Source organism: Mesorhizobium sp. M1169 (genome assembly GCF_040318345.1).
In the GTDB taxonomy this organism is placed as follows: Bacteria; Pseudomonadota; Alphaproteobacteria; order Rhizobiales; family Rhizobiaceae; genus Mesorhizobium.
In genome coordinates this window covers 226,862-339,724 of record NZ_JAMYME010000002.1, presented here as the reverse complement: position 1 = coordinate 339,724, position 112,863 = coordinate 226,862, and the positions used below count along the sequence as shown (strand labels likewise).

The following is a 112,863-nucleotide window of genomic DNA, read 5'->3' as shown; positions in this document are numbered from 1 at the left end:
AACAGCGCCATGGCATCAGCCGTCAACGTGCTTGGCGATGTGCATGGCGGCGCCGGCGAACAGGCGCTTTCCTTCTACGGAGACATCGCTGCCGAACTGGACGCCGGCATGCCGCTTGCGGACGCCGTGTCGGCGCGGCTCGGTCGTTTCCTTGCCGGGGAAAACGGCTATGTGCCCGGGCTCGGCCATCGTTTCCATCCGGTCGACCCGCGGGCGCCCCGCCTCATCGAGCTAACCCGCGACTTTGCCGCGCGCGGCGTCGTCAGCGGGCGCTTCGCCGATATCGCCGAGATGGTCGAGGCCGAGGTTTCGCGGCGCAAGGGCAAAAAAATCCCGCTCAATATCGACGGCGCCACGGCCGTCATCTACGGCGAGCTCGGCTTCCCGCCGCCGCTGACGCGGGGCCTTTTCGTGCTGTCGCGCTCCGTCGGCATCCTCGCACATGCATGGGAACAGTCGCAGGAGAGCGAACGCAACAAAGGGCCACTGCCGCGCGAATGGCTGTGGGCCTATACCGGCACGCCGGCGCGGCCTCTGCCCGAGGAAGACGATGGCAGTCAGTGAGGCATCGGTTCAAGAGACGGGGGCGGCGGGCGCTGGAAACCAATTCCATCCCGACACAGTTGGGGCATGCCTCCATCTTCTATTGAGCGGGATCTTTTCCGAACGCCGGACTCTGCTTTTTGGGATTATGCTCCAGTTCGGCAATCCTGATGTTCCTCACCAGCGTCGAAAGATCCGGCTCGTCGATCAGCAACGCCGCGTCGGTCGGCGTCAGCCATGCCCGCTGCCGTCTCTTGGCTTCTTGCCACTTGGCAAGTTCCTCGGTTACCTCAAGCAAATAGACGACGACATCGACGCGAACGAAGCGGTTCGCCAGCCGCTTCCAGTAGTGGTAGGTGCCGGCAGGCTGTTTCAGTGTCTTGCCGAGAACACCGGCTTCTTCCTGTGCTTCGATGGTGGATGCCTTGCGGCCGCTCTTGCCCTTCATCGGCCAGCCCTTCGGTACGATGAAGCGCCTCGTCGTTCGCGATGTGACCAGCATCACCTCGACATCGCCATGCTCGTTCAGCCGAAAGGGAATCGCCGCGACCTGGCGAACCCCGTCGCCCTTCCTTGCCTTGCGTACAACCTTCTTCTTGCTGGCTGCCATTCGATAATCCAGTCGAATCGGTGCCCAGACGGCAAGGGCAGCGTTGCAAACTCGCCCGCTTTCAATGGGGCGCAGGCGGAGCGGTTTCCCCAGTATATAAGTCGGCTAAATAAATGAAAGGGACCGGTCGTCAGCGGCAGGTGCTGACAAAGCCGCTCCCTGACGGCAGCAACTGGCAAGTTGGCCTCATCTGCGGCACCTCCTGCCGTTGCGGTATTGGGATTTGGCGATCCAGGGCACGGTACTGCTGTTGCTGCTGCTGGTATTGCTGCCGCCGCAGCCTGTTCTCCAACATCTGCAACTGGTCTTGCTGGATCAACACGTTGCGATCGGCGGGACTGCCGACCTGTGCCGATGCAGCTGGATTTACGCCCGACAGCATCGCCGCAGTCAGCATTGCCGACCCTAGAAACGTCAATAGACGAAGCCGTGGCATTCGTTCATTCCCGCACAAAACCAATCTTCGCTTAATATAGGGCTTTTGTCCGGCGACGCCATGGCCGCCGCTGATTTGAAGCGGATTGGAAGGGGCATTTCCGCTTCGGATGCTCGTCCCGTCAATCGACTTCGCGCAGCCGGTATCCGACGCCGGTCTCGGTCGTGATATAGCGGGGCTGGTCGGGCGTCTTCTCAATCTTTAGCCTGAGTTGCCGGACATAGACTCTGAGATATTGAACGTCGGTGGAATCGCCCCAGACCTGCTTCAGCAGGAACTGGTGGGTGAGAACCTTGCCGGCGTGCTGCACCAAGGTGCGAAGAATGTCGTATTCTTTCGGCGAGAGCTTTATCTCCTTGTCCTCGACCTTGACGACGCGCTTCACCAGATCGACGGAGAGGTCGCCGGTTTGGAACACCGGTCTCTCACCCTGCTGCTGAAATTTGTGGCGAAGCGCTACGCGGATGCGTGCGACAAGCTCGTTCATACCGAACGGCTTGGTGACATAGTCGTCGGCGCCGAGTTCAAGGGCGGACACGATGCCGGCCTCATCAGTGCGGCTGGAAAGAATAACCACGGGAATGTCCAGGCCATCATCCCGCCATTTGCGCAGCAAATCATGGCCGCTCATGCCGGGGAGGCCGAGATCGAGCAGGACAAGGTCCGGCTTTTCCGTCGCGATGAGTTCAATCGCCGCCCTGGCGTTCGGCGCCTCGCTGATCGCATAGCCTTGGCTGCCAAGCCCGACGCGAAGCAGTTTCCGGATCGGCGGTTCGTCGTCGACCACCAATATCCTGACATCTAGGCTCGTCATGCCAGATCGTCCATATTTTGATGGCCCGTCTCGGGTTCGCCGAGGTTGGGCAGCTCTGTCGGCACCACCTGCATCCTGATGGTGAAAACCGCCCCCGAGCGGTCGGACCTGTTTGCCGCCGAGAGCGTCCCGCCCATCGCTTCGATGAAGCCGCGGCAAATCGACAGGCCGAGCCCGGTGCCGGCACGCACCTGGTCGCCCTTGCGCACACGGTAGAAAGTGTCGAAAACGCGGTCTAGATCCGCTGACGGGATGCCTGGTCCCTCATCCATGATCTGCAGGATGACGAAGCCGTTGTCGGCCCAGGCCTGCAGGCGGATCGTCGAACCTGGCGGCGCGTATTTTGCACCATTGTCGAGGAGGTTGAACAGCACCTGTTCGAACAGAACGGGGTCGACCCGCAACATCGGCAGATTCGATGGAATATCGATCTCGGTCTTGTGCTCGCCGACGATTTTGCGGGCCCGACGCAGGGCTGAGCCGACAATGTCGCCGAGATAGTGAAACGCATAGTTCGGCTCCATAGTGCCGGATTCGATCTTGGTCATATCGAGTAGGTTGGCGATGAAGCGGTTAAGCCTCTCCGCTTCATCGAGCACGGTCGACAGCAGTTCCGCCCGGTCCTGCTCGGGAAGTGCGGCCTCGAAGTCCCTGAGTGTTCCGGCTGCGCCCATGATGGCGGCAAGCGGCGTTTTCAAATCGTGGGAAATGGAGGTGAGCAAGGCCGAGCGCAGACGGTCTGCCTCGGCCGCGAGCTTGGCCCGGTCAACATCGGCGACGAGCTGGATGCGTTCGATGGCGACCGCCGCCTGGTCGGCGAGCGCATCGAGCAGACGCTGCTGCTCGGGTGTCAGCAGCGGACCTTGCTTGTCGTTGTCGAGGCCAACGACGCCCACCGCCGTGCGTCCGGTCCGCAGGGGCAGATAGAGGCGCTTTGCTCCGGGCAGCGTGTCGGCGCCGCGCCCGGCGGCGCGGTTATGCTCCCACGCCCAACGGGCTGCTGCGATGTCGGCCTCGGCCAGCGTATCGTCGGGTGGGTAGCCGGCCTTGACCGCAATCGTGCCGTTCTCCGGCAGAAGCAGCACCACGCGCAGCTTCAGCATCGAGGCGATCTGGAAGGCAGTCGCCCAGAGAACGTCATCAAGCGTCCCAGCGCCGGCGAGCTTCTTTGAGAAGAGATAAATATCTTCTGTGGCGCGTGCCCGCGAGCGCGCGGCGACCGCCTGACGCTGCACGCGCGCTGTTAGATTGCTGCCAATGACCGCAACAACCAGGAAGACAGCCAGCGCAACGATGCTCTCCGGATCCTCGATCGTCAGCGTGTAGCGTGGTTCCAGGAAGAAATAGTTGAAGGCAATGGCGCTGATGAGGCAGGCATACAAAGCCGGCCAGAGACCGCCGGTCACCGCCGACGTCAGGACCCCAATGAGAAAGATGATCGCCAGATTGCGGACGTCGAGAAACTGGTCGAGAAGGACGGCGAAGGCGAGCGAGCCAACAACATAGGCCGTGGCCCTGAGATAGGGCCAGATCTCGAACTGCCACTGCTCGTCCGCCGCCTTGACGGTCCTCGAAGTCGCCTCGGCGTTGCGTTCGTTTCCCGAAATGACATGGACGCTGATGTCGCCGGCATTGCGGATGAGATCGTAAGTGAGCGAGCCTTCGATCAATTCCCGCCAACGCGATCGGGTCGGCCTGCCGATCACGATATGGGTGAAGTTGTTCGCCGTCGCATGCCGAACGATGTCTTGCGCGACGTTCTGACCCGGAATGGTCGTCACCTCGGCACCGAGCTGCTCGGCAAGGCGCAGCTGCGTCGCCAGCCGATCCTTGTCCTCCTCGGGCATGGCCGCTGAATGAGGGGTATCGACATGAAGCGCCGTCCAAGGGGCGCGGAGCCGGTCGGCCAACCTCCGCGCATAGCGTACACGGGCCGCCCCGCCCGGACGCGCATCGACGCAGACGAGAACCCTTTCCCCCGCCGCCCAAGGCCCGGGTATCGCGTGGGCCCGCATGTGGGTCAGCAACTGCTCGTCGACCCGCTGGGCAGTGCGGCGGAGCGCCAATTCCCGGAGCGCCGTCAGATTGCCCGGCGAGAAATAGTTCTCGATGGCGCGCTGGGCGGTGCTGGGGATGTAGACCTTGCCTTCCTCAAGCCGTTTGATCAGATCGTCGGGGGTGAGGTCGATGATCTCGATGTCGTCGGCCTGGTCGATTATGGAGTCGGGGACAGTTTCCCGCACCCTGACGCGGGTGATCTGCGCCACGACATCGTTCAGGCTCTCGACGTGCTGGATATTCAGCGTCGTGTAGACATCGATGCCGTGCGTCAGGATTTCCTGGACGTCGAGATAGCGCTTGGGGTGACGGCTGCCGGCGACGTTGGTGTGGGCGAGTTCGTCTACCAGAACTAGCGCCGGGTGCCGGGCGAGGATGGCGTCGAGATTCATCTCCTCAAGGATCCGCCCCTTGTAATCGATCTCAAGGCGAGGAATGACCTCGTAGCCTTCGACCAGCGTCTGGGTTTCCTTGCGGCCGTGCGTCTCGACGATGCCGATCACCACGTCGACCCCGTCGGCCAGCCTGGCGCGGCCCGACATCAGCATCTCGTAGGTCTTGCCGACACCGGGGGCGGCGCCGAGAAATATCCTCAGGCGGCCGCGCTCCTCCCGCTCGGCATGCTCGAGCAGCGCGTCGGGAGAGGGCCTGGTTTCGGCGGTGCGTCTGTCGTCTGGCATACGGGTCAATCATGAACGGCGCCGGCTTCGGTGTCGATCCCGGCGCCGGTCCTTCACTGTTTCATGGCATCGTCCAGCGCAAGGTTGAGGGCCAGCACATTGACTACCGGCTCGCCGATGAATCCCAATTCGCGATCTTCGACATGGCTGTCGACAAGCGATTTGATCCTGGATTCATCGACGCCCCTGGCCTTGGCCACCCTGGCAACCTGAAAATAGGCCGCATCGGGGCTCATATGCGGATCGAGGCCGCTGCCGGACGTGGTGACCAGATTCATCGGTACCGGCTGGCTCGGGTTTTCGGCTCTCAGCTTTTCGGCGTCGCTCTTGATCCTGTCGATGAGCTTCGGGTTGGTCGGGCCGAGATTCGAGCCGCCCGAGGCGGCGGCATTGTAGCCGTCGCCGGCAGCCGAAGGGCGGCCATGGAAGTAGCGGTCGCTTTCGAAAGCCTGGCCGATCAGCTCGGAACCGACGAGCTTGCCGTCCTTCTCGATCAGGCTGCCATTGGCCTGGCGCGAAAACAGCGCCTGGGCAATGCCGGTCATGCCGATCGGATAGACCAAACCCGTCAGAATGGTGAAGAAGACGATCATGACGATCGCGGGCCTGATTTGATTGAGCATCGACGTGGTTCCTTAGGCGAGACCGAGAGCGGTGATGGCCATGTCGATCATCTTGATGCCGACGAAGGGCACTACGACGCCGCCAAGGCCATAGACAATGAGATTGCGGCTGAGCAGCGCACCGGCGCCGACCGCGCGGTATTTGACGCCCCTCAGCGACAGCGGGATCAGCACAATGATGATCAGCGCGTTGAAGATGATGGCCGAGAGGATAGCGCTCTGCGGCGTCGCCAGATGCATGACATTGAGCGCTTGCAGCGGCCCGGCGGTCTGGCCCGGGGCGATGTAGAAGACGGCGAATATTGCCGGGATGATGGCAAAATACTTGGCCACGTCGTTGGCGATGGAGAAGGTGGTCAGCGAGCCACGCGTCATCAGCAGCGCCTTGCCGATTTCGACGATCTCGATCAGCTTGGTCGGATCGCTGTCGAGATCGACCATGTTGCCGGCCTCGCGCGCCGCGACCGTGCCGGTGTTCATGGCAACGCCGACATCGGCCTGCGCAAGGGCCGGCGCATCGTTGGTGCCATCGCCGCACATCGCGACCAGTTTGCCTTTGGCCTGCTCGTCGCGGATCAGCTTCAACTTGTCCTCGGGCGTCGCCTGGGCAAGGAAGTCGTCGACGCCGGCTTCCGCCGCGATCGCCGCCGCGGTCATCGGATTATCGCCGGTGATCATCACCGTGCGGATGCCCATGCGGCGCAATTCGGCAAAGCGTTCTGCGATGCCGCCCTTGACGATGTCCTTCAGATGGACGACGCCGAGCAGGCGCCCGTCGCGCTCGACCGCGAGTGGAGTGCCACCCGATTTGGCGATCTCGTCGGCGATCGCCTGAAGGTCGCGGACGGTGTCGCTGCCGGGGCGCGTACTGCCTGTGGCAACGGTCGAGAGGTTGACGTGGGCAAGTACCGCATCGACTGCGCCCTTGCGGACTGAGGAGCCTTCCAGATCGACACCGCTCATGCGGGTTTGCGCGGTGAAGGGCACGAAAGTCGCGTGCAGGCTTGCCATGTCGCGGGCGCGGATAGCGTATTTTTCCTTCGCCAGGACGACGATCGAGCGGCCTTCCGGCGTTTCGTCGGCAAGCGAGGCAAGCTGAGCCGCGTCGGCCAGTTCCTGTTCGGTGACGCCCTTGACCGGACGAAATGCCGTCGCCTGACGGTTGCCCAGCGTGATGGTTCCGGTCTTGTCGAGCAGCAGCGTGTCGACATCGCCGGCCGCCTCGACGGCGCGGCCCGACATGGCGAGCACGTTGAAGCGCACCAGGCGGTCCATGCCGGCAATGCCGATAGCCGACAGCAGGGCGCCAATTGTGGTCGGGATCAGGGTAACGAACAGGGCGACCAGCACGGTCACCGAGATATAGCCGCCCGAATACGAGGCGAAGCTCGGGATCGTCGCCGTCGCCAGCACGAAGATCAGCGTCATGCCGACGAGCAGGATGTTGAGCGCGATCTCGTTGGGTGTCTTCTGGCGCTCGGCGCCCTCGACCAGCGAGATCATGCGGTCGAGGAACGTATGACCGGCAGCCGCAGTGATGCGCACGCGGATCCAGTCGGACAAGACCTGCGTGCCGCCGGTCACCGCCGAACGATCGCCTCCGGATTCGCGGATGACCGGTGCGGATTCGCCGGTGATGGCCGCCTCGTTGACCGACGCCACGCCTTCGACCACCTCGCCGTCCGAGGGGATGATGTCGCCGGCTTCGACAAGCACGATGTCGCCGACCTTCAGGCTGGTGCCGGGCACCAGTTTGAACTTGCTGCGGTCGCCACCGTTCAACAGCTTGGCCTGCGTCTCGGTTCGCGCCCGACGCAGCGAGTCAGCTTGCGCCTTGCCGCGGCCTTCGGCCACCGCTTCGGCGAAATTGGCGAAGAGCACGGTGAACCACAGCCAGATGATGATCTGCAGCGTGAAGCCAAGATCGCCGCCGCTGGTAACGAGATCCTTGACGAACAGCACGGTGGTGAGCGCCGAGACGACGGCGACGACGAACATCACCGGGTTTCGCATCAAGATGCGCGGGTTCAGTTTTCTGAAGGAACCGCCGATAGCGGGCCACAGAATGCGGGTATCCATGATGCTCACGGATTTCGACGGGCTCATTTGGTAGCTCCAGTGTCGATGTTGTTGACCGGTCGATCGTGTGCCGAACGAAGGTGCGGCGGCCCGTAAGCCAGCAGCCAGATCATGATCAAGGCTGCCGCAATAGCGAGGAATGTGGACAGCGTCGGGAAAGGAGGGGGCGTTTTCTCCCCCTCCGGCTCGGGGCGATGCCCGACCTTTCGAGGTATGATCTTGAACCAGGGCATGGCCGTTTCAGAATGTCTGACCATGAATCATCGCCAGGTGCTCGACGATCGGTCCGACCGCCAGAGCCGGGAAGAAGGTCAGGCCGCCGACGATCAGGATGACACCGGCCAGCAGTCCGACGAACAGCGGACCATCGGTCGGGAAGGTGCCGGCGGAGGCAGGGACGGTCTTCTTCGCAACCAGCGAGCCAGCAATCGCCAACGCCGGAATAATGACCAGGAACCGGCCCATCAGCATGCCGATGCCGAGCGTTACGTTGTACCAGGGCGTGTTGCCGCTGAGGCCGCCAAAGGCGGAGCCATTGTTCGCCGCGGCCGAGGTGTAGGCATAGAGAACCTCGGAGAAGCCATGCGGGCCGGCATTGGCGATGGAAGCAACGCCGGTCGGCAGCACCACCGCGATAGCAGTGAAGATCAGCATTGCAAGCGGCAGGCAGAGCACGGCCAGCATAGCCATCTTGACCTCCTTGGCCTCGATCTTCTTGCCGAGATATTCGGGCGTGCGTCCGACCATCAGCCCGGCGACGAAAACGGCAATGACGATGAACATCAGGATACCGTAGAAGCCGGCGCCGACGCCGCCGACAATGACCTCGCCGAGCTGCATGTTGATGATGGGGATCATGCCGCCGAGTGCGGTGAAGCTGTCATGCATGGCGTTGACGGCGCCGCAGGATGCGGCCGTGGTGATGACGGCAAACAGTGCCGACAGGGCGATGCCGAAGCGGCTCTCCTTGCCCTCCATGTTGCCGCCGTCGACACCCAGCGCATGAACAAGCGGATTGCCGGCGGCTTCCGCCCAGTAGCAGACGGCAACGCCGGCGATGAACAGCACGCCCATCGCCGACAGAATTGCCCAGCCCTGGCGCTGGTTGCCTACCATGCGGCCGAAGACATTGGTCAGCGCCGCGCCGAGGGCAAAGATCGTCACCATCTGGATCAGGTTCGAGATCGCGTCGGGATTTTCGAACGGGTGCGCGGCATTGGCGTTGAAGAAACCGCCGCCGTTGGTGCCGAGCATCTTGATGGCAACCTGGGAAGCGACCGGCCCGACCGCGATAGTCTGTTGCGCGCCTTCGAGCGTCGTCGCGTTGACGTAGGCAGCGAACGTTTGCGGCATGCCGAGATAGACATAGACAAGAGTCAACACGATGCAAAAGGGCAAAAGCAGGTAGAGCGTGCCGCGGGTCATATCGACCCAGAAATTGCCGATCGATTTGCCTGAGGCTCTAGCAAAGCCGCGGATCAATGCGACCGCAATGGCGACGCCAGTCGCCGCCGACAGAAAATTCTGTACGGTCAAGCCGGCCATCTGCACGAGATAGGACATCGTGCTTTCGCCGCCGTAGTTCTGCCAGTTGGTGTTGGTCATGAAGCTGGCGGCGGTGTTGAAGGCCAGCCCAGGTTCGACGGCGGTCATGCCGGCCGGATTGTAGGGCAGGCCGCCTTGCAGCCGTTGCAGCAAATAGAGCACCAGGAAGCCGGCCAGGTTAAAGAACAGCAGGGCCGCCGCATAGGAGGTCCAGTGCTGCTCCTCGCGCTCGCTGGTCCCTGATATGCGGTAGAGCCCGCGCTCGAGCGGGGCCAGAATTGACGACAGGAATGTGCGCTCGCCGCTGAAAACGCGATGCATGTAGCCGCCGAGCGGCTTGGCCAGCAGAACGACGATCCCGCAATAGACGAGGATCTGCAGCCATCCGTTGATTGTCATGGGTTTGGCTCCTTGCCAGTGGAGATCAGAAGCGTTCCGGGCGAACGAGGGCGTATGTCAGGTAGGCGAGAAGAAACAAGGTCACGGCGCCGCCGAGGATATAGTCGAAAAGCATGTTATGATCACCTAAACTTACAGCTTGTCGCAAGCGTTGATATAGCCGAAGCATAGAGCAAAGAACGCGATTCCAATCGCGACAACAAATATGTCCATAATGCATTTTCCTATATCGTGTTTGTTCTTTTAATTTGGACAAAACTGCCCAACCCGTCGCCGCATCATATCGGCGGCTGGATACATCGCTCCGGCGAATATGGATCAAAGTGCCATAAAGGTTCGAGACGGAACGCGGAGCAAAGAAATCAAAATCCCATAAGGATTTCGCCGCCTCGGCGCTGGCCGAAGCTTCAGGAGGGAGGTGCGCACCGGCGCGCGAAGCTGCCGGGGCTCAGTCCGCGCGGGTGTAGATCACCGCGTAATCGTCCGCATAGGCCCGCTTCCAGCCCAGTTCGTCGAAGAACGGAATGCGGCTGTCGTCGGCGGTCAACAACGCCCAGCCTATCGTATATTTGTCGAGTTGGGCTTTCAGGATCGGCTTGCCCCGGCTGTGCCCCGTCTGCTCGTCCGTTTCCGTAAAGCCATTCAGGAAGAGCTGATCCGCGCGGCCGTCGATAAACGTCCTGATGCCATGGAAAATCAGCGTGCCGCCGAAATCGTAGGAGTTCAGCAGATTGCCCGACAGATTATGGGTTTGGGCAAAGGCCAGTGCGTCCCTCGCCGAGGTCTTCTGGCTCGGCGCGACCGGATAGCTCGTCAAGGCGGCAGCCGCCAAAACCAGCAAAACGGCAAGTCCAGCACAAATCCTGGAAAATTGCCGTGCGAAAAATTGTTCAAGTCCGTCACGCTTTTCCGCCGCCCATTTCTCGGCTGAAAGCGCTGGATATTGTTGCGCGACCTCGACGGCAAGGACCACCGGCACGAGAAGAAAGAACAGGTACATGAACCGTATGTGGGTGAGATAGACGTGCAACGTGAAGACAAGGAACAGCGCCTTGGCCCAGCCAATGCGCAATCTCGACACGAGCAGCCCGAAAAGCGCCACCAGCAGGGCCACCTCCTGGAGGGTGTGCCGCGCGGCGTCGAAGGGCTGCCACTCCGTAATGTAAGGCACCGCCTCATTGCCATAGGCCACGGTGAATGTGGCGAGTATGGCTTTGACGCCATAGGGATTGAGCAGGCTGACCAGCGGGCAAAGCAGCCCGAAAGCGATCCACTTGGCCAGCAGCCGGGGGTTCGACAAGCGTGTGCGCATGACGAGATCGAGGCCGGCGAAGGCGGCGATGACGAAACCGAAGGTGAAGGTGGCATGGAGATTGGCCCACAGGCAAAGCAGCGCCAGCAGCCATAAGGGCGGTGCTTTCTCGTTGCGTGCGGCCTGGAAAAGACCGGCGGTCCAGACGACGATGATGGGCAAGGTAAAGATGTGCGGCCGGGCGACATAGATTGGCCCGATCAAGAGCGCGAGAACCAGCGTCAGTCCTATCGCCAGCGTCGGCTTCAACCACGCGCTGAGATACCACGACGTCAAGAAGGCCGTAAGCGCGATTACTGCAGTCGCCAGCAGCACCACGCCGTTCCAGCCGCCGGCTTGAAAGGCAATTGCAAGGAGGACCTGGCTAAGCCATTCCTTGGCGATCCATGGCTGGCCGGCAAAAGTATAGGAATAGATGTCGACGGTGGGGAATGTGCGGCGTGCCAGCATATCCATGCCGACCTTGATGTGCCACCAGCTATCGGGATCCTGCAGGAGGGAGTGGGCAAAGGCGAGGAGCGCCGCCGCCATCACGACCGCCGCCACCAGGCAAAACATCAGCCTCACATGCCGTATGTCGTCTATCGACGGCCTCGCCCCACCAGATATCCCGCGCATATGGCATCCCTGAGCCGCGATAGCGGAAGGGATAGGCCGAATTTGTTAGAAAACCGATAAGCCGCAGGATCGCGGCCCCATGCCGCGCGTCCAACCGGCTGGGCGGCTCAGCCCTCGGCCTTGAAGTTCTTGGCTTCCTTCTCGACCTTCGGGCTGTCCTTGCCGTGCTTGCGCATCAGATCCTTCGCCTGCTTCGGCGAAACGTCGGTGGTTTCGGCCAGGCGCAGAGCCTCCTTTTCGTCCAGATCGCGCGTCTTGCGGTCGGCCATTGCGGTTTTCTTGTCAGCCATTACGACGCTCTTATGCTCTCGGCGATTTCGTTCAGCACCTTGCGGTCGGTGCCGTGGCGCTTGATCAGCGTGCGCGCCTGCTCAGGGGTAATGCCCGCTTCCTCGGCGAAGTGACGTACCTCGTAGTCTTCGCCGCCCGCCACTCGTGAGCGGTCGCGACTGTCGGTCTTGGTTTTGTCGTCGGCCATGGCAGCTCTCCTCATCTCAACGAGAGCATAACGGGCAAGATTTCAGCGAGTTCCTTCGAGCGTGTCGCCCAACTACCGGCTTCGGGCATGACCCGGCATGAGCAGCGGTTTTGCTCAAAGCAATGGCTTGGTGCCAGGCCGACCTTCACGCACAAACAGGCCGGCCTCTTTGGCGGCGCTGCCACCGCCCGCCACTGCTCCTGGGCGCAGCCTGATGTTCGTTCCAGATTGTTTTAATGGGAGCGATGGTCGAACACGACGCCCATGGTCCTACCAACCGCCGTCATGACGATAAGCTCGACCAGATCGTCGTCACTGTTGCCGCAGGCCGGAGCCGTCCTGCGAACGATGTCCAGCATCGCCCTCGTCGATATGGTGTCGCCGGCACCGAACCGTGAAAGCGCAGATGAAACAAGCTCTTGGGCTGTCAAGTCGGCGACCGTCACCCGCTTCACCACGTTCATTGGCTTCCTCCCACCATGAACCCTCTCCCGAGAGAATGATACGCCGAACGTCGCGTTTCGCCAGCAAAATGGTGGTCCTACCAGCGCGTGGGCAGCGACCGAAATCGTCGGTTTTGCGGGAGGCAATCCGGGCGCGAGGGCAGCGCTTTTGTGCCATGCGACTTCGCCATGGACCCAATCCCGGCGGCCGGGATCGGTCTCAGTTTTATTTACGGGCAGTCTGATGCTTGGCAGTGTGGTCTGCTCGGTTGCGGCCGAAGCCGGCGCAGCAAGAACCACGGTGCGGGCAGAACCGGTCTGTCTTTTTTGTTTGACGCAATTCCGGACGGAAAACCGTTCACACGTTTTCCTGGAATTGCTTGTCTTGTGACTCTAGGCGGCCAGGTCGCTCGGAAGCTTGCCGCCGTTCTCGGCCAGCTTTTTCATCAGTGCGTCGTGCAGCCACAGATTCATCGTTACAGTGTCGTTCATATCGCCGGTGTAGTTCAGCTCGTGGGCAAGCTCCTTGCGGGCGCCGAGGCTGCTGTCGATATTCAGAGCCTTCATCAGGTCGACGATCGAATTCTTCCAGTTGAGTTTCTGCCCCCTCGCGGCCACCGCCTTGTCGAGAATGGCAGCGATGTCAGGGGCAGAGGACGGCGCGGCCGGCGCGGCCGGAGCCGGGGTTGCAGCCGGGGCGGATCGGGTAGGCGCCGTCGGCTGGGTGGCCGTGCTCGAAGCAGGCGCGGGAGACGGTTGCGCCGGCGGCGCTTCGCCCGCAACCGCGTTTCCGAAAATCGCACCTTTGATACTGTCGAAAATGCCCATTGCTATCTCCTGTATTGGCTCGACGGTGTGTTGCCCTGACGGTCGGTGAGGCGACCGTTGCCGAATGCCGCATTGAGCGCCCTGGTTGTACCGGACCACGAACGCAACGCAGGGGCAACTCAAAACTGACTAAAAGGTAAAGGCTTGGTTGCATTGGGGTATCGGCTCAGTGATCCGGCCCGAGAGTAGAATAGGTCGGATCGCGGCCCGACAAATCGTCACGCGCAATGCACGAGGGAACGGTCAGCAGCCAGTTTTGCTGACGCAGACCAGAAAAATCATCTAGATTCGTGTTCGCAATTCGCTGAGAGGAACGAAGCCATGACAGCAGTCGTCGCATCCGACAGGCTCGAACGTTCGCTGGTTTGGGCAGAGGACGATCCGTCGGTCAAATGGGCCGGCGCTTTCGCGGTTTACGGCGGGCACGGCACCACCCAGTCCTCGGTCATTGTCTACGAGATCGAGCCCGGCAAGCGGCTCGGCTGGCACAGCGACGCCACCGAAGAGACGCAATACATCATCGCCGGCACCGGCGAGCTACACATTGAGGGCGGCACCACCCACCCGGTCGGGCCGGGCAGCGTCCTGGTACTTCCGACGCCGGTCAGGCACGACCTCGTCAACACCGGCACCGAAACCCTGCGCGCCGTCGCTTTCTTTGCGGCGGCGATGTTCACGCAGACATTCGACAACGTCATGCTGCCGCCGAAATCCCATGTCCTCGGAACGCCCAATCGTGCGGGCTGAATGCGTGCCGGCGAGAATCACCAGGCCTGCGGATTGCGAACTCGGAGCTGAGGTGAGCGCGCGCGCGGCCGGCAAGCGGTTTGGCGTCGTTACGCGCTCGCGTCATGGGCGGACCGGCTGATGGCGCCCGTCAAGGTCGACCCCGCCAAGGTGCGCGAGTTCAGGGATGCCGAAAGCTTCCATGCCTGGCTTGGCGAGCATCACGACAGCGAGGACGAAGTCTGGATCAAGATCCATAAGCTCGATTCGGGACTGCCGTCGATCACGCCGAAGCAAGCCATCGACGCGGCGTTGTGCTGGGGCTGGATCGATGCAGTGCGCAAGGCCTTGGACGGCAAAAGCTACCTGCAGCGCTACACCCCGCGCGGCAGGAAGAGCACCTGGAGCCAGATCAATGTCGACAATGTCGCCCGGCTGATCGAGGAGGGCCGGATGACCGAGCACGGGCTGAGGCAGGTCGATGCGGCCAAGGCCGACGGCCGCTGGGCGCGCGCCTACAGGAGCGGCAAGGAGATGAAGATCCCCGACGAACTCCAGGCGGCAATAGACGCCGAGCCCACGGCGAAAGAGATGCTGGCAAAGCTCAGCGGGCAAAACCGCTTCGCACTCGCCTTCCGCATCCACAACATGAAAACCGAAGCCGGACGCAAGAAGAAGATCGCGGCGTTCGTGGAGATGCTGAAGCGCGGCGAGACGATCTATCCGCAGGGCAGAAAGTAACATTTGACGAGGCGTGCCGGCGCGCTGCGTCTTGTGCTTGTCCCTGTCGGCGAGCCTCGAATGCGGCCGGATCGCTGCTCAGGCCCACCTTCGATCCAGGCGATGTCGCCGACGATTTGTTTTCGACGAGCGTCGCCCGGCACTTCGACACCAGCTCTCATTCGTTTAGTTGATGCAGGAAAAAGTCTCGTTCTCACAGTCGGCATGGTATATTAGCAGGCGCTGTTATGAGGTTTTTGCCCGTTCAGGAGCCGACTGGCACGTGGGCCGTGTTTGATGCGACCGTGGATGTGCCTGCGGATTTTGCTGGCAGTTGCCTTATCGGCTTGCCGCGGGAGCGGGCGGAGTGGCTCGCAGCAAGAGCCAATCAAGATGCTGCAAAAGGCACTTCGATTTGCCGGTTGTCAGCTGCCGGATCGGCACAAGCCGCGGTTCTTAGACTTAGACCGATAGGAGAGATTTCGATGATGCAAGAAAGGGTAATGGCGGCTGCGTTGGCAGCCAGGAATCAGGAAGCGGATATTCGTGGTGTCTTCGATATCACCAACAAAACCGATGCGCCAATTGGCCCCCGCCGATTGGGCGAGGCTATCCACTTTGTCGCCAATGCACCTATCGTTGGCTATGATGTTCACGCCGCCGTCATCAGATATGGCCCAGTCGGAACCCCCAGCCTCAGAGCAACAGATTGCGCACAGCTGTGGGAGAAGTTCGGCGAGGCCTTGCTGCAACACTGACGGGCAGATCTTTGGCGCGTATGGCACCACCATCGTGCAGGACACTTCCCTGGCGAGAACGACATGCAAGCCTGGCCGGTAATGTTGCAATTAAATTAGCGTGAGTGCATATTTTTTGCTGGCTGGACTCGCAACCGGCCAGGCCCGGCGGCCGGCCGCCAACGGGCTGTCAGGCCGGCGACAAATGGCTCCGCAGGCCCGACGGTCCCTTGGCAAGATCGCCGGAACCACAGCATGATGCGGCGGCAAAACGGGTTTGGGAGAATGATATGCCTAAGGTTTCGGAACTCTTTTTCAAGACAGCCATCATCTTTCTTATTCTGGGAATTGCAGCTGGCCTGCAGATGGCAATTTCAGGCGATCACGGCGCGTTTCCGGCTCACGCGCACATCAACCTGCTGGGGTGGGTCACCAGTGCAATATTCGGCGGCTATTATGCGCTGAACCCGGCGAAGGCTGCCCGCAGGAGCGCGATGATCCACTATGGCGTCTACAATCTCGGCCTGGTCGTGATGCTGCCGGCGCTTTACCTGATGCTGCAGGGAAATCCGGCGCTCGAGCCGATCGTCGCCACCGGCTCAATGATTGTCGCTGCCGCCGTGCTGATCTTTGCCTTCGTGGTTTTTTCCGCCGAAACAGAGCGCTCGGTCTCGGGAATACAAGCGGTCCCGCGCTAGACGGGGCGGCGACGGTGCCGAGTCGACCAAGCCCGTGCTTCTGGTGAAGCGCGGGCCGATCGGTTGTAGGCTGATCTGAGGTAAGAGTGCGGCGAAGATGAAAGCCGCTCGCGCCCCCCTCTGCCTGCCTCAAGATACTGCATCGCAGCGGCAGTCGCCGTCCAGTGTCCCTTCAGACTCGGCGAGCCGGTGAGATTTAACTGGCGGAGAGAGCGGCCGCCAGTTGCAGAATAGCATCTAGGAATTTCAATAACTTAGCAGTTTCGAGGGAGCAAAAACCAGAGCAGAAACCAGAGCAAAAATGCTCTCGTGTCAGCTATTAGCGGCCTCCAATTCGGCATGGAGGTCAGCGACCTGTTCAATCAGACGGTCGAACTTCTTGAATTTTTCAGCGGCCCAACTGCTACAGAACAAGGAAACGTTGATCTGCGCGAAAATTGCAGCCCGTTCGCGTTTGGTGCGGGAGAAATGGACCACGACGTTCTCTGGGTCGATCGTGGCGTAGAACTGTTGTGTCCCAAATGCGTTTGGGTGGGCAGTTTCGGAAATGCGCTCGTAGAATTCACGAGCGAAATCAATCTCGCTCGACATGTGGTCGAGAGCCGTCAGAACATTTGTCGCTCTCAGTCCGGTTTCTGCTACCCACTCCGCTAATCGAGCGCCGAACGATTCTTGCATCGCGAGATCATCGAGGGCCCCAATGTTTCGACTATCAACCGCTTTTTGCATGCGCATCGTAACAGAATGGACGATAGCGACAGTTTCGAAAAACGCTCTCGCTAAGACCACAGAAGACAACAGATTGTCATTGTTCCACGCCTCGATCGTTGTCTCACCAAGATCGACCAGCCTGTAAGTGAAAGCCTGCCGAAGGACAGCAAACTTCCAGGCGACTCTCGATTTTATCAGCGTGTCCGTAAGCTCTATATTCGACACACGCGCACGTGCGAGATCGTCCAAGGCTGCATTGGTTTCCTGAGCTTCTGCCCAATCGATTCCTGCGGACTCGCAGAGGTCTCTTTGAAATCTCATCTACTCGACCCAAAGTCCGAGGTGCGCAACGTTGTCCGACCTCTCGGACGGAACACTTGAAGGGTTGCGCATCGGTTGCGGCTGGTAGCAATCCCGAAAGGGCCAATGCTTACCATCATTGGGAGAGTCGTGCTTTGAGCATCGCGTGAAGAAGAGCCTTGAAGACAGTGATACACTGTGGCGTCTAGACCTCTGAGAGAGCCTCAACGATGGCAGGGAGGTACTTCCGAACCTGATCGCGGTCACTCTCTTTTTCCACATTGGTCAAATCCGCAAAGGGGGTGGCGATCTGCTTTTCCCATCGCTCAACAAGGGCCGCTGGTATAATAAGGGAGCCGTCTGGTTGACGAGTTCCCTTGTCGTGCATGTAGCGCTGCCAATGAGACCAACGCTCATGTTCAATTCCTGCCAAACGGTCCAGGATGCGGTTGAGCGCTTCTGCTACGCGAGAGGTTTTCATTTTCAAAATTATATCAAATTCTGCGCGACAAGATGGCGGTAATGCTCGCCAGTAGCTGTCAACTTTACAGTCCTGCTCTCGACCGCTGCGTTCCACATGTGAAGGGCTCCAACCGGCACGAGAAGATTTACGCGGTTGTACTTCTGCAGGATTGCAAAGATGGCTGTTTTGTTCGGATCGGCGGCACCTTCCGTCGGCTCAAATGAGGGATCAAGTTGGTATTCGAACCCAGGAGTGGGAAAGAACTCTGCAAGGCGTTGCAGATCGGCCAAGGGAAGAGGAGGCAGCACCTGGCGAAGCGAAACAAAACGCTTCACGTTCGTCTTAAAGACAGGCCGCTGACTCCAAGACCCGAGCGACTGATCGATGTGCGCGTAAACACCGCCGGGTGTCACCTGGCCAATCAGGTTCGCGGCGGCTCCACCGAGGGCATCAATCAAAAGGCCAGTGAAGACGCCGCCACCGTTCACCTCGGCAGCGTACTGAGCTTTGGTAGACGCAGTTAGGATCGTGACGCCTTCTGAGATTTCTGTAAGCTGGCCGTTCACGGCGTGCTCGCCGAGCACTCCGCTGTGGCAACTGTCGAGAATGATAATTTTGTTCTTCGCCGGGCTTTTATTCGCGAAGGTCATTATCTCAGAAAGCGGAAGTCCATCGTCTCCGGTTTTGCAATCCCCGGCGCACAGATACCCGCCTGTGGCCTCGATGAAGCCATGTCCTGCAAAGTAGAATAGCGCCACCTCGCTATCGTCAGCGAAAAGCTCCCTCACCGCCTCCTTAAGTTCCTGCCTTTCGACTATGTCTGCCGGTCCAGTTCCAACCAGTAGCTTCGGCGTTCCAAAGTTGACTGAACCATCCGCGTGGCGGTCGAGCATTTGTTTGACCGCAAACGCGTCGTTTACGCATCCATTAAGGCCGCCAATGTGCTCATAATGGTCGATTCCGACCACAAGTGCTTTCCTCATGAAACGACGTCCTTAAAGGGAATCGATGAATTTCTTGATATTGTCCCAGGTCCAAACGTCGGTGTTCACGCCGGCGACGTTGGTGCGGTCATCTGTGTAGGCCCAGATACCGCGAAGCTTGACCTTTTCTTCCTTCGCGCAATCGATTTCCCATTTCTGACCGTCTGATGTCAGAGAGTTTCCGCTTATGAGAGCAATCACGCCATCCGAACGCCTAATACGGGTGCGAACGCGCTCCTTCCATTCTTTGTCATACGGCTCCTTCACGGACATATCGATGTATTCGAAGGGGGAGTTTGTGTTGAGGGACTGGCCTTTCAGCAAATCCCGCTGTTTCTCATCCTTCATAGAAAATGCAATGAAAACTACCTTTTTATCAGCCACCCAAAAACTCCTTCTTTTGCAATTCTCGAATAGCCGATTCTAAGTGCAACCCATAGCCCAACTCGCGGATATTAACATGAATTTCGATGTTGGATTTGTGCCGGCACAACATCTAAACGTGAGCTTTCGCGATCTACCTCTCATCTTATGCGTATTTCGAACGCTGAGCCGCCAACAAAAATCCCTAGGTAGATAGCCAATTCTTACCTATAGTGCCGATCGTCGGCAGAGCCGTAATGGCCGGGCCGGATTGCACGATCAGCGCCCGACGCGCTCTGTGAAGGTCGTGCCTCTGCGATGGTCGGTGGCCAATCGCGAAGCGTCGGGGACGCTCCTTTTCCATATTGAAGCATCAACCACCCCGCGGGCCGCTCATGCGAGCCGTTTTACCGGCATGAACAAGGATGTTGAAATGCACATAGATCAGATATTGATAGAGCCCGAACGGACCACTCTGGCACTACCTCTCGGCAGAGTCGCGAGTGCCGCAGAAACTGCTCTCCAAGCTCGCGGGATCGACCGGGTGGTTAAGATCACGCTCACCTCGCTTCGCATTCTGGAGGCCGCCTACTCGGCTACTTTCTCGATCGAGCATAACGACTATGCGTGGCAGGATCGGGAGCCGCAGACCGTAACGATTAGCCTGACCAGGCCGACACTACACACCGTATTCAAAGCATTGACGCCGGGCGCTGTTGCTACTGCTGTGGCGCGCCAGTCGGATGTCGTCGCCGATATCGCAAAAATAGGGGTGGCCGAGATAACGAAAGCCGCGGCGCCGGCCCACCGCCGCGCGGAGGCATTTTCATGATCACCCTCTCAGGAATGAAGGCCGACGCTTTATTCGCCTTTCGGCGATGCGTTTTTTGAACGTTTCCACCCAAGATCACATTCCACCTTGTAACCTCTGATGGCCTAAATATATTAGGGGTATTGCCGCTAGACTCGCACTCATCTGATATTGCGGAATTGTAATGAGCCACTGTCCAGTATTTCTTGACGGAAGGCTCTGATTGGGCCATAGCTAATGCTGCCGTCGTCCATGCGATAGACGCCACCATGCAGAAATGCTGGTGGCGTCATTGTCGGGGCAGGCCGTCGCCGAGTATCGGCTGGCGTAGGCGGAATTTCCGCTGGGCTGCTTCACAGCAGCCTTTGCGAGTTTTTCGGTGGCGGGGCCATCAAAAGATCGCCCCTCACCGTTGGCATCGTATGGGACGACAGGCAAATCCTTCCCAAAGATCGTCAGCAAACTTAAGTAACGCACGAAGTGCGCGCGCTGCGATGCCGCGTGCTCGTGCCAATGATCGTTGGACACGAAAATGCAACATTCAATCGAATTTGTGCGCAAGCTAACACCTGCCATCACTCAGTATAACGACAATATGCCGAATGCCTATTCTGTATCGAAGACGGGGAGGCATATTCAACGGGAAGAAGCACGGTCAGAAGAGTTCGCGCTGTTCTGCGCCATGGTCGGCTATAACAAGCCGGTCGTCTTTGACCTGTTGGACGCTTCGTGTAGGCTTTCGGGGTATGTCGTGCGGTTCCAGGATGCCCGCCTCGCAGCTAACCTCTCCGACAAATTTCCTGCATCGCTTGTCCTGTCAGGTAAACATCGGACTTGGCTCGTCTATCTGATTTATCAGCATGAAGATGCTTGGGCCGTGCTGGACGAGTTGCGGCGAGGCAACTCCGAGGAAGTTTACATCGACGTATGCTTCCCGATGCCGGGGCTGAAGTGCTCCGAGGTGGCTCTGAGTGCCGAAACGCTCGACAAGATCGATGGCCCGCCCGGTAGTTTGCCCGCCTATGAACTCGACCAGTTCGACAACACCGTTGCGTCGGAAATTAGGCGGATGAGAAGATCGTTGCCGACTACCACTCCCGCCGACTACTGCCTCGGATTTCCTTCGATCGCTGCCGAGCCAGATCACGAGCCCATCTCGACAACGGGCGACCACACCCCACGGAAGGGCGGAGAGCGGCCCGCAGCCGCCCCGCAGCCAATCACCGAGAAGGAACTGAAAGAGCTACGGTTGATGGCCGACGGGCCAAAGGCCGCAAAGGCTCGGGGGGTAATCCTCGCCAAGGCCTTGGGCCTTGCCGAGGCCATGACCGAGACGACTTCCGAGGAGGAGATCGTGAACCTTTTCAACAAGTGTCTGGAGCTTAAGGACTCCGAGGGCGACGGGGTTCGTAAACGCGTGGCGACGAAGACCAAGCGGACACCTGGTGCGATAACCAAGCTTTGGCGAGATGTTCAGGATGACTCGAAAGGGAAGTCCGATGAAAAGTCTGGCATCGACAAAGACGGCTGGGTCACGTTCAGCGACGACAGCGAGTTCTACATCGCCAGCTTCGAGGGCTCGGAATGGGTTTACAAGCGGAGCAAGAAGAATGGTGATCAACGTCTCTGTCAGCGCTTCCGTGTGTCCCGTACAGCGACTAACATCGGCGGCAAGGGCCAACATCTGACGATCGCCTTTCCTTCAATCACAGCTAACGAGATTTCGGTCACCGTGCCGCGCGGCGAACTTCACAAGTATGCGACGGTAGGGCAGGCCCTTCTCGACGCCGGCTTCACCTGTACGGACGTTGCGAGCGTAAGCGGAATCCTTATGCCGCTGGCGTTCGCAGCCAATGCGCTGCTGATCGAGCGCACGGGCTTCGCCTATGACGGCAATGCCTTTCTACGGCCCGATGGTCGGACGGTGCGCCACAAGGGCCGGAATATCCCTGAAACTGAACGGCCCTACCTACAGTCGCCTGGCGCTGATCGGCCCCCGCATCTGTTCAGCGCAGGCACAAAGGAAGGATACATCGCAGCGATCCGGCCCGCATTCGTTGACGCCAAGGGCAACACCCGCAAGCCGGTGACTGGCGCTTTCGATCCGGGACCGTTCCCGAATGTTGCGTTCATGACCCTGGGTGCCGCTGCTGGTGTAATCCACACCTTTGCGAACCCTCTCGACGGCGTTCTCCTTGCCTCGATTGTCGCACCTTCCGGCTCGATCAAGACTATTGGAGCCGAATTGAACATCGCCGGTAGCGGCAATCCCACGTCGGATGAAAGCGGTTTCTTCACATGGGACGCCACTAAGGCCGGACTTGAGGTCCGTTTGCCTCGCCTGTCTGGTTGCAATCTTGGCCTTGACGAACTTCGGGCAGCGCGTTCGCCTGAACAGGTCGAAATGATGCTGTGGATGCTATTCGCCGGTAAAGGCGGCGTCCGTTCCAATAACCAGCTTGGCGAGCCGAAGACGCGCGTGTTCGGCGGTGTCTGCGTCATCACGTCGGAGGAACTTCTTGCCGACTATTTCAAGCGACACAACATCACTCCGCCGCCCGGCTTCGACGCCCGCGTCGTGTCCATCAAGTACACGCGGGAGATGATCCCCCGGCAGGAAGACCCGGAGGCCATCAAGATCATCACCGGGTTTCGCGCCGGTGCACGCGCCAACTATGGACACGCTGCTGACGCGGTTGTGAATGAGCTTCTGCGCATGACGGCCGAGGGTAAGATTTCACCGGACGCTCTTCGGGACACGCTGTTTGCTTATCGCAACGAACTGGCGGCTCTGGTCAAGGATCGTCAGACCATGGACGATCGTGCGGCCGACCTGTTCGCTACCTTCCGCTACTCCGGCGAACTGCTCCAGCACCTTGGATTTTTCCCGTCCGACTACGATGTGAAGGCTCTGGTCGAATGGACGTGGATGAACTGCCGTGTCGGTGTCAGGACTAAGAGTCCTGGTGACGCGCTGGTCAACCATCTCCGGTCGGTAATCCTCGCAAATGGCGACCGCATCACCGAGTGGTCGAAGGACTGGTATCTCAATGGCGGCGATGACTACCGTGGTGCGCTGGCATGGCGCTCTAAAAAGACGCCGAAGGGTAAGGACACAATCAACATCATCATGATCACCGAAGACAAGCTCGCCGAGATCGCCAAGGAACTCACGGGGGGTGCGTCAGATCTCATTGAAGAGCTTGAGAAGATCGGGGCATTGATTCCGGGGCCGGATGCGAAACCGCATCGGAGCCGTAGCAAGGTCAGCCTGAACCACTATCAGATCGATGCCGATCGTCTCTTTTTGGCTCAGGATGCGGGCGAAGGCGACGACGAGGCCTGAGCGAATGCGGAGCACGGTCGGAATACGGTCGCGAATACGGCCGGCTCTACCGAAAAGTCATTAAATCGCATAACGTTAGCAATCCGAACACGGTGAACACGGTGAGAACGGTCATCTCACGGGAGGGAAAGAAAATCCCTCTGGCTGATGTGGAGATACCAGACGAGGCGTCGATCGGTAGTGCTCCCGGTGTGATGAGAGAGAATTTCCCCCTAGAGTGTGATTTTTCACCGTACTCACCGTTTTCACCGTGTTCCGTCCGTCTTCTCTTCTTCTATCTAGCTGAGAAGAAAGAGGAATCTTCGCTCATCTCCTGAGTTTCCGACCGTGTTCCTACCGTGTTCCGACCGTTTTGAATCAAGCGACGGAGGGCATGCCGCTTTCAGCCATTGCAATGACCACCTGCCGTCCGGCTGAGTGATCGAGCACTGAGAAGGCGCTTCGGTTGAGTTCAGATCAGCCGGCCATCTCCTCGATATCTAACGACTACCTTTACGCAATTCCAAGGTTGCTGTGGCTAATTTCCGCAGCTTGTCGGAGGGTAGGAATATGGTGTTTCGGTTTCGCAAATCGGTAAAGATCATGCCTGGGGTACGACTGAACGTCACCCACAAAGGAATGGGTGTGCGTGTCGGGCCGAGAGGTGCGGGAATATCTATAGGGCCGTCTGGAAGCCGGGTGAGCGTTTCCATCCCCGGAACGGGGATTAGCTATTCTGAGAAATTGCCTGTGAAAAGGACGCGCACCGGAAGTCAAATACTTACTGCGCCCATGCCGCTCATCGGTTCATTGCCGGAGTCAGAGGAGCAGGTCTCGGCACCCGATGAGACCGGCAAGACCGGACTTCGCTGGGCTGACTTGCCCTTCGCTGTTCAATTGATCCTAGCAGCCGTGTTGTCAGCAACCGCAGCAATAGTACTCGTCACGCACCTGAATTAGGTATCTCTGTGGGCCTTGCGCCATGCCAACCATTCCGCATGCGTCTGGCCTTCACTTCCGTTAGCACGGTGCCACGCCACCCACTGTGCATGGGTAGGTAATTTGTCGAGGTCTGGTTTGTAACCGCGTTCAACGTAGTCGTTGTTCGGCAAATCATTGAGTTTTGCTCGTAGAGAACCATCACGGCATCTGCGTTATCGCGATAGAGACCTTTGGCCATTGCAGAGTCCCCTCGTTTTCTCGGGCAGTTGCGAAGCTCCGCAGGATCGCAAGCTCACCGGCCCTCTAGCACACGCCAGCGAGTTCATCGACTGTCGCGCCGAGCCGAACTCCTATACGCTGAGCCGAAAGCATGGGAGGGCGTTGTGGCAATCGAAGTGAATCACGCGAACGCAAAATCAGTCTGGAACACCGTGCGCATTGACCGTGAAGGCAACATGGAAAATGTCCTTGTTGTGGAGACGGATTTGGCAACGTCGGCAGCCGATCCCGCATTCGATGAGAACGCGTTTGGTGCTCTCGCAGACGCTATAGTCGACACTATGAGGGCTACTCTGTCCATCGACCGTGCCGAAATATCGCAAATACGAAAGCCCTGAGCGGGACGGTCAATGCCAATCCTCGATTTGTCGTGCGTGGATCAGGCCCAGAGGAGCGGCCGTTTTCTGGTCACCGGCAGTGAGATCAAGGCGGAGTTATTTTCTTTTGGACCGCACCCCAGGCCGATGCCGCCGAAGAATCCCATTCTAACGCTCCAGACCGGCAAGATCGTTACGTTTTTCGGCAGTTGGCCGCGGTTTTTCGCAAGCACGGTCCATGCCCAATACGCTCTAATCGGTAATCGTCCATGGGATGAGAATTGCCGTGTCGCAGTAGCTGAGTTTTGCCTTCCGACTGCCAAAGGGTCTCTGGCCTATCATCAGCACCGAGCACTCGAACTGGAAGAGAATCTCCACACTGAAAGGGTTTACCAGGACCGTCTCCAAATTGCCGAAGTTGCGGCGGACGGAGTCATTGTCCGTTTGAACAAAATGCAGTCAGTAATGGCTGAACGGGTCGAAGAGATTAGTCGCGATCCCACTTGGATATCTGCCACATTTAGCGAGCCGGTGCCGCTGGCTGACATTTTCCAGGTTCTATTCCACGTCCAGATTTTCTTCGAACTGTCGGAAGGTCGCCCATGCCGTCGGGTTGGTCAGGCGGTTTCGACGCAACAAGACACAGACGTCGTGGAAATTGACCACGATGCCAGTTTTTCCTTGTATGTGCCGGCATCTCCCTCGGTGGAAAACCCAGAGTTCTATAGTGAGCCTGCATTTCGGGTATTCAGGGATGTTGACCGGGCGGAGACGACCCGAGCACTTGTCTTTTGGCTAAACCGCCGGAAAGAATGGGAACTGACCTACTGGCTCGCCTCGCAGTTTATCAACGGCGGCAACACCTACGACCGCGCCCGCATGCTCAAAGCAATGGCATGGTTTGAATCCATCCCAACGTATGACGTGAAAACCAAAATCACAAAAAAGCACTTGGAAAAGCTACGTGCCGCGACTCGCCAGGCCAGTTGCTTTCCGACGCTCGGCATAACGGATGAAAGGCTCTGCGAAGTTTTGAATGCGCTCAAACGGGTGCCATTGCACGAGAAGTTCGAAACAGCCATAACGGATATAAAGGCCCAATTTGGGGAAGGCGTACTGCCTGCCAGCATCCACGCCGATTGCAAATTGGCAATTAGCTTTCGCAACGAAGCTGCCCATGGGGGCAAAGAGAAATCGCAGGACCCTCGCGAATACTTTATTGCGATGACCGCTGTCGAAACGGTGGCCTACTTGGCCACGATGCGGGAGTTAGGAATAAGCAAAGACGTTGTAAGGAAGCTGATCAGCCGCTGGGGCGGCGGCCATCCTTATACACGTTACCATGAATGGGCTGACAGCCGCGCGCGCGACCCGGACGACGGGAGCTAATCCCTGCTGAGCATCGATCGCAGCAATTCAACCAGATTGTCGATCGCTCGCTTGTGAGCGGGACCTTGCGGCCGCCGGGCAAGAAAGTCGTCGATGGTCATCCAGCCGGCTGGGTCTATGGTCATCTCCGGTGCCAAAAATTCAATGTAGAGATGCAGGGTCGTCAGGCTCGAAGACGATGGTCCATGTTCCGCTGTCGTCGCCCGCAAGTTGATTGGTTAGTGCGCTCATGGCAGGTACTCCTCGCCGCGAGCTTGCTGATCAGAGCGGATATTACCATTCCCAGAAATCGGTATTGACGCGAGACATCTTTAATCCATCTGCCGAATTTTGGGGCCAGTATCAGCACATTTACTTCACCTACCCAGATGGTAACGTGCAACCTTGAGGGTGAGTCGTGATCCTCAAACCGCAACCAAGACATCGCGTCCGATCATATTTGGGCAATTGGTTTGCCGCAGCCCAACGCGATATGGCGCGTCCTAGTCATGCTTAAGGCGTTCATCGACGATAGCGATATTGGCTCGCCGCCGGTCTATATACTGGCGGGATGGGTAGCCCCCGCGAAGCAATGGGCAGCCTTTTCAGATGAGTGGGACCGCGTACTTCGCATGTCTCCTCGGATCAGATATTTCAAGTTTGTCGAAGCGATGTCTTTCAATGGAGAGTTCGGCGGGATGAGTCTGGAGTCCCGCGATGAGAAATTGAAGCTTCTTGTAGGATTAATTGAGGAATATAAGCTACTTGGTATTTCAGCAGTCATGCCGCATAAGATATTCTTCCATTATTTCGGAAGGAGCCCGGAAAAGGAAATACGCACTCCGTATTATCCGATGGTGTTCAGCCTTATCGGAAGGCTTTTGGAGTACCAGGCCAAGCGCGGAATAACAGACCGAACCGAGTTCGTTTTTGACGTCCAGCCCGGAAAGATTGAATACGTGTTGGCCGCGTGGGAGCAATTTAGGCGAAACGCTCCGGCCGAACTTTTGCATCTCATTTCTCCCAACCCGCCCAGCTTTCAATCCGACACAGACGTTGTCCCTTTACAGGCGGCTGATTTGTACGCTGGCTGGTCGAGGCGGCTGAACGTGGCTGCCTTGAACGGAGAGTCCGAACCTGTTGCCCCTTGGGGAAATAAGGGATCGCGCATACGTGCGATAGGTCGCCTTTGGGACGAGGATTTCGCTGATCGCGTATACGCGGAACTTTATGGCTATCCGCCCGTAAAGTTCACTTATTCTTTTCAGTACGGGATGAAGGGGGAGTAGATAGCAACTTTCCAGGATGACCCGGCTTTTTAGGAAGTTTTGTTCCTCGACATTTCGGACAAGGTCACACAAGCGGTTTGTCCAAGTATTAGTGCGTCTGTATAGGCGAACATGTATGTATACAGTTACCGAAAGTGACCGGGTCGCCTCACTGCTGGACGGGGCCGAGGACGCTTACACCGACACGGTTCTTACTCCCGGCCATTTTGCTACGTCGTCTTGCCTATCTAGCTCCAACACTTCTACATTGGTGTTAGTTTTTCTGCGGCCTGGCGCTTGAATCCGCATTAATTAAGTTTGGAAATGTTGAGCTTTTTCAATAATCTACAGGCACAACGAGCGTTGCTCTTTGCAGATTTGATGGTACTCTAATCATCAAAGAGATGAGTAACGGTCAATGACTAAGTATGTAAGTTACCGTCGCGTCAGCCGGAAGTCACAGGGCGAGTCTGGGCTTGGTCTTGAGGGCCAAGAACGCGATATCGAGTTGTTTCTATCCACCTATGCGAACGACCCGGAAGTTATTGCCGAATTTCGTGAGGTGCAGAGCGGCGCGGATGACGATCGGCCCGAGCTTGCCAAGGCACTGGCGCTGGTGCGCAAGACGCCGGACTGTGAATTGCTAGTGGCCAAACTCGACCGTTTGTCGAGACGGGTGAGCTTCATTGCCAAGATCATGGACGACAAGAAGGTTCGACTTCGCGTGGCCTCAATGCCGCACGCCGACGCTTTCCAGCTTCACATTTACGCGGCGTTAGCAGAGCAAGAGCGGGAGTTTGTCAGCCGCCGCACCATCGCCGCGCTGGACGCTGCCAAGGCGCGGGGCGTGCGGTTGGGCGGTTGCCGGCCGCAGACGGTCGCGCGCAACGATGCGGTGAAGGCCACTGCCGACGCGCGTGCAGCCCAGCTTGTCGGCGTCGTCCAGCCTATGCGTGAGGCCGGCAAGACGTTTGCCGAGATCGCACAGGCATTGCAGACGATGAACGTTCCCACGGCGCGCGGCGGTCGCTGGAATGATGTCACTGTAGCGCGTATTCTGCGGCGCGCGGCATAGGACGACATGACCCGCCTGGTCATCGACGCCACAGCCCTCGCGTTCTGGGTTTTCATCCTTTTTCTGCTCTTTAAGGTCGGATAGCCCACCACAGGAATGTCATTGCGAAGGGCCGGGGATCACCTCCGGCCCTTTCATTGGGCTGCTATGAGCGGACCCGATACCCGCGCTCTATCCCCGCGACCGCGCGGCGACGGCAGTGAAATTAACTCTATCTATTTGGCACGTGAGGCGGGAGGGACCCTTCGGGGGCATATCTCGAAATTGGCCTGCGGCCACCTACTGTTCCGGGCTCTGTCTCCTAAAGTCTGCTAGGGGATTTAGTCGAAGCCGGTCTGCACTCAACCTCTTCCCACCATAGCAAATCGGCCGGCACCAAGGCGTCAAATAAGACGCATTGAAGGGGGATGGCTTGTAGCGTATATGCCGCCTTGCCCTAGCAGGATGCGCTTACGCATCATCGCGACGGAAAACGCTCGCTTCGAGCAACCTCAGCAAAGGAGAGGCGCTATGCCCATCGACTACAGTCCCGACAAGATCAGCCTTGGACGCGATCCGAATCTTCGCGACTTCGTCTTCGACGCCGGTTCTCATGCCAACGCCCATGACTCGCTTATAGGGCAGGGAATCTACGAGTTGCTGACCTCTCGGCTTGGCGTCGCCGTGTTGATAGGAGCCGTCATCGCCGCTCCCTCACGCCCGCCGGTTATTGCCACCGAGCCCTTCGTTCTTCGCCATGTGGGCTCCGCTGGGTTCACCGATGAAATGAAGAAGTACACCGGGCGATTGGTCCGCTACATTATCGAGCATCTTGGCGGGCGTTGGGTGCGTCGCGGCGTCAAGGTCACGGTGGAATCGGAATACGGTTCAGGATCGATCTACACATTCCGATGAACTAGCAAAGCCGACACTGCTCTATGATTTCAGCGGGGGCCTCGTCGCCCCCGTTTCTGCGTCTGGATTTACGCCCGCCGACGCAGGCGTCAGGGCTGGAAAACTCTGCCAGAAATAGCACGCGGCTCCGACTGCTAATATCAACAGCACGATCAGACTCAGAGCGAAGACGCGCAAGGCCAAAACCCCTTCCGCCGAAGCCTCAAATAACTTACCGATCTTGATGGTCAGATGATTTTTCGGATCTTGCACGGGCGCACCTCTCGCTAAAAAAACGATTGGGGCTGCTTGCTGCTTCGCAGTGTGAAGCAGCACCGGGGCCTTGCGCAAGGGAAGTTTTTTGAGCTGGTACAAGCAGGGTTCCAGCCTCTGCGTTGTACTCAATTATTGCCCCTGACTCTGACCTGTAGACACCTGCCGTACAGCGGGGCCGCAGAAACTTTCCTGTACGACTGAGCCGCAGAAACTTTCCTGCGCCCGCAAACGGCTCCAAAGGCCCCAAGCCGACCCACGTAGACGCCGACCGCAATAGAGCGCGGGTTAAGTGCAGCTTAAAAGCAGTGAGTCAGTATATGACTCAGACAATATTGAGCCGATTCAAGAAATTCTTGACAAATCGCTATATTTCTTTAAGCTTCGATTCAATCAGGGGCGGGGCGTCTCTGCCATTACCAATCAATTAGGAAGTCAACCCATGGCAAAGATGGGCGTCAACGTCAGTTTAGAGTCGATTCAACTCGCATACCTGAATGCAAAGGCTGCATCTGGTTGCCGGTCTATTAGTTCGTATCTCCGCGAACTTGTGCAACGCGATATGGAGTCCGATTTCGCAGCACGCAATCGGGAGGCAGGTCGATGAACTATCTACACAATGGCTGCCGTCCCGGTGAACGCGCCGACGAGTCCCGGCTAGCTGTTTCGCTACCAAACCGCCTCCGGAAACTGGTCCGCGACGAAGCCAATCGCCGCGACACCAGCGAAGCCGCAATCATCCGGGAGAATCTGGATTACGCGTTCACCGCCAAGGCGCGCGCCGCCGCCACAGAGGACGAACTGTTTTGAGACGCGCGGACGAAGGGTTTGAGCGGATAGTCATAGCTATCCCAGAAGACATGAATCGGCGGATTGACCATGCCTGCGACCGAGAGGCCGCCGACAGAGGTGATTGGATCAGAGCGGCATTGGAAGCGGCCGTAAGAAATTCAGAAGGAAGACACGACCATGATTAATGACAACGAGAACGCCGCGCAGGCGCGTATCAGCCTTGGCCGCGACATCAATACGCTTGAACCTCAGACCCGCATGGCCTGGGCCGACGCCGCTGCTATTCCCGACGAAGAAGTTGAGTCAGCCCCGGCCGAAGAGCACAGCCCGGCGCAGGTCGAATATCTCAAAAATCTCGGCAATCCTTCGATCGCTGACCTGACCGAAGAGCAGCGCGAGATGCTTGATTTCTTTGGTCGGTTGCGCAAACCAGCCGACACGGAAGAGCCTCCGGACGAAGCCGCCAAGCCGTTGCCACAGGCGCCGGTGATCATTGGCCCTCATTCAACGTTCGACCTCGAAAAGATCGCTCAATTGCTTCCCGGCCGTAGGTCAGAGCTTGCGGATTACATTGCACTGGTACGGCGTGGTTCGAAGGACAATGCATCACTATCCGACCAGTGGAGCCTTGAACAAGCTCGGCAGCACCTCGCCCCATACGTGATAAAGTAAGCGATGTCGATGTGCGTCCGCATCCAGACGCCAAAGCCGTCACGACCGCGAGCACGCCCAGGCATCCGCCCTGCCAAAGCGCCAACGGCGTAGAGAATTGTTCCAGCCGCGAATAGGGTCCGGCTGGAGCACAGGCGGGCTCGCGATTTCCCCTTCTGACGCGAGCCCGCTGACCTGACCCCAAACTCGTTCGCGAGGGCGGGTAGCTCGGCATTCCGATGTCCCACGCCGTCGTGCCGGGCGCACCGATCGAGGCTTCTTATCAGGCGGCCTCGCACTTGGCCGGCTTCGCGTGTCCCATCGCGAAGTCGGCCTTTTTTCTTCCCAATGCCTCGCATTCTGCGAAGCCCAATTCCCACAATTGAAACCGCCAAAATCTCGCATTCTGCGATGTACTAAGCATTTGTAATCAATAAGGAAATTCACCTTAACAATCGATCAATCGTTGACGAAAAAACGCGGCTTCGCTAATGGGCATCCTAGGAGTTTCGAATGGGTGTTCATGTTTCAGCGTCTTACCGTCTTCCACTGGCTTTCCTGCCGGTGGCGCGGCCGCACGCGAACACCAAAGCCGAGCGGGAACTAGCCCGACTCCGCAGAGCGTACGAGATCGTTGCAAAATTGGTGATCGCAGACGTGGTCTACGTGCCGATCTTCGATCGATTGGAATCCGAAATCTCAGCCGAAGAGGCGAAGCTGAGCGCCGCCGATCCCGTGTCGCGGGCAAGGGCGATAGTAGCCGCAAGAAGGAAAGCAATCCATGTCTAACAACGAAGAGCAGCTTCAACAGCGTGTGAATGAGCTTGAAGCTATGGTGTATGGACTCGTCACCTACATCGCTGTCAATGACAGCAAGACGGACCTTTACATTGGCAGCGACGAAGATAGGCGCAAAGCGGCGTCCGTTGTTCTTTACGATCTGCAAAAGCGTGCTGAAAAACCACGCAACGCTGTGCTTGTCGCCGACAGCGCCCTTGATTTGGATTGGTTGCGGAATTTTGCATGGAATCTTAAGACCGCCGATAACTACCCAAACGCGCGCGACTCTTGGCGTTAGAGCGCGATCGCCGATATAAGCTCCGCAGACTCATTCAACGAAGCCCCATCGCCATAGCGCTGCCGCCCTCCAAGGCTATGGCCCATCAAATCGCGGCGGATACGTTCGTCGATCTTGGCCCGCAGCATGCGGTCTTCAAAACTGTGCCGTAGCGAATAAAGCGAGTGGTCCTCGGTTTCGAGCAATTCGTTTTCCCGAAGAAACTTATTCACGGTGTCGCTGATCTTGTCCTTGAACCGATAGGTCGGGAAGCCTTCGGGGAACGCCCGCAATGCTTCCAGACTGATGCCGACCAACGGGATGACCCGCTTCGACTGTTTGTTTTTCGTCTTCTTCCCTTCGGCCTTAATCTCGATATGCGGGACGTTGTGATCGAGGCGGATATGGTGTGGAAGAAGGCCGACGATTTCTGACGGCCGCGCGCCGGTGTTCACCATGGCATGGAGGACGGCACGTGCCTCCTTGTTGAGGCCGTCGAGAGCGCCCGATGCAAGGAGCTTTTCCTTTATCCACTTTACCGAGAACGGCGGGCGCGTCTTGTCGTCGTCCTCCTTGAAAGTCAGCTTGCCGAAGGGGAGCGCCAGACCAAGGCGCTTCTTTTCCTCGACCAGCCGAAGAGTGCTCTCGACATAGCCGATGTCCTTGTTGGCGCTGTTAGGCGTAAGCTCTTCGCTGACAAGCCTCTTGGACCACCAATCGCGAAAATCCAGCATGTGGTCGCGGGTGATATCAGCAAGCACCTTGTCGCCGACCACGGCGACGAAATTGCCGATCGCCTTGATCCGTGGATTCTTCCATCGGCGAATCTGATCTTCGCTCATCCCGCGTGTGTTCTCAGCGGCAAGCTCCCAATAGAGTGCCAGAGCCCGCGTGACCGTTATTGGAGGGTCCTTAGCGCCACCGAGCAGTGCCGCAGCCTCCAGCTTGTCCGGTTCACTCTTGCGAACCGAGACGGCCTCTACGCGCTGTAACAGTTCCTCTCGCGGGAGCTTGGCGACTTCGCCAGCCATCAACCAGCGATAGCCGCGCGCCTTTGCAAGGTCCTGCGCAGCGGCGAAAGCCTTCTCGGCTTCGGCGGTATCGCCGGCCTTTTTGGCCTCCCAACCTGCAATGGTCCTAGCCCAGACCTGTTCGGCCTTTTGTTCCGCGAGGCTCTTCGAGTCGGTGCCGAGAGAAATCCAGACTTCTTTGCGCGGCTCGACGCCGTGATAGCGAACCGGGACATCGCGCACCATGTAGAGGATGCCGCTCTTGCCGCGCGTCCTGAGTTTTATCTGCTTCGCCATCGTGCCGACTCCAAACATGCCGACGCCTAGCCGTCCGCCAGAGAACCATAGCAAATTCCAGAGCAAAAACCAGAGCAAAATCGCGAATTTGTTACCGGAGCCTTAGGGCCAAAGAGGCCATAAAGATAACCATTTCAAGAAGATGAGTGCAGATATAGGGGTTTGAAATATGGCGGAGAGAGCGGGATTCGAACCCGCGTTACGGTTTCCCGTAAACACACTTTCCAGGCGTGCGCCTTCAACCACTCGGCCACCTCTCCGTCTCTTTAGCATTTTCGACGCGGCCGGTTTCGCCGCGCGGGTTGGGGAGATGCATCTCCTTTGGGATTCCGGTGCCGGAATTCCGGCCGTGGGCGCCGTCAACCAGCGGATACCCTTTCCCCGCACCTGAGCCGTCAAAGCAACAGGCGCGGGGCTCATCTAGTCGATCCGGTGCCGAATGCCAAGACATAACGACAGTCTATTCGCTTTGCCGGATACGGATGCTCAGCCCATGCCGCTGGGGCACCCGTTGGGAGCCTATCGAAAGGAGCGGCGGAGGTGTGCTTGCCGTCCCCGGCGCGCCACCGGTCCCGGCGAACCCGGCTGCCGCAGGTTCAACTTCGCGTGTCGCGATTGCGGATAAAGCACGCAGATCCTATTTAACAGTCCACACGACATTCTGATAAACTCCTGGGGAGGAAGGGTCCGGATGTTCCGCTTTATCTTCCGTCTTGCCGCAATGATCGCGCTTTCGGTTTCGGTCATCATGGCCGTGCTCGATGCGACCCGCTCGGTGGCGGCTTCGGCGCTGGTGATGACTCCGCTCAACACCAGCTGGCTCGCGGTTTCGCCGGATACGCGCAGCGCCTTCGAAAGCTTCGTCCGCGACAAGGTCAACCCGCTGCTGTGGGACGGTGCCATCGCCTGGGTGCTCAGCCAGCCCGGCTTTGCCGTGTTCGCGGTGCTAGCGTTCATTCTTTATGCCATCGGTTACAGGCGGCAGCGCCCCAGCGGGCGGTTCGCCGCAACCTGACATTTCCAGCCTGACCCGGTGATCCCGTACCAGGAAGGCTCAACCAAGAAGAAAAGGAAGCCACACATGTTTCTCAGCGACATGCTGAACAAGAAGCTCAACCTGCCGAAACCCTCCGAGGCGTTGCCCGGCCGCGACCGGCCGATCCCGACGGCATCGAAGCACTTTGTCTCGAACAGGCCGCTCAAGGGTCCTTATCCCGAAGGGATGGAAATGGCGATGTTCGGGCTGGGCTGCTTCTGGGGCGCCGAGCGCCTGTTCTGGCAAGTCGAGGGCGTATGGGTCACGGCGGCCGGCTATGCCGGCGGCGTCACGCCCAACCCGACCTATCAGGAAACCTGCACGGGCCTGACAGGCCATGCCGAAGTCGTGCTCGTCGTCTACGATCCCAAGATCGTGTCCTATGCCGAGCTCTTGAAGCTGTTCTGGGAAAGCCACGACCCGACGCAAGGCATGCGCCAGGGCAATGATGTCGGCACCACCTACCGTTCGGCGATCTATACGTTCAACGACGCGCAGTACCAGGCGGCGCTCGCCTCGCGCGATGCCTACGAGGCTTCGCTGCGCGGTGCCGGACGCGGCAAGATCACCACCGAGATCGCGCCGGCGCCGGAATTCTACTTCGCCGAGGAAGACCACCAGCAATATCTGGCGAAGAACCCTTACGGCTATTGCGGCCTGCAGGGAACCGGCGTCACCTGCGCCATTCCGGCCGCCGTCTCCGCCTGATTTTATGCCCCTGACGCAAGGAATATGCTGTGGCGCCGCGATGCGGCGCCATGCTTTTCCAAAGGGTCAAAATTCCACGTGAATTTTGTTTCGGGCCGTGCCAGATTGACCCGAAGCGGGAGGAAGACACTCCTGCCCGACACCGTATGCCTGCCGGAGAACCGGGCCGGCATGCGGTGCATAATGGACAAATAACCGACAGGGGTGTGGATCACATGAAACGTATCGTTCTCGGCCTCATGGCCGCAGCTGCAATGGTTCTTCCGGCCTTCGCCGCGGACATTCAACCCGCGATCCTCTATGATCTCGGCGGCAAGTTTGACAAGTCGTTCAACGAGGCATCCTTCCACGGCGCTGAAAAGTTCAAGACCGAGACCGGCATCCCCTATGTGGAATTCGAGGTCAGCAACGCCACCCAGCGCGAGCAGGCGCTGCGCCGTTTCGCCGAGGACGGCCGCAACCCGATCGTCATGGCGGGCTTCTCGTGGGCTGACGCGCTTGACAAGATCGCAACCGAGTTCCCCGACACCAAATTCGCCATCATCGACATGGTCGTCGACAAGCCCAATGTCCGCTCCCTGGTCTATAAGGAGCAGGAAGGCTCCTACCTCGTCGGCGTGATGGCGGCGATGGCTTCCAAGACCAAGAAGGTCGGCTTCGTCGGCGGCATGGATATTCCGCTGATCCGCAGGTTCGGCTGCGGCTATGTCGGCGGCGCCAAGGCGGCCGGGGCCACCGACGTCATCCAGAACATGACCGGCGATACGCCGGCAGCCTGGAACGATCCGGCCAAGGGCGGCGAGATCGCCAAGACGCAAATCGACCAGGGCGCCGACGTAATCTACGCAGCGGCGGGCGGCACCGGTGTCGGTGTGCTGCAGGCAGCGGCCGACGCCGGCAAGCTCGGCATCGGCGTTGATTCCAACCAGAACGGCCTGCAGCCCGGCAAGGTGCTGACCTCGATGGTCAAGCGCGTCGACGTTGCCGTCTACAACACCTTCATGGATGCCAAGAACGACAAGTTCACGGCGGGCGTCAACGATCTCGGCCTCAAGGAAGGCGGCGTCGACTACGCCATGGACGACAACAACAAGGCGCTTGTCGACGATGCGATGAAAGCGGCGGTCGAAAAAGCCAAGGCCGACATCATCGCCGGCACCATCAAGGTGCACGACTACATGTCGGACAATGCCTGCCCGTATTGATCCGCCGGCACTGATTGCGAACCGCCGGGCGTGGTCCCGGCGGTTTTGTTTTGGCAAACGCCGGTGAACCATCAACCCCCCCGGGGACGCAGATGCAGCCGACAGTCGAACCGATGCGCGAGCGCGATGTTGAGGCAGTCGCGCAATTGCGCCTTGCCGCCTTTTTTGATGGCACCGCAAGGACGCTCGAAGATGACATCGCCGGCCTTCGCAAGCTGCTGGCTGGTGACGGATTCGAGACTTCCCTGGTTGCCCGGATCGGTGATGTCCCAGTCGGTACGTGTTTGCTGGTCCGCCGTGAACTGGAGCTGGCGCATGAACTGACGCCATGGCTAGCCGGGCTGGCTGTCGCTCCGAAGCACCAGCACCAAGGGATCGGCACGGCACTGGTTAGGGCGACCGAAGCGCGCGCAGCATCGGCCGGCGTTGTCGAATTCTATCTTTATACCTGGCAGGCGCGCGATTTCTATGCGGCGCTCGGCTGGATGACGGTCGAAACGTTCGAACAAGATTGCGCACCCATGTTGCTGATGTCGCGAAGGCCCAGCCTATAACCGTTGCTCGCCTCACCAGTGCGGCGGCTTGGTCACCGGCACGTCGGGCGCGGCCTGTTCCTCCAGCGCCAGGAAGCGCTCGGCCAGCGCGTCCAGCTTGCGCTGCATGCGCTCGATCACCTTCCACTGCTCGGCGATCTGGCCGGACAGTTCCTCGATGATCTTCTCCTGCTCGGCGGCGCGGATTTCCAGCGTCGTCAGCCGGTCCTCGGGCATGGTCATTTGAAATCCTCGATCAGGCGATTGTGCAGGGTGCGGCCACGTTGGAAATTGACAAGCATGGCGGGATTTGTCGAGAGTGAACCCTGCTCCGGCCAATTGGTAGGGACCCAATTGGCACAGACCGGGCCTCATGCTAGGCGTTTGACCAAGCGGTAAAAAAACAACAGTGGGAACAGGCTGCATGGCGCAAGCCGCAATCGAGCTGATCGGCATCGACAAGAGCTTTGGCGCCGTGCGCGCCAACCGCGACATCAATCTGGAGATTATGCGCGGCACTATCCATGGCATCGTCGGCGAAAACGGCGCCGGCAAGTCGACGCTGATGTCGATCCTCTATGGTTTCTACCAGGCCGATTCCGGCGAGATCCGTGTCGGCGGCCATTCGGCATCGATCAAGACGCCGAACGATGCGATCGCGCTCGGCATCGGCATGGTGCATCAGCATTTCATGCTGGTCGACAATTTCTCGGTGCTGGAAAACGTCATTCTCGGCGCCGAAAGCGATGCGCTGCTGAAGAAGAGCATTGCCAAGGCGCGTTCCGAGCTGGAGCGGCTCGAGCGCGAATACGGGCTCGAAGTCGATCCCGACGCCATCATCGAGGAGTTGCCGGTCGGCCTGCAGCAACGCGTCGAAATCCTCAAGGCGCTCTATCGCGGCGCCGAGATCCTGATCCTCGACGAGCCGACAGGCGTGCTGACGCCGGCCGAGGCCGACCATCTGTTCCGCATCCTCAGGCAGCTGAAGGAGCAGGGCAAGACGATCGTGCTGATCACCCACAAGCTGCGCGAGATCATGGCGATCACCGACACGGTCTCGGTGATGCGCCAGGGCACCATGGTGGCGACACGCGAAACCAGGAAGACCACGGTCGAGGAGCTGGCCGAGCTGATGGTCGGCCGGCGCGTGCTGCTGCGCGTCGAAAAGGGCGAGGCGAAGGCCGGCGGCGTCAAGCTCGCGGTCAAGAACCTGACGGTCAAGGATTCCCGCGGCGTCACCATGGTCGACGACGTCTCCTTCGACGTCCATGCCGGCGAGATCGTCGGCATTGCCGGCGTCGCCGGCAACGGGCAGTCCGAATTGCTCGAGGCGATTTCCGGCATCAGGCATGCCGTTTCGGGCTCGGTCATGCTCGACGGCAAGCCGATCGACCTCACCGGCGCCGCCGACCCTGGCGAGCTGCGCGAGCGCGGCCTCGCCCATGTGCCGGAGGACCGCCATCATGTCGGGCTCGTGCTGGCCTTCGAGGAAAACGAGAATTCGATCCTCGGCTACCAGGACGACGCGCGCTATCTGAAGGGGCCGTTCCTCGACATCGATGCCATCCGTAACGATGCCAGGGACAAGATCGTCAAATATGACATCCGCCCGGCGGACTGCCGCCTCAAGACCGCCAATTTCTCCGGCGGCAACCAGCAGAAGATCGTGCTGGCGCGGGAAATGGAACAAGATCCCGGCGTGTTGATCGTCGGCCAGCCGACACGCGGCGTCGATGTCGGCGCCATCGAATTCATCCACAAGCGCCTCATAGCCATGCGCGACCAGGGCAAGGCGGTGCTGGTGGTTTCGGTCGAGCTCGACGAGATCCGCTCGCTGTCCGACCGCATCCTGGTGATGTTTGCCGGCCGCGTCGTCGGCGAACGCGGCCCCGACGCGACCGAGGGCGAGCTCGGCCTGCTGATGGCCGGCGTCGAGCACCGGGAGGCCGCCGAGTGAGCACCCCCTATGCCAAGCTGCCGGCCTGGGCCGATTACGTGCTGATCCCGCTGATCAATCTGTTCGTCGCATTCGTCGTCGCCGGCTTCGTCGTCATATTGGTCGGCGAGAACCCGCTGCGTGCAGCCGTCATCCTGGTCGAGGGTGCCTTCGGCCGCGGCCAAGGCATCGCGTTCACGCTTTTCTATGCCACCACCTTCATCTTCAGTGGGCTTTCGGTGGCGGTTGCGGCGCATTGCGGCCTGTTCAACATCGGTGGCGAGGGCCAGGGCTATATCGCCGGTCTCGGCATCGGCATTGTTTGCCTGGCCTTCGACAGCGTGCTGCCCTGGTGGCTGACCTTCCCGATCGCCATTATCGCCGCCGCGGCGATGGGCGCGCTGTGGGCGCTGATCCCGGCCTATCTGCAGGCCAAGCGCGGCTCGCACATCGTCATCACCACAATCATGTTCAATTTCATCGCCGCCAGCGTCATGGTCTATGCGCTGGTGGGGATGCTGAAGCCGCCCGGCTCGATGGCGCCGCAGACGCGCACCTTCCTCGAAGGCGCGCAATTGCCGAAGCTCAACTGGGTCATCGAATTGTTCGGCGCCAAAATCCGTTCGGCGCCATTCAACGTCAGTTCCCTGCTGGCGCTAGCCATGGCCTTTCTGGTGTGGGTGCTGATCTGGCGCACGAAGCTCGGCTACGAGATGCGCACCTATGGCCACAGCCCGAAAGCGGCGCGTTATGCCGGCATTTCGGAGATCCGCATCATCATCATTGCGATGATGATCTCGGGCGCGCTGGCCGGCATGATGGCGCTCAACCCGACGATGGGCGACCAGCACAATGTCGCGCTCGAATTCGTTTCGGGCGCCGGTTTCGTCGGCATCGCGGTGGCACTGATGGGACGCCTGCACCCGGTCGGCATCGTGCTGGCGGCGGTCCTGTTCGGCATGCTCTACCAGGGCGGCGCCGAGCTCGCCTTCGAGATGCCGGCGATCAGCCGCGACATGATCGTCATCATCCAGGGCCTCGTGATCCTGTTCGCCGGCGCGCTCGAGCATATGTTCCGGCCCTATGTCCAGGCGCTGTTCGCCTCGCTCAGCCCGAGATCAGTCGGCATGGAAGCGGTCAAGGGGAAGGGCGCCTGAGATGGATTTCTTCAACGCTATCGTGCAGGTCCTGGACTCGACCATCCGCCTTTCGGTCCCCTTGCTGCTCGCCTGCCTCGCCGGCCTCTATTCGGAGCGGGCCGGCGTCTTCGACATCGGGCTCGAGGGCAAGATGCTTGTCGGAGCCTTCGCCGGTGCGGCCGCCGCCTCGGTCTTCCACTCGGCCTATCTCGGCCTCGGCATGGCCATCCTCATCTCGGTCGCCTTCGCGCTGATCCACGGCTTTGCCTCGATCACCCATCGCGGCAACCAGATCGTCTCCGGCGTCGCGATCAATTTCATTGCCGCCGGATCGACGATCATGCTCGGCCAGGCCTGGTTCCAGCAAGGCGGACGCACGCCGGCGCTGGCTGCCGGCGAGCGCTTCGAGGCAATCATCTGGCCGGGCGCAGAGGCCCTCAGGAGCGTGCCGATCCTCGGGCCGATCTATTCGGAACTCTTCTCCGGCCACTCCGTGCTGGTCTATCTCGCCTTCCTGGCCGTGCCGTTCACCTGGTGGGTGCTGTTTCGCACCCGCTTCGGCTTGCGCCTGCGCGCCGTCGGCGAGAACCCGGCCGCGGTCGACACCGCCGGCATATCAGTCGCCTGGCTGCGCTACCGGGCGCTGATCTGCACCGGCGTGCTCACCGGCATTGCCGGCGCCTATCTGTCGATGGTGCAGAATGGCGGCTTCGTGAAGGACATGACCGCCGGCAAGGGCTATATTGCGCTGGCCGCGCTGATCTTCGCCAAATGGAAACCGGTCAACGCCATGTTCGCCTGCCTGCTGTTCGGCTTCCTCGACGCCGCGTCGATCCGCCTGCAAGGCACGCCGCTGCCGCTGATCGGCAAGGTGCCGGTGCAATTCATGCAGGCGCTGCCCTATGTGCTGACCGTCATCCTGCTTGCCGGCTTCATCGGCAAGGCAATCCCGCCGCGCGCCGGCGGCGTGCCTTATGTCAAGGAACGCTGATCTATCATGGCTCATGATCTGTTCGAAGCGGCGAAAGCCGCCATGGCCAAGGCCTATGCGCCCTATTCGAAATTTCCGGTCGGCGCGGCGTTGCGCACCGAGGACGGCCGTGTCTTTGCCGGCGCCAATGTCGAGATCGCGTCCTATCCGGAGGGCTGGTGCGCCGAAACCACCGCACTTGCCAACTACATCATGGGCGGCGGCGGCAAGATCACGGAAATCGCCGTGATCGCCGAACGCGTGGCAAAATGCTCGCCCTGCGGCGGCTGCCGGCAGCGGCTGGCGGAATTCTGCCGGCCGGAGACGAAGTTCTATCTCTGCGATGATAGCGGCGTGGTTGAGACCGTGACCATGGGCGAGTTGCTGCCATACGGGTTTGAAGGCGATGTGCTGAAATGAAGGAAGCGCTCGATCACCTCGTCGAAAGGCTGGACGGGCTGGCGCCGACTACCGCCTTGGTGCTGGGGTCAGGGCTTGGCGGGCTTGTCGACCAAGTCGAGGATGCGGTGCGAATCTCCTACGCCGACTTGCCGGGGTTTCCCCGAAGCGGAGTCAGCGGCCATGCCGGCGAGGTGGTGGCGGGGCTCTTTGCCGGCACGCCGGTGCTGATGCTGTCCGGCCGGGCGCATTATTACGAGCACGGCAACGCGGCGGCGATGCGGCCGGCACTCGAGGTGCTCGCCGGCCTCGGCATCTCCAGGCTGATCCTCACCAACGCCGCCGGTTCGGTCGATCCCGGGATGGGCCCGGGCTCGGTGATGCTGATCACCGATCACATCAATTTCTCGGGCTCCAACCCGCTGATCGGCGAACCGAGCGACCGCCGTTTCGTCGGCCTGACCGAAGCCTACGACGCCGGTCTCCGCTCCGCCATCGAGCAGGCGGCGAAGGCCACCGGTACCAAGCTGCACAAGGGCGTCTATATGTGGTTCTCCGGCCCATGCTTCGAGACGCCCGCCGAGATCCGCATGGCGCGCGTCATGGGCGCCAACGCCGTCGGCATGTCGACGGTGCCGGAGGTCATTCTCGCCCGCTTCCTCGGGCTGCGCGTCGCCGCGTGTTCGGTCGTGACCAACCTTGCCGCCGGCATGACCGGAGCCGAGCTGTCGCACCAGGAGACCAAGGACATGGCACCGGTCGGCGGCGCGCGGCTGGCGACCATTCTGCAGCGTGTTTTTCAGGACGGGCTTCCGGAGCACAGGGTCGACGCCTGATGCTTCCCCAGGAAATCATCCGCCGCAAGCGCGACGGCCAGAAGCTCTCGGCTGAGGAGACAGCGTTCTTCATCGAGGGTCTGACCGCCGGCACAGTCACCGACGCGCAGGTCGGCGCCTTTGCCATGGCGGTGTTCTTCAACGGCATGAGCCGCGACGAGGCGGTGGCGCTGACTATGGCGATGCGCGATTCCGGCGATGTGCTCGACTGGTCGGATCTGCCCGGTCCGGTCACCGACAAGCATTCGACCGGCGGCGTCGGCGACAATGTCTCCTTGATGCTGGCGCCGATCGTCGCTGCCTGCGGCGCCTATGTGCCGATGATTTCCGGCAGGGGTCTGGGCCATACCGGCGGCACGCTGGACAAGATGGATGCCATCCCCGGCTATATCAGCCAGCCGGATGTTGCGCGCTTCCGCAAGACGGTGCTCGAAACCGGCTGCGCCATCATCGGCCAGACCGCCGATCTCGCACCCGCCGACGCCAGGCTCTACGCCATCCGCGATGTGACGGGAACGGTCGAATCGGTGCCGCTGATCACTGCTTCGATCCTGTCGAAGAAACTGGCCGCCGGCCTCAATTCGCTGGTGCTTGACGTCAAGGTCGGCAACGGGGCCTTCATGGAGAAATCGCGCGACGCAACCGCACTGGCCAACAGCCTGGTCGACGTCGCCAATGGCGCCGGCCTTAAGGCCTCGGCGCTGGTCACCGGCATGAACGAGCCCCTGGCGTCCGCCGCCGGCAATGCGGTCGAGGTGCACAACGCCGTCGATTTTCTCACCGGCCGCTTTCGCGACCGGCGGCTGGAGGACGTGACGCTGGCGCTGGCCGCCGAGATGCTGCAATCGGCAGGCCTGGTGTCGTCCAACCAGGACGGCCTGCGCCGCGCCGCCGAGACGCTGGCCGGCGGCCGCGCCGCTTCCATCTTCGCGCGCACGGTGGCGGCACTGGGTGGTCCCGTCGACTTTGTCGACAATCCGGAAAAATATCTGCCGAAAGCGGCAACGGAATTCGCGGTCAAGGCGAGCGCGAACGGCTTTGTCACCGGCATCGCGACCCGCGAGATCGGGCTTGCCGTGGTCGGGCTTGGCGGCGGGCGGACGCGGCCCGACGACAGGATCGATCACGCCGTTGGCATCACCAGGCTGTTGCCGGTCGGCGCTGAAGTGCGGGCCGGCGAAGCGCTGGCGCTGGTCCATGCCCGCAATACCGGGGATGCCGAAGCGGCCGCGGCCGCCGTGCTTTCGGCGTATACCATCGGCACTTCCAAACCGGCCACGGAGAAAACCGTCATCCGGCGGATCCTGCCCCGCGGGTAGAGCCATTCCGACGGTATCGGATGGGTTCTATCTTTCTTTGGACCACGATCTTGTCCGAAGACTGGTCCCCAACTTTTCGCAGGCGCGGACCTGCGGTTCGGGATCACGTTCTACTGAACCAGCAGCAGCTTGCCGCCTTCGACCTGGTATTTTTCGAGCCGCTGCAGAAAGCTCATGCCGATCAGGTTGGTGTGCAGCGCCCTGTCGTCGAGCACGACGGCCTCGACGCCCTCGACGGTGATCTTGCCGATCTGCAGGCGATCAATCGTCACCACGGCGGCCTTGATCGCACCATTGGCGGTGTTGACCTGATGGCTGAAGTCCGTCGAATTGAGCGAGATGCCGATCCTGCGCGCGGTCGAGGTGTTGATGGCGACGAGCGTCGCACCGGTGTCGATCATGCCGTCGACCTGGCGACCGTTCAACTTGAAGACCGACATGAAATGCCCGCGCGCGTCCGCGGTGACGACGACCTTGCGGCCGAGCGGCTGCGGCGTTGCCGGCCTGTCCGGGACGGCGGCGAGATTCAGGTTGGTTTGAGTGTCGGCCGGCCTGGCTCCGATGGCGGATTTCAACAGCCGCTCGATTACCTGTGAATTGGACTGATACACGATCGGCAGCGATGCCGACGTTCCGGCAAACACGCCAAGGATGAGGAGCTTGCGCAGCATGGACCGGCCTTTGTGGTTGCCGATCCTTAGTCCGACATGGTGATTGCCGCTTTAACGAGTGCGGAAACCAGCCGTTTGCGTAAACAATCGGTAAACGGATCTATTTGGTGCCGTACATGCGGTCGCCGGCATCGCCGAGACCCGGCATGATGTAGCCCTTTTCGTTGAGTTGGCGGTCGATGGAAGCGGTGAAGACCGGAACATCGGGATGCGCCTGGGTAAAACGCTCGAGGCCCTCTGGTGCCGCCAGCAGGCAGAGGAAGCGGATGTTGGTGGCACCGCGGCCTTTCAGCTTGTCGATCGCCGCGATCGCCGAATTGGCGGTCGCCAGCATCGGGTCGACGACGATCACCAGTCGGTCGGCGAGGTCGCCCGGCGCCTTGAAGAAATACTCGACCGCTTCCAGCGTCTCATGGTCGCGATAGAGGCCGATATGGGCGACACGCGCCGCCGGCACCAGATCGAGCAGGCCTTCGAGCAAGCCGTTGCCGGCGCGCAGCACCGAGGCGAAGACCAGTTTCTTGCCCTCCAGCGTCGGCGCCTCCATCGTTTCGATCGGCGTCTCGATGGTCGTCGTCGTCAGTTCCAGGTTGCGGGTGACCTCGTAGCCGAGCAGCAGCGAGATCTCGCGCAGCAGCCGCCGGAAGCCGGCCGTCGAGGTTTCCTTCTTGCGCATGATGGTCAGCTTGTGCTGGACAAGCGGATGGTCGACGACGGTGACGCCCTTCATGGTGTTCTCCAACTGCGCAAGTGAATGGTGAATGGTGAATAGTGAATAGTGAACTGGTTTGCGAGTCCTTGGTTGCGCGGAAAAACTCGCGGCTGACGGACCGAAGCGCCGGGTGAACCATTCACCATTCACCTGCCCTTGGCGCCGAGCCTGCCCAGCAGCACCGCCCTGGTCTTCCTGTCGACGAAGGCTGCCTCGATGGCCATCCTGGTGACGGCGGTGAGCGCCTTGTCGTCCATCGCAAAATGCTCGGCAGCGATGTCGTATTCGCGTTTCAGCGAGGTCCAGAAGTAGGGCGGGTCATCGGAGTTGAGCGTCACCTTGCAGCCCGCTGCCCGCAAGGCGGGGAAGGGATGGTCGGCGAAGCTGTCGAAGATTTTCAGGGCGATGTTGGAGCCAGGGCAGCATTCGAGCACGACGCCTTCGTCGGCGATGCGCCGCACAAGCTCGGGGTTCTCGATGGCGCGCACGCCATGGCCGATGCGAGACGGGCGGATGTGATCAAGTGCCGCCTCGACGCTCTCCCAGCCCATCAATTCGCCGGCATGGACGGTGATGCCGAGGCCGGCCTCGCGGGCGATCTCGAAGGCCCTGACATAATCTTCCAGGTCGCCTATCCGCTCGTCGCCGGCGACGCCGAAACCGGTGACCAGCGGATGCCCGCAGCGCGCGGCGAAACGCGCCGCCCGCTCGATCGATTCGACACCGAAATTGCGCACGCCGGTGACGATCATGCGGCCTTCGATGCCGGTCTTCGCCTTGGCGCGGGCCATGCCTTCGCCGAGCGCGTCGGTATAGGCCTTCGGCGACAGCCCGGCCTTGCTGGCATGGTCGGGCGAGGTGAAAACCTCGGAATAGATGGCGCCGTCGCGGGCGAGGCTGGTCAGGTAATGATCGGCCAGCCGCGCATAGTCTTCTTCGGTGCGGAACAGGTCCGACGAGAAGTCGTAGGCGGCGAGGAAAGAGGTGAAGTCGCGCCAGACGAAGGAGCCGTCCTGGATGTAGGGCGAGGCATCCTTGCCGTATTTCTCAGCTTGGCGGAGGACGAGTTCAGGCGCCGCTGCCCCTTCGATGTGGCAGTGCAGTTCTGCTTTCAAAGGCATTCAATTATCCCGTCAGGCTTTTTCTTATGACGCAAGTTCCTGTCGGAAAACCGTGTGACACTTTTCCGGAACCTGCTTCGAAGCGCGGCCGAACACCGCGCCTTAAACAATAGCGCCCGCACCATCGATCGGCTATGGTCCCGCCGATTTTATGGCGGATCAAAACGATGTCGGTTGAAAGAACCACTGCTGCGGGCGGCATGGAAACCTCCTATGGTTTCAAGCGGGTAGGGCCAGGCGACAAGCAGTCCCTGGTCAATGATGTTTTCCACAAGGTGGCGAACCGCTACGACCTGATGAACGACCTGATGTCGGCCGGCTTGCATCGGTTGTGGAAGGACGCCATGGTCGCCTGGCTCAATCCACCGAAGCGGCCGGGCTGGAGCGTTCTCGACGTTGCCGGCGGCACCGGCGACGTCGCCTTCCGCATCGTCGAGGCGAGCGGCAGGCACGCTCATGCAACGGTTCTCGATATCAATGGCTCGATGCTCGCCGTCGGCCGCGACCGGGCCGAGAAAAAAGGCCTGTCGGCAAATACCGATTTCGTCGAAGCCAATGCCGAGGAACTGCCTTTTGCCGACGCTACTTTCGACGCCTACACCATCGCTTTCGGCATCCGCAACGTGCCGCGCATCGATGTGGCGCTTGCCGAAGCCTATCGCGTGCTGAAGCCTGGCGGGCGCTTTCTCTGCCTTGAATTCTCCGAGGTCGAGATGCCGCTGCTCGACAAGGTCTATGAAGCATGGTCGTTCAACGCCATTCCGCGGATCGGCAAGGTGGTGACCGGCGATGACGAGCCCTATTCCTATCTGGTCGAATCGATCCGCAAGTTTCCCAATCAGCAGAATTTCGCGGCGATGATTTCGCGCGCAGGCTTCGAGCGCGCCTCGTTCCGCAATTATTCCGGCGGCATCGCCGCGCTTCATTCGGGCTGGAAGCTTTGAGGCTGGCCCGCATTTTCCGACGTGCCTTGCGCCAGTTCAGGAAACCGGCAGGGCAAAGCCAGCCATGAGCAGCATCGGCGCTGGTTTCAGGCTCGTGCGGGCCGGCTGGGTGCTTGTGCGCGAGGGTGTCATCGCGGCTTTGCCCGGTGACGAGCTCTTCGGCTTGCCGAAATTCGGCTGGCGCATGGCCCGGCTGTTCACCCGCCGTCGGGCGCTTGCCTATGAGCGCGGCGACAGGCTGGCCAAGGCGGTCGTGCGGCTCGGCCCGTCCTACGTCAAGCTCGGCCAGTTCCTGGCGACACGGCCGGATGTCGTCGGCAACGATATCGCGCTTGATCTTGCCATGCTGCAGGACAAGATGCAGACGTTTCCCAAGGCCGAGGCTGTCGCCGCGATAGAGGCCTCGCTCGGACGCAGGGTCGACGAGCTCTATGTCAGTTTTGGCGAGGCCGTCGCCGCCGCCTCGATCGCCCAGGTCCATACCGCCGAAACGCTGCAGGACGGCGTCGTTAGGCGAGTGGCGGTGAAGGTCATCCGGCCGGGCGTGCGCCGCCGCTTCTTTCGCGATCTCGAAAGCTATTTCCTCGCCGCCCGGCTGCAGGAAAAGTACATCCCGTCGTCGCGCCGGCTGCGGCCGGTCGAGGTGACGGAGACGCTGGCCCAGACTACCAAGATCGAAATGGATTTGAGGCTGGAGGCAGCGGCTTTTTCGGAGCTCGGCGAGAATACCAAGGACGATCCCGGCTTCCGTGTGCCGTCGGTCGACTGGGAGCGCACCGGTCGTGACGTGCTGACCATGGAATGGGTCGACGGCATCAAGATGAACGATATTGCCGGCCTGACCGCCGCCGGCCACGACCTGAAGGCGATTGCCGCCAACCTCGTTCAGTCGTTTCTGCGCCATACGCTGCGTGACGGTTTCTTCCACGCCGACATGCACCCGGGCAACCTGTTTATAGAAGCCGATGGCACCATCGTCGCCGTCGATCTCGGCATTGCCGGCCGGCTCGGCAAAAAGGAGCGCCGCTTCCTCGCCGAAATCCTCTACGGGTTCATCACGCGCGATTACCAGCGCGTCGCCGAGGTGCATTTCGAGGCCGGCTACGTGCCGCGCCAGCACAATGTCGCGGCCTTCGCCCAGGCGATCCGGGCGATCGGCGAACCGATCCACGGCCAGCCTGCCGAGACCATCTCGATGGCCAAGCTGCTGACGCTGCTGTTCGAAGTGACCGACCTCTTCGACATGGCGACGCGGTCCGAGCTGGTGCTGCTGCAGAAGACCATGGTCGTCGTCGAAGGCGTCGCCCGCACGCTCGACCCGGCCTTCAACATGTGGAAGACGTCGGAGCCGGTGGTGAGCGGCTGGATTGCCCGCAACCTCGGCCCGCGCGCCCTGCTGGCCGATGCGCGCGACGGTGCCAACGCGCTGCTGGCGCTGGCCCGCCAGGCACCGGACCTCGCCGCCCGCACCGAGCGGCTGTCGCGTGAGATCGACCTGATGGCCGAACACGGCCTGCGCTTCGACGAAAGGACCGCACGCGCGATCGGCAAGGCCGAGGCGCGCTACACCCGCTCCGGCCGGCTGGCGCTGTGGGTGATCGCATTGACGCTCGTGTATATCGCCTGGCGTATTTTCTAGCGCTTGTTGCAAAGTGATTGCATTGCTATCATTGCACTCAGCAAATCCGGGCAAGGTGCAATCAGATGGCCAGCATCACGATCCGCAACCTTGATGACGAGGTCAAGGACCTGCTGCGCCGACTGGCGGCGGAGAATGGCCGGTCGATGGAAGACCAGGCGCGGGTGATGATCCGCGCAGCGGTCGAAGGTCAGTTCGGTTCGGCCGGTCGCATCGACCAGATCGAGAAAACACTGCGCGAACTGACGAGTTCGCAGAGTCCAGCAGCGCCGGTGGTCGCCGTCTCCAGCCCGCGAGGCATCCTCTCCGGCAAGCGCATCCTGCTGATCATCGGCGGCGGCATCGCCGCCTACAAGGCGCTCGACCTGATCCGCCGGCTGCGCGAGCGCGGCGCGGCAGTGCGGGTGGTGATGACCGCGGCGGCGCAGGAGTTCGTCACTACGCTGTCGGTCGGGGCGCTGTCGGCCGACCATGTTTTCACCGAATTGTTCGACCGGCAGGACGAGCACGACATCGGCCATATCAGGCTGTCGCGCGAGGCCGACCTTTTGGTCGTGGCGCCGGCCACCGCCGACCTGATGGCAAAGCTCGCCAATGGCCATGCCAACGACCTTGCCTCGACCGTGCTCATCGCCACCGACAAGCGAGTTTTGATGGCGCCGGCGATGAACCCGAAAATGTGGGCGCATCCGGCGGCCCGCCGCAACCGCGCGACGCTGAGCAAGGACGGCGTCGCATTCGTCGGCCCGGCGAAGGGCGAGATGGCCGAGAGCAACGAGGTGGGCGAGGGCCGCATGGCCGAGCCGCTGGAGATCGTCGCCGCGATCGAGGCGCTGCTCGACAGCCGGCCAAAGCCGCTGGCGGGCAGGAAGATCATTGTCACCTCCGGGCCGACGCATGAACCGATCGACCCGGTCCGCTACATCGCCAACCGGTCGTCGGGCAAGCAGGGCCACGCCATTGCGGCGGCGCTGGCCAGGCTCGGTGCCGACGTGCGTCTCGTCTCCGGCCCGGTCGGCATTGCCGATCCGGCCGGCGTCGCCACGCTGCACGTCGAAACGGCCGTCGAGATGAAGGACGCCGTCGAGCAGCTGCTGCCGGCCGACGCGGCAGTGTTCGTCGCGGCTGTCGCCGACTGGCGCACTCAAAGTTCGGCCGGGGAAAAGATCAAGAAGGTGGCGGGCGAGGGGCCACCGGCGCTGCAGATGGTGGAAAATCCCGATATTCTCGCCGGTGTCGGGCATCACAAAAAGCGGCCGATGCTGGTGGTCGGTTTCGCCGCCGAGACGCAGGACCTGGTCAGGAATGCCCAGGCCAAGCTTGCAAAAAAGGGCGCCGATCTTATCGTTGCCAATGATGTCTCCCATGAAGATGGTTCCCCGGGCGTGATGGGCGGCGACCGCAACAAGGTGCGGATCGTCTCGAAGGCCGGCGTCGAGGAATGGCCGGAGATGAGCAAGGACGAGGTGGCGACGCGGCTCGCGGCGCTGATCGCCGACCGGATGAAGACGGTCGTTGTCTAGTCAATCTCCCCCACGGAGATTGACAGCTTCGCCGGCTTCGTGTCGATCGCCCCCGAAATCCGCAAGGCGGCAAGGCATCCCAGGATTCCGAGCGGGATAAACGCCAGGAACAGCCAGGCGGCGACACTTGCCGCGGCCTCACGGTTCAGGCCTTCGGAAAAGCCGCTGGCGTTGGCGACGATGCCGGTCAGTGCCGCACCAACGGCATAACCGATGCGCTGCATGGTCGGCACAGCGGCCGAGGCGATCGTCTGCTCGCCTTCCTTGGCCGATGCCACGATGACACGCGTGACGAACGGCCAGGCGATGCCGAAACCGCCGCCTTGCAGCAAGGCACAAAGCAGGATCAACGGGATAGAGCCGGCCGGCACCGTATAGGCGAAACCGGCGACGCCCGTGGCGATCATCAGCGCCCCGCCGACGATGATCAGCCGCTCGCGTTCCGGCGGCGCATTGGCGACGAGGATCGACAGGATCGACCAGGCGATCGATTCGGCGGCGATGATGTAGCCGGTGGTCAGGATCGGAATGCCGTGCAGGCTGGTCAGAAGCAGCGGACCGTAGACGGTAAAGGAGCAGGTCGCCACCGAGAACGCGGCGACCATGGTCATGCCCGCGCCAACCGGCGAGCGCCATGAGAACAGCCGCGACGGGAACAGGCGCGAGCGCGGCTTCAGTGCGTCGATGTAGATAAACAGCGCCAGGCCGACCAGGCCGAGGGTGAGCAGCAGCGACGAGCGCAGCAGGGCGATGTCGACGCCGGCGGTGGCAATCAGCACGACGCTGACGGCGAGGCAGCCAAGTGCCGCAAAGGGAAAGGGCGGCGCCGAGCCGCCCGTCGCCTGCGGCCTTGTTGCTTCCGGTGTGTCGAGCACGATGAAGCTTGCCAGCGCCATCGCCGTGCCGCCGAGGGTGAAGACGCCGAAGGCCCAGCGCCAGGACAGCAATTCGGTCATGACCGCGCCGAGCACGGGGCCGCTGAAGGCGGCGACGCCCCAGATCGCCGACATGACGCCGAAAAGCTGCGGCCAGATCGCGCGGGCAAACAGCCGCTCGACCGAGACGAAGGCCAGCGACACCAGCGCGCCGCCACCGAGCCCCTCGATCAGGCGGCCGCAGAGGAACAGCGGCATCGAAGGCGCGGTGGCGCAGACCAGCGCGCCGGCGGCATAGAGCATTGCGGCGACCATCATGTTGGTACGCAGCGCGACATAGCTCACCAGCCGTCCGGCGGCCGCACCGGCAACGATGGCGCCGAGCTCGTAGATCGCCAGCGACCAGCCGACCAGTTGCACGCCGGCGAGTTCGCCGACCATGGCCGGCATGACCGTTGCCACCATGGTTTCGTTGGTGGCGTGCAGCAGGATGCCGAGGCTGATGAAGCAGAAGCGCGCCAGGTCGCCGCTCGCCCACAGCGCGCGCCAGTCGACCCTGTTTGTGCTTGTCTTGGTCATCCGGTCCCCCAGGCTTTGCTGGTCTGAAGTATTGGAGCGTTCTTCACGTCCAAATGAGTACATGCCGCAGTATGGGAGGACTTCTAGAACCTCAACCGTAGTTGAGATCAAGCGGTCTTGATCGCCGTTGACGTGGCGGATTTCAAAATTGTGCGGTGGGGGACGATCACGAGGCGTTGAGATTCTGGTCAGACCGAAGACAAGCAATATTGGATCGCCGCAATCTTCGGTCACGGTAACGGCATGAACACAGTTGCCATGCCGTGATCTTCGAGCGCCGCAACTTTGAACATCAGGGCGGCCCGTCCTCTGCGGAGTGGGCCTGCCGGAATCTATGAGCCTTCGGCAGCCATTCGCAGGCCGACACCTACGCTCCCCGCCGCTCGGGAGCCATGCTGCGCCGTTATTTGAACGAGTGGATCAGGTCGAGCGAGGTGACGGCGACCGCCAAGTTGACGCCGGTCTGTGCCTGGACACTGAGCGGCTGCAGCGAAAAGGCGCTGTCGAGGCCGCCGACCAGGAGATTGGCGCCGCCACCGGTGACCACGCTGGCCTCGGCGTTCACGCCATAGTAGCTGCCGGCAAGGTCGCCTTCATCGTGGTTGCGGGTCGCCGCCAGAACCGCCCATACCAGCTGGCCCTGATGCGTCCGGCCGACATCGACGCCGAGCTTGGAAATCACACCGGTATAGACTTCAGAGGGGCCGCCACGATGCGGACGAAAGACACAGGAAACACCCTTGTTGGAAGTGACGAGATAGGCCGTGCCCCCGTCGATGGTGCAGTCGAGCACGCCGAGCTGGAGTTTGCTGGCGCTGGCGGGAGCGGCAACGACGGTCGTGGCGAGAACAGCGGCACAAGCGAGTTTCTTGATCATGGCAGGGTCCTTTCGAAATTGCCTTGTACAAACGGCTGAGCACGCCGAGCGTTCCGCCGAAAACTTGGCGCCAGCAAGGCGAAGCTAAACGCAGGGTTGTCGGAGTGCGGAAACGGAGGCCCGATTAACCGGCCGCTCAGCCGGCACTGGTGCGGGCCAGGCCGTCCTTGGCCGGCTGGTAGGTCGGATTGAGGTGCACGGCCTCGCGGTAGGATTTCGCGGCCCTGACCTTGTCGCCGCGCCGCTCGTAGATCAACGCCTGGTTGGACCAGGCCTCAGCATTCTTGCCGTCGAGCTTGATCGCCATGTTGAAGTCGGCGAAGGCATTGTCCTCGTCGTTCATGGCAAGGTAGGAGAGGCCGCGCCCGTTGTAAGGCTCGGAGGCGTCCGGCGCCAACGAAATGGCGGTCGAGAAATCCTCGATGGCAAAGGCGTGCTGGCCCTGACTCTGGTAGATCAGGCCGCGATTGTGATAGGCGCGCGCATCGGTCGTGTCGAGCTGGATGGCTTTCTGGAAATCGTTGAAGGCTTCCTGGACCCGGCCCGCCCTGCGGTAGAGATTGCCGCGGCCGATATAGGCGGCGTCATAGTTGGAATTGATCTGGATCGAGCGATTGTAGTCGGCGAGCGCGCTCGCCTGATCGCCGAGGAAGCGCTGGATGAGCGCACGGTTCGAATAGGCCTGGTAAAAATTCGGATTGAGCTGGATGGCGGTGTTGAAGTCCTTCAGCGCCGCCTGGTACTGGCCGCCGCGGCCATAGGCCGAGCCGCGCACATTGTAGGCTTCCGGATCCTGGGGGTTGCGCTGGATCACCGCCGACAGCGAGGAGATGTTCTCGCTCGAGCCTTGCGCCTTGTCGATGTTGTTGAACTCGCCGGTCGGAACACTCTGGCAGCTGGCAAGCGCCATCCCGGAAAGCAGGGCTGCCGTCAGGGCGAGGCCGCGCCACGCGGTTCTGCGCTCTACGGTGATTGCGTCCATGTCTGCCCTGTCCTTACTGCGCCGTCTGGTCCGTTCCCCCTCCGAACCGGCATCTCCCCCAACCGGTCCTCTCGGACCGGGTCGAACTCACAACAAAAAGGTGGCGGCGATTCCGCATCGCGCCACCTTGGATATCCTTGGAAAAGGACGAAAAATTGACGTCAGAACCGCGGCGGACGCGGAGCACCGGCACCGGCAGCACCGGCCGCGACCGGACGCGGCGTCATCGGCAGCAGGCCTTCGCGCTGGGCGCGCTTGCGGGCCAGCTTGCGGGCACGGCGCACGGCTTCCGCCTTTTCACGGGCGCGCTTCTCGGAGGGCTTTTCGTAATGTCCGCGCATCTTCATTTCGCGGAAGATGCCTTCGCGCTGCATCTTTTTCTTGAGCGCGCGAAGCGCCTGATCAACATTGTTGTCGCGGACGAGTACCTGCACGTGCAATCCTGTCTTTCGGGTTTGAAATCAACAGGCAAGCGGCCGTAGCCGCAAGCCTCCGCGGCGCGTTACACCACGAATTGGGGCGGCTGATAGCAGAATCAAGGGGCTCTGTCCACAGCCGATTGAGAGGCGGTGCCGATCCCGAAACGAAAAACCCGCCTCGGGGACGGGTCCTTGGTGTGAATCAGCACCATCTCAAGATTAGTAGCATAGCTGCCGGCACAAAGCAAGAACAAAATTCGCCTTGGGCCAGATAGGCGCCGCTACGCCGTGGCCAGGTGGAGCTGCTCGAAACCCTCGAAGAACTCGCCGTAGTCGCAGGTTATTTCCTCGCCGGCGGCGATGTCGCGGGTCGCGGTGGCCCCGCCATATTGCGAAAAGTCGGTGTTCGGCTTGTCGGCGTGGTTCATGAAGCGGCCATTGTCGACCTCATAGACCATGAAGCCCGGCCGGTCCGGACTGGGATAGGCATATCTGTCGAGCAATTCCTTGAGGTGCGGCGGCGCCGTCTCGTATCTTTCCATCGGGATCAGCCGGTCGAAGTCCGGATCGAGCCGCCAGATCTGCGCCCCTTTCCGGATCGGCTCGGCGGCGAACACGCCGACGCCTTCGATTGCGCTTGCAGCGATATAGGTCCTGATCAGCAGCATGTTCCAACCCGTTTTCGAGGAGAAGACGGAATCGTCAAATCGCCGGGAAAAGCAAGACCGGTTTTTCCGGCATTGCGGCTGGCGGGCCGACATTGCGGCTGGCGGGCCGACGCCAACCGCGAAACGCTTTACGTGCGGGTGATCGAGACACCGCCGTCGGCGAACAGTGCCGTGCCGGTGGTGAAGCTCGATGCATCGGAAGCCAGGTAAAGCGCCGAGCGGGCGATCTCCTCTGGCTCGGCGACACGCTTCAAGGCATGCAGGTTTTCGACGAACGCCCGCGATTCAGGTGTGTTGAATGTCGCCGAAGGCGTGTCGGTGCCGCCCGGCAGCAGCGCGTTGACTCGAATCCCCTTGGCGCCAAATTCGGCGGCCAGCACCTGCGTCAATCCGATCAGTCCGGCCTTGCTCGCGGCATAGCTGGTCATGCCGGGCATGCCGACCGTGTAGCCGACGAAGGTTGAGGTGAAGATCAACGAGCCGCCGCCGCGTTCGACCATCGCCGGCACCTGGTATTTCGCGCCGAGAAAGGCGCTGGTCAGATTGGTATCGAGTGTCTCGCGCCAGCCCTCCAGCGACAGCTCAGAAACCGGCCCCATCCTGCCGACGGAGCCGGCATTGTTGAAGGCGATGTCGAGCCCGCCGAATTTCTCGACCGCCAGGTCGACCAGGACTTTCGCGTAGGCTTCGTCGCGGACGTCGCCGGCAAGCGCAATGGCGGTGCCGTCGGCGTCTTCGATTTCGGCAACCAGCGCATCGAGTTCCGCCCGGCGGCGGGCGGCGACGACGAGCCTGGCGCCTTGCCCGGCAAAGAGCTTTGCCGTGGCGCGGCCGATGCCGGAGCTGGCGCCCGTGACGATGGCGACCTTGTTGGTGAGTGCGAACATTTTCTGCATCCTTTTTTCGCGCCGGCTCTGGCCGGCAATCGGGATGCTTGGTCGCAAATCGGGGCGGCGCGAGCCACCCGATACCTGCGAGGTGGTGTCGGCCTGGACTATTGCCTGAGCAGCCAGCCGAGCCGATCGAGCGAAAATGCGTAGCTGACGGCGATCAGAAGGGCGACGGCAATGCCGGCTGTCGTGTAACCGGCCAGGTGGAATCCGGCAGCGCCGCCGAACAGGACGGCGAGTTCGAGCACCAGCCGCAAACCGCCCGGCACCGGAACCGGCGCCCGCCCCGAGCGGCTCGGATCGTTCGGCACCGCGAAGACTCCCCAGAGCGCGGCGGCAACGAACGGCAATGCCACGGCAAGGATCCAACTCCACATGCCCGCTGAGAGGCTCCAGCCCGCCATGCCGAGGCCGAGCAAAGCGGCGAGCTCCAGCAAGAAGCGCAATGTCAGGTTCCACCAGACGTTAGCCACCGCCATAATCCTCCGATCGTCAGGCGACGGATAGCGGTGGAAGGCAATTGCATCAACCTGCCCGGATGCGGCTTTTTCACCACGGCGCAAAACGGCAAGCGCCGTCGCAAACAGTGCAAGGCTGGCAGCGCCGTTTCGCTAGTGATACAGCTCGCGCGCCGGCGTTCGAGTGAATGCCCGGCCGTCATTTGCGAGGCCTGCGACGTTGAAGAAATACTCGGTATTCGCCATCGCCCGCGAGGCCATGCGCGGTCACAAGGGCTGGGAGGAACAATGGTCCTCACCGGAGCCGAAGAAGGAGTACGACGTCATCATCGTCGGCGCCGGCGGCCACGGCCTGGCCACCGCCTATTATCTCGCCACCGTGCACGGCATCACCAACGTCGCGGTATTGGAAAAAGGCTGGCTGGGCGGCGGCAATACCGGCCGCAACACCACCATCATCCGTTCCAATTATCTCTATGACGAAAGCGCCGGCATCTACGACCATGCGCTGAAGCTGTGGGACGGGCTCAGCCAGGAGCTCAACTACAACGTCATGTATTCGCCGCGCGGCGTCATGATGCTCGCCCATAACATCCATGACATCCAGGTCCTGAAGCGGCACGTCCATGCCAACCGGCTGAACGGCATCGACAATGAATGGCTGACGCCGGAGCAGGCCAAGGAATTCTGCCCGCCGCTCAACATTTCGCGCAATGCGCGCTATCCGGTGATGGGCGCCTCCCTGCAGCGCCGCGGCGGCACGGCGCGGCACGATGCCGTCGCCTGGGGCTATGCGCGCGGCGCCTCGGCGCGCGGCGTCCACATCATCCAGAATTGCGAGGTCACCGGCGTCAAACGGGCGCCGAACGGCGCGGTCACCGGTGTCGAGACGACGCGCGGCTTCATCGGTGCCAGGAAGGTCGGCGTGGTTGCCGCCGGGCACTCATCGGTGATCATGAACATGGCTGGCGTGCGCATGCCGCTGGAAAGCTATCCGCTGCAGGCGCTGGTGTCGGAGCCGGTCAAGCCGGTGGTGCCTTGCGTGGTGATGTCGAACACCGTGCATGCCTATATCTCGCAGTCCGACAAGGGCGAACTGGTCATCGGCGCCGGCACCGACCAATATGTCTCCTATTCGCAGACCGGCGGGCTGCACATTTTGCAGCATACGCTGGACGCCATCTGCGAGATGTTCCCGATCTTCACGCGCATGAAGATGCTGCGCTCATGGGGCGGCATCGTCGATGTGACGCCGGACCGTTCGCCGATCCTGGCCAAGACGCCGGTGCCCGGCCTCTATGTCAATTGCGGCTGGGGCACAGGCGGCTTCAAGGCGACGCCGGGTTCGGGCCATGTCTTTGCCCATACGATCGCCAGAGACGATCCGCACCCGATCAACGCGCCCTTCACCATCGAGCGCTTCCGCACCGGCCGCCTCATCGACGAGGCGGCGGCGGCAGCGGTGGCGCACTGAAGCCGAAATGACGCGCAAGACTCACACCATGCTTTTCGGCTTGGCCCTCGTGGGCGTCACGGTGCTCTTTATGCTGTTGGTGGTCAGGGAGATTTTGGTTCGAATAGTCGGGTATGAGGCTAACGGGGTCGATCCCGTCATGTTGGCCATGTTTGTAGTTGTGGGCGTACTTACTTTTTTCTGCGTGTGGGCGTTTGCCATACCGAAAATACTCAAAAACGCGTTTCTGAATATCGGTTCCCCAAGAACCTTCTCTGGACCACGAACGCAAGCTGATGTCGATCGAGCCAAAGTGAATTTGCGCGCGGTAGGATTGCTCGTCGAAGACCGCCCTGCCGAAGAAAATGTTGTGACCAATCGTGGCAGACATGACGGCTCTGCACATGATGGGTCGACCAAATCCAAGAAAGTCGATTGATGCTTCTCATCCGCTGCCCCTACTGCGAGGAAGAGCGTCCGGAGCTCGAATTCCGCAACGCCGGCGAGGCGCATATCGCGCGTTCCCCAAACATCGCCAGCGAGAGCGACGACGATTTTGAAAAGTTCTTTTTCATCCGTTCCAATCCCAAGGGGATCATCTATGAGCGCTGGCGGCACATGCATGGCTGCGCGCGGTTCTTCAATGCCGTGCGCGACACCGTCAGCGACAGGTTCCTGATGACCTACAAGGCCGGCGAACCGAAGCCCGTAAAGCTGCCGGGAGCCGCCAAATGAGCGCCACGTTCCGCATTGCCGGCGCCGGGCGGCTCAAACAGGCAAAGATAGCTGGCTTCAGCTTCGACGGCCGCCCCTATACCGGCATTGAGGGCGATACGTTGGCCTCGGCGCTGCTTGCAAACGGCGTCCATCTCGTCGGCCGCTCGTTCAAGTACCACCGGCCGCGCGGTTTTCTGTCGGCCGGCGCCGAAGAGCCGAACGCGCTGGTCGAGATCAAGCGCGACGCGGCACGCAAGACGCCGAACGTGCGTGCCACGGTGCAGGAGCTCTATGACGGATTGACCGCACAGTCGCAGAACCGCTGGCCGTCGCTCGCTTTCGACGTCGGTGCCGTCAGCAGCATTGCCTCGCCGATGCTTTCGGCCGGCTTCTATTACAAGACCTTCATGTGGCCGAAGGCCGCGTGGAAAAACCTCTACGAACCCAAGATCCGCGCCGCCGCCGGTCTCGGCGTCGCTCCTGACCAGCCGGATCCCGACCACTATTCGGCGCGCTTCGCCCATTGCGAGGTGCTGGTGCTTGGCGGCGGTGCCGCGGGCATCGCCGCAGCATTGGCCGCGGCCGAGACCGGCGCGCGCGTTATCCTTGCCGACGAGCAGGCGGAATTCGGCGGCAGCCTGCGCTTCGAGAGCGGCGCGAAGATCGAAGGCCAGGACGGCTTTTCCTGGGCGCAATCGGCTCTCGCCAAGTTGAGCGCGATGGACAATGTCCGCGTGCTGCCGCGTACCACGGCCTTCGGCTATTACGCGCAGAATTTCGTCGGGCTGGTCGAGCGCGTCAGCGACCATCTGCAGAACCCCGGCCGCGACCTGCCGCGCGAGCGGCTGTGGCAGGTTCGCGCCAAACGCGTGGTGCTGGCGACCGGCGCCATCGAGCGCCACATGGTGTTTGCCGACAACGACCGGCCGGGCATCATGCTGGCGTCGGCGGCGCGCACCTATCTCAACCATTACGGCGTCGCCGTCGGCAGGAATATCGGCGTCTATACGGCGAACGATTCCGCCTATGCGGCGGCGATCGACCTGAAAAAGGCCGGCATCAACATAGCGGCGATCGTCGACCTGCGCGACAACCCGACCGGGCCGGCGATCGACGAGGCGAGGGCGCTCGGCATCGAGGTCAATTTCGGCCGCGCGGTGATCCGCGCCGGCGGCAAATTGCGGGTGTCGTCGATGACCGTGCAGCCGAAGAATGGCGGCGGCGAGCGCACCATCCCGGTTGACGCGATTCTGATGTCGGCCGGCTGGACGCCATCGGTGCATCTGTTCTCGCAATCGCGCGGCAAGGTCGCCTTCAATGACGAGACCAAGCGCTTCGTGCCCGGAATTTATGCGCAGGACTGCGTCTCGGTCGGCGCCTGCAACGGTACCGACGGGCTGTCGGCGACGATCGACGAGGCCTATGCAGCGGGCGCCAAGGCGGCCAAGGACGCCGGCAGCAGGCCGGCCAAGGGCTCCAAGCCGAAGGTCGACGCCGGCGAGAGCTGGTCGCGCGGCATGCTGGGTGCAGCACCCGGTGCCGGATCGGATACGACGGTCAAGGCGTTTGTCGACTTCCAGAACGACGTCACCGCCAAGGACATCCGCCAGGCAGTGCACGAGGGCATGCGCTCGATCGAGCACGTCAAGCGCTTCACCACCAATGGCATGGCGACCGACCAGGGCAAGACCTCCAACATGCACGGCCTGGCGATTGCCGCCGAGACGTTGGGCAAGCCGATCCCGCAGGTCGGGCTGACGACGTTCCGCGCGCCCTATACGCCGGTGACATTCGGCTCGATCGTCGGCCACGCGCGGGGTCCCCTGTTCGACCCGACCCGCAAGACGGCGATCCATCCCTGGACCGAGCGCCAGGGCGCTGTATTCGAGGATGTCGGCCAGTGGAAGCGCGCCTGGTATTTCCCGAAGCCGGGCGAGGACATACATGCCGCCGTCGACCGCGAATGCGTGACGGTGCGCAAGACGGCCGGCCTGTTTGACGCCTCGACGCTGGGCAAGATCGAGGTGGTCGGGCCGGATGCGGCCAAATTCATGGAACTGCTCTACACCAATCCATGGGAGAAGCTCGAGCCCGGCCGCTGCCGGTACGGCATCATGCTGCGCGAGGACGGCTTCATCTATGACGACGGTGTCGTCGGCAGGCTTGCACCCGACCGTTTCCATGTGACGACGACGACCGGCGGCGCGCCGCGGGTCATGAACCATATGGAAGACTATCTCCAGACCGAGTTCCCGCATCTCAACGTCTGGCTGACCTCGATCACCGAGCAGTGGGCGGTGATTGCCGTGCAGGGACCGAAGTCTCGCGACATCATTGCGCCGCTGGTCGAGGGCATCGACATGTCGGATGAGGCGCTGCCGCATATGTCGGTGCGCGAAGGCAGGATCTGCGGCGTGCCGACAAGGCTGTTTCGCATGTCGTTCAGCGGTGAGCGCGGCTTCGAGGTCAACGTGCCGGCCGATTATGGCGAGGCGGTCTGGGAAGCGCTATGGGCCGAGGGCCAGAAGCACGGAGCCTGTGCCTACGGCACCGAGTCGATGCATGTGCTGCGCGCCGAAAAGGGCTACATCATCGTCGGCCAGGATACCGACGGGACGGTGACGCCGAACGATGCCGGGCTCGACTGGGCCGTCGGCAAGAAGAAGACCGATTTCGTCGGCATTCGCGGCATGGCGCGGCCGGACCTGGTCGCCAAGGGCCGCAAGCAGCTTGTCGGCCTGAAGACCAGGGATCCCAAGGTGGTGCTGGAGGAGGGCGCGCAGATCGTCGCGGACCCGAAGCAGGCAATCCCGATGAAGATGATTGGCCATGTCACCTCGAGCTATTGGTCGCAAAATTGCGGCCGCTCGATCGCGCTGGGGCTGGTCGCCGGCGGCCGCGATCGCACGGGCGAGACGCTCTATGTGCCGATGCCGGACGGGATGATCGAGGTGGAGGTCACCGGCATGGTGTTCTTCGACGAGAAGGGGGAGCGCCTCAATGGCTAAAGCCGCTTTGAAAACCGACGCCGCCGGACCCTCAGTCGAACGCCGTCCAGCTCTCGCCGGCCAGTCGCTTTCCGCCGCCGGCGTTACACTTGCCGTGCTGCCGCCGGCCGAGCGCATATCGCTGCGCGCGCCGGAAGCCTCGATTGCGGCACTTTCGAAAGCGCTCGGCGTCGTCCTGCCGCAAAGGCCGAAAACCTCGGCGGCAAAGGCCGGACGCACGGCCTTGTGGCTCGGGCCGGACGAATGGCTGGTCATCGACGAGAGCGGAAAAGATCCGCTCGCCGACTGCGCCAGCATTTCCGTACTGCATTCGGCGGTCGGCATCTCGCACCGCAACGTCGCCATATCGGTTACCGGTCCGGCTGCCGCGGCGACGATCAATGCCGGCTGCCCGCAGGATCTGTCGCTCGACGTCTTTCCGGTCGGGGCGGCGTCGCGTACCATTCTCGGCAAGGTCGAAATCGTGCTGTTGCGCACGGCGGCCGACGCGTTCCGCGTCGAATGCTGGCGTTCCTTTTCCGATTATGTCTTTGCTTTTCTGTCGGAGGCGGCGCGCGACGCGGCAGCATAGGCATGTTCGCCGCGCCCGCCCGTTCTGCGACAGCGAGCCGAGGGAGAACGCAAATGCCGCCGAACTCCGCGCCGAAGTCGCCGGTCAAGACGCCGGCCGTGCGCTCTTTCGAAGACGAGCAGCGCACTGGGACGGATATCGAAGAGGAACTCGAGGAAGGCCTCGAGGATACATTCCCGGCCAGCGATCCGGTATCGATCACCGGAACGGCCATTCCCGGCGCACCGGCAAGACCCGGCAAGCCCAAAAGCGTGGTGGGACAGAAGCGCAAGAAGTGATCTGCGCGGGGTGACAAAAAGCAGGGCTGAGGCAGCACGATGGGCGGCCGGTAATTGCTGCTGCCCTTTCGGTTCATCACCGCGTGTTGTCGCCCGTCGGCTCAGAAGCTGCTTGGCACGATCCACGGGTCGATGCCGATGCCGAGCCTCGGGCCCTTGCTGCCGGCCTTGTGGGCCGCGGCGTCCGCCTTTTCAAGCGATCCGGTCGGCGCGCAATCGAGCTTCACATCAGCCTTGGTGTCGATGCAGGCCGCTTCTTGCTTGCCTGTCTGACTGCTGCCGGCAAATGCGGCGCTAGAGAGCGCCAGCAGGGCGGCGAGCGTGAGGATTGCCTTCTTCATCGTCGGTCTCCGGTTCAGCTATTGAATTTCTCGTACTTGTACGGTATTGCGTACAGATACGCCCTGGACTCCCGATGTTCAAGCAGAATCGTACGCGTACGGAGAATTGCCGAACGCTCGGCGCTGTGGCGCGGATCGTTCGGAGAAGATCCTGCAGATCGGGAGGAGCGCCGCTCTTCAGCAGTTGACGGGCGGCGTGAGCGGGGCAATCTCGTGCGCGGCGATGGCTTCGAGCATGATGTCGCCGATCCGTGTGATGAACGTCGTCTGGTCGCCGAACGGGTAGAACGGGAAGGTGATCAGCAGCGAGATGGCGCCGTGGCCGACCGCCCACAGCATGGTGGCGATGGCGCGTGGATCGCCTTTGAGCCTGCCGGCGGCAACGCAGGCTTCGACCCTCTCGATCAGCACTTTCATCGCCGGGTTGCCGCCTTCCATCTCGGCAAAGGTCTTGCCGGTCGGCGGCTTGACTTTTTCGGTCATGAAGACGGTGCGGTACTCGTTGGGATTTTCCAGCCCGAAGGCGGCGTATTCGACAAGCACCGCCTTGAGCGCCTCGATCGGGTCGTCGGCCGTATGATTTGCGATGCGCCTGGCCAGGGTCTCGAAGGCATCCTCGGCCAGCGCGAACAGGATGTCCTGCTTGTCGGCGAAATAGGAATAGACCGACATCGGCGCATAGCCGACGCGCTTGGCGAGCTTGCGGATGGTGAGGCCGTCATAGCCTTCTTCCTGGACAAGCTTGTGCGCGGCGTCGACAAGTTCGGAACGCAGTTCGGCCTTTTGTTTTTCGCGGCGCTCCTGGACGCTTAGCTGCAACTTTCTACTGCCTTATGACTGATGCTGGATGCAGCATATATACGCTGTACGGCGTCGGGCAAGGGCGGTGTGAAGCAGAGGCTTGACCTCACAAAACGATGTAACCAGGCAATAAAGCCGGCAACATCGGACTGTTACAGACAAAGACTAATTCGCGGCTCTGCAAAAATTCGTTTCGGGAGGCCGTTATGACCGGAACTGAGCTTTTGTCCGGCGTGCCGGACGTGGACCCGCTTTCTCATCGCGCCAGGATGGCGCTCAGGCGCGTCGTCATGGTCGCATGGCTGGCGATCGCGCTCGGCTTCGCCATGGAAGCTCTCATTCTGACCGTCAGATTTGCGGCAGGTGCCTACCCGGCGACGACGCAGGTTCTGATCGAACTGGCGCAAGGCGTGACCTGGTCGTTCTTCGTCTGCGCGGGCGTCAGCCTCGGCACGGCGCTCACCAAGGTGCGAGCCTCGCTCGGTGGCCTGATCGGTGCGATTTCGGCGCCACTGGCGATGGGCATCGCCAAAGGGACGCAAAAGGTTATGGTCAGCGCGCTGGACGCGGCGGCAAAGCCGGCCATCCTGTCGCTCACGACGCTCGGTGTGCTGCGGGCTATCGAATACGGGCTGCTCGGCTGGGCACTGGCGTCGCTGGCATCGAAGGAAGAACCGCGTCCGCTCCATTTCGCGCTGGCAGGCGCCCTGATAGGCGCGGTATTCGGCGGCGGCATCACGGTGCTGACCATCGAGACGGCCGCGGCGAACGACGCTGCTCTCGCAATGCCACAGGCGATCGCAACCGGCCTCAACGAGATCGTGTTCCCAATCGGTTGTTCACTGGTCGTCTACATTGCGCTGCAGGTCAGCCGTCACATGAAGTACGTCGCGGCCGAAGCCAAATAGATTCGGCACAGATAGATTTGGGCTTCTCCGCCCGACGAGAGTCAGACCGCTTCCGGCTGGCGTTCGATCAGCGTCAGCGTCAGCCAGCGCGCGGTCAGCGCCGGTTTTTTCGAGCCCTCGATCTCGATCGTCACGTCGTGCGCCGTCTGCACCCACCCGGACGGCCTGACCTTGACGTCGGCCAGCACGAAACGGGTGCGGATGCGCGAGCCGGTCTTCACCGGCGCCAGGAAGCGCAGCGAATCGAAGCCGTGATTGACGCCCATTTTGCTGTTTTCCAGCGGCGGCATGGTTTCGAAGGTCATCGCCGACAACAGCGAAAGCGACAGGAAGCCATGCGCGATGGTGCCGCCGAACGGCGTTTCGCGGCTGGCACGTTCCGGATCGCAATGGATGAACTGATGGTCGTCGGTGGCATCGGCGAACTGGTCGATCATGCGCTGGGTGACGACCCGCCATGGCGACACGCCGACTTCCTTGCCGACGTTGGCCAGAAGCACATCGAGACTGATCGGTTCCACGCTGATGTCCTCCATCTTCACCCCCGGCATTTCACTCGCCGGATGGCGTGCGTCTCATTCCTTGAACAATGTCAGCCCGTGTTGCACCGACTGCCCGCCATCGATCGGCAGGATGGCGCCGGTGACATAGCTGCCGGCCCGGCTGCACAAATAGAGCGTTGCGCCGGCAATGTCATCCGGTGCGCCGATGCGGCCGATCGGAACGTGGTTGCCGATATGTCTTGCCTGGTCCTCGGTGCCGGTGGCGAAGGCCGTCATCCGGCTCCGGAAAGGGCCAGGCGCAAAGGCGTTGACGGTGATGCGGCGGGCGGCGAACTCGATCGCCAGGATGCGCGTCAGGTGGTGAACCGCGGCCTTCGAGGCCGAGTAGGAGTAGGCATCTTCGGCCAAAGGCTGCGTGCCCATCACCGATCCGAGGTTGATCACCCGGGCCGGGTCGGCATCGCTGGCGGCGGCCTCGAGCAGAGGCAGCAATTCGCGCGTCAGGTGGAAGACCGCGGTGACGTTGACGCCGAACACCTTGGCCCAGGCATGGTAGGGAAAGCTTTCCAGCGGCGCGCCCCAGGAGATGCCGGCATTGTTGACCAGGATATGCAGCCGCTCGGTCCGCGCCCTGACCTCGGCCACAAGCGCCGCAATGCCGGCCTCGCTGGAGACGTCGCCGGCAAAACCTTCCGCCCGGCCGGATGCGCCAAGTCCGTTCAACTCGCCGGCAACCTTGGCGCAGTCCTCGCCCTTGCGCGAGGCAATCATCACCGAGGCGCCAGCCATGACCAGAGCGGTCGCCGCCATGCGGCCGATGCCGGTCGCGGCGCCGGTGACCAGCGCTGTCTTGCGGGCGACTGAGAACAGCTCGTCCAGATAGCTCATCGTACCCTCCGCGCAGTTCACCGCGCTTTGGTTCAAGGAAGCGGCTTCACGTCGACAAGGCTAGCCGAACTTCGATCATGCTTGCCATGGGTAAAGTAGCTGGGGTGGGGCACGCTTAGCGGCTGAATGGTTAAGCCCGAAATGCAAGGTGGTGATTCGGCCGTGACATGGGTCGGATGAATGATGCGGCCGTGCCCGTTAGCGAGCACCTTGGTAAGCGGTTCATTTCGCACGTGAACCAGTCGTCATTACTCCTCCGCCCCAGCCGCAGGCGGGTCTTGAGGAGTTGGGAGGTGGCCGAGCAGTGGGGCGGGACTGATATTCGCAGTCGTGGACGGGGACTATGCTGTCGGGGGGAAAGCCATGGGTAAGAAACAACGCACCGTCCTGCTGGCAGCGGTGGTTGCGACTGTCTTCGGCGTCCTTTTGCTGATCCTGATCCTGCAGATGATCAGTTTTCTAGTGGACTAGAGCGAAGCGAAAGGCGTGCCTTTCCGGAGGGGCTCTACCGCAGGCTTTCCAGTTCGCGGATGCGTTTGGCGCCGTCGGCTTCGAGCTGCCTTGTGACCGCGCCGATCAGCGCTTCGGCAACGACGAAAAGCGCGGCGGATGAGTCCCAGGCCGAAGGCACGGCGGTGCGCCCGGCGATGACATGGCGGGCGAAGCGGGCGATCGGCGACAGCCACTGGTCGGTAAACAGCACGATCTGCACGCCGCGCTGGTTGGCCGTCTCGGCGAAACGGACCAAGCTGTCCTGATAGCGCCTGATGTCGAAGATCACCAGCACGTCGCGCTTGCCCATGTCGATCAGTCGGTCGCGCCAGACGCTTTCCTGCCCGCCGAGGTGAAAAACGTTGGGCTGGATGATGGCGAGGTGGGCGGCCATGTAGCGCGCCAGCGGGTCGGTGAAGCGGCCGCCGATCAGGAATGTCTTGCCGCGCCGGTCGGCTAGCTTGGCGACGATGTCGGCAAGCTGTTTGTCCGAGAGATGCCGGAATGTCTCGCGCATGTTGTCGAGGGTCGCCTCCAGCATCGGCGACACGGCGCTGCTGCCCTGCGATGGCGGATTGAGCGTGCGCGAAGCCGGCGACTGCAATTGCGCCGCCAGCTCGTCTTGCAGCGCCGACTGGAATTCCGGATAGTTCTGGAAGCCGAGCCGGGCGACGAAACGCAGGATCGTCGGCGATGATACGCCGGCCGTAGCCGAGAATTCGGCGACTGTCTTCAGCCCGATCAGCGGATAGCTGGCGATCAGCGCTTGCGCTGCGCGCCGCTCGCCGGCCGGCATGGTGCCGATACGGTCGGAGATCAGTTCGGCAATGCTCGAAACCATGCTTTTTCCCCACCCTGGCCGTGCCGTTAGCGCATTATCGAAATCGCGTTTGACAAAGCCGGCCAAACTGTATGAAATCATCCGCAGGGACGCAATGAGGCAAAATACGTAACATACGATACAGCGCTCCCCGGGGACAGCAGACAATGGAGACAGCACGGCCCGCCAGCCTTGCATCGCCTGAAACCGTAAGGGTGACGAACCCCGGCGGATCAAGCCCTTTCGTGCTGACCTGCGACCACGCCTCCAATTTCCTGCCACCGGAATTCGGAACGCTCGGCCTTGCCGCCGAGGAACTTTCCCGCCACATCGCCTGGGATCCCGGCGCCTTGCCGGTGGCGCGCCGCATGGCCGAGGCGCTCGATGCGACGCTGGTCGAGACCTGCATCTCGCGGCTCATCATCGACTGCAACCGCCCGCTCGACGCGCCGGACCTGATAGTGACGGTCAGCGCCAGCGAAAAAACCGTGGTCCCGGCCAACCAGGGACTTTCGGCCGCCCAGCGGGAGGCGCGCATCGCGCTGGCGTGGCGACCGTTTCACGAGCGGATCGCAACGGTCATCGACGAGCGCCTGGCGGCCGGGCGGGAGACCAGGCTGGTCTCGATCCATTCCTTCACGCCGCTCTACAAAGGCAAAAGCCGGCCCTGGCACATCGGCATCATCCACGACGAGGATCGCCGGCTGGCGGCGCCGCTGATCGCGACACTGAAGCGGCTTGCCGGCGTCAGCGTCGGCGTCAACGAACCCTATTCGCCGGCCGACCGGGTCTATTTCACGCTGGAACGCCATGCGCGCTCGCGCGGGCTGCCCTGCGCAATGATTGAAATCCGCAACGACGAGATCGCCGGCGCGGCCGGGCAGCGGAAATGGGCGGATCTGCTCACCGGTATTTTTCTCAATCTGGAGCCCGAAGCGGCCAAGGACTCCAGACCAAGCGCAGTCGGAAAGTCAGTTCAATCGGCCAGCTAAGAAACCAAAAGGGGACTTTAAAATGGTAGCACCGGGTTACAGCGAAGTTGACAAGAAGGAGGACCTGAAAGTTCTCCACGGAATGGGCTATGCTCAGGAACTGTCGCGAAGCATGAGCCGCTTCTCGAATTTCGCGATCTCGTTCTCGATCATCTGCATCCTCTCAGGCGGCATCAATTCCTTCGCGCAAGCGACGTCGTCCATCGGTGGCGCCGGCGCTGGCATCGGCTGGATCGTCGGGTGCATGGTTTCGGGATTTTTCGCGCTCGCCATGGCCCAGATCGCCTCTGCATTTCCGACCGCCGGCGGCCTCTATCACTGGGCATCCATCCTAGGGAACCGTTTCACTGGCTGGCTCACCGCATGGCTCAATCTGCTCGGCCTGATCACCGTGCTCGGCGCCATCAACATCGGTACTGCTTTCTTCTTCGTCGGCACTTTCGGCGGAGCCTTCGGCATGACTGGCACGCCTGGTGAGATCGTCGGGTTTGTCGCCTTCATCACCGTGTTGCAGGCGCTGCTCAATCATTTCGGCATCAAATTGACGGCTATGTTGACGGACGCCTCCGGCTTCCTGATCCTGGCAACGACAGCCGTGCTGATCGTCGCCTGCCTGATGTTTGCTCCAGCGATCGACATCACGCGGCTGTGGACGTTCACGAACTATTCGGGCGACGCGGGCGGCGGTGTTTTCCCGCAGTCCGATTCCATGACGTATCTCTTCCTGCTCTGCCTGCTGCTGCCGGTTTACACCATCACTGGCTATGACGCGTCGGCGCATACTTCGGAAGAAACGTTGAGGGCGGCGCACTCGGTTCCGCGGGCAATCGTTTCGTCCGTAGTCTGGTCGTCGCTGATCGGCTGGGTGATGCTGTGCGCGATCGTACTGGCGATTCCGGATCTGGCGGCCGGCGCCAAGCAGGGCTGGAGCGTGTTCTTCGCCACGATGGACGCGATCTTGCCGGCGTGGCTGAAGACACTGCTCTATCTGGGCATCCTGATCGCGCAGTTCCTCTGCGGTCTGGCAACGGTCACCTCTGCCTCGCGCATGCTTTTCGCCTTCTCGCGTGACGGCGGCATGCCGGTCGGCTCGGCCTCGCTAGCCAAGGTCAGCCCGACCTGGCGCACGCCGGTCAATGCGATTTGGACGGCTGCTGTGCTCGAGGTAATCTATGTCTTTCTTGCCCAGTTCATCTCGGTCGGCGGCACGAACATCTATACCATCGTCGTCAATTCGACATTGGTGTTCCTGTTTCTGTCCTTCATCATTCCGATCGTGCTCGGCATGATGGCTTTCGGAACGGAAAAATGGCCGAACCCCGGCCCATGGAACCTCGGCGCCGGCCTGTTCAAGCTGTTTTGCATCCTGTCGGTCATCGGCATGGCGATCATCTTCTACATCGCCATCCAGCCGCCGAACGACAAAGTGCTCTATATCACCTTGGGCTTCATTGTGCTGACCGCGGTGCTTTGGTTCGGTTTCGAGAACCGCCGCTTCCAGGGTCCGCCCATCGGCGACCAGATCGCAAAGCGTCAGGCGGCGATCAAGGCAGCCGAGCTAGCCATAGGCGAAGCCGGCGCCTGACCCCCTCTCACGACCATGGCCGGCATTCGCGCCGGCCGTGGTTTTCGTTTCCTTTTCAAAGTGACAAGCCCGAAACGACAAAGCGCTGGAGTGCCAAAGGAATGGCCGGAAATTTCTCGTTCGATCAGTTGAAGCAAGCGGTCTCCAGCGGCGAGGTCGACACGGTGCTGGCCTGCATCGTCGATATGCAGGGGCGGCTCGCGGGAAAGCGGTTCCTGGCCCGTTATTTCGTCGATTCCGCGCATGACGAGACGCATGGCTGCAACTATCTCTTGGCGGCAGACATCGATATGGAACCGGTGCCCGGCTACAAGGCGGCGAGCTGGTCGAAGGGTTATGGCGATTTCGTCATGAAGCCGGACCTTGCGACGCTGCGGCTCGTTCCGTGGCTGGAGAAGACGGCGCTGGTGATCTGCGACGTGCTCGACCACCATACCCATGACGACCTGGCGCATTCGCCGCGCGCCATGCTGAAGAAGCAGGTCAAGCGGCTGCAGGATCGCGGCTATATCGGCTATTTCGCTTCCGAGCTCGAATTCTATCTGTTCAGCGAAACCTACGATTCCGCCCGCAAGAAGCACTGGCAGGGCCTCGAGACGGCATCGCCCTACATCGGCGACTACCAGATCGGCATCACCACCAAGGAAGAAGGCGTGATGCGCCGGCTGCGCAACGAGATGGAGGCGGCCGGCATCCCGATCGAGAATTCGAAGGGCGAGTGGGGGCCAGGCCAGGAAGAGATCAATGTCCGCTACGCCGAGGCGCTCGACATGGCCGACCGCCACGTCATCCTGAAGAACGGCGCCAAGGAAATCGCCGAGTCCGAAGGCAAGGCGATCTCGTTCATGGCCAAGTACAATTACGGGCTCGCCGGCAATTCCAGCCACATCCATAATTCGCTGTGGAGCGCCGACGGCAAGACGCCGTTGTTCTACGACAAAAATGCCGAGTGGACGCTGTCGACGCTCGGCCAGCAATGGGCGGCCGGGCAGCTCAAATATGCCAAGGAATTCACCTGGTTCCTGGCGCCCTACATCAACTCCTACAAGCGCTTCCAGGCCGGCACCTTTGCGCCGACCAAGATCATGTGGAGCGAGGACAACCGCACCGCCGGTTTCCGTCTTTGCGGCGAGGGCACCAAGGGCATCCGCATGGAATGCCGCATCGGCGGCGCCGATTTGAACCCCTATCTGGCTTTCGCCGCGCTGATCGCGGCCGGGCTTGCCGGCATCGATGAAAAGCTTGAACTGCAGAAGCCCTTCGTCGGTGATGCCTACCAGGCCTCGCAGCTGCCTGAAATTCCAAAGACATTGCGCGACGCCACCGCGACGCTGGCGGAATCGAAAATGCTGAGGCAAGCGCTCGGCGACGATGTGCTGGAACATTACGTCCACACGGCACACTGGGAGCAGTTCGAGTACGACCGCCGGATTACGGACTGGGAACTGCACAGGGGGTTCGAGCGGTATTGAATAATCTGGCAACGTTGGCGCCGCTCCTCACCCTCAGCCTCTCCCGTGAAGAACGGGGGAGAGGGGGCCCGCCGCTGAGCTTGTCCCTTCTCCCCGTCAGTATACGGGAAAAGGTGCCGGCAGGCGGATGAGGGGCGGCGCTAACCAACGACATTATTGTAGAATGCGAGGACCCAAGGCATGACCGAAACGGTCAAGATAAAATCCCCCGTCGACGGTTCGATCTATGCCGAACGGCCTCTTGCCACCGACCAGGCGATCGGTGCCGCGGTCGAACGTGCCAAGGCGGCGCAGGAGAAGTGGGCTGAGACGCCGGTCATCGAGCGCGGCAAATACATGCTTGCCATGCTGGAAGCGCTGGTCGCCATGACCGACGAGATCGTGCCGGAGATCGCCTGGCAGATGGGCCGGCCGGTGCGCTATGGCGGCGAGTTCGGCGGCGTCAGGGAACGCGTCAGCTACATGGTCGAGATCGCCGAGGCGGCCCTGAAGCCGGTCATGGCCTCCAATCCGAAGGACGGCTTTCGCCGCTATGTGAAGAAGGTGCCACTCGGCGTGGTCATGGTGATCGCGCCGTGGAACTATCCCTATCTCACCGCCGTCAACACCATCGTGCCGGCGCTGATGGCGGGCAGCGCTGTCATCCTCAAGCATGCGGCACAGACATTGTTGGTCGGCGAGCGGTTTCAGCAGGCGTTTGATAAGGCCGGCCTGCCCAAGGGCCTGTTCCAGAACCTCGTCCTGAACCACGCGCAGACCGAAAGGCTGCTCGGCTCCGGCAAGATCGACCATGTCAACTTCACCGGCTCGGTCGCCGGCGGCCGCGCCATCGAGAAGGCGGCGGCGGGCACCTTCATGACGCTCGGCCTCGAACTCGGCGGCAAGGATCCGGCCTATGTGCTGCCGGACGCAAAGATGGACCATGCCGTTGCCAATCTGGTCGACGGCGCTTTCTACAATTCCGGCCAGTGCTGCTGCGGCATCGAGCGCGTCTATGTGCATGAGACGGTCTACGATGAATTCGTCGAGGGCTTCATTGCCGAGACCAGGAACTACGTCGTCGGCAATCCGCTCGACCAGGCGACCACCATGGGGCCGATGGCGCAGGCGCGCTTCGCCGACCTGATCCGCGAGCAGAAGGCCGAGGCGTTGCGCAAGGGCGCCAGGGCGCACATCGATATGAAGGTGGCCAACGACAGGCAAGGTTCGCCCTATCTGGCGCCGGAAGTGCTGACCCAGGTCGACCACCAGATGAGCGTCATGCGCGAGGAAAGCTTTGGCCCGATCGTCGGCATCATGAAAGTGCGCAACGACGAGGAGGCGATCGCGCTGATGAACGACAGCCCCTATGGGCTGACGGCCTCGATCTGGACGCGCGACATTGAGCATGCGGCGGCGATCGGCGATCGTGTCGAGACCGGCACCGTGTTCATGAACCGCTGCGACTATCTCGACCCGGCGCTGGTCTGGACCGGCGTCAAGGACACCGGCAAGGGCGCGGCACTGTCGGCCATCGGCTACGACAATCTGACCAGGCCGAAATCATACCATCTGCGCGAGGTGATCTAAGGTGGCGATCGACAGGCATGCGATCGCTGTTGAGGGGGAGTAATGGCGGATACACAACAATCGGCGCTGCCAGATGGTGAGGGTCCCGAGGGTATCGGCGGATGGCTTGTCCTGCCGATGCTCGGGTTGATGCTCACGCCGATACTGGGGTTGGTACAACTGCACAATACCGACTATCTCGGCTTCGACTGGCAGGCCTTCAGTTTTTCTCAAGGTGCGCTGCTCGTTGCCGAACTGGTGACAGCAGGCGTTCTAAGCCTTACAGCCCCGGTCCTGTTATTGTTCTTCATGTTCAAGCGCTGGGAGATATTCCCGGGCTGGTACATGATTTGGGCAGTCGCGATGCCGGTATATGCCATCCTCGACCCATGGGCTGCGCATCTGGTTTTTCGCGAGAGCTTTCCAACCTTGGCTGATGCGTTCGACAGCGAAACGATGCGCGGAATTTACCGTTCCGTCTGGGCCGCAGCCATCTGGATTCCGTACATGATGCGGTCAGACCGTGTGGCCAATACCTTTGTGAATTGACGACATCCGAGAGCACGAAAGCAGTCAAGAAGGTCGAAATGACAAAACTCGTTTCCAAATGGAATTACCCGACGACCGTCCGCTTCGGCGCCGGACGCATCAAGGAGCTGCCGGAGGTGCTGGCGGCGACCGGCATCAAGCGGCCGCTGTTCGTCACCGATCCGGGACTGGCCAGGCTGCCGGTGGTGGCCTCGACGCTGAAGATCCTCGACGACGCCACGGTGCCCTATGGCGTATTTTCCGAGGTCAAGCCGAACCCGGTGGATTCCAACCTGACCGCCGGCATTGCCGTGTTCAAGAAGGGCAAGCATGACGGCGTCATTGCCTTTGGCGGCGGCTCGGCGCTCGACCTCGGCAAGCTGATCGCCTTCCAGGCCGGGCAGACACGGCCGGTCTGGGATTTCGAGGACGTCGGCGACTGGTGGACACGCGCCGATGCCGATGCGATCGCGCCGATCATCGCCGTGCCGACCACCGCCGGCACCGGCTCGGAAGTCGGCCGCGCCGGCGTCATCACCAATGAAGCGACCCATACCAAGAAGGTCATCTTCCATCCAAAGCTCTTGCCGGCGATCGTCATTGCCGATCCGGAGCTGTCGGTCGGGATGCCGGGCTTCATCACCGCCGGCACCGGCATGGATGCGCTCGCTCACTGTCTCGAAGCCTATTGCGCGCCGGGCTATCACCCGATGGCCGACGGCATCGCCGTGGAAGGCATAAGGCTGGTCTTCGAAAACCTGCCGAAAGCCTATGCCAACGGCAAGGATCTGGTCGCCCGCGCCAACATGATGAGCGCCGCCGCCATGGGAGCGGCCGCCTTCCAGAAAGGGCTTGGAGCGATTCATTCGCTGTCGCATCCGATCGGCGCGCTCTACGATAGCCACCACGGCATGACCAACGCCGTGTTCATGCCCTACGTGCTGGCCTTCAACCGCGAGGCGATCGAGCCGCGCATCGCCCGGCTTGCCGCCTATTGCGGCATCAAGGGCGGCTTCGACGGTTTTGCCAAGGCGATCATCAAGCTGCGCAAGGAGCTCAAGGTGCCGCATGCGCTGCCCGGCCTGATCAAGGGGCTCGACATGGACAAGAAGCGCAAGGGCCTGATTGCCGACATGGCGGTGGTCGATCCGACCGCCGGCGGCAACCCGGTCAAGCTGACCAAGAAGGCGGCGCTGACGCTGCTCGAAAACGCCATCGCCGGCACCGTCTGAGACAATTTTCGCATCGGAAATCGACTTGGGAAAAGAGGCAAAGGAAAGGGGGAAAGATGAAAGGCAAGATCGAAACTAGTTAGCCGGAAAAAGAATCGCGGAGCGATTGCTACAGCCGGTTAAAAAGAGTTTACTTTTTCATACTGCGGGGCATCGCTTTCACAAAGCTTTCATCTGGCTGTCACACGAAAACGATACCGCATCGCAGGCGTCCAACGGCGTCAGTTCAACGGAGAGAACACATGTTCAAATTCACGGGAAAACTGCTTTCCCTTTCGGCCGTCGCCCTGATGGCGACCTCTGCCATCTCGTCGGCCCAGTCCATGGATGAACTGGTCGCCGCAGCCAAGGCTGAAGGCCAGCTCACCACCATCGCGCTGCCGCATGACTGGTGCGGCTACGGCGCGGTCATCGACGGCTTCAAGGCAAAATATCCGGGGATCACCGTCAACGAGCTCAACCCCGATGCCGGCTCCGGCGACGAGGTCGAGGCGATCAAGGCCAACAAGGACAACAAGGGCCCGCAAGCGCCCGACGTCATCGACGTCGGCCTGAGCTTCGGCCCGACCGCCAAGAAGGATGGCCTGATCCAGGCTTATAAAGTATCAACCTGGGACTCGATCCCGGACAGCGCCAAGGATGCCGAAGGCTTTTGGACCGGCGACTATTACGGCGTGCTTTCGTTTCTGGTGAACAAGGACCTGGTCAAGGAAGCGCCGGCCGACTGGGCCGACTTGCTGAAGCCGGAATTCGCCAATACCGTGGCGCTCGCCGGCGACCCGCGTGCTTCGAACCAGGCCATCCAGGCAGTCTATGCCGCCGGCCTTTCCGGCGGTGCGGCTGCCGGCGAAGCCGCCGGCACGGCTGGTCTCGACTTCTTCAAGAAGCTCAACGCCGCCGGCAATTTCGTGCCGGTCATCGGCAAGCCCGCGACGCTTGCTCAAGGCCAGACGCCAATCCTGGTGACCTGGGATTATAACGCGCTTGCCGGCCGTGATACGCTGAAGGGCAATCCGCCGGTCGACGTCGTCGTGCCGAAGACCGGTGTCGTCGCCGGCGTCTATGTTCAGGCGATCAGCGCCTATGCGCCGCACCCGAATGCTGCCAAGCTGTGGCTGGAATATCTCTATTCCGACGAAGGCCAGATCGGCTGGCTGAAGGGCTATTGTCACCCGATCCGCTTCAACGACCTCGCCAAGAATGGCAAGCTCCCGGCTGACGTGATGGCCAAGCTGCCGCCGGCCGAGTCCTATGCAGCCGCGGTGTTCCCGACGCTCGACGAGCAGGGCAAGGCCAAGGAAGCCATCACCAAGAACTGGGATGCCGTCGTCGGCGCCAACGTCAAGTAAGACTTGAGATCAGCCGGGCGGCTTAGATCGCCGCCCGGCATACCTCCAGGACGGTAGCCGGCGCATGACCGATATCTCGTTGTCCGATCACGCTGTTGCCGGGAAGACCGCGCCTCCTGCCGACGCCCGCAGCATGCGGCTGCCGACGCAATGGCTTGGCGTTGCGCCTTTCTTCATCTTCGCCATCATGTTCTTGATCCTGCCGACGCTCTATCTGATGCTGGGCGCATTCCGGAACGATGCCGGCGAATTCACTTTCGAAAACATAGCGGCCTTGGCGCAGCCGTCGATCGTTGCCGCCTACTGGATCTCAATCAAGGTCAGCCTCGCCTCGTCGCTGATCGGTGCTTTCGCGGGACTTGCCATTGCCATCGCCATCGTGCGCGGCGGGCTGCCGGAGTGGATACGCTCGGCGACACTGACCTTTTCCGGCGTGGCCTCCAATTTTGCCGGCGTGCCGCTGGCCTTCGCCTTTCTCGCGACGCTCGGCCGGCTCGGGCTCGCCACGGTGCTGCTCAACGTCTTGGTCGGCTTCAACATTTATGCCCATGGTTTCAACATCCTGTCGTTCTGGGGCCTGACGCTGACCTATGTCTATTTCCAGATCCCGCTGATGGTGGTGATCATCGTGCCGGCGATCGATGGGCTGAAGAAGGAATGGGGCGAAGCGGCGGCAACGCTTGGCGCGACCCAGGCGCAGTTCTGGCGCATGGTCGTCATTCCGGTGATCTGGCCAAGTTTCCTCGGCACCGTCATCCTCTTGTTCGCCAACGCCTTCGGTGCCATCGCCACCGCTTACGCTCTGACCGGCTCCTCGCTTAACATCGTCCCTATCCTGCTCTACGCGCAGATCCGCGGTGACGTGCTGCACAATGCCCATCTCGGCTACGCCATCGCCTTCGGCATGATCGTCATCACTGGGCTGGCCAATGTCTTCTACATCTGGTTCCGGACGCGCTCTGAGAGGTGGCTCAAATGAAGTCCGGCAGATTCTGGGCCTGGATCGTCTTCGCGCTGGGCGCGGCCTATTTCTTCATTCCGCTGATCGCGACCGTGGAATTCTCCATGCGCATGCGGCGCGGCGCGTATTCCTTCGATGCCTATCAGGTCGTGCTCGGCGATCCCCGCTTCCAGGCGACCTTCATCTATTCGGTGGTCGCAGCCATCTTCACCATCGTCCTTGGCGTGCTGGTGGTCGTGCCGGCGGCGTACTGGATTCGTCTGCGGCTGCCGCAGATCAGGCCCGTCGTCGAGTTCATCACGCTGTTGCCGCTGGTCATTCCGGCCATCGTTATCGTCTTCGGCTACATCAGAATGTACGGGTCGAACTCACCGCTGCCGTTCCTGGCCAGCGAGACAGGAGCCAATGCCTTGCTGGTCATCGGTTATGCGACACTGGCGCTGCCCTATATGTATCGTGCCGTCGACACCGGGCTTCGCACAATCGACGTACGGACACTGACCGAGGCGGCGCAGATCCTCGGCGCCGGCTGGGGCACGATCATCACTCGGGTCATCCTGCCCAACGTGCTGATCGCAGTGCTGTCGGGCGCCTTCCTGACCTTCGCCATCGTCATCGGCGAATTCACCATGGCCAGCCTGCTCAACCGGCCTGCTTTCGGACCCTATCTGCAGAACGTCGGCGCCAATCGCGCCTATGAGCCGGCGGCGCTTGCCATCATCGCCTTTGCCATCACCTGGGGCTGCATGTCGCTGATCCAGATCCTGTCGCGCTTCGCGCCGCGATCGGCGAACCGTCCGAACTGACCCGAAGGAAAAAGCCATGGCCGAGCCATTCCTCTCAATCCAGCATGTGCAGAAATCCTTCGGCGCCGCCATTGTGGTGCAGGATTTCAACCTCGACGTCGAGCCGGGCGAATTCGTCTCCTTCCTTGGCCCGTCGGGCTGCGGCAAGACGACGGTGCTGCGCATGGTCGCCGGTTTCGAAGAGCCATCCGCCGGCAAGATCGTCGTGGCCGGCAAGGACGTCACCCGGCTCAAGCCCAACCAGCGCAACATCGGCATGGTGTTCCAGGCCTATGCGCTGTTTCCGAACCTCACCGTGGCGCAGAATATCGGCTTCGGGCTGAAGGTCGCCGGTATGCCGAAGGCCGATGCCGACAGGCGCGTTGCCGAGATGCTCGACATCATCAAGCTGCCGCAGATGGGCGACCGCTATCCCTACCAACTGTCCGGCGGCCAGCAGCAGCGCATCGCGCTGGCGCGGGCGATTGCGCCCAAGCCGAAGCTGCTGCTGCTCGACGAGCCGCTGTCGGCGCTCGACGCCAAGGTGCGCGTGTCGCTGCGCGAGGAAATCCGCTCGATCCAGAAGAAGCTCGGCATCACCACCATCTTCGTCACCCACGACCAGGAAGAGGCGCTGTCGATCTCCGACCGCATCGCCGTCATGTATGGCGGCAAGGCCGAGCAGGTCGGCACGCCGTTCGAGATCTACAACCGGCCGGCAACCAAATTCGTCGCCAATTTCGTCGGCACGCTGAACGTGCTCGAAGGCACGGTCACCGACGCCGCTTCGGGCAAGGTGCGCGTCAACTCGCAAGAGGTCTCGCTCAAGGGCAAGCTCAACGGCTCGAAGTCCGGCGACACGCTGTCGCTGGCGTTGCGGCCCGAGGCGATCTCGCTCGGCCGACACCCCGGCCGCGATTCCAGCCTTTCGGGCGAAATCGCCGAGGTGCATTTCCTCGGCTCGGTCATCCGGGTTCGCGTCGGCATCGGCGGCAGCACGGTCTCGCTCGACACGTTCAATAGTCCGGCCACACCGCCGCCGGCCGTCGGCGAAAAGGCCGAGATTTCGTTCTCGTCGGGCGACATGCTGGTGCTGCATTAGGAGAAGAGTGAATGGTGAATAGTGAATAGTGAGAATGCGCTTTACGCGCCGAAATTCCTCTGCACGCAGCCATTCACCATTCACGAGCAGCCAAAGCCGTCGCCGTTTTTGCAGTGCCAATCGCCCGGCTTCACCGCTACGATAAGGCATGGCGCTTTTTGAACTCACCCTTGTCCTGCTTCTCATCGCGGTCGCCCTGACTGCGCTGTCGCGGCGTCTGCAGATTCCCTATCCGTCATTGCTGGCGCTGGCCGGCGCCGGCATCGCCTTCCTGCCGTTTGCCCCGACCATCGAGATCGACCCGGAGCTGGCGCTCGCTCTGTTCATCGCGCCGGTTCTGCTCGACGCGGCCTATGACACGTCGCTGCGCGATCTCAACCGCTACAAGGTTTCGCTCATCCTGCTGGCGCTTGGCGCCGTCATCTTCACCACCGTGACGGTCGCGCTGGTCGGCTGGACGATGGCAGGCCTGCCCATTGCCGCGGCCATAGCGCTCGGCGCGATCGTAGCGCCGCCCGATGCGGTGGCGGCGGCGGCCGTGCTCGGACAGTTCAAGGTGCCGCACCGCATCACCGCCATCCTGGAAGGCGAGAGCCTGCTCAACGACGCCACGGCGCTGTTGATCTACAGGATGTCGGTTTCCGCAGCCGCCGGCTCCATCCTGTTGAGCAGTGCCGTTCCAATGATCCTGCTGTCGACGGTCGGCAGCCTTGCCGCAGGCTATGTGCTCGGCCGGTTGTCTCTCGCCATACTCGGCCGCATCGACGACCCGGCGAGCGGCACCGTAGTGCAATTCGCCTCAACCTTCGGCGTCTGGATCCTGGCCGACAGGATAGGGCTTTCCGCCATCATCACGATCGTCGTCTATGCCATGACGATCGCACGTACATCGCCGCGCCGCATGCCGGCAAGGAATCGTGTCAGCTCCTACTCGGTCTGGGAGACGGCGGTGTTCGTGCTCAACGTGCTGGCCTTCGTTCTGATGGGCCTGCAAGCGCGGTCCATCGTCGGCCGACTTGCCGAGCAAGGACAAAGCGAGGCGTTCGTCTTTGCCCTGGCTGTGCTGGCCGTCGTCATCGTATCGCGGCTCGTCTGGGTTCTGGGCTGCGGCGCGATCCTCAGAGCGCTGGCACGTCCGGGCGACGAGGACAGGCGGAAGGACGCACCGACATTCCGCGGCGGCGTGCTCATCGGCTGGTGCGGCATGCGTGGCCTGGTGACGCTTGCGGCAGCCTTCGCCTTGCCGGCCGACTTTCCGGGCCGTGATCCGATCGTGCTCGCCGCTTTCACGGTCGTGCTCGGCACCTTGGTGCTGCAAGGCGTCAGCCTGAAACCGTTGCTGCTTCTGCTCAATCTCGACCTCGATCGGACGGTCGACCGGGAGGTGGCGCAGGCGCGCGTCGCCATCATGCAGGCGGCGCTGGACGTGCTCAGCGGCAAGACATCGAGCGCGGCCGGGGCGGTGCGAGAGCAATATGCCGCCCAGCGCGCCATCGCCGAAAACCCCGAGGATGCCCAGGCGGCGACCGAGTATGACAGATTGCGTCTCTACGCCATCAAGAGCCAGCGCGATGCGCTGGAGCGTTTGCGCATCGACGGAACGATCGGCGACGAAGCCTACCACCGCCTTGAGGAAGAAATCGACTGGTCGGAACTGGCAGCATCCCCGCCCGGTCGGTTCCAGCCGCTGACCACTTAGCATCTGGCCCAAGCTCCCTCCGCCCGGGTGCACATTGCAAGGCTGTCAGCGAACGGCTACTGCCAGCAGGAAACTGAGCCGGATAAGCAATGAAGCTGGTCAGCTATAACATCCAGTACGGCTTCGGCAGCGATGGCCGCTACGACCTGGCGCGTTGTGCCAAGGTCGTGGCCGGCGCCGACATCGTCGCCTTGCAGGAGGTGGAACGGCACTGGTTGCGCAGCAACGAGGACGACCAGCCGGAACTTCTTTCGCAATTTCTGCCCGACTACCATTGGGTCTACGGGCCGGCCTTCGACATGGATGCCAGCCACCGGCGTGAAGGCCGCATCGTCAACCGGCGGCGGCAATTCGGCACCATGGTTCTGTCGAAGCTTCCGATCGTCTGGTCGCGGCTGCATACGCTGCCGCTCAGGCGCACGCTGCGGCCGCTCAACACCCGCAATGCCGCACTCGAATGCATGATCCGCACCCCTGCCGGTCCGGTGCGGGTGCTGTCGTTGCATCTGGCGCATATCGCGGCCGAGGAGCGGCTGGAGCAGATCGACTATTTGCTCGCCGAGCATCGCCGTGCGCCGTCCGAGGGCGGCCCATGGAGCGGTGCCGACGACGAGCCGGCGCGCAACTGGAGCAATGGCGAACAAGAGCCAGAAAACCCCGTAGCGGCGATCTGGTTGGGCGACTTCAACATGGAGCCGGATAGCGCCGAGTATCGGCGCATTGTCGGCAGCGCGCCCTATCATCGCGGTGCCGCCTATCTCGACGGTTTTGTCGATGCCGCCGCCGTCGCAATGGAACCGACAGCGGATTTCCACACCCATGTGAAGACTATCGATGCCGGGCTGGCAAAGCGCCGGCTCGACCATTGCTTCGTCGGCGGCATGTTTGCCGGGCGCGTGCGCTCGGTCAGCGCCGATATCGGCCAAATCGCTTCCGACCATTTTCCGCTCTGGGTCGATATCGACCTGGAGACGCCGATCGTCATCGGGACGGGCGGCGGATGAACCGCCGATGAGCCTGTTTGTCTTTTTCGCGGTGCTCGCCGCCGCTTCCATGCATGCGATCTGGAACGCGCTGGTCAAGGTCCATCTCGACCGTTTCCTGTCGATCACACTGATGACGCTCGGCATGGGTGCCGCTGCGCTGGTGACGTTGCCTTTCGTCGAGGTGCCGAAGCCGGAAGTGTGGCCATACATCCTCGCCTCGGTTGTCTTCCACATGGGCTACAGGACGTTCCTGATCGGCGCCTACAAAGCCGGCGATTTCGCCCAGACCTATCCGCTGGCGCGCGGCACCGCGCCATTGCTGGCCGCTTTGGGGGGCGTTGTGGTGGTTGCCGAGATGCCGGCGCCGCTCGCCATTCTCGGCATCCTCTTGTTGTCGGCGGGCACGCTGGTGCTGTCGTTTCGCGGCGGCGCGCATCTGGAGAAATTGAACCTGCGCGCCGTCGGCTTCGCGCTGGGCACATCGATCTTCATCGCCAGCTACACGCTGTCGGACGGCAGCGGCGCGCGGCTGGCCGCCACCGCGTCGAGTTATGCCGCCTGGCTGTTCGTCTGCGATGCGCTGTGGGCGCTGGTGCTATGCGTCGTCTTTCGCGGCCCACAGGCGCTGCCGGTGCTGGCGCGCGACTGGAAGGCCGGAATCTATACCGGCGTGCTCAGCGGCGGCGCCTACTGGATCGTGATGTGGGCGATGACCAAGGCGCCGATCGCCTCGGTGGCGTCGCTGCGCGAAACATCGATCCTGTTCGCCATGATGATCTCGGTGTTCGCGCTCGGCGAGAAGATGACGGCATGGCGAGGTGCCGCGGTGCTTAGCATCGTTGCCGGCGTCGTTGCGCTGAGAATGGGATAGTCACGCGATCTGCAGATCAAACACCATCAGCCCGTCGGTGCCGCCTTCGAGCGCCGCGACCAGTTTTGCGCCGGCTCGCTGATGCGCTTCATGCTCCAGATAGGCATCGCGTGCCGCAGCATCGCGAAAGTCGATGGTGAAGCCGTGCGTGAAGCCGCGGGCGAAGGGTTCCGGGCTGGTATTGGCGCTGAATTTGACCTTGCCCATGCCGTCGATCACCGCCCGCAACGCTTCGAGATCGGCATGGATTGCCGCGCGCTCGGCGTCGGCGACATCGTTGCGAAATCTGACGAAGACACAGTGCCTGATCATTCCTTGTCCCTCATGCCGCTTGGTTGGTGGAAAACACCGCCGGCGGCAGCGGCTCGCGGCCAAGGATCAGATCGGCGCCTTTTTCGCCAACCATGATCGTCGGGGCATTGGTGTTGGAGGAGGGGATGCGCGGCATCACCGAGGCGTCGCAGACGCGCAGGCCCTCGATACCGCGCAGCCTGAGATCTGGCGTCACCACGCTCATCGCATCGTGGCCCATGCGGCAGGTGCCGACCGGGTGGTGGTCGGTCTTGGAACTGCGGCAGGCGTAGTCGAACAGCTCGCCGCCGCTCTGCAGGTCGGGTCCCGGCAGTACCTCGCGCAGCACATAGGGCTGCAGCGCTTTCTGCCGCATGATCTCGCGCGCCAGCCTCAGCCCCTTGATCGACATGTCGCGGTCATAGGGATCGGACCAATAGTTCGGATCGATCAGCGGGCGGTCGGCCGGGTCGGCACTGTTCAGCCGCACGGTGCCGCGCGAGCGCGGGCGCAGGAAGGCCGAGTTCAGTGTCACGCCCGGATTGTTCAGCTTCTCGACGCCGGCCTCGATGCCGGAGCCGAGGCCGAGATGCAACTGGATATCGGGAGAGGCGGCGGTCGGATCGGCGTACCAGAAGCCGCCGGTCTCGAACAGGCTGGAGGCTACCGGGCCTTTCTTCAGGAGCAGATACTGCAGCCCGGCCCACGCCGTCCAGTGCAGCTTGGCGTAGTTGTCGTAGGTGTGATCGCCGGTGCATTCGGCGATGACGAACAGGTCGAGATGATCCTGCAGGTTGGAGCCGACGCCGGGCAGATCGTGCACCGGTGTCACGCCGACCGCCTTCAGATGGTCGGCCGGGCCGATGCCCGACTGCAGCAAAAGCTTCGGCGAGCCGATGGCGCCGGACGAGACGATCACCTCGCGCTCGGCGCGCAGGATCGTTGGCTGGCCGCCCGGCCTGTCGACGATCTCGACGCCGACGGCGCGGCCCTTGTCGACGACGATGCGCGTCACCAGAACGCCGGTCCTGACGGTGAGATTCTTTCGCTCGCGGATCGGCCGGAGATAGGCGACAGAGGCGGAGGAGCGCTTCGCGTCCTTCTGCGTCAGCTGATAATAACCGACGCCCTCCTGGGCTACCCCGTTGAAGTCGGGATTGAAGGGGATGCCCATCTCCTGTCCGGCACGGAAATAGGCCTCGCAGATCGGCAGCGGCGCGATCGGGTTCGATACGCCGAGCGGGCCTTGGTCGCCGTGGAAATCGTTGGCATAACGCTGGTTGTTCTCCGCGCGCTTGAAATAGGGCAGCACGTCGCGATAGCCCCAGCCGGCAAGGCCTTCTTCCTTCTCCCAGGCGTCGTAGTCGCGGGCGTTGCCGCGCGTGTAGATCTGGGCGTTGATCGAAGAGCCGCCACCGATCACCTTGGCCTGCGTGTATCGGAAGACACGGTCCTGCATGTGCTTTTGCGGCACTGTCGACCAGCCCCAGGCGGCGATGCCCTTGGTCATCTTGGCGAAACCGGCCGGCATGTGGATCAACGGATGCCAGTCCTTGCCGCCGGCTTCGAGCAGCAGCACCTGATGCGACGGATCTTGGCTCAACCGGTTGGCGAGTACGCACCCGGCCGGGCCGGCGCCGACGATTATGTAGTCGGTCATGGCATCACCTGTTCATAGCCTCGGCACCGACAGCGCGCCGTCGATATTGATGACCGAGCCGGTCGAAAAGCCGAACTTGCCGCCGGCGAGCGCCGCCACGGCGGCACCGATATCTTCGCTCTCGCCCCAGCGCATCGCCGGCACCAGCCCGCCGTCGATCAGCCCGTCATATTTGGCGGTCACACCGGCGGTCATGTCGGTGCGGATGATGCCCGGGCGCACCTCGAACACGGCGATATTTTCGGCGGCGAGCCGCAGCGCCAGGTTCTTCACCCACATCGAAAGCCCAGCCTTGGAGATGCAGTAATCGGAACGTTCCGGCGAGGCCATGGCGGCGCTGACCGAAGTGATGGTGATGATCGATCTCGCACCATCGCTTGGCAGGCCGAGCATCGCTTTGGCGACGGCCTGGCTGAGGAATACGGTGCCGCGCAGATTGATGCCGAGCACCCGGTCGAAATTTTCCGGCTTGAGCTCGAGCAGATCGCCGCGCAGGACAGTGCCGATGCCGGCATTGTTGACCAGGCAGTCGATGCGGCCGAAGGCGCTTGTCGCGGCATCAATCAGCGCTGCGTGGCCGTCGAGGTCGGCGATGTCGCCGCTGACATAGGCGAATTTCGCGCCGCGCCCGGTGATGTCGGCGGCGAGCCCGTCTGCGGCTTCGTCAGCAAGGTCGGCGACCAGAATATCGAAGCCGGCGCTGGCCAGCGCCTCGGCACAGGCAAGGCCGATGCCGCGCGCGCCGCCGGTGACGATCGCTGCCGGGCGGCTCATGTTGCAAGCTCCGTCTTGCGGATATGATCGGCGACGCGCAGCGCCTGTGCGGCGATCGACAGCGCCGGATTGACGGCGGCCGAATTCGGCAGGAAGCCAGCATCGACGACGAACAAATTGCTGTGGTCGAAGGAGCGGCAGAACGGATCCAGCGGCGAGGTCGCTGGATCGTTGCCCATCTTCACCGTGCCGCACTGATGTGAGGGCGTGCGCTTGTCAAACGGCCGTGACAGGACGATCGGATAGCCGCAGGCGCGGAAATTCTCGCGCATCACCTTGGTCAGTCCGTCGAGCGACTGCATGTTGGAGCGCCGCCACTGCATGACGATGTCCTTGCCGTCGACCATGATGCGGCTCTCGGGATCGGGCAGGTCCTCGCACATCAGATACCAGTCGACGGCGTGGCCGGCCATGAAATCCAGCGCGAATTTGGGCGCGCGCCTGACATTGGCCTTGAGGATGTTGCCGTCGATCTTGCCTAGAAGCTGGACGTTGCCGAGCGGTTTGCCGCCCTTGCCGTCGGACAGATAATAATCGTTCAGCATCAGCGTCTTCTGGTAGACGGACTTGTTCCTGCGGCGCGGATCGATCGCCAGCATGGCGCTCGAATTGTGGTTCATGAAGTTGCGGCCGACCTGGTCGGAACGGTTGGCCAGGCCTTTGCCACCGCCTCTGCCCTGAGGGGTGGGCGAGCGCAGCAGGATGGCGGCGGAATTGACTGCGCCGGCCGACAGGATGACCAGCTTCGGCGCGACTTTCTTCAGCGTACCGTTCTGTCGATAATGGACGGCGATGATTGTCCTCGCATCCGGCGATGCCTCGAGATATTCGACATGGGCGCCGGTCTCGAGCTTGATCTTCTGGTCGGCAAGGGCGGCGGCCAGCGGTCCCGTTTGGGCGTCGACCTTGCCGGTCCCGGTGTTGGGAAACGCGTCCCACGGCGTGCTGCCGTCTTTCAGCCAGGCTTCGATGTCGACGCCGAGCGGCAGCGATGCCGGATGCAGGCCTAGGCTCTTCAACTCGGCGCGCGCACGCGCGATCGACGGCTCGTCTGGTACCGGCCCGAAAGGGTAGGGCGTAGAGTGGAACGGCTCGGTCGGGTCTTCGCCGAGTGCACCGCGCACGCGGAAAAGTTGCTCGGCCCTGGAATACCAGGGCTCGAATTCCTCGTAGGAAAACGGCCAGGCCGGCGAGACGCCGCCATAGTGCTCCATCTCCGAAAAGTCTTCCCTGCGGTAGCGGATCAGCACCGCGCCGTAGAATTTCGAATTGCCGCCGACATAGTAGTAATTGCCCGGGTTGAAAGGCGCTCCGCCGGCCTCGAGCCACATCTCCTTCGGCCGATAATGACCATCGACGAAGATTGCGTGGGTGTCGCGTGTGTGCGGCGTTGCCGGCAGTGGTTCGCCACGCTCCAGCATCAGGATCGAGGCGCCACCGCCGGCAAGGCCGGAGGCGATCGTGGCGCCGCCTATACCGGAGCCGATGATGACGATGTCGGGATTTGTCATGGCCGTTAGACGATGCGTTTCTCGGTCGCCGGATCGAAGAACACCGCCTTGGTCAGGTTGAAGGCGAGCGGCGTGACCGTGCCGGGCTGGATTTTGGCATCGGCGCGCAGCCGCGCCACCACCGCCTTGCCGCCGAGATTGGTGACCGCGAACGTATCCGAGCCGGCCGGCTCGATGACCTCGATGTGACAGTCGGCGCGGGCGATGTTCGAGGCGTTGCGTTCGGCACCCTCGGGATCGGTCAGTGCTTCCGGGCGGACGCCGAAGATGATCGGTTTTCCCTGGAATGCCGACAGGCCGGCCGGCGCATTGCCCAGCGGCAGCGAGATCGGCTGGCGCGCCTCGCGCTCCATGACGACGGAGAAGCCGCTGCCGTTGCTGCCGATCGTCGCCGGGATCAGGTTCATCGCCGGCGAGCCCATGAAGTCGGCAACAAACAGGTTGACCGGATTGTTATAGATTTCGGCTGGCGTGCCGAACTGCTGCACCTCGCCGTCGCGCATCACCGCGATCTTGGTGGCCAGCGTCATCGCCTCGATCTGGTCGTGGGTGACGTAGACGATGGTGGTGCCGGTGGTGGCATGCAGGCGCTTGATCTCGATGCGCATGTCGACACGCAGCTTGGCATCGAGATTGGACAAAGGCTCGTCGAACAGGAACAGCTTTGGATCACGCACCAGCGCCCGGCCCATGGCAACGCGCTGGCGCTGGCCGCCGGAGAGCTGGCTTGGCTTGCGCTTCAGCAGATGGCCGATCTGCAGGACCTTCGCCACCTTGTCGATTGCCTTCTGGCGCTCGCCGGCCGGCACGCCGCGCATCTCCATGCCGAAGGCGATATTGCCGGCAACCGTCATGTTCGGATAGAGCGCGTAGCTCTGGAAGACCATGGCGATGTCGCGCTTGGAGGGGTGGAAATCGTTGATCGTGCGTCCGTCGACGCGGATTTCCCCTTCGGTGATGGTTTCCAGGCCGGCAATAGTGTTGAGCAGCGTGGACTTGCCGCAACCGGAAGGCCCGACCAGCACGAGGAAGCCGCCCTTTTCCAGGTCGAGGTCGATGCCTTTCAGGATCTCGACCGCTCCGAAACGCTTCTTCAGCCCGTCAATTTCCAGAAAAGCCATGCGATTATCCTTTGACGGCGCCGGCCATCAGGCCGCGCACGAAATAGCGGCCGGCGAGCACGTAGACGAGGAGCGTCGGCAGCGCGGCGATCATCGCCGCCGCCATGTTGACGTTGTATTCGACGACGCCGGTCGAGGTGTTGACGACATTGTTCAGCGCCACCGTCATCGGCATCACGTCGCCTGAGCCGGCATAGGCGGAAGCGAAGAGGAAGTCGTTCCAGATGTTGGTGAACTGGTAGATCACCGTCACCACGATGATCGGCAGCGAGTTGGGCAGCATGATGCGCCGGAAGATCTGGAAGAAGCTGGCGCCGTCGATCTGCGCCGCCTTCACCAGCTCGTTCGGAAACGCTTCGTAATAATTGCGGAAGAACAGGGTGGTGAAGCCGATGCCGTAGACGACGTGAACGAACACCAGGTTCACGGTCGGATTGCCGAAGCCGAAGGTGAGGCCGGTCGCGTTCTGCAGCTTGACGCCGAACCGGCCGAGGCTGCCGAGGATCGTTGCCATCGGCAAGAGGACGGACTGGAACGGAATGAAGCAGGCAAACAGCATCAGCCCGAACACCAGCGTCGCCCCGCGAAAGCGCCACTTCGTCAGCACATAGCCGTTGAGCGCGCCGAGCAGGGTCGAGATGATGACGGCCGGAACCACCATCTTGATCGAGTTCCAGAAATAACCCTTCATGCCGACGCAGGTGAGACCCGAGCAAACCTCGCTCCACGCCCTTATCCAAGGTGCGAAGGTCGGCTCCTGCGGCAGCGCCAGCATGTTGCCGTTCTGGATTTCGTCCATGGTCTTGAACGAGGTCACAAGCATGACGAACAGCGGCATCAGATAGAACAGCGCGAACAGCGCCAGCAGCCCGTAGATGACAATACGGTTGACCGTCCTGGCGCTGATACCGCCAGTGCTCTGGCGAGCAGGAGTGGCCACGGCGCTCATCGCGGCTTCTCCCGAAGCTCGGAATAGAGATAGGGAACGATGATCGCGGTGATGGTCATCAGCATGATCACGGCGCTGGCCGAGCCGACGGCCATCTCGTTGCGCTTGAAGGTGTACTCATACATGAAGTTGGACGGCAGCCAGGCCGAACCGCCCGGCCCGCCGCTGGTCAGCGCGACCACCAGATCGTAGGATTTGATGGCGAGATGCGCGAGGACGATCAAGGCGGACAGGAAGATCGGCCGCAGCAGCGGGATGACGATGCGACGGTAGAGCTGGAAGGTGGTGGCGCCGTCGATCTGCGCCGCCTTCAGGATCTCGCCGTCGATGCCGCGCAGGCCGGCCAGGAACATCGCCATGATGAAGCCCGACGCCTGCCAGACGCCGGCGATGACCACCGTGTAGATGACGAAATCCTTGTTCTTGATCCAGTCGAAATGGAAGCTCGTCCAGCCCCATTGGTGCAGTGTCTGCTCGAGGCCGAGGCCGGGGTCCAGAAACCATTTCCAGGCAACGCCGGTGACGATGAACGACAGTGCCATCGGGTAGAGGTAGATCGGCCGCAGCACACCTTCGCCGCGGATCTTCTGGTCGAGCAGGATCGCCAGGAACAGGCCGAGCGCCAGGCAGATGGAAATGTAGAGGAAGCCGAAAATCCCCATATTGGTGATCGACGTGTACCAGGAGGACGGCGGATCGCTTTCGAAAGTCCAGCGCCATAGCCGCTGATAGGCGCGTGGCCCGGTGATCGCATAGGAGGGAAAGGTCTTGGAATTGGTAAAGGACAGATAGATCGTCCACAGGATGAAGCCGTAGACGAAGACGATTGTGGCGGCGAAGCTCGGCGCCAGCACGAGCTTCGGCAGCGCATTCTGAAGGCGCGAGCGCACCGTGGCGCCCGGACGGGCATCGTGCTCCGGCGTCAGCGTGATACTGGTTTCAGCAACTGTGCTCATCTGTCCATTCCGTATGGCGGGTCCGGAATTCTGCTGTCTCGGGCTCTGCGGCACGAAAGCGTGCCGGTCGGCGCAACCGCAAAACCTCGCCGCAGGGGATCTCCCCGGCTTGCGCCGGGGAGATCATTCACATGGGCGGGTGCCTTACTTGGCGTCTTCGATCGCGCTGACCAGTTGGGTCACGGCCTCGTCCGAGGTCTTGATCTGGCCGTGCACGAATTTCGAGACGACATCTTTGTAGGCGTTGGCAACCGCGGGAGGCGCGCCATAGCCCTGCGCCAGCGAACCGAACAGCGTGCCGCCTTCATTGGCGGCCTTCAGGTCGGCCATGCCCTTCTTGCCGCAAGCGTCGAAGTCGGTGTCCGGCACGTCGGTGCGGGCCGGGACAGAGCCCTTGACGACGTTGAAGGCCGACTGGAAGCTCTTCGACAGCGTGGCGGTGGCCAGGGCGATCTGGGCGGCCTTGCGGTCCTCCGGAACGTTGAACATGCCGAACATGTCGGAGTTGTAGACGACGCTGCCGTCGGTGCCCGGGAAGCGGTAGCACAGGAAGTCGGTGCCCGGGACCTTCTTGGCGGCGTTGAATTCGCCCTTGGCCCAGTCACCCATCACCTGCACCAGCGCATCGCCCTTGATGACCATGGCGGTGGCGAGGTTCCAGTCCCGGCCCGAGAAGTTCGGGTCGACATAGGTGACGAGCTTGGCGAGATTGTCGAACGACTTCTTCATCGTGTCGGACTTCAGCGACTCCTCGTCGAGGTCGTTGAAGGCCTTCTTGTAGAACTCAGGCCCGCCGGTCGACAGCACGACTGAGTCGAACATTGTCGCTTCCTGCCAGTTCTGGCCGCCCAGCGCGAGCGGGATAACGCCCGCCGCCTTGGCTTTGTCCAGCAACGCAATGAAGTCGTCGAAGGTCTTGGGCTCGGTGCCGCCGATCTTGTCCATCACCGCCTTGTTGATCCATAGCCAGTTGACCGAGTGGACATTGACCGGAGCCGCGACCCACTTGCCGTCATAGACGGAGAATTTCTGCAGGGCCGCGGGAACGGACTTGTCCCAGCCTTCCTTTATCGCCGTCTCGGTCAGGTCGCCCATAACGCCGGCTGCGGCGTAATCGAGCACGGTATAGCCAAGCATCTGCGAGGCGGTCGGGTAGTTGCCCGCTGCCACCATCGCCTTCAGCGCGGTCATGGCAGCGTCGCCGCCGCCGCCGGCCACCGGCACGTCCTTCCAGGCAAAGCCTTCCTTGGCCAGATCCTGCTTGAGCACGTTCAGAGCGGCAGCTTCGCCGCCCGACGTCCACCAATGCAGCATCTGGACTTCCTTGACGTCCTCGGCATGGGCCGCGAACGCAACGCCCGATGCGAGAGCCGTCCCGATAAGCAGTTTGCGCAACATGTACTTCCTCCCTTGTTGAACTTACACGACCGGCGGATGCCCGCCGGGTTCTTCCCAACTCAGCCGACCCACCATCCGGTGCGCTGGCCGCGATGAAACTGGATTGTCTTTTCCTCGGTATAATCCTCGACGGCGCGCTTGCCGAGTTCGCGTCCGAGACCGGACTGCTTGTAGCCGCCGAAAGGCAGCTCGGGGTAACCCTCCATGAACGTGTTCACCCAAACGGTTCCCGAACGCACATTCCGCGCCACCGACATGCAGGTATCGATGCTGGCGCTCCACACGCCCGCCGACAGACCATAGGGCGTGTTGTTGGCGATGTGCAACGCCCTTTCAATCGATTCAAAAGTCAGCACCGAGAGCACCGGACCGAACACTTCCTCGCGTGCAATGGCCATGTCTTCGGTGACATCGCGAACGATGGTCGGATCAAGATACTGGCCGGCGCTCGAAGCAAGCTGATTGCCGCCGCTACAGATCCGGCCGCCGCCGTTTTCCGCTGCCGTCACGTAGCCGGTGACCTTGGCCATATGGTCGGCGGAGATCATCGCGCCGACCTTGGTGCGGTCGTCGAGCGGGTCGCCGACAACCACCTTGGCGGTGAGGGCATTGACGGCGCCGAGGAACTCGTCGGCGATCGCCTCATGGACGATCAGCCGGCTGCCGGCATTGCAGCATTCGCCGGCATTGAAAAAGCCGCCGAACACCGCCGCGTCGGCGGCGGCCTCGAGGTCGGCATCGGGAAAGACGATCTGGCCGTTCTTGCCGCCGAGCTCCATCGCGACTTTCTTCAGCGAGTTGGCGGCAGACGCCATGGTCATCTTGCCGACGCGGGTGGAGCCGGTGAACGACACCATCTCGACCAGCGGATGGCTGACCATCGGTGCGCCGACATCGGCGCCCAACCCGGCAAGGATGTTGACGACGCCATTCGGCAGGCCGGCCTGCATCAGGATCTCGCCGAGCACAAAGGTCGAGGCCGAGGTCATCTCGCTCGGCTTGACCACCGCCGTGCAGCCGGCGGCGAGCGCGAAGGGCAGCTTCTGGCTGACGATAAGGAACGGGAAATTCCACGGCGTGATGATGGAGACGACGCCGATCGGTTCGCGCAACACGACGCCGAGCATGGCATCGCCGAGATTGGCGTAGCTTTCGCCGTGAAGCGTGCGGGCAAGTGCCGCGGCATAACGCCAGATATCGACGGCGCCGCCGATCTCGCCGCGCGCCTGCGCAATCGGCTTGCCGGATTCCAGTGCGTCGAGCCGGGCAATCTCGTCCAGCCGCGCCTCGATCAGGTCAGCAGCCTTGAGCAGGATCGCGGCGCGCTCGGCGGCCTTCATGCGCGGCCACGGGCCGGTCTCGAAGGCCCTGTGCGCGGCCTGTACCGCAGCCTCCACGTCCGCCGCGCCGGCTTGTGCATAGCGCGAGACGGTGAAGCCGTGGCCAGGGCTGCTGCGCTCCAGCGTGCGGCCGTCCTGGGCGTCGACGAACCTGCCGCCGATCAGCAGCCGGTAGCTTTTCGGCGCTGCGGCTGCCTCGGCGGGCATGGCGATGTTGAGAGGTGCGTTCATGTGCGTTTCAGGTCCTAAGATCTTGAGAACGCCGGTTTCTGCTTGGCGTTGAAAGCATCGACGCCGGTCCTGAGATCGCTTGTCAGCGCGATGAAGCCGCTGGCCAGCGCTTCGGTCGCGGCAGCACTCTCTTCGCCCTCCGCGATGGCAATCATCAGCTTGGCGGCTTCGGTCGCGAGCGGGCCGCGCTCGGCGATCTTGCCGGCCCAGGCCTTGGCTTCAGCGAACGCCTTACCGGTCTCGACCACCCGGTCGACAATCCCCAGAGCAAGAGCCTCGGTAGCCAGAAACACTTCGCCGCCGAGCGCCATCCGCCGCACTGCCTGCGCGCCGAAGCGGCGCACGGCGCGCTGGGTGCCGGACCAGCCGGGAACGACGCCGATCGAGGTTTCGGGGAACCCCAGCTTCACCTGTGTTTCCGCCACGCGGAAGTCTGCAGCGGCCGCCAGTTCCAGCCCGCCGCCCAGCGCATGGCCGGCAAGCACGGCGATCGTCGGCTGCCGCAGCCGCGCCAGCCGGTCGAAGACGCGATGGCCGTAGCGCACCCATTGCACCTGGAAATCGACAGCGCTCATTTCTGCCCAAGCCTCGACATCGCCGCCGGCGCAAAAACCCTTGCCTTCGCCGCAGATCAGCACGACGCGGACGTCGGTTGCTGTCTCGGCCTCGTCGAGTGCCGCTTCCAGCGCCCGCAGCATCGGAATATCGAGCGCGTTGAATTTCTCCGGCCGGCGCAGTGTGACAATGCCGATGGGGCCGTCGGTTTCAAACGTTACCAGACGCTCAGCCATGTGCGCCTCCAAGCGATGCGCCGCCATTGAGCGACAGGCCGATCGGCCGGTCCCGGTAGAGCGCATCCGGTGTGATTTTCAGGTCGTTGGCGACGGCGAGCGGGATCTCGGCCTGCGCCAGCACATCGCGCTCCAAGTCTACACCTGGCGCCAGCTCGGTCACCATCAGCCCTGCCGGCGTCAGCTTCATCACGCAGCGCTCGGTGACATAGGTGATGTCCTGTCCCTGGGCGACGGCACGCTTGCCCGAGAAGGAGATATGCTCGACCTCGCCGACGACTTTCTTGACCTTGCCCTCCTGGTCGATGCGAATGCAGCCACCGGCAAGCGACAGCTTGGCGCCGGCGTTAAAGAAACCGGAAAAGACGATCTTCTTCGCCCGCGCGGTGATGTCGACGAAGCCGCCGGCGCCGGCGGTGACGTGGGGCCGCGCCGAAAGCTTCGAGACATTGACGGAGCCGTGGCGGTCGATCTGCAGGAAGGACAGCAGCGAGGCGTCGAAGCCGCCGGCCTGGAAATAGATGAACTGGTGCGGCGAGGGCATGAAGGCGTCGGCGTTCGACGAGCAGCCGAACTTGAAGTCGAGCAGCGGCACGCCGCCGACCGCCCCCTGTTCGATGACCCAGGTGACCTTGCCGTGCTGGCCTTCCTCGATAAGGATGCGCGGCACATTGGCCGAGATGCCGAAGCCGATATTGACCGCCATGCCGTCGGCAAGCTCCATGGCGACGCGGCGCGCAATGACCTTCTGGACGTTCATCTCGGCGTTGCGAAAGCTCGACAGCGGCCGGAAGATCTCGCCGGAGATGGCCGGATCGTAGGGCGTCAGCGTCGTCTGCAACTGGTCGGGCGCCACCACGATATGGTCGACCAGCACGCCGGGCACGCGCACATCGTGCGGCTTCAGCGTGCCGTTCTCGACGACGCGCTTGACCTGCGCGATGACGATGCCGCCATTGTTGCGGGCGGCCAGCGCCTGTTCGAGGCCGCCGAGATAGGCACCCTCATGCTCATAGGTAAGGTTGCCGCGCTCGTCCGCCGTGGTGGCGCGAATGATCGCGACCTGAGGTACGATTGAGCGGAAATAGAGCCATTCCTCGCCGTCGAACTGCTGCACCGAAACGATCGGCTCGCTGGCGGCAGCATTCATGGCGCAACCCTGGTGGCGCGGGTCGGCAAAGGTATCGAGCCCGACCTTGGTCAGCACGCCGGGGCGCTTGGCGGCGGCCTCACGATGCATGTCGAACAGGATGCCGGACGGCACGTTGTAGGCGGCGACCGTATTGTCGCCGATCATCTTCCAGATCTGCGGCGGTTCCGACGATGAAGGCCCGGACGGATAGGAGCCGCACAAAGTGCGCTTCAACAGGCCGGGCTTGGCTAGATGGTCGATGCCCTTGATGCCGTACATGTCACCGGCGGCGATCGGGTGCAGCGTCGTGATGTCCCTGGGATGGCCTTCGGCGTCGAAGCGCTCGCCGATCGCGGCAAGCACCGCATCCGGGCAGCCGAGGCCGCTCGACGACGACACGGAAACGACCACGCCATCCCTGATCAGGCCGGCAGCCTCAGCAGCTGAAACGAGCTTGCTCACGCGGCGCTCCCGAGCTTCGGGTCGATGGCGACGGCCTTGCCGGACCTGGCCGACTGCAATGCCGCTTCGGCTGATGTCAGCGACCAGACGCCGTCCTCGCCGGTGGCGGAAGGCTGGCCCTCGCCGCGGATCGCCGCGTGGTATTGGCGCAGCGAACGGGCATAGAGGTCTTCGCGGTCGAAGCTCAATTCCTCCTCACCCTGTGCCGTGCGAAGCAACACCGAGCCGACTGGCTTCTGCGTCATCACGTCCTTGGCGATCAGCGAGCCTTCGCTGCCATGCACCTCGAAGCCGGTGCCGGCGAATTTGGTGGTGAAGCCCTCATGCGATTGGGCAATGATCCCCGATCCGAAGCGCCAGAGGCACATGGCGCCGTCTTCCAGCCCGCCGGCGGCCATGCCGGCCGACTGCGTGAATGCCGAGATCTCGACGGGATCGTCGCCGAGCACGAAGCGCAGCGTGTCGGCATCGTGGACGGTGATGTCGAGCACCACGCCGCCGCCGGCGTCCGGCCTGGTGATGCGCCAGCCCTGCAGGTTTTCCGGCAGATAGACGGAGTGGAACACGCGCGCGGCGATCGGCCTGCCGATGCGGCCGGCAGCGATCGCTTCGCGCATCGCCCGATGCGAGCCGGCATTGCGCAGGTGGTGATTGGTGCCGAGCACGACGCCGGCGGCCCTGGCCGCCGCGACCATCTTCCGCGCGTCGGCGCTGGTCAGCGCCAGTGGTTTTTCGCAAAGCACATGCTTTCCCGCCTCGATGGCGGCGAGTGCCTGTTCGAGATGCAATTCGTTGGTGGTCGAGATGTAGACGGCGTCGATGTCGGAGCCGAGCAATTCATCAGTCGTCGAGACCGCCGCCGGAATGCGGTTTTCCCGCGCATAGGCGGTAGCCCGCTCCGGGCTGGAGCTCATCACCGTGGCGATCTCGCCGTCCCGCTGCGCGCGGATGGCGCCGATCATGAACTGTCTTGCGATCGTGCTGGCGCCGATCAGCCCCCAACTGACGGTCATGCCGCATCTCCCATTCCCGCGCGGCCATGCTCGTTGCGATCGGGGCCGCAGCTTTCCCTGACCACGAGGTTGACGGCGCCGATATGATCCTCGGCGCGCGTGGTGCGCGACTGGATCATCTTCAGCACGACATGGGCGGCGCGCTCGCCGAGGCCGGCGGTGTTCACCGCGACGCTGGTCAGCGCCGGCATATAGTGCTCGGCCTCGGCGACGTCGTCGAAGCCGACGACGGCAAAGTCCGCGCCGGGTTCCAGGCCGCGCTTGCGCAGCGCCAGCAAGACGCCGAAGGCGACCGCATCGTTGAAGCAAAGGGCCGCGGTCGGCGGCGCGGCCATGGCAAGTGCGGTTTCCAGGCAGGCAATACCGCCCTTGCGGCTGGTTTCGCCCTCGAAGACCAGCCTGTCGGCCGGATCGATGCCGAGCGCTTCACAGGCCTCGCGAAAGCCGCCCAGGCGCTCGTGATAGACGACAAGGTCGGACGAGCCGCCGAAGAAGGCCAGCCGGCGGTGGCCCTTGCCGATCAGATGGGCGGTGGCGAGATAGGCGCCGCGATGATTGTCGGGCGTGATCACCGGGATACGGCTTTCGGGAAGCCGGCGCATGACGAAGACGACCGGAACGCCTGCGGTCTCAAGGCGACGGAACGCACCAGGCGTGGTGCCGCGCGCCGGCGACACGACGAGCCCGGCGACACCCTGCTCCATCAACGATTTCAGAACCTCTTCCTGTCGCACCGGGTTTTCAGCCGTATTGGCGATGAAAGGCACGACTCCGGCCGACTGGAAGACGCGCTCCATGCCGACCGCGAGCTCGGCGAAAAACGGATTGGTGAGATCGTTGATGACCATGCCGATGACGTTGGAATGGGCCTTGCGCAGATTGGCGGCGCCGCGGTTGTAGACATAGCCGACGTCCTCGATCGCCTTGCGCACCTTGAGCGCGGTTTCGGGCCGGATCAGCCCGCTGCCCTGCAGCACCAGCGATACCGTCGATTTGGACACGCCCGCCTCACGGGCGATGTCGAGTATCGTTGCCTTGGCCCGGCTGGCCATCCAGATCTGTCCTCCCGGTGGTTTCTTGTGCGATTTTATTGGAACGATCTAATCCCTGCGGCGCATTTGAGTCAATCGCGTTTTTGCGAAGCCGGGAAAAATGCGGCTCGGTGGCGCAATTCTCCCGGCAAGCAGGGCTTTCGGCTGCTGCGATGCAGCAATTTTCGCTGCACGAGGCAGGAGTCAAAATATCTTGATTTGTTGGAACGTTCCATTTAATAGGCGTTGGCAAGGGAGAGAGCCATGGACATCACCTTGCCCGGGGAAGGCGCCGGCCGTGTCCGCTGCCGGCTTGTCGGCCAGCCGGTACAGCCTGTGGCCGGCGCTCGCTTCTCGCGCATCGCCTACGCCGCCGCCCATGTCGTTGCCGATCCCCTCGCCATGACCGATCCGTGGTCGAGGCCCGCGGTCGACTGGGACAAGACGATGGCGTTTCGCCGTCACCTCTGGCGGCTTGGCTTCCGTGTCGCCGAAGCGATGGACACCTCTCAGCGCGGCATGGGTTTCGACTGGGCGAATGCCAAGGAATTGATCCGCCGCTCGATCGCCGAGGCGCGCAGCGTCGAAGGCGCCGCTCTCGCGTCGGGCGCCGGCACCGACCATCTGGCGCCGGGGGGCGCCAGCAGGCTAGACGATGTCATCGCGGCCTATGAAGAACAGCTCGGCTTCATCGAAGGGCTTGGCGGCAAGGCGATCATGATGGCCAGCCGGGCGCTGGCGGGGGTCGCCAAAGGCCCCGACGACTATATCGGCGTCTACGACCGCATCCTGTCCCAGGCCTCCGGCAAGGTCATCCTGCACTGGCTGGGCGACATGTTCGACCCGGCGCTGAAAGGCTACTGGGGCAGCAGCGACTTCGAAACTGCGCTGGAGACGCTGGTCGCGATCATCGAACGCCATGCCGGCAAGGTCGAAGGCATAAAGATATCGCTGCTCGATGCCGGCAAGGAGATTGCGCTCAGGGATCGGCTGCCCGAGGGCGTGCTGATGTTCACCGGCGACGATTTCAATTACCCCGAGCTGATCGCCGGCGACGGCGACAGACATTCGCACGCGCTGCTCGGCATTTTCGATGCCATCGCGCCGGTCGCCAATGCGGCGCTGGCAAAGCTGGCCGACGGCGACCGCGCGGGCTACGACGCGCTGATGGCTCCGACAGTGCCGCTGTCGCGCAAGATCTTCGAGGCGCCGACCGAATACTACAAGGCCGGCATCGTCTTCATGGCATGGCTGAACGGCCATCAGGAGCATTTTTCGATGGTCGGCGGCATGCAATCGGCGCGCGGCATCCGTCACTATGCCGATGTCTTTCGCCTTGCCGACCAGGCAGGGTTGCTGGCCGACCCCGAGCTTGCCATTGCCAGAATGACAAGCCTCTGCACGGTAGCGGGCGTCTGATCGCGAGCGCTACAGCGTCCGATCCAAAGGTTGCTTCGGGTGGCTTTGCGATTTGCCTTGTCTGGGCAAATCTGTATGCGGTATGCGTCCGGCAACAGAGAAGCCGATCCGGCGCTCCGCCGGCCAACTGGCATAGCTGCCGTTCTGCATTGGGGTAAGCTGATGACCTTCGACCTTCAGGGCAAGCGCGTTTTCGTGGCCGGACATCGCGGCATGGTCGGCTCGGCTATCCTGCGCAGATTGGCCGATGAGGATTGCGAGGTCCTGACCGCCTCGCGCGCCGAGCTCGATCTTCTCGACCAGGCCGGCGTGCGGCGCTGGATGGCCGACCGCAAGCCGGATGCAGTGGTGATGGCGGCGGCCAAGGTCGGCGGTATCCTGGCCAACAACAGGCTTCCCGTCGATTTTCTGCAGGACAATCTCGTCATGCAGAACAATGTCATCGACAGCGCCTTCCGCAACGAGGTGCAGAAGCTGCTGTTTCTCGGTTCATCCTGCATCTATCCCAAATTCGCGGCGCAGCCGATCTCCGAGGACGCCTTGCTGACCGGACCGCTCGAACCCACCAACGAATGGTATGCGATCGCCAAGATCGCCGGGCTGAAACTGTGCCAGGCCTATCGGCGCCAGTACGGCGTCGACTACATCTCGGCGATGCCGACCAATCTCTACGGCCCGGGCGACAATTTCGACCTCAATTCCAGCCATGTCGTGCCCGCTCTGATGCGCAAGGCGCACGAGGCCAGGCGCGCCGGCCGCAAGAGCCTGGAGGTGTGGGGATCAGGCACGCCGATGCGCGAATTCCTGCATGTCGACGACGCCGCCGGCGCGCTGGTCTGGTTGCTGAAGAATTATTCGGGCGAGAGCCACATCAATGTCGGCTCGGGGGAAGACATCACCATTGCCGATCTTGCCCGCACCATCGTGTCGGTCGCCGGCGCCGATGCCGCAATAACATTCGATGCGACGAAGCCGGACGGCACGCCGCGCAAGCTGATGGACGTGTCGCGTCTGTTCGCCACCGGCTGGCGCCCGCGTTACTCGCTGCGCAGCGGATTGGAACAGACCTATGCCTGGTTTCTGGAGCACGTCGAGACCGGCGATCTGCGCCTCGGTGCGGCCTGAGGCCGGTATTGGCCGGGAACATCAGTCGACGAAAAATACCGACGGCCAATTGAGGGATTATTTGGATGGTGGGCGTGACAGGGATTGAACCTGTGACCCCTGCAATGTCAATGCAGTGCTCTCCCGCTGAGCTACACGCCCATCCGAAGCCGCGCATACACCATTTTTGGTTCGGCACGTCAATAGCGGGAAAAGGGAAAGAACGCCTGGCTTGCGGCGTCGGTCAAGACGCGACAAAAAGCGCGTCAGGCGGCCTGCAGCATCTTTTCGACTTCGTTGACCAGGTCGCGCAGGTGGAACGGCTTCGATAGTACCTTGGCGTCTTTCGGCGCCTTGGAATCAGGGTTCAGCGCGACGGCGGCGAAGCCGGTGATGAACATCACCTTGAGGTCGGGATCGATCTCCGTGGCGCGTCGGGCGAGCTCGATGCCATCCATCTCGGGCATGACGATGTCGGTCAAAAGCAGCGAAAAAGGTTCCTCGCGCAGCCGCTCATAGGCGCTGGCGCCATTGTCGAAATCGCTGACCTGATAACCGGCGCGCTCCAGCGCCTTGACGAGGAACCGGCGCATGTCGTCGTCGTCTTCCGCCAGCAGAATGCGTGCCATGTTGTCCCGTCCGAATCACCCAACCGACAATGCCGTGCGGCAAGCCCGTTAACCATGCTGTATATGAGGAGGTGACGGTAAACATCAAGTGAACGTTGGCCGCACAATCCTGATTTGGCTGGCGCTTCGGCGGCTGGACATGCGGGCGGCGAGGTGGCACTTTCCCATCATGATGCATTGGTATTCCCGGGTTCGTCCAAATTGAAAACGGCAGCCGAGGATTTTTCGGTCGTTCCACCCTTCGAAATCCGATCGGGCGCCGAACAGCGCGTTCCCTTCCTCTTCAACTCGCCGCATAGCGGCCGCTACTATCCGGACCGGTTCATGGCTATGGCCAAGCTGGACCGCAACGCCATCCGCCGCTCCGAGGACTGCTATGTCGAGGAATTGTTCGGCGGCGCCGTCGCGCTCGGAGCGCCGATGCTGGCGGCAAACTTCCCGCGCGCCTATCTCGACGTCAATCGGGAGCCGTGGGAACTCGACCCGCGCATGTTCGCCGAACCGGTGCCGTCATTCTGCAACATCCGCTCGGCGCGGGTGGCCGGCGGGCTCGGCACCGTGCCCAAGCTGGTCGGCGAGGGGCTCGACATCTATTCCGGCCGCTTGCCGCTGGCGGAAGCCGTGGCGCGCATCGAAGCGGTCTACAAGCCCTATCACGAGACGCTGAAACGGCTTTTGACCAGAACCCATGCGCGCTTCGGCTACGCCGTGCTGATTGACTGCCACTCGATGCCGGCAAGCATAAGGGTCGGCGACAGCGGATTGCGGCCGGATTTCATCGTCGGCGACCGTTTCGGCATCTCGGCCGCGGCGGCGTTGACCGAGACGGCGATCGGCCTGCTCACCGGCATGGGCTACAGCGTCGCCCACAACAAGCCCTATGCCGGAGGCTTCATTACCGAGCACTATGGCCGCCCCGTGCGCCATCTGCATGCGCTGCAGATCGAGGTCAATCGCGGGCTCTACATGAATGAGCGGACGTTCCAGAGATCGGCTGGTTTCGACGCACTGGCCGACGATCTGGCGCGGTTTTCGGCCGAACTGATGGCGATGCCCGATCACAATTTCATGGATCTGCCGCTGGCCGCCGAATAGCCGCGGAATCGCGGTACCGCCGCTCATGCGGCAGCGTAAAAAAAGACCGCATCGTTTGCACGACACGGTCGAAGTCTAGGGAGGAAACGCCCAAGGAGGGCATGGACAGGAACCCCTGTCCGAGAACAAACGTATTGTGCGCTGCACAAATGTCAAGGCGCGTTCCGGCTTTTTTAATTCACTGTGAAGTGGAAACTGCATTTCCATGACGGCGGCGTTGCATTCGAGCAACAGTTGGCACCATGCGAAAGGCTCCGAACGCCCTTGTTTCGGCATAAATCCGTAGGCAAACGGGTATCTCCAAACATGCTGGAGCGGGAGAATCAGTTGGACATCAACATCGAGTTCATGCGGCGCATTGCGCGTGCCGCCGCAGCCGAGACCTTGCCGCGCTTCCGCAACCAGGGCGCGGTCACCAACAAGGAGCGCGGCAGCTTCGACCCGGTCACCGAGGCCGACCGCGAGGCCGAGCGCGCCATCCGGGCGCTGATATCAGCGCAATACCCCGATCACGGCATTCTCGGCGAGGAACATGGCAGCGAAAACATCTCCAGCCGGCATGTCTGGGTGATCGATCCGATCGATGGAACGCGCGCCTTCATTTCCGGCCTGCCGGTATGGGGCACGCTGGTCGGGCTGACGGTCGACGGCGATGCCGTCGCCGGCATGATGTCGCAGCCCTTCACCGGCGAGTTGTTCTACGCCAATGCCTCCGGCTCGCATTATGAAGGTCCCGGTGGCCCCCGAAAACTCGCTACGCGCAAGACGACGAATCTCGCCGAGGCGACGCTGTTCACCACCACGCCGGCGCTGTTCAAGGGAGACGCGCGCCTGCGCTACGACCTGTTCGAGCAACAGGTCCAGCTCGCCCGTTACGGCACCGACTGCTATGCCTTCGCGATGGTGGCGGCGGGCAGCGTCGATATCGTTGCCGATCCCGGATTGAAACCGTACGACATCGTCGCGCTGATCCCGATCATCGAGAAGGCAGGCGGCGTTGTCACCACCTTCGAAGGCGGGCCGGCGGAAAACGGCGGCGACATCCTGGCGGCGGCGACACCGGAGCTGCACGCAGCCGCGATGGCGGCGCTGCGCGGCTGAGCATCCGGTGCACCCACGCGTCTGTTTTGCGCAAATCCGACGGAACCGCGGTACGGTCCTAAAGCAAATCGCGTCGCGTTTGAGTGAACTCATGTGACGCGCTTGTTTTATGCATGTTATCGCAAAACCGCTGCGCGACATGCATTAGCTGTCGGCAGGCCAAGCGTCCGAGAGACGCAGGCCCCACAAAATGAGCACGAAAGAGATGAGGCCGGTCGGCGCGGACGAATACGCCACACCTTTGATCACAGCTTCCTGAAAGGCACTTCCGTGGAAGGCTCCGGCCGCCAACGGCATAGTCTCGTTGCCGGCCGCCCAGGCGCTGGCGATCACGTAGGCGGCCAGGATCGCCAAAGCCGAATAGATCAGCAGCCAGAAAGCAATCCGCGACGTCGCCGCGCCGAGATTGAGCCTAGACCATGTGAGGCCTAGAGCCAGCAAGAGAACGCCCTCCAGGGCGCTGAGCGTGTGCGCGGACAGTCCGAGCCGCGGTGCGGCGAGATACGGTATTGCAAACCCTTCGAATGACGAAAACAGCAGCAGCGCGACGCCAATCTGCAGTAGCCGATGCCCCTGACGTGACAGCGTGTTCGATGCGTTCATGGTCCTTTTTCTCCCGGCGAATGGCCTCCATTCTCTTTGGCAGCAACCTAGCGCTCGATGCCTTAACGGGAATAAGGGGGCACGCTGCGTCGGACAAGCGACCCGTGCGGGCTTTGTTGGCGGGCGCCGGCGAAGCGGTCAAACAGCGTCGCCGGTTCCGGGGATGAAGGCATCGAATGCCGCAAGCAACTGCTCGCGATAGAGGTCGGCTTCCTGGAGGATCTCATGGCGGGCGCCGTCGATCATCACTAGCGAGCCGACGCGCAGACGTCTCGCATAGGCTTCGACTGCCCTGGTCGAGACGACCTGGTCGGCGCCGGCGGCGATCATCAGCAAGGGCACCTGGATCTTGGCCATGAAATCCGGGTCGCTGACGATCAAGGATGCCTCGGTGGCCGCCTTCAGCCAGCGGATCGTCGGTCCGCCGAGCGCCAGCTGCGGATAGGTTTCGTAGATCAGCGTGTTGCGCCGATAGCGTTCCGGGTCGCTGGTCAGCTTGTTTATGGCGAAGGGCACCGATTCCTTGGGCCGCGGCCCCCACGCGGCATAGAGCCGGCCAAGGCCGAGAAGGCAGAACAGCGAACAGAGGCGGCGGACGGTTTTTACCGAAACCGGCAGGTCCGGCACGGTGAAGAACGGTGCGATCAGCACCATGCGGCGCACGCGGTTCGCCATCGAGGGCGCGGCGAGCAGCGCAATCACCGCGCCGGCCGAGTGGGCCAGTATGTAGTAGGGTCCTCGGCAATCGGGCAGCACGATCTCCTCGAAGAACTGCTCCAGATCGCCGGTGTAGTCGAAGAAGCTCCGGACGAAGCCGCGCTGTCGGTCGCCGATCAGCCGGTCGGAAGCGCCCTGTCCGCGCCAGTCGAGGGTTGCCACGCCAAAGCCCCGGTCGGCAAGGTTGCGAATGGTCTCGAAATACTTCTCGATGCACTCGTTGCGGCCGGTCAGGACGACGACGGTGCCCTTCATCGGGCGGGCAACCGCGGCAAACAGCCCATAGCGGATCTTCTTGCCGTCGCGCGTGGTGAAGAAGCCGCCGGCCGCGTTTTCCGGCAGCGGATTGCCCGGAGTTTCCTGGAAGAGAGGGGGCTGGTGGAGAAGATCGGTCATGCGGTTTTTGGTTGGTGTCGGTGCCGGCGTGGGCGCAAGTCAGGCATAAACGCCCATGCGCCAAAAGCAAAGGAATTTGGGACGCCGGGGAGGTCGACCGCCAGGCAGCGAACAAGTAAGGCCGGAAGCAGCCTTGGCGTGCTTCCGGCCTCTGTCGACCGGGAGGAAGGGACGTTACACCCGGTTCGGCCTCGTCGTGTCGCCTTTTTCGCGACCTGTTCGTTATCTCGAGAACAGTTCTAATGCCGCCTGGCTGAACGCTCGCCGAAGCCACGGTTCATCTGCCGTTCATCGGCATCGGGACGTGGGCCGAGACCGGTCCCGTTCGGACGCGGGAAAATCTTGAAATGCCGTCGCCGGCTTCCCAAATTTGTCATGCGGTCGCCAATGTCGGGGCCGCTGGCCCATCCGGAACGCCGTTACGGGTTTCGCACCGGCCATACGCAACCTTGTTGCTCAACAGGAGAACACACCATGCGTCACGTTGATTTTTCCCCGCTCTACCGTTCGACCGTCGGTTTTGACCGGTTGTTCACCATGCTCGATTCGCTTGCGCAGCCGGAAGGCCAGACGTATCCGCCTTACAACATCGAGCGCACGGGCGAGGATGCCTATCGCATCTCGATGGCTGTGGCCGGCTTCTCGGAAGATGAGATTTCGATCGAAGCTCACCGCAATGTGCTGACCGTCAAGGGTGAGCGCAAGGAGGAAGGCAATGGCGAAGGCTCCGAACTGCTCTATCGCGGTATCGCCAGCCGAGCCTTCGAGCGCCGCTTCCAGCTTGCCGATCACGTCGAGGTTGTCGGCGCCGCGCTGAAGAACGGCCTGCTCTTCGTCGACCTCAAGCGCAACATCCCCGAAGAGCTGAAGCCGCGCAAGATCGCGATCACCTCGGCTCCGGCCAAGGCCAAGCAGATCGAGGCCAAGACTGCGGCCTAAGCCAGGCAGCTAAACTCCGGGACGCCAACTCCCCGGGAAGAAAGGGCGGTGCAGCAATGCGCCGCTCTTTTTTGCTGGTGGGCAAGGCTTGCTATCCGGCGAGCAGGTAGCCGAAACGGTCGACCTCGTCGGGCGTGGTCGCGAAGCTGGTGACAAAGCGATAGAGCGCTTCGTCTTCGCCGATGTAGCCGTCGTAGCCGAGCGGCCTGTGCCAGTCGTGGAAGGCCGCCCCTGCCGCTTGCATTCTTTCGGCCTCGGCCTTTTTCATGACCGCGAAGACCTCGTTCGCCTGCGGCAGCCAGGCCAGCCGGGCGGAAGGGGAATCTTCTATCGCCGCGGCAAGCCGTGCCGCCATCGCATTGGCGTGTCGTGCTGTGTCGAGCCACAGCCCACCCCTGAAATAAGCATCGAATTGTGCGGCGATGAAGCGCGATTTCGAGAACAGCTGGGCCGCGCGCTTGCGCAAAAAGGCCAATTCCTTGGCTCGCTCGAGGTCGAACAGCACGATCGCCTCGGCGCACCAACAGCCATTCTTGGTGCCGCCGAAGGAGAGGATGTCAACGCCATGCTTCCAGGTCATTTCGGCCGGCGTCGTTTCCAGCGCGACGAGCGCATTGGCAAAGCGGGCCCCATCCATGTGCAGCGGCAGTCCATGCTGCTTTGCGATCGCCGAAATCCTGGCGATTTCGTTCAGCGTGTAGACGGTGCCGACTTCGGTCGACTGGGTGATCGAAACGGCAACCGGCCGCCCGGAATGGACGTTTTCGGGTGCGAAACGGTCCACCGCCCGTTCCAGATTGCCGGCATCGATCCTGCCGAGTGCGCCTTCGACTGTATAAAGCCGCGAACCGCCGGTGAAATATTCCGGTGCACCGCATTCGTCCTCGATGACGTGCGACTCGCGATGGCAGAAGGAAATGCCGCCTGGCTTGTTATAGGTAGTCAGCGACAGCGAATTGGCAGCGGTGCCGGTGGCGACGAAAAACACCGCGACGTCGCATTCGAAGATCTCATTGAAGCGCCGGTAAACTGCCTTGTCGAGGACGCCGTCGCCATAGGCGGTGGAGAAGCCGTCGGCATGGGCCGACAGGCCGGCAGCGATACGGGGATGGGCGCCTGCCCAATTGTCGGAAGCGAAAATCATGCGTCTGCCTATGCTGGGGAAATCGGTGCGAGCTTGGCCGCTTTCGCATGCCGGCCGCAAGTGGCAGATACCGAAAATCCGCTAAAGCCAGCGAAACGCATGAGCGTAGATGCAGCGACTGAAGGTTACGCTGACACTGCGTTCCGCGCAATTTTCTGTCGCGAAAGCTTCAAGAATTTTGTGAATCGGTCTTGTGTGCATCCAAAATTTCTGTCATAAAAATTTAGGACAGTAGTGCTGTCTTATTTTGTCGCACAAAACTGGCCGCATTGGCATATGATTGCGCCTCTGCGGCCATTGCCGCGAGCGACAGCTAGACAGTCTGGCTCCGGCCTGTACGAATACCATATGCGAACCATGCGGAAAGCCGCACGGTCGGCAAGAATTTCGCAAGACGTGCCGCAGATTGAAAGGGGAGCCACGCGCTTCCCGACGGAAACCAGCGCCCGAAGGGGACGGAACGGAGGACAGGACGATGACGGACATGACGCCATCTGCGACGAAGGCCGCGCAGACGACAGCGGCAGCCGTCAAAAATCCGTCCCTGACCAATATTCGGCGAACCAGCACCGGCTATGCTGCGCACGGCCTCTATGATCCGCGCAACGAGCATGATGCCTGCGGCGTCGGCTTCATCGTCAACATGAAGGGCGTGAAGTCGCACCAGATCGTCGAGGACGGCCTTGCCGTGCTCGAAAACCTGACGCATCGCGGCGCGGTCGGCGCCGATCCGCTGATGGGTGACGGCGCCGGCGTGCTGGTGCAGCTGCCGGACCGCTTCTTCCGCGAGGAGATGGCCAAGCAAGGGGTCGAACTGCCGAAGCCCGGCCACTACGCCGTCGGCCAGGTGTTCATGCCGCGCGACCCGGAGCTGCAGGCGCATATCGAAGGCATCATCGCCGAGGTGGCGCAACTCGAGGGCCAGCCGCTGCTCGGCTTTCGCGACGTGCCGGTCGACAATTCGTCGCTGTCCAAGGCGCCCGACATCGCCGCTTCCGAGCCGGTGCACCGGCAGGTGTTCCTGGGCCGCGGCGCCGAGATCGAGAACGACGACGACTACGAGCGGCGGCTCTACATCCTGCGCAAGGTCATTTCCGGTCGCATCCATGAGGAGACCAAAGGCGTCGACAACGGCTTCTATGTCGTCTCGATGTCGTCGCGGACCATCGTCTACAAGGGCATGTTCCTGGCCTATCAGGTCGGCGCCTACTACAAGGACCTCACCGACCCGCGTTTCGAGACGGCGCTGATCCTGGTCCACCAGCGCTTCTCGACCAACACGTTCCCGTCGTGGAAGCTGGCGCATCCCTACCGCATGGTCGCCCACAATGGCGAGATCAATACGCTGCGCGGCAACGTCAACTGGATGGCGGCGCGGCAGGCCTCGGTCGATTCCGAACTGTTCGGCAACGACATCTCGAAGCTGTGGCCGATCTCCTACGAAGGGCAGTCGGACACCGCCTGCTTCGACAATGCGCTCGAATTCCTGACGCAGGGCGGCTATTCGCTCGCCCACGCCATGATGATGCTGATCCCGGAAGCCTGGGCCGGCAACAAGCTGATGGGTCAGGACCGCAAGGCCTTCTACGAGTATCACGCAGCGCTGATGGAGCCGTGGGACGGGCCAGCGGCGGTTGCCTTCACCGACGGCCGCCAGATCGGTGCCACGCTCGACCGCAACGGGCTGCGGCCGGCGCGCTACATCGTCACCGATGACGACCGCGTCATCATGGCTTCGGAAGCCGGCGTGCTGCCAGTGCCGGAGGAAAGGATCGTCAAGAAGTGGCGGCTGCAGCCCGGCCGCATGCTGCTGATCGACCTGGACAAGGGCCGCATCGTTTCCGACGAGGAAATCAAGTCGGAGATCGCGACCAGGCATCCCTACAAGAGCTGGCTCGCCAACACACAGCTCATCCTCGAGGATCTGAACCCGGTCGAGCCGCGCGCCCTGCGCAGGGATGTCTCACTGCTCGACCGCCAGCAGGCGTTTGGCTACACCCAGGAGGACACCAAGCTGTTGATGTCGCCGATGGCGACCACCGGCCAGGAAGCCGTCGGGTCGATGGGTACCGACACGCCGATTTCGGCAATGTCGGACAGATCGAAGCTGCTCTACACCTATTTCAAGCAGAATTTCGCACAGGTCACCAATCCGCCGATCGACCCGATCCGCGAGGAGCTGGTGATGAGCCTGGTGTCCTTCATCGGGCCGCGGCCCAACATCTTCGATCTTGTCGGCAATTCGCGCCGCAAGCGGCTCGAAGTGCGCCAACCGATCCTGACGAATGGCGATCTGGAGAAGCTGCGCTCCGTCGGCCACACCGAAGACCGTTTCGACACCAAGACGATCGACATCACTTACGGTTCGAATGAAGGCGCGGCCGGCATGCAGGGCGCCATCGACCGGCTGTGCGAGCGCGCCGAGGCGGCGGTCGCCGGCGGCTACAACATCATCATCCTTTCGGACCGTCAGCTCGGGCCGGATCGCATTGCCATTCCGGCGCTGCTGGCAACGGCGGCCGTGCACCATCATTTGATCCGCAAGGGATTGCGCACCTCGGTTGGGCTCGTCGTGGAATCCGGCGAGCCGCGCGAGGTGCATCATTTCTGCTGTCTCGCCGGCTACGGCGCCGAGGCGATCAATCCCTATCTCGCTTTCGACACGCTGCTCGACATGCACAAGCGTGGCGAATTGCCAGCGGAGGTCGATGCCTACGAGGTCGTCTCCCGCTACATCAAGTCGATCGGCAAGGGCATCCTCAAGGTGATGTCCAAGATGGGCATCTCGACCTACCAGTCCTATTGCGGCGCGCAGATCTTCGACGCCATCGGGCTCAAGTCGGATTTCGTGCAGAAGTACTTCACCGGCACGGCGACGCTGATCGAAGGCGTCGGGCTGGACGAGATCGCCGCCGAAACGGTCAGCCGCCACACCGACGGCTTCGGCAACGACCCGGTGCTGCGCAACAGCCTCGAGGTCGGCGGCGAATACATGTTCCGCATGCGCGGCGAGGCCCATATCTGGTCGCCCGACGCAGTGGCGACCTTGCAGCACGCCGTGCGCCAAGGCTCGTGGGAGACGTTCAAGGACTATTCCGCCCAGATCGACAGCGAGACGGCGCAGGCGCAGACCATTCGCGGCCTGTTCAAGATCAAGCTTGCGCAAGAGACCGGGCGCAAGAAGGTCAAGCTCGACGAGGTGATGCCGGCGGCCGATATCGTCAAGCGCTTCTCGACCGGGGCGATGTCCTTCGGCTCGATCTCAAGGGAAGCGCACACGACGCTGGCGCGCGCCATGAACGCCATCGGCGGCAAGTCGAACACCGGCGAGGGCGGCGAAGAGGCCGATCGCTATCTGCCACTGCCGGGCGGCGGCAAGAACCCCGAACGCTCGGCGATCAAGCAGGTCGCCTCGGGACGCTTTGGCGTCACGGCGGAGTATCTTGTCAATTCCGACATGATGCAGATCAAGGTCGCGCAAGGGGCGAAGCCAGGCGAGGGCGGCCAGCTGCCGGGTCACAAGGTCGATGCGACCATAGCAAAGGTCAGGCACTCGACGCCGGGCGTCGGCCTGATCTCGCCGCCGCCGCATCACGACATCTATTCGATCGAGGATCTGGCGCAGCTCATCTACGACCTGAAGAACGTCAATCCGGCGGCCGACGTATCGGTCAAGCTGGTCTCGGAAGTCGGCGTCGGCACGGTTGCGGCCGGCGTCGCCAAGGCGCGTGCCGACCACATCACCATATCAGGCTATGACGGCGGCACCGGTGCCTCGCCGCTGACCTCGCTCAAGCATGCCGGCAGCCCGTGGGAGATGGGCCTTGCCGAGACGCACCAGACGCTGGTGCTCAACGGCCTCAGGTCGCGCGTCGCGCTGCAGGTCGATGGCGGCCTGCGCACCGGGCGTGACGTCATTATCGGCGCACTGCTCGGCGCCGACGAGTTCGGCTTTTCGACCGCGCCGTTGATCGCGGCCGGCTGCATCATGATGCGCAAGTGCCATCTCAACACCTGCCCCGTCGGCGTCGCGACACAGGACCCGGTGCTGCGCAAGCGCTTCAAGGGCACGCCCGAGCACGTCATCAACTTCTTCTTCTATGTGGCGGAAGAGGTGCGGGCGCTGCTTGCCGAGATGGGCTACACCCATCTCGACCAGATCATCGGCGACACCGACCTTCTGGAAAAGCGCGAGCTGATCCAGCACTGGAAGGCACGCGGGCTCGACTTCAGCAAGATGTTCTACAAGCCCGATGCGCCGCACGAGGCGGTGCACTGGACCGAGCGGCAGAAGCATCCGATCGACGACGTGCTCGACCGCAAGCTGATCGACCTCGCAAAGCCGGCGCTCGAAGCCAGGCAGCCGGTCAGTATCGAACTGCCGATCCGCAACGTCGACCGTTCGACCGGCGCCATGCTGTCGGGCGAGGTGGCAAAGCGCTTCAAGCACAAGGGCCTGCGCGAGGACACGATCTCGGTCAAGCTCACCGGCACGGCCGGCCAGTCCTTTGGCGCCTTCCTGGCGCGCGGTGTCTCGTTCGAACTGGTGGGCGCCGCCAACGACTATGTCGGCAAGGGCCTGTCGGGTGGCCGCATCGTCATCCGCCCGCCGGAGAACACGAAAATCGTTGCTGCCGAGTCCATTATTGTCGGCAATACCGTGCTCTACGGCGCAACCGAGGGCGAGGCCTATTTCTGCGGCGTTGCCGGCGAGCGTTTTGCCGTGCGCAATTCGGGTGTCGCCGCCGTCGTTGAAGGCGTCGGCGACCATGGTTGCGAATACATGACTGGCGGTATCGTCGTCGTCATCGGCCAGACCGGCCGCAACTTCGCCGCCGGCATGTCGGGCGGCGTCGCCTATGTGCTCGACGAGGCGGGTGATTTCGCCGAACGCTGCAACATGGCGATGGTCGAGCTGGAGCCGGTTCCGGAAGAGGACGACCTGATGGAAAAGCTGCTCCACCATGGCGGCGATCTCGACCATAAGGGCCGTGTCGACGTATCCGGCGATATGACCAGCCATGACGAGGAGCGGCTCTACCAGCTGATCTCCAACCACGTCCACTACACCGGCTCGGTACGAGGTCGCGAAATCCTCGACGACTGGGCGACTTTCCGGCCGAAATTCCGGAAGATCATGCCGGTCGAATACCGCCGCGCGCTGATCGAGATGGAGCGGATGCGCATGAACGTGGCGGCGGAATAGATTTGGAAATTGCCGGGAGGCCATGCGTCCCGGCAACCATCTTCATCAACAATCCTGACCTCGGACTGAAGGTTGCCACAGCTGCCTTATGAGGTTAACGGGTGCGTCGCCAGGCGTGCCTTCCGGACAGCAGGGACTGGACTATGGGCAAGGTAACAGGGTTTCTCGAGATCGACCGGCAGGTGCACAAGTACCAGCCGGCTTCCGACCGCATCCGGCATTTCCGCGAGTTCACGCTGCCGATGTCGGACAAGGAGGTCGAGAAACAGGCCGCGCGGTGCATGGATTGCGGCATTCCTTATTGCCATGGACCGACCGGCTGCCCGATCCACAACCAGATCCCGGACTGGAACGACCTCGTCTACAATGGCGACTGGGAAAACGCGATCCGCAACCTGCATTCGACCAACAATTTTCCGGAATTTACCGGCCGCATCTGCCCCGCACCTTGCGAGGAAGCCTGCACGCTGAACCTCGAGGATATTCCGGTCGCCATCAAGACCATCGAGCAGGCCATTGCCGACAAAGCCTATGAAACCGGCCACATCCGGCCCTATCCGCCGGAACGGAAGACCGGCAAGCGCGTCGCGATCATCGGCTCGGGGCCGGCAGGCATGGCGGCTGCCCAGCAACTCGGCCGCGCCGGCCATGACGTTCACGTCTATGAGCGCGAGAGCCGGCCGGGCGGGCTGATGCGCTACGGCATCCCCGATTTCAAGATCGAGAAGCATTATATCGACCGGCGCATCGAGCAGATGCAGGGCGAAGGTGTCAGCTTCCATTGCGGCGTCAATGTCGGCGTCGACAAGCCGGTCGCCGAACTGCTCGCCGAATATGACGCCGTGCTCTATTGCGGCGGCTCCGAAACGCCGCGCCCGGCCAACATCCCGGGCGACGATCTCGACGGCGTGCACGACGCCATGCCGTATCTGGTGCAGCAGAACAAGCGTATCGGCGGCGAGCCGATCCAGTCGGTGGCATGGCCGTCGCGCCCGATCGTCGCCGGCGGCCAGCACGTCGTCGTCGTCGGCGGCGGCGACACTGCCTCAGACTGCGTCGGCACCGCCTTCCGCCAGGGCGCGGTACGCGTCACCCAGCTCGACATCCGGCCGCAGCCGCCGGAAAAGGAGGACAAGCTGTCGGTCTGGCCCTACTGGGCGACCAAGATGCGCACGTCATCGTCGCAGGCCGAAGGCGCCGAGCGCGAATTCCAGGTGGCGACGCTTGAATTCATCGGCGAAGACGGCCAGCTGACCGGGGTCAAATGCTGCGAGGTCGACGAAAAGCGCAAGCCGATCGCGGGCACGGAATTCGTCATCCGCGCCGATCTCGCGTTCATCGCCATCGGCTTTGCCGGGCCAGCCGCTCGCGGGCCGATCTCGGAACTCGACGGGCAGATGAAGATCGTCACCGACAGCCGCCGTTCGAAGAATGTCGAGGCCAATGACCGGGACTACAGGACCAGCGTCGAAAGGCTCTATGCGGCGGGCGACGTGCGGCGCGGCCAGTCGCTGGTCGTCTGGGCGATCCGCGAGGGTCGCCAGGCGGCGCGCGCCATCGACGAGGCGCTGATGGGATCGAGCGTGCTGCCGCGCTGAGCCCGTTCCGAAGAGGTTCTGTTTACTGGCGGATCGCCGTCGTCGCATCGGATGCGGCCGCCGTCGCAGGCTGTGTCTTGGGCGGCCAGGAGAAATCGTCGGCGCGGCCCGGTGAGGCGTCGGGCGCCTTGCCCTCGACGATCAGCCTTTCGCCCGGCAAATTCTTGTCAGCTTTTGCCGGCGGGGCGGCGCCGAGAAGTTCCGAGCCGCCGTCCAGCGCCGGATCGCTGAGCAGCATCGGCACGGTGCGATCGACAGCTATCGGTGCCGCGGCAGGTGCCGGCGCCTCGACGGGAGCGCCGGCCGGGGCAGAAGCCGTCACCACGCTTCCCGGCGCGGCCAGCCCCAGGATCTTCATCAGCGGCTTTTCGGTATAGAAGGCGAGCTTGCGCTTGCCGGCCTTCGACATGTTGATGCC

The 112,863-nt window shown here is 62.1% G+C and carries 111 protein-coding genes and 2 tRNA genes (2 of these 113 only partly in view); 57 read left to right on the top strand and 56 right to left on the bottom strand.

The window, feature by feature from the left end:
• A protein-coding gene (locus NKH41_RS03455; protein WP_352767054.1) for a citryl-CoA lyase crosses the window boundary here: on the top strand, positions 1-564 show its 3' portion. 288 nt of this gene lie to the left of the window's left edge; only the last 564 of its 852 coding nucleotides appear in the window; its start codon lies beyond the left edge, outside the window; its stop codon occupies positions 562-564.
• A gap of 79 nt (positions 565-643) precedes the next feature.
• Here NKH41_RS03455 and NKH41_RS03450 read toward each other — a convergent pair whose 3' ends face one another.
• The 13 genes from NKH41_RS03450 to NKH41_RS03390 all read right to left on the bottom strand — a co-directional run bounded on the left by NKH41_RS03450 (position 644) and on the right by NKH41_RS03390 (position 13,466).
• Positions 644-1,153, bottom strand: a complete 510-nt coding sequence (locus NKH41_RS03450; protein ID WP_352767056.1) for an NUDIX hydrolase — start codon at positions 1,151-1,153, stop codon at positions 644-646.
• A 130-nt stretch (positions 1,154-1,283) separates the two neighbouring features.
• Positions 1,284-1,550: a hypothetical protein gene (locus tag NKH41_RS03445; RefSeq protein WP_352539406.1), complete on the bottom strand. Its 267-nt coding sequence runs from the start codon at positions 1,548-1,550 to the stop codon at positions 1,284-1,286.
• A gap of 160 nt (positions 1,551-1,710) precedes the next feature.
• A complete protein-coding gene (locus NKH41_RS03440) occupies positions 1,711-2,403 on the bottom strand; it encodes a response regulator transcription factor (protein ID WP_352767058.1) in 693 nt (230 codons plus the stop codon).
• A complete protein-coding gene (locus tag NKH41_RS03435; RefSeq protein WP_352613023.1) occupies positions 2,400-5,141 on the bottom strand; it encodes a DUF4118 domain-containing protein in 2,742 nt (913 codons plus the stop codon). Before NKH41_RS03435 ends, NKH41_RS03440 begins: the two co-directional genes overlap by 4 nt.
• Positions 5,142-5,194: 53 nt before the next feature.
• Positions 5,195-5,764, bottom strand: coding sequence for a potassium-transporting ATPase subunit KdpC (kdpC, locus tag NKH41_RS03430; RefSeq protein WP_352469455.1), 570 nt, complete (start codon positions 5,762-5,764; stop codon positions 5,195-5,197).
• A 12-nt stretch (positions 5,765-5,776) separates the two neighbouring features.
• Positions 5,777-7,870, bottom strand: coding sequence for a potassium-transporting ATPase subunit KdpB (kdpB, locus tag NKH41_RS03425; RefSeq protein WP_352932078.1), 2,094 nt, complete (start codon positions 7,868-7,870; stop codon positions 5,777-5,779).
• Positions 7,871-8,083: 213 nt separating this feature from the next.
• A complete protein-coding gene (gene kdpA, locus NKH41_RS03420) occupies positions 8,084-9,787 on the bottom strand; it encodes a potassium-transporting ATPase subunit KdpA (RefSeq protein WP_352767060.1) in 1,704 nt (567 codons plus the stop codon).
• A 25-nt stretch (positions 9,788-9,812) separates the two neighbouring features.
• Positions 9,813-9,902 carry a K(+)-transporting ATPase subunit F gene (locus tag NKH41_RS03415; RefSeq protein WP_023675300.1) on the bottom strand — a complete coding sequence of 30 codons (90 nt, stop codon included), beginning with the start codon at positions 9,900-9,902 and terminating at the stop codon, positions 9,813-9,815.
• Positions 9,903-10,235: 333 nt separating this feature from the next.
• Positions 10,236-11,717, bottom strand: a complete 1,482-nt coding sequence (locus tag NKH41_RS03410; protein WP_352767062.1) for a hypothetical protein — start codon at positions 11,715-11,717, stop codon at positions 10,236-10,238.
• A 107-nt stretch (positions 11,718-11,824) separates the two neighbouring features.
• On the bottom strand, positions 11,825-12,007 hold the full coding sequence (locus NKH41_RS03405; RefSeq protein ID WP_352469832.1) for a hypothetical protein: 183 nt from the start codon (positions 12,005-12,007) through the stop codon (positions 11,825-11,827).
• Positions 12,007-12,195: a DUF3606 domain-containing protein gene (locus NKH41_RS03400; protein WP_352502669.1), complete on the bottom strand. Its 189-nt coding sequence runs from the start codon at positions 12,193-12,195 to the stop codon at positions 12,007-12,009. The genes NKH41_RS03405 and NKH41_RS03400 overlap by 1 nt, the downstream gene beginning before the upstream one ends.
• Before the next feature lie 233 nt (positions 12,196-12,428).
• Positions 12,429-12,659 carry a hypothetical protein gene (locus NKH41_RS03395; protein ID WP_352469460.1) on the bottom strand — a complete coding sequence of 77 codons (231 nt, stop codon included), beginning with the start codon at positions 12,657-12,659 and terminating at the stop codon, positions 12,429-12,431.
• A 372-nt stretch (positions 12,660-13,031) separates the two neighbouring features.
• Complete coding sequence (locus NKH41_RS03390) at positions 13,032-13,466, bottom strand: DUF3597 domain-containing protein (RefSeq protein ID WP_352539401.1); 435 nt, start codon at positions 13,464-13,466, stop codon at positions 13,032-13,034.
• Between the two features lie 321 nt (positions 13,467-13,787).
• On the opposite strand from NKH41_RS03390, the gene NKH41_RS03385 reads away from it, so the two are divergent.
• From NKH41_RS03385 to NKH41_RS03370, 4 genes are all read left to right on the top strand, one after another.
• Positions 13,788-14,213, top strand: a complete 426-nt coding sequence (locus NKH41_RS03385) for a cupin domain-containing protein (protein ID WP_352465923.1) — start codon at positions 13,788-13,790, stop codon at positions 14,211-14,213.
• 120 nt (positions 14,214-14,333) lie between these two features.
• A complete protein-coding gene (locus NKH41_RS03380; protein WP_352767064.1) occupies positions 14,334-14,933 on the top strand; it encodes a YdeI/OmpD-associated family protein in 600 nt (199 codons plus the stop codon).
• Positions 14,934-15,160: 227 nt separating this feature from the next.
• Positions 15,161-15,670 (top strand): hypothetical protein, encoded by a 510-nt coding sequence (locus NKH41_RS03375; protein ID WP_352777145.1) that lies wholly within the window; start codon positions 15,161-15,163, stop codon positions 15,668-15,670.
• 269 nt (positions 15,671-15,939) lie between these two features.
• Positions 15,940-16,347: a hypothetical protein gene (locus NKH41_RS03370; protein ID WP_352501933.1), complete on the top strand. Its 408-nt coding sequence runs from the start codon at positions 15,940-15,942 to the stop codon at positions 16,345-16,347.
• Positions 16,348-16,659: 312 nt separating this feature from the next.
• On the opposite strand, the gene NKH41_RS03365 is transcribed toward NKH41_RS03370, so the two are convergent.
• The 4 genes from NKH41_RS03365 to NKH41_RS03350 all read right to left on the bottom strand — a co-directional run bounded on the left by NKH41_RS03365 (position 16,660) and on the right by NKH41_RS03350 (position 19,188).
• Positions 16,660-17,307 (bottom strand): hypothetical protein, encoded by a 648-nt coding sequence (locus tag NKH41_RS03365; protein ID WP_352777142.1) that lies wholly within the window; start codon positions 17,305-17,307, stop codon positions 16,660-16,662.
• A gap of 256 nt (positions 17,308-17,563) precedes the next feature.
• On the bottom strand, positions 17,564-17,839 hold the full coding sequence (locus NKH41_RS03360; RefSeq protein ID WP_352777224.1) for a hypothetical protein: 276 nt from the start codon (positions 17,837-17,839) through the stop codon (positions 17,564-17,566).
• Between the two features lie 8 nt (positions 17,840-17,847).
• Positions 17,848-18,804, bottom strand: a complete 957-nt coding sequence (locus NKH41_RS03355) for a caspase family protein (RefSeq protein ID WP_352777139.1) — start codon at positions 18,802-18,804, stop codon at positions 17,848-17,850.
• A 12-nt stretch (positions 18,805-18,816) separates the two neighbouring features.
• On the bottom strand, positions 18,817-19,188 hold the full coding sequence (locus NKH41_RS03350) for a TIR domain-containing protein (protein WP_352777136.1): 372 nt from the start codon (positions 19,186-19,188) through the stop codon (positions 18,817-18,819).
• A 304-nt stretch (positions 19,189-19,492) separates the two neighbouring features.
• On the opposite strand from NKH41_RS03350, the gene NKH41_RS03345 reads away from it, so the two are divergent.
• The 5 genes from NKH41_RS03345 to NKH41_RS03325 all read left to right on the top strand — a co-directional run bounded on the left by NKH41_RS03345 (position 19,493) and on the right by NKH41_RS03325 (position 26,230).
• Positions 19,493-19,999, top strand: a complete 507-nt coding sequence (locus NKH41_RS03345) for a hypothetical protein (protein WP_352777134.1) — start codon at positions 19,493-19,495, stop codon at positions 19,997-19,999.
• A 511-nt stretch (positions 20,000-20,510) separates the two neighbouring features.
• Positions 20,511-23,324, top strand: a complete 2,814-nt coding sequence (locus NKH41_RS03340) for a DUF927 domain-containing protein (protein ID WP_352777132.1) — start codon at positions 20,511-20,513, stop codon at positions 23,322-23,324.
• Positions 23,325-23,873: 549 nt separating this feature from the next.
• Positions 23,874-24,263 carry a DUF4236 domain-containing protein gene (locus NKH41_RS03335; RefSeq protein WP_352777131.1) on the top strand — a complete coding sequence of 130 codons (390 nt, stop codon included), beginning with the start codon at positions 23,874-23,876 and terminating at the stop codon, positions 24,261-24,263.
• Between the two features lie 365 nt (positions 24,264-24,628).
• Positions 24,629-24,862 (top strand): hypothetical protein, encoded by a 234-nt coding sequence (locus tag NKH41_RS03330; RefSeq protein WP_352777128.1) that lies wholly within the window; start codon positions 24,629-24,631, stop codon positions 24,860-24,862.
• 12 nt (positions 24,863-24,874) lie between these two features.
• Positions 24,875-26,230, top strand: coding sequence for a hypothetical protein (locus NKH41_RS03325; RefSeq protein ID WP_352777126.1), 1,356 nt, complete (start codon positions 24,875-24,877; stop codon positions 26,228-26,230).
• Here the strand turns inward: NKH41_RS03325 and NKH41_RS03320 are convergent.
• On the bottom strand, positions 26,227-26,355 hold the full coding sequence (locus NKH41_RS03320; protein WP_352777124.1) for a hypothetical protein: 129 nt from the start codon (positions 26,353-26,355) through the stop codon (positions 26,227-26,229). The two genes, NKH41_RS03325 and NKH41_RS03320, sit on opposite strands and share 4 nt — an antisense overlap.
• A gap of 363 nt (positions 26,356-26,718) precedes the next feature.
• Between NKH41_RS03320 and NKH41_RS03315 the strand changes: the two genes are divergently transcribed.
• From NKH41_RS03315 to NKH41_RS03305, 3 genes are all read left to right on the top strand, one after another.
• Positions 26,719-27,498, top strand: a complete 780-nt coding sequence (locus NKH41_RS03315) for a DUF3800 domain-containing protein (RefSeq protein ID WP_352777122.1) — start codon at positions 26,719-26,721, stop codon at positions 27,496-27,498.
• 397 nt (positions 27,499-27,895) lie between these two features.
• Positions 27,896-28,552: a recombinase family protein gene (locus tag NKH41_RS03310; RefSeq protein WP_352777120.1), complete on the top strand. Its 657-nt coding sequence runs from the start codon at positions 27,896-27,898 to the stop codon at positions 28,550-28,552.
• 510 nt (positions 28,553-29,062) lie between these two features.
• Positions 29,063-29,446: a hypothetical protein gene (locus tag NKH41_RS03305; protein WP_352777117.1), complete on the top strand. Its 384-nt coding sequence runs from the start codon at positions 29,063-29,065 to the stop codon at positions 29,444-29,446.
• 21 nt (positions 29,447-29,467) lie between these two features.
• On the opposite strand, the gene NKH41_RS03300 is transcribed toward NKH41_RS03305, so the two are convergent.
• Complete coding sequence (locus NKH41_RS03300; RefSeq protein ID WP_352777115.1) at positions 29,468-29,800, bottom strand: hypothetical protein; 333 nt, start codon at positions 29,798-29,800, stop codon at positions 29,468-29,470.
• A 501-nt stretch (positions 29,801-30,301) separates the two neighbouring features.
• Between NKH41_RS03300 and NKH41_RS03295 the strand changes: the two genes are divergently transcribed.
• From NKH41_RS03295 to NKH41_RS03280, 4 genes are all read left to right on the top strand, one after another.
• Positions 30,302-30,508, top strand: coding sequence for a hypothetical protein (locus NKH41_RS03295; protein ID WP_352777112.1), 207 nt, complete (start codon positions 30,302-30,304; stop codon positions 30,506-30,508).
• A 159-nt stretch (positions 30,509-30,667) separates the two neighbouring features.
• Positions 30,668-31,162, top strand: a complete 495-nt coding sequence (locus NKH41_RS03290; protein WP_352777110.1) for a hypothetical protein — start codon at positions 30,668-30,670, stop codon at positions 31,160-31,162.
• Positions 31,163-31,654: 492 nt separating this feature from the next.
• Complete coding sequence (locus tag NKH41_RS03285; RefSeq protein ID WP_352932067.1) at positions 31,655-31,930, top strand: hypothetical protein; 276 nt, start codon at positions 31,655-31,657, stop codon at positions 31,928-31,930.
• The gene (locus NKH41_RS03280; RefSeq protein ID WP_352777108.1) at positions 31,923-32,219 is read left to right on the top strand and encodes a hypothetical protein; all 297 of its coding nucleotides are present in this window, start codon (positions 31,923-31,925) and stop codon (positions 32,217-32,219) included. The genes NKH41_RS03285 and NKH41_RS03280 overlap by 8 nt, the downstream gene beginning before the upstream one ends.
• Here the strand turns inward: NKH41_RS03280 and NKH41_RS03275 are convergent.
• Positions 32,216-33,505: a tyrosine-type recombinase/integrase gene (locus NKH41_RS03275; RefSeq protein ID WP_352777105.1), complete on the bottom strand. Its 1,290-nt coding sequence runs from the start codon at positions 33,503-33,505 to the stop codon at positions 32,216-32,218. The two genes, NKH41_RS03280 and NKH41_RS03275, sit on opposite strands and share 4 nt — an antisense overlap.
• Before the next feature lie 170 nt (positions 33,506-33,675).
• Positions 33,676-33,765 (bottom strand) — tRNA-Ser (locus NKH41_RS03270).
• Positions 33,766-34,196: 431 nt separating this feature from the next.
• Here NKH41_RS03270 and NKH41_RS03265 point away from each other — a divergent pair.
• From NKH41_RS03265 to NKH41_RS03250, 4 genes are all read left to right on the top strand, one after another.
• On the top strand, positions 34,197-34,520 hold the full coding sequence (locus NKH41_RS03265) for a hypothetical protein (protein ID WP_352469464.1): 324 nt from the start codon (positions 34,197-34,199) through the stop codon (positions 34,518-34,520).
• Positions 34,521-34,586: 66 nt separating this feature from the next.
• Positions 34,587-35,249 carry a peptide-methionine (S)-S-oxide reductase MsrA gene (gene msrA / locus NKH41_RS03260; protein WP_352767068.1) on the top strand — a complete coding sequence of 221 codons (663 nt, stop codon included), beginning with the start codon at positions 34,587-34,589 and terminating at the stop codon, positions 35,247-35,249.
• A 215-nt stretch (positions 35,250-35,464) separates the two neighbouring features.
• Positions 35,465-36,454 (top strand): BMP family lipoprotein, encoded by a 990-nt coding sequence (locus NKH41_RS03255; protein ID WP_352469466.1) that lies wholly within the window; start codon positions 35,465-35,467, stop codon positions 36,452-36,454.
• A 113-nt stretch (positions 36,455-36,567) separates the two neighbouring features.
• The gene (locus NKH41_RS03250; RefSeq protein WP_352469467.1) at positions 36,568-37,008 is read left to right on the top strand and encodes a GNAT family N-acetyltransferase; all 441 of its coding nucleotides are present in this window, start codon (positions 36,568-36,570) and stop codon (positions 37,006-37,008) included.
• Between the two features lie 12 nt (positions 37,009-37,020).
• On the opposite strand, the gene NKH41_RS03245 is transcribed toward NKH41_RS03250, so the two are convergent.
• The gene (locus tag NKH41_RS03245; RefSeq protein ID WP_352469468.1) at positions 37,021-37,230 is read right to left on the bottom strand and encodes a SlyX family protein; all 210 of its coding nucleotides are present in this window, start codon (positions 37,228-37,230) and stop codon (positions 37,021-37,023) included.
• 181 nt (positions 37,231-37,411) lie between these two features.
• Between NKH41_RS03245 and NKH41_RS03240 the strand changes: the two genes are divergently transcribed.
• From NKH41_RS03240 to deoA, 6 genes are read left to right on the top strand one after another with little or no spacing between them, the layout of a single operon-like run.
• On the top strand, positions 37,412-38,944 hold the full coding sequence (locus tag NKH41_RS03240; RefSeq protein WP_352767070.1) for an ABC transporter ATP-binding protein: 1,533 nt from the start codon (positions 37,412-37,414) through the stop codon (positions 38,942-38,944).
• The gene (locus NKH41_RS03235; RefSeq protein ID WP_352612977.1) at positions 38,941-40,080 is read left to right on the top strand and encodes an ABC transporter permease; all 1,140 of its coding nucleotides are present in this window, start codon (positions 38,941-38,943) and stop codon (positions 40,078-40,080) included. The genes NKH41_RS03240 and NKH41_RS03235 overlap by 4 nt, the downstream gene beginning before the upstream one ends.
• 1 nt (position 40,081) lies before the next feature.
• Positions 40,082-41,053, top strand: a complete 972-nt coding sequence (locus tag NKH41_RS03230) for an ABC transporter permease (RefSeq protein WP_352767072.1) — start codon at positions 40,082-40,084, stop codon at positions 41,051-41,053.
• Between the two features lie 6 nt (positions 41,054-41,059).
• Entirely contained in the window at positions 41,060-41,452 is a 393-nt protein-coding gene (gene cdd / locus NKH41_RS03225) for a cytidine deaminase (RefSeq protein WP_292657331.1), read from the top strand.
• Positions 41,449-42,267 (top strand): purine-nucleoside phosphorylase, encoded by an 819-nt coding sequence (locus NKH41_RS03220; RefSeq protein ID WP_352539395.1) that lies wholly within the window; start codon positions 41,449-41,451, stop codon positions 42,265-42,267. The genes cdd and NKH41_RS03220 overlap by 4 nt, the downstream gene beginning before the upstream one ends.
• Positions 42,267-43,586, top strand: coding sequence for a thymidine phosphorylase (deoA, locus tag NKH41_RS03215; protein ID WP_352767074.1), 1,320 nt, complete (start codon positions 42,267-42,269; stop codon positions 43,584-43,586). The genes NKH41_RS03220 and deoA overlap by 1 nt, the downstream gene beginning before the upstream one ends.
• Positions 43,587-43,696: 110 nt before the next feature.
• Here deoA and NKH41_RS03210 read toward each other — a convergent pair whose 3' ends face one another.
• The 3 genes from NKH41_RS03210 to NKH41_RS03200 form a co-directional block, all read right to left on the bottom strand.
• A complete protein-coding gene (locus NKH41_RS03210) occupies positions 43,697-44,257 on the bottom strand; it encodes a TIGR02281 family clan AA aspartic protease (RefSeq protein WP_352767076.1) in 561 nt (186 codons plus the stop codon).
• A gap of 100 nt (positions 44,258-44,357) precedes the next feature.
• Positions 44,358-44,987 carry a uracil phosphoribosyltransferase gene (gene upp, locus NKH41_RS03205; protein ID WP_023675320.1) on the bottom strand — a complete coding sequence of 210 codons (630 nt, stop codon included), beginning with the start codon at positions 44,985-44,987 and terminating at the stop codon, positions 44,358-44,360.
• 128 nt (positions 44,988-45,115) lie between these two features.
• Entirely contained in the window at positions 45,116-46,090 is a 975-nt protein-coding gene (locus NKH41_RS03200; RefSeq protein WP_352767078.1) for an adenosine deaminase, read from the bottom strand.
• 167 nt (positions 46,091-46,257) lie between these two features.
• On the opposite strand from NKH41_RS03200, the gene ubiE reads away from it, so the two are divergent.
• The 3 genes from ubiE (at position 46,258) to coaBC (ending at position 50,196) form a co-directional block, all read left to right on the top strand.
• Entirely contained in the window at positions 46,258-47,034 is a 777-nt protein-coding gene (gene ubiE / locus NKH41_RS03195) for a bifunctional demethylmenaquinone methyltransferase/2-methoxy-6-polyprenyl-1,4-benzoquinol methylase UbiE (protein WP_352469477.1), read from the top strand.
• Between the two features lie 64 nt (positions 47,035-47,098).
• Positions 47,099-48,673 carry a 2-polyprenylphenol 6-hydroxylase gene (gene ubiB / locus NKH41_RS03190; RefSeq protein WP_352539391.1) on the top strand — a complete coding sequence of 525 codons (1,575 nt, stop codon included), beginning with the start codon at positions 47,099-47,101 and terminating at the stop codon, positions 48,671-48,673.
• A 65-nt stretch (positions 48,674-48,738) separates the two neighbouring features.
• Positions 48,739-50,196 carry a bifunctional phosphopantothenoylcysteine decarboxylase/phosphopantothenate--cysteine ligase CoaBC gene (gene coaBC, locus NKH41_RS03185; protein ID WP_352767080.1) on the top strand — a complete coding sequence of 486 codons (1,458 nt, stop codon included), beginning with the start codon at positions 48,739-48,741 and terminating at the stop codon, positions 50,194-50,196.
• Here coaBC and NKH41_RS03180 read toward each other — a convergent pair.
• The 7 genes from NKH41_RS03180 to NKH41_RS03150 form a co-directional block, all read right to left on the bottom strand.
• On the bottom strand, positions 50,193-51,650 hold the full coding sequence (locus tag NKH41_RS03180) for an MFS transporter (RefSeq protein ID WP_352767082.1): 1,458 nt from the start codon (positions 51,648-51,650) through the stop codon (positions 50,193-50,195). The two genes, coaBC and NKH41_RS03180, sit on opposite strands and share 4 nt — an antisense overlap.
• Before the next feature lie 403 nt (positions 51,651-52,053).
• Entirely contained in the window at positions 52,054-52,527 is a 474-nt protein-coding gene (locus NKH41_RS03175) for a DUF992 domain-containing protein (RefSeq protein WP_352469481.1), read from the bottom strand.
• A gap of 136 nt (positions 52,528-52,663) precedes the next feature.
• Entirely contained in the window at positions 52,664-53,509 is an 846-nt protein-coding gene (locus NKH41_RS03170; RefSeq protein ID WP_352469482.1) for a tetratricopeptide repeat protein, read from the bottom strand.
• Positions 53,510-53,670: 161 nt separating this feature from the next.
• A complete protein-coding gene (gene rpsU, locus NKH41_RS03165; RefSeq protein WP_023675331.1) occupies positions 53,671-53,943 on the bottom strand; it encodes a 30S ribosomal protein S21 in 273 nt (90 codons plus the stop codon).
• 266 nt (positions 53,944-54,209) lie between these two features.
• Complete coding sequence (locus tag NKH41_RS03160) at positions 54,210-54,596, bottom strand: SET domain-containing protein (RefSeq protein ID WP_352454023.1); 387 nt, start codon at positions 54,594-54,596, stop codon at positions 54,210-54,212.
• Between the two features lie 128 nt (positions 54,597-54,724).
• The gene (locus NKH41_RS03155) at positions 54,725-55,483 is read right to left on the bottom strand and encodes an SDR family oxidoreductase (protein WP_352767083.1); all 759 of its coding nucleotides are present in this window, start codon (positions 55,481-55,483) and stop codon (positions 54,725-54,727) included.
• Between the two features lie 107 nt (positions 55,484-55,590).
• Positions 55,591-55,965, bottom strand: coding sequence for a YrdB family protein (locus NKH41_RS03150; RefSeq protein ID WP_352777097.1), 375 nt, complete (start codon positions 55,963-55,965; stop codon positions 55,591-55,593).
• Positions 55,966-56,164: 199 nt separating this feature from the next.
• Here NKH41_RS03150 and NKH41_RS03145 point away from each other — a divergent pair, with 199 nt between their 5' ends.
• Genes NKH41_RS03145 through NKH41_RS03120 form a run of 6 tightly spaced genes read left to right on the top strand, consistent with a single transcriptional unit; the run spans position 56,165 to position 61,971 of the window.
• On the top strand, positions 56,165-57,418 hold the full coding sequence (locus tag NKH41_RS03145) for a sarcosine oxidase subunit beta (protein WP_352469485.1): 1,254 nt from the start codon (positions 56,165-56,167) through the stop codon (positions 57,416-57,418).
• A 7-nt stretch (positions 57,419-57,425) separates the two neighbouring features.
• Positions 57,426-57,836, top strand: a complete 411-nt coding sequence (locus tag NKH41_RS03140) for a hypothetical protein (protein ID WP_352469486.1) — start codon at positions 57,426-57,428, stop codon at positions 57,834-57,836.
• Positions 57,836-58,132 carry a sarcosine oxidase subunit delta gene (locus NKH41_RS03135; RefSeq protein WP_023675338.1) on the top strand — a complete coding sequence of 99 codons (297 nt, stop codon included), beginning with the start codon at positions 57,836-57,838 and terminating at the stop codon, positions 58,130-58,132. Before NKH41_RS03140 ends, NKH41_RS03135 begins: the two co-directional genes overlap by 1 nt.
• A complete protein-coding gene (locus NKH41_RS03130) occupies positions 58,129-61,122 on the top strand; it encodes a sarcosine oxidase subunit alpha (RefSeq protein ID WP_352767085.1) in 2,994 nt (997 codons plus the stop codon). Before NKH41_RS03135 ends, NKH41_RS03130 begins: the two co-directional genes overlap by 4 nt.
• Complete coding sequence (locus NKH41_RS03125) at positions 61,115-61,693, top strand: sarcosine oxidase subunit gamma (RefSeq protein ID WP_352767087.1); 579 nt, start codon at positions 61,115-61,117, stop codon at positions 61,691-61,693. Before NKH41_RS03130 ends, NKH41_RS03125 begins: the two co-directional genes overlap by 8 nt.
• Before the next feature lie 53 nt (positions 61,694-61,746).
• Positions 61,747-61,971 carry a hypothetical protein gene (locus NKH41_RS03120; RefSeq protein ID WP_023675341.1) on the top strand — a complete coding sequence of 75 codons (225 nt, stop codon included), beginning with the start codon at positions 61,747-61,749 and terminating at the stop codon, positions 61,969-61,971.
• 101 nt (positions 61,972-62,072) lie between these two features.
• On the opposite strand, the gene NKH41_RS03115 is transcribed toward NKH41_RS03120, so the two are convergent.
• Positions 62,073-62,312, bottom strand: coding sequence for a DUF680 domain-containing protein (locus NKH41_RS03115; protein WP_352469490.1), 240 nt, complete (start codon positions 62,310-62,312; stop codon positions 62,073-62,075).
• 177 nt (positions 62,313-62,489) lie between these two features.
• A complete protein-coding gene (locus NKH41_RS03110) occupies positions 62,490-63,131 on the bottom strand; it encodes a TetR/AcrR family transcriptional regulator (RefSeq protein WP_352469491.1) in 642 nt (213 codons plus the stop codon).
• Positions 63,132-63,319: 188 nt separating this feature from the next.
• On the opposite strand from NKH41_RS03110, the gene NKH41_RS03105 reads away from it, so the two are divergent.
• The gene (locus tag NKH41_RS03105; protein ID WP_352767089.1) at positions 63,320-64,021 is read left to right on the top strand and encodes a hypothetical protein; all 702 of its coding nucleotides are present in this window, start codon (positions 63,320-63,322) and stop codon (positions 64,019-64,021) included.
• A gap of 41 nt (positions 64,022-64,062) precedes the next feature.
• Here the strand turns inward: NKH41_RS03105 and NKH41_RS03100 are convergent, their stop codons facing one another.
• The 3 genes from NKH41_RS03100 to NKH41_RS03090 form a co-directional block, all read right to left on the bottom strand.
• Positions 64,063-64,557, bottom strand: coding sequence for a MaoC family dehydratase (locus NKH41_RS03100; protein WP_031211357.1), 495 nt, complete (start codon positions 64,555-64,557; stop codon positions 64,063-64,065).
• Positions 64,558-64,596: 39 nt separating this feature from the next.
• A complete protein-coding gene (locus tag NKH41_RS03095) occupies positions 64,597-65,412 on the bottom strand; it encodes an SDR family oxidoreductase (RefSeq protein WP_352767091.1) in 816 nt (271 codons plus the stop codon).
• Positions 65,413-65,917: 505 nt separating this feature from the next.
• Positions 65,918-66,745, bottom strand: a complete 828-nt coding sequence (locus tag NKH41_RS03090) for a MurR/RpiR family transcriptional regulator (RefSeq protein ID WP_352469495.1) — start codon at positions 66,743-66,745, stop codon at positions 65,918-65,920.
• A gap of 146 nt (positions 66,746-66,891) precedes the next feature.
• Between NKH41_RS03090 and NKH41_RS03085 the strand changes: the two genes are divergently transcribed.
• From NKH41_RS03085 to NKH41_RS03025, 13 genes are all read left to right on the top strand, one after another.
• Positions 66,892-67,716, top strand: coding sequence for an N-formylglutamate amidohydrolase (locus tag NKH41_RS03085; RefSeq protein WP_352767093.1), 825 nt, complete (start codon positions 66,892-66,894; stop codon positions 67,714-67,716).
• Positions 67,717-67,738: 22 nt separating this feature from the next.
• Positions 67,739-69,301, top strand: a complete 1,563-nt coding sequence (locus tag NKH41_RS03080) for an amino acid permease (RefSeq protein ID WP_352448255.1) — start codon at positions 67,739-67,741, stop codon at positions 69,299-69,301.
• A gap of 101 nt (positions 69,302-69,402) precedes the next feature.
• Entirely contained in the window at positions 69,403-70,773 is a 1,371-nt protein-coding gene (locus NKH41_RS03075; protein ID WP_352469498.1) for a glutamine synthetase family protein, read from the top strand.
• A 180-nt stretch (positions 70,774-70,953) separates the two neighbouring features.
• Positions 70,954-72,342, top strand: a complete 1,389-nt coding sequence (locus NKH41_RS03070; RefSeq protein WP_352682481.1) for an aldehyde dehydrogenase family protein — start codon at positions 70,954-70,956, stop codon at positions 72,340-72,342.
• A 42-nt stretch (positions 72,343-72,384) separates the two neighbouring features.
• Positions 72,385-72,870 (top strand): DUF2569 domain-containing protein, encoded by a 486-nt coding sequence (locus tag NKH41_RS03065; RefSeq protein WP_352767095.1) that lies wholly within the window; start codon positions 72,385-72,387, stop codon positions 72,868-72,870.
• Positions 72,871-72,908: 38 nt separating this feature from the next.
• A complete protein-coding gene (locus NKH41_RS03060; RefSeq protein WP_352612939.1) occupies positions 72,909-74,081 on the top strand; it encodes an iron-containing alcohol dehydrogenase in 1,173 nt (390 codons plus the stop codon).
• 242 nt (positions 74,082-74,323) lie between these two features.
• Complete coding sequence (locus NKH41_RS03055; RefSeq protein WP_352469502.1) at positions 74,324-75,430, top strand: ABC transporter substrate-binding protein; 1,107 nt, start codon at positions 74,324-74,326, stop codon at positions 75,428-75,430.
• Between the two features lie 64 nt (positions 75,431-75,494).
• Complete coding sequence (locus NKH41_RS03050) at positions 75,495-76,409, top strand: ABC transporter permease (protein ID WP_023675356.1); 915 nt, start codon at positions 75,495-75,497, stop codon at positions 76,407-76,409.
• Positions 76,406-77,197 (top strand): ABC transporter permease, encoded by a 792-nt coding sequence (locus tag NKH41_RS03045; RefSeq protein ID WP_352454042.1) that lies wholly within the window; start codon positions 76,406-76,408, stop codon positions 77,195-77,197. Before NKH41_RS03050 ends, NKH41_RS03045 begins: the two co-directional genes overlap by 4 nt.
• A gap of 16 nt (positions 77,198-77,213) precedes the next feature.
• Positions 77,214-78,278, top strand: a complete 1,065-nt coding sequence (locus NKH41_RS03040; RefSeq protein WP_352767097.1) for an ABC transporter ATP-binding protein — start codon at positions 77,214-77,216, stop codon at positions 78,276-78,278.
• A gap of 148 nt (positions 78,279-78,426) precedes the next feature.
• Positions 78,427-79,977 (top strand): cation:proton antiporter, encoded by a 1,551-nt coding sequence (locus NKH41_RS03035; protein WP_352767099.1) that lies wholly within the window; start codon positions 78,427-78,429, stop codon positions 79,975-79,977.
• 89 nt (positions 79,978-80,066) lie between these two features.
• Positions 80,067-80,981 (top strand): endonuclease/exonuclease/phosphatase family protein, encoded by a 915-nt coding sequence (locus NKH41_RS03030; RefSeq protein WP_352767101.1) that lies wholly within the window; start codon positions 80,067-80,069, stop codon positions 80,979-80,981.
• A gap of 7 nt (positions 80,982-80,988) precedes the next feature.
• Positions 80,989-81,834 carry an EamA family transporter gene (locus NKH41_RS03025; protein ID WP_023675361.1) on the top strand — a complete coding sequence of 282 codons (846 nt, stop codon included), beginning with the start codon at positions 80,989-80,991 and terminating at the stop codon, positions 81,832-81,834.
• On the opposite strand, the gene NKH41_RS03020 is transcribed toward NKH41_RS03025, so the two are convergent.
• The 13 genes from NKH41_RS03020 to NKH41_RS02960 form a co-directional block, all read right to left on the bottom strand.
• On the bottom strand, positions 81,835-82,146 hold the full coding sequence (locus NKH41_RS03020; RefSeq protein WP_352767103.1) for a Dabb family protein: 312 nt from the start codon (positions 82,144-82,146) through the stop codon (positions 81,835-81,837). It abuts the gene before it with no gap.
• Positions 82,147-82,156: 10 nt separating this feature from the next.
• On the bottom strand, positions 82,157-83,785 hold the full coding sequence (locus NKH41_RS03015) for a GMC family oxidoreductase (RefSeq protein WP_352767105.1): 1,629 nt from the start codon (positions 83,783-83,785) through the stop codon (positions 82,157-82,159).
• Positions 83,786-83,797: 12 nt separating this feature from the next.
• On the bottom strand, positions 83,798-84,559 hold the full coding sequence (locus NKH41_RS03010; RefSeq protein WP_352767106.1) for a 3-ketoacyl-ACP reductase: 762 nt from the start codon (positions 84,557-84,559) through the stop codon (positions 83,798-83,800).
• Entirely contained in the window at positions 84,556-86,070 is a 1,515-nt protein-coding gene (locus NKH41_RS03005; protein ID WP_352767108.1) for a GMC oxidoreductase, read from the bottom strand. Before NKH41_RS03005 ends, NKH41_RS03010 begins: the two co-directional genes overlap by 4 nt.
• 5 nt (positions 86,071-86,075) lie before the next feature.
• Complete coding sequence (locus tag NKH41_RS03000; RefSeq protein WP_352767110.1) at positions 86,076-87,191, bottom strand: ABC transporter ATP-binding protein; 1,116 nt, start codon at positions 87,189-87,191, stop codon at positions 86,076-86,078.
• A 4-nt stretch (positions 87,192-87,195) separates the two neighbouring features.
• Positions 87,196-88,140 (bottom strand): carbohydrate ABC transporter permease, encoded by a 945-nt coding sequence (locus NKH41_RS02995; RefSeq protein ID WP_023675367.1) that lies wholly within the window; start codon positions 88,138-88,140, stop codon positions 87,196-87,198.
• Positions 88,137-89,096 carry a carbohydrate ABC transporter permease gene (locus tag NKH41_RS02990; protein WP_352469510.1) on the bottom strand — a complete coding sequence of 320 codons (960 nt, stop codon included), beginning with the start codon at positions 89,094-89,096 and terminating at the stop codon, positions 88,137-88,139. The genes NKH41_RS02995 and NKH41_RS02990 overlap by 4 nt, the downstream gene beginning before the upstream one ends.
• A gap of 144 nt (positions 89,097-89,240) precedes the next feature.
• Positions 89,241-90,494, bottom strand: coding sequence for an ABC transporter substrate-binding protein (locus tag NKH41_RS02985; RefSeq protein ID WP_031194023.1), 1,254 nt, complete (start codon positions 90,492-90,494; stop codon positions 89,241-89,243).
• 59 nt (positions 90,495-90,553) lie between these two features.
• Positions 90,554-92,065: an aldehyde dehydrogenase family protein gene (locus NKH41_RS02980; protein WP_352767112.1), complete on the bottom strand. Its 1,512-nt coding sequence runs from the start codon at positions 92,063-92,065 to the stop codon at positions 90,554-90,556.
• 14 nt (positions 92,066-92,079) lie between these two features.
• On the bottom strand, positions 92,080-92,856 hold the full coding sequence (locus NKH41_RS02975) for an enoyl-CoA hydratase/isomerase family protein (RefSeq protein ID WP_352767114.1): 777 nt from the start codon (positions 92,854-92,856) through the stop codon (positions 92,080-92,082).
• A complete protein-coding gene (locus tag NKH41_RS02970; RefSeq protein ID WP_352767115.1) occupies positions 92,849-94,450 on the bottom strand; it encodes an acyl CoA:acetate/3-ketoacid CoA transferase in 1,602 nt (533 codons plus the stop codon). Before NKH41_RS02970 ends, NKH41_RS02975 begins: the two co-directional genes overlap by 8 nt.
• Positions 94,447-95,463, bottom strand: a complete 1,017-nt coding sequence (locus tag NKH41_RS02965) for a Gfo/Idh/MocA family protein (protein ID WP_352767117.1) — start codon at positions 95,461-95,463, stop codon at positions 94,447-94,449. The genes NKH41_RS02970 and NKH41_RS02965 overlap by 4 nt, the downstream gene beginning before the upstream one ends.
• Positions 95,460-96,515 (bottom strand): LacI family DNA-binding transcriptional regulator, encoded by a 1,056-nt coding sequence (locus tag NKH41_RS02960; RefSeq protein ID WP_352767119.1) that lies wholly within the window; start codon positions 96,513-96,515, stop codon positions 95,460-95,462. Before NKH41_RS02960 ends, NKH41_RS02965 begins: the two co-directional genes overlap by 4 nt.
• 243 nt (positions 96,516-96,758) lie before the next feature.
• On the opposite strand from NKH41_RS02960, the gene NKH41_RS02955 reads away from it, so the two are divergent.
• Both NKH41_RS02955 and fcl read left to right on the top strand, forming a co-directional pair.
• Complete coding sequence (locus NKH41_RS02955; protein WP_352767121.1) at positions 96,759-97,913, top strand: dihydrodipicolinate synthase family protein; 1,155 nt, start codon at positions 96,759-96,761, stop codon at positions 97,911-97,913.
• A gap of 162 nt (positions 97,914-98,075) precedes the next feature.
• Positions 98,076-99,038, top strand: coding sequence for a GDP-L-fucose synthase (gene fcl / locus NKH41_RS02950; protein WP_352767123.1), 963 nt, complete (start codon positions 98,076-98,078; stop codon positions 99,036-99,038).
• Positions 99,039-99,104: 66 nt separating this feature from the next.
• On the opposite strand, the gene NKH41_RS02945 is transcribed toward fcl, so the two are convergent.
• Positions 99,105-99,179 (bottom strand) — tRNA-Val (locus NKH41_RS02945).
• Between the two features lie 104 nt (positions 99,180-99,283).
• Positions 99,284-99,646, bottom strand: coding sequence for a cell cycle two-component system response regulator CpdR (cpdR, locus tag NKH41_RS02940; RefSeq protein WP_006199474.1), 363 nt, complete (start codon positions 99,644-99,646; stop codon positions 99,284-99,286).
• A gap of 153 nt (positions 99,647-99,799) precedes the next feature.
• Between cpdR and NKH41_RS02935 the strand changes: the two genes are divergently transcribed.
• Positions 99,800-100,741: an N-formylglutamate amidohydrolase gene (locus tag NKH41_RS02935; protein ID WP_352539364.1), complete on the top strand. Its 942-nt coding sequence runs from the start codon at positions 99,800-99,802 to the stop codon at positions 100,739-100,741.
• Between the two features lie 327 nt (positions 100,742-101,068).
• A complete protein-coding gene (gene hisN / locus NKH41_RS02930; RefSeq protein ID WP_352564879.1) occupies positions 101,069-101,842 on the top strand; it encodes a histidinol-phosphatase in 774 nt (257 codons plus the stop codon).
• A gap of 144 nt (positions 101,843-101,986) precedes the next feature.
• On the opposite strand, the gene NKH41_RS02925 is transcribed toward hisN, so the two are convergent.
• Both NKH41_RS02925 and NKH41_RS02920 read right to left on the bottom strand, forming a co-directional pair.
• Positions 101,987-102,445 carry a styrene oxide isomerase gene (locus NKH41_RS02925; protein WP_352469520.1) on the bottom strand — a complete coding sequence of 153 codons (459 nt, stop codon included), beginning with the start codon at positions 102,443-102,445 and terminating at the stop codon, positions 101,987-101,989.
• Between the two features lie 138 nt (positions 102,446-102,583).
• Complete coding sequence (locus tag NKH41_RS02920) at positions 102,584-103,558, bottom strand: alpha/beta fold hydrolase (protein WP_352469521.1); 975 nt, start codon at positions 103,556-103,558, stop codon at positions 102,584-102,586.
• A gap of 474 nt (positions 103,559-104,032) precedes the next feature.
• Between NKH41_RS02920 and NKH41_RS02915 the strand changes: the two genes are divergently transcribed.
• Positions 104,033-104,497 (top strand): Hsp20 family protein, encoded by a 465-nt coding sequence (locus tag NKH41_RS02915; RefSeq protein WP_023675381.1) that lies wholly within the window; start codon positions 104,033-104,035, stop codon positions 104,495-104,497.
• 91 nt (positions 104,498-104,588) lie between these two features.
• Here the strand turns inward: NKH41_RS02915 and NKH41_RS02910 are convergent, their stop codons facing one another.
• Positions 104,589-105,641, bottom strand: coding sequence for a threonine aldolase family protein (locus tag NKH41_RS02910; RefSeq protein WP_352767125.1), 1,053 nt, complete (start codon positions 105,639-105,641; stop codon positions 104,589-104,591).
• A 475-nt stretch (positions 105,642-106,116) separates the two neighbouring features.
• On the opposite strand from NKH41_RS02910, the gene gltB reads away from it, so the two are divergent.
• Positions 106,117-110,847 carry a glutamate synthase large subunit gene (gene gltB, locus NKH41_RS02905; protein WP_352767127.1) on the top strand — a complete coding sequence of 1,577 codons (4,731 nt, stop codon included), beginning with the start codon at positions 106,117-106,119 and terminating at the stop codon, positions 110,845-110,847.
• A 143-nt stretch (positions 110,848-110,990) separates the two neighbouring features.
• The gene (locus NKH41_RS02900) at positions 110,991-112,445 is read left to right on the top strand and encodes a glutamate synthase subunit beta (protein WP_352469525.1); all 1,455 of its coding nucleotides are present in this window, start codon (positions 110,991-110,993) and stop codon (positions 112,443-112,445) included.
• Positions 112,446-112,467: 22 nt separating this feature from the next.
• On the opposite strand, the gene NKH41_RS02895 is transcribed toward NKH41_RS02900, so the two are convergent.
• A protein-coding gene (locus NKH41_RS02895) for an SGNH/GDSL hydrolase family protein (RefSeq protein WP_352932051.1) crosses the window boundary here: on the bottom strand, positions 112,468-112,863 show its 3' portion. 852 nt of this gene lie beyond the right edge of the window; 396 of the gene's 1,248 nt are visible here — the last part of the coding sequence; its start codon lies off the right edge, out of view; the stop codon is at positions 112,468-112,470.

Excerpts from the sequence above, each read along its gene's own strand:
- NKH41_RS03155 (WP_352767083.1), bottom strand. The coding sequence starts at position 55,483 with ATGTTCGCACTCACCAACAAGGTCGCCATCGTCACGGGCGCCAGCTCC.
- NKH41_RS03070 (WP_352682481.1), top strand. The coding sequence starts at position 70,954 with ATGACCGAAACGGTCAAGATAAAATCCCCCGTCGACGGTTCGATCTAT.
- NKH41_RS02920 (WP_352469521.1), bottom strand. The coding sequence starts at position 103,558 with ATGACCGATCTTCTCCACCAGCCCCCTCTCTTCCAGGAAACTCCGGGC.
- ubiE (WP_352469477.1), top strand. The coding sequence starts at position 46,258 with ATGTCGGTTGAAAGAACCACTGCTGCGGGCGGCATGGAAACCTCCTAT.
- NKH41_RS03295 (WP_352777112.1), top strand. The coding sequence starts at position 30,302 with ATGAACTATCTACACAATGGCTGCCGTCCCGGTGAACGCGCCGACGAG.
- NKH41_RS03435 (WP_352613023.1), bottom strand. The coding sequence starts at position 5,141 with ATGCCAGACGACAGACGCACCGCCGAAACCAGGCCCTCTCCCGACGCG.
- NKH41_RS03265 (WP_352469464.1), top strand. The coding sequence starts at position 34,197 with ATGTTCCGCTTTATCTTCCGTCTTGCCGCAATGATCGCGCTTTCGGTT.
- NKH41_RS03045 (WP_352454042.1), top strand. The coding sequence starts at position 76,406 with ATGAAGTCCGGCAGATTCTGGGCCTGGATCGTCTTCGCGCTGGGCGCG.
- NKH41_RS02925 (WP_352469520.1), bottom strand. The coding sequence starts at position 102,445 with ATGAACGCATCGAACACGCTGTCACGTCAGGGGCATCGGCTACTGCAG.
- NKH41_RS03390 (WP_352539401.1), bottom strand. The coding sequence starts at position 13,466 with ATGGGCATTTTCGACAGTATCAAAGGTGCGATTTTCGGAAACGCGGTT.
- NKH41_RS03255 (WP_352469466.1), top strand. The coding sequence starts at position 35,465 with ATGAAACGTATCGTTCTCGGCCTCATGGCCGCAGCTGCAATGGTTCTT.
- NKH41_RS03210 (WP_352767076.1), bottom strand. The coding sequence starts at position 44,257 with ATGCTGCGCAAGCTCCTCATCCTTGGCGTGTTTGCCGGAACGTCGGCA.
- NKH41_RS03170 (WP_352469482.1), bottom strand. The coding sequence starts at position 53,509 with ATGGACGCAATCACCGTAGAGCGCAGAACCGCGTGGCGCGGCCTCGCC.
- NKH41_RS03240 (WP_352767070.1), top strand. The coding sequence starts at position 37,412 with ATGGCGCAAGCCGCAATCGAGCTGATCGGCATCGACAAGAGCTTTGGC.
- NKH41_RS03290 (WP_352777110.1), top strand. The coding sequence starts at position 30,668 with ATGATTAATGACAACGAGAACGCCGCGCAGGCGCGTATCAGCCTTGGC.
- NKH41_RS03340 (WP_352777132.1), top strand. The coding sequence starts at position 20,511 with ATGCAACATTCAATCGAATTTGTGCGCAAGCTAACACCTGCCATCACT.
- NKH41_RS03385 (WP_352465923.1), top strand. The coding sequence starts at position 13,788 with ATGACAGCAGTCGTCGCATCCGACAGGCTCGAACGTTCGCTGGTTTGG.
- kdpB (WP_352932078.1), bottom strand. The coding sequence starts at position 7,870 with ATGAGCCCGTCGAAATCCGTGAGCATCATGGATACCCGCATTCTGTGG.
- NKH41_RS03115 (WP_352469490.1), bottom strand. The coding sequence starts at position 62,312 with ATGAAGAAGGCAATCCTCACGCTCGCCGCCCTGCTGGCGCTCTCTAGC.
- NKH41_RS03095 (WP_352767091.1), bottom strand. The coding sequence starts at position 65,412 with ATGAGCTATCTGGACGAGCTGTTCTCAGTCGCCCGCAAGACAGCGCTG.
- NKH41_RS03000 (WP_352767110.1), bottom strand. The coding sequence starts at position 87,191 with ATGGCTTTTCTGGAAATTGACGGGCTGAAGAAGCGTTTCGGAGCGGTC.
- NKH41_RS03120 (WP_023675341.1), top strand. The coding sequence starts at position 61,747 with ATGCCGCCGAACTCCGCGCCGAAGTCGCCGGTCAAGACGCCGGCCGTG.
- NKH41_RS03085 (WP_352767093.1), top strand. The coding sequence starts at position 66,892 with ATGGAGACAGCACGGCCCGCCAGCCTTGCATCGCCTGAAACCGTAAGG.
- NKH41_RS03230 (WP_352767072.1), top strand. The coding sequence starts at position 40,082 with ATGGATTTCTTCAACGCTATCGTGCAGGTCCTGGACTCGACCATCCGC.
- NKH41_RS03450 (WP_352767056.1), bottom strand. The coding sequence starts at position 1,153 with ATGGCAGCCAGCAAGAAGAAGGTTGTACGCAAGGCAAGGAAGGGCGAC.
- NKH41_RS03035 (WP_352767099.1), top strand. The coding sequence starts at position 78,427 with ATGGCGCTTTTTGAACTCACCCTTGTCCTGCTTCTCATCGCGGTCGCC.
- NKH41_RS03285 (WP_352932067.1), top strand. The coding sequence starts at position 31,655 with ATGGGTGTTCATGTTTCAGCGTCTTACCGTCTTCCACTGGCTTTCCTG.
- NKH41_RS03355 (WP_352777139.1), bottom strand. The coding sequence starts at position 18,804 with ATGAGGAAAGCACTTGTGGTCGGAATCGACCATTATGAGCACATTGGC.
- NKH41_RS02915 (WP_023675381.1), top strand. The coding sequence starts at position 104,033 with ATGCGTCACGTTGATTTTTCCCCGCTCTACCGTTCGACCGTCGGTTTT.
- NKH41_RS03030 (WP_352767101.1), top strand. The coding sequence starts at position 80,067 with ATGAAGCTGGTCAGCTATAACATCCAGTACGGCTTCGGCAGCGATGGC.
- NKH41_RS02990 (WP_352469510.1), bottom strand. The coding sequence starts at position 89,096 with ATGAGCACAGTTGCTGAAACCAGTATCACGCTGACGCCGGAGCACGAT.
- upp (WP_023675320.1), bottom strand. The coding sequence starts at position 44,987 with ATGAAGGGCGTCACCGTCGTCGACCATCCGCTTGTCCAGCACAAGCTG.
- NKH41_RS03150 (WP_352777097.1), bottom strand. The coding sequence starts at position 55,965 with ATGGCGGTGGCTAACGTCTGGTGGAACCTGACATTGCGCTTCTTGCTG.
- NKH41_RS03310 (WP_352777120.1), top strand. The coding sequence starts at position 27,896 with ATGACTAAGTATGTAAGTTACCGTCGCGTCAGCCGGAAGTCACAGGGC.
- fcl (WP_352767123.1), top strand. The coding sequence starts at position 98,076 with ATGACCTTCGACCTTCAGGGCAAGCGCGTTTTCGTGGCCGGACATCGC.
- NKH41_RS03250 (WP_352469467.1), top strand. The coding sequence starts at position 36,568 with ATGCGCGAGCGCGATGTTGAGGCAGTCGCGCAATTGCGCCTTGCCGCC.
- NKH41_RS03090 (WP_352469495.1), bottom strand. The coding sequence starts at position 66,745 with ATGGTTTCGAGCATTGCCGAACTGATCTCCGACCGTATCGGCACCATG.
- NKH41_RS03075 (WP_352469498.1), top strand. The coding sequence starts at position 69,403 with ATGGCCGGAAATTTCTCGTTCGATCAGTTGAAGCAAGCGGTCTCCAGC.
- NKH41_RS03005 (WP_352767108.1), bottom strand. The coding sequence starts at position 86,070 with ATGACAAATCCCGACATCGTCATCATCGGCTCCGGTATAGGCGGCGCC.
- coaBC (WP_352767080.1), top strand. The coding sequence starts at position 48,739 with ATGGCCAGCATCACGATCCGCAACCTTGATGACGAGGTCAAGGACCTG.
- NKH41_RS03135 (WP_023675338.1), top strand. The coding sequence starts at position 57,836 with ATGCTTCTCATCCGCTGCCCCTACTGCGAGGAAGAGCGTCCGGAGCTC.
- NKH41_RS02960 (WP_352767119.1), bottom strand. The coding sequence starts at position 96,515 with ATGGCCAGCCGGGCCAAGGCAACGATACTCGACATCGCCCGTGAGGCG.
- NKH41_RS03305 (WP_352777117.1), top strand. The coding sequence starts at position 29,063 with ATGCCCATCGACTACAGTCCCGACAAGATCAGCCTTGGACGCGATCCG.
- NKH41_RS02980 (WP_352767112.1), bottom strand. The coding sequence starts at position 92,065 with ATGAACGCACCTCTCAACATCGCCATGCCCGCCGAGGCAGCCGCAGCG.
- kdpA (WP_352767060.1), bottom strand. The coding sequence starts at position 9,787 with ATGACAATCAACGGATGGCTGCAGATCCTCGTCTATTGCGGGATCGTC.
- NKH41_RS03370 (WP_352501933.1), top strand. The coding sequence starts at position 15,940 with ATGCCTAAGGTTTCGGAACTCTTTTTCAAGACAGCCATCATCTTTCTT.
- NKH41_RS03040 (WP_352767097.1), top strand. The coding sequence starts at position 77,214 with ATGGCCGAGCCATTCCTCTCAATCCAGCATGTGCAGAAATCCTTCGGC.
- NKH41_RS03055 (WP_352469502.1), top strand. The coding sequence starts at position 74,324 with ATGTTCAAATTCACGGGAAAACTGCTTTCCCTTTCGGCCGTCGCCCTG.
- NKH41_RS03130 (WP_352767085.1), top strand. The coding sequence starts at position 58,129 with ATGAGCGCCACGTTCCGCATTGCCGGCGCCGGGCGGCTCAAACAGGCA.
- NKH41_RS03380 (WP_352767064.1), top strand. The coding sequence starts at position 14,334 with ATGGCGCCCGTCAAGGTCGACCCCGCCAAGGTGCGCGAGTTCAGGGAT.
- NKH41_RS03415 (WP_023675300.1), bottom strand. The coding sequence starts at position 9,902 with ATGCTTTTCGACTATATCCTCGGCGGCGCCGTGACCTTGTTTCTTCTC.
- NKH41_RS02965 (WP_352767117.1), bottom strand. The coding sequence starts at position 95,463 with ATGACCGTCAGTTGGGGGCTGATCGGCGCCAGCACGATCGCAAGACAG.
- NKH41_RS03180 (WP_352767082.1), bottom strand. The coding sequence starts at position 51,650 with ATGACCAAGACAAGCACAAACAGGGTCGACTGGCGCGCGCTGTGGGCG.
- NKH41_RS02975 (WP_352767114.1), bottom strand. The coding sequence starts at position 92,856 with ATGGCTGAGCGTCTGGTAACGTTTGAAACCGACGGCCCCATCGGCATT.
- NKH41_RS03395 (WP_352469460.1), bottom strand. The coding sequence starts at position 12,659 with ATGAACGTGGTGAAGCGGGTGACGGTCGCCGACTTGACAGCCCAAGAG.
- NKH41_RS03440 (WP_352767058.1), bottom strand. The coding sequence starts at position 2,403 with ATGACGAGCCTAGATGTCAGGATATTGGTGGTCGACGACGAACCGCCG.
- NKH41_RS02985 (WP_031194023.1), bottom strand. The coding sequence starts at position 90,494 with ATGTTGCGCAAACTGCTTATCGGGACGGCTCTCGCATCGGGCGTTGCG.
- NKH41_RS03100 (WP_031211357.1), bottom strand. The coding sequence starts at position 64,557 with ATGGAGGACATCAGCGTGGAACCGATCAGTCTCGATGTGCTTCTGGCC.
- NKH41_RS03320 (WP_352777124.1), bottom strand. The coding sequence starts at position 26,355 with ATGACCATAGACCCAGCCGGCTGGATGACCATCGACGACTTTCTTGCC.
- NKH41_RS03025 (WP_023675361.1), top strand. The coding sequence starts at position 80,989 with ATGAGCCTGTTTGTCTTTTTCGCGGTGCTCGCCGCCGCTTCCATGCAT.
- NKH41_RS03050 (WP_023675356.1), top strand. The coding sequence starts at position 75,495 with ATGACCGATATCTCGTTGTCCGATCACGCTGTTGCCGGGAAGACCGCG.
- deoA (WP_352767074.1), top strand. The coding sequence starts at position 42,267 with ATGCTTCCCCAGGAAATCATCCGCCGCAAGCGCGACGGCCAGAAGCTC.
- ubiB (WP_352539391.1), top strand. The coding sequence starts at position 47,099 with ATGAGCAGCATCGGCGCTGGTTTCAGGCTCGTGCGGGCCGGCTGGGTG.
- NKH41_RS03105 (WP_352767089.1), top strand. The coding sequence starts at position 63,320 with ATGACCGGAACTGAGCTTTTGTCCGGCGTGCCGGACGTGGACCCGCTT.
- gltB (WP_352767127.1), top strand. The coding sequence starts at position 106,117 with ATGACGGACATGACGCCATCTGCGACGAAGGCCGCGCAGACGACAGCG.
- NKH41_RS02900 (WP_352469525.1), top strand. The coding sequence starts at position 110,991 with ATGGGCAAGGTAACAGGGTTTCTCGAGATCGACCGGCAGGTGCACAAG.
- msrA (WP_352767068.1), top strand. The coding sequence starts at position 34,587 with ATGTTTCTCAGCGACATGCTGAACAAGAAGCTCAACCTGCCGAAACCC.
- NKH41_RS03410 (WP_352767062.1), bottom strand. The coding sequence starts at position 11,717 with ATGCGCGGGATATCTGGTGGGGCGAGGCCGTCGATAGACGACATACGG.
- NKH41_RS03020 (WP_352767103.1), bottom strand. The coding sequence starts at position 82,146 with ATGATCAGGCACTGTGTCTTCGTCAGATTTCGCAACGATGTCGCCGAC.
- NKH41_RS03280 (WP_352777108.1), top strand. The coding sequence starts at position 31,923 with ATGTCTAACAACGAAGAGCAGCTTCAACAGCGTGTGAATGAGCTTGAA.
- NKH41_RS03065 (WP_352767095.1), top strand. The coding sequence starts at position 72,385 with ATGGCGGATACACAACAATCGGCGCTGCCAGATGGTGAGGGTCCCGAG.
- NKH41_RS03010 (WP_352767106.1), bottom strand. The coding sequence starts at position 84,559 with ATGAGCCGCCCGGCAGCGATCGTCACCGGCGGCGCGCGCGGCATCGGC.
- NKH41_RS03175 (WP_352469481.1), bottom strand. The coding sequence starts at position 52,527 with ATGATCAAGAAACTCGCTTGTGCCGCTGTTCTCGCCACGACCGTCGTT.
- NKH41_RS03445 (WP_352539406.1), bottom strand. The coding sequence starts at position 1,550 with ATGCTGACTGCGGCGATGCTGTCGGGCGTAAATCCAGCTGCATCGGCA.
- NKH41_RS03140 (WP_352469486.1), top strand. The coding sequence starts at position 57,426 with ATGACGCGCAAGACTCACACCATGCTTTTCGGCTTGGCCCTCGTGGGC.
- NKH41_RS03200 (WP_352767078.1), bottom strand. The coding sequence starts at position 46,090 with ATGCCTTTGAAAGCAGAACTGCACTGCCACATCGAAGGGGCAGCGGCG.
- NKH41_RS03125 (WP_352767087.1), top strand. The coding sequence starts at position 61,115 with ATGGCTAAAGCCGCTTTGAAAACCGACGCCGCCGGACCCTCAGTCGAA.
- NKH41_RS02995 (WP_023675367.1), bottom strand. The coding sequence starts at position 88,140 with ATGAGCGCCGTGGCCACTCCTGCTCGCCAGAGCACTGGCGGTATCAGC.
- cdd (WP_292657331.1), top strand. The coding sequence starts at position 41,060 with ATGGCTCATGATCTGTTCGAAGCGGCGAAAGCCGCCATGGCCAAGGCC.
- NKH41_RS03275 (WP_352777105.1), bottom strand. The coding sequence starts at position 33,505 with ATGGCGAAGCAGATAAAACTCAGGACGCGCGGCAAGAGCGGCATCCTC.
- NKH41_RS03080 (WP_352448255.1), top strand. The coding sequence starts at position 67,739 with ATGGTAGCACCGGGTTACAGCGAAGTTGACAAGAAGGAGGACCTGAAA.
- cpdR (WP_006199474.1), bottom strand. The coding sequence starts at position 99,646 with ATGGCACGCATTCTGCTGGCGGAAGACGACGACGACATGCGCCGGTTC.
- NKH41_RS03160 (WP_352454023.1), bottom strand. The coding sequence starts at position 54,596 with ATGCTGCTGATCAGGACCTATATCGCTGCAAGCGCAATCGAAGGCGTC.
- NKH41_RS03360 (WP_352777224.1), bottom strand. The coding sequence starts at position 17,839 with ATGAAAACCTCTCGCGTAGCAGAAGCGCTCAACCGCATCCTGGACCGT.
- NKH41_RS03245 (WP_352469468.1), bottom strand. The coding sequence starts at position 37,230 with ATGACCATGCCCGAGGACCGGCTGACGACGCTGGAAATCCGCGCCGCC.
- NKH41_RS03375 (WP_352777145.1), top strand. The coding sequence starts at position 15,161 with ATGAGGTTTTTGCCCGTTCAGGAGCCGACTGGCACGTGGGCCGTGTTT.
- NKH41_RS03335 (WP_352777131.1), top strand. The coding sequence starts at position 23,874 with ATGGTGTTTCGGTTTCGCAAATCGGTAAAGATCATGCCTGGGGTACGA.
- NKH41_RS02910 (WP_352767125.1), bottom strand. The coding sequence starts at position 105,641 with ATGATTTTCGCTTCCGACAATTGGGCAGGCGCCCATCCCCGTATCGCT.
- NKH41_RS02955 (WP_352767121.1), top strand. The coding sequence starts at position 96,759 with ATGGACATCACCTTGCCCGGGGAAGGCGCCGGCCGTGTCCGCTGCCGG.
- NKH41_RS03060 (WP_352612939.1), top strand. The coding sequence starts at position 72,909 with ATGACAAAACTCGTTTCCAAATGGAATTACCCGACGACCGTCCGCTTC.
- NKH41_RS03400 (WP_352502669.1), bottom strand. The coding sequence starts at position 12,195 with ATGGCCGACGACAAAACCAAGACCGACAGTCGCGACCGCTCACGAGTG.
- kdpC (WP_352469455.1), bottom strand. The coding sequence starts at position 5,764 with ATGCTCAATCAAATCAGGCCCGCGATCGTCATGATCGTCTTCTTCACC.
- NKH41_RS03405 (WP_352469832.1), bottom strand. The coding sequence starts at position 12,007 with ATGGCTGACAAGAAAACCGCAATGGCCGACCGCAAGACGCGCGATCTG.
- NKH41_RS03220 (WP_352539395.1), top strand. The coding sequence starts at position 41,449 with ATGAAGGAAGCGCTCGATCACCTCGTCGAAAGGCTGGACGGGCTGGCG.
- NKH41_RS03325 (WP_352777126.1), top strand. The coding sequence starts at position 24,875 with ATGCCAATCCTCGATTTGTCGTGCGTGGATCAGGCCCAGAGGAGCGGC.
- NKH41_RS03015 (WP_352767105.1), bottom strand. The coding sequence starts at position 83,785 with ATGACCGACTACATAATCGTCGGCGCCGGCCCGGCCGGGTGCGTACTC.
- NKH41_RS03315 (WP_352777122.1), top strand. The coding sequence starts at position 26,719 with ATGCTTAAGGCGTTCATCGACGATAGCGATATTGGCTCGCCGCCGGTC.